The following is a 105,033-nucleotide window of genomic DNA, read 5'->3' as shown; positions in this document are numbered from 1 at the left end:
GTTAAAGCGCGTAGTATCTGAGTGGTGTAGTCCTAAAACTTCGCTTTCCCAGCCAGAACACGGGAATCGCCAGCGTGGTTTGCCGAGAATGGTGGCTATTTACAACATGTAACCGAACTCAATTGGTTGTTGAAAACAGGCAGGTCTTCGAGTCATTTTTTCGATCTGCACTTCGCTATCGCTTCTGCTGTCGTCTCCTCTTCAAATCCTCAGCTAGTCGAATATCCACCAGTTCCTCCTCCTCCCACGGTTCACCATCCGGTTTAACCAACTGCTGTGCGAGTTTTTGGAGTTCTGCATCTGAAGCGCGATCGCCTTCTAGTAATTCATTAATCCGTTCCACAGAAATTTCAGCATCAGCCGCAAGCTTCCCAAGCGCCCAGTCGCGGTTACTCAGAGTTTCGTCAATCAGAGACGCGATCGTTGGGACACCACTAACTACATCGGTGCTAGGAGAAGTTCTTTTTTGTTGCGACTGCCGCAACTGCTCTAGCGATTCATTCTCACCCAGCCATCCATCAATCAGTTCTACCGCCACATCACTCATCTTGCGCCCATGCATAGCGCAAGCTGCCTGAAAGCGCCGCTTAAATTCTTCGTTAGGTAGGTAAAGCCTTACAGAAACGTATTTATCTTCAGCCAATCCCAATTAAGCACAAGGTTATTTGTGCTTAATTATCGCTGGATTATAACTGTCCAATCTTAAATAAGCACATAGTCACTTTTAGTTGCATTTTTGTGACTATATGCCTAAAATCAGATTACCTCAAAAAAACGGCTATGACGTTGACATCAAGAGGAGAGCAACAGTCTTTCCCTCAAACTCAACCTGACGGCATCACCAGCGTTGATGCGTACCAGCAAGCCTTACAAGACTTTGGTGTGCTGGAATTGTGCGATCGCCTAACTCACCTCAGCCAATCAACCCCTCTAAGCAAAGGAGAACTTGACTCACTAACTGTCCTAGTAATCCGTCAACTCGTTAACAGCCTGAATCAACAACTGGTTTCTGATTTCATCAAAGCCATCCAATTAGACAATTCAGTTTCTGGCTTACCCTCGCTTAGTTTCAATACTTCAGTTCCAAGCGTCAGCCTGCCAGCAAATTTCCCGGATAGTGCAGAAACGCCCAGGTTTCTGTATGGGGATCGCCTTCGGTGGAAACCCCTATCTGATACAGACGAAACTGATAGGGGCATCGTCGTTGGGCGGTTCTACGCCTTTGCTCCTCATCGCTACCAGTGGGCGTGGAAATATCTAATTCTCCTCGCTTCCGAATCTCCCAGCGCTCAGTTCTGTGTCGCTGATACCTGCTGGGAAGAACATCTCGAACCTCTGCCTTTGGAGACAAACTCATGACCTCTCCTCGTCCTCTCGGACAACGAGAACTGGAGTTAATTCGTCTCTACGCCAACTGCCAGTTAGTGATGTCTCCCCGTGCCTTTGAAGCCAAGTGGAACGTAACGCGATCGCAAATGGCAGCAATCTGTCAATGCTCCCTTGCCACAGTCCAACGCTGGTTTGAGCGAGGAACCAACTTTTCACCACCTACTAGATACCACCTGCGCTACTTAGCACTCGCAGATTTGTTTATCGAGCATTTTGAAGAAATTCCCGACAGGTTGAAGGCTCTTTTATGCCCTCCCTTCAATAGTCAAGAGTGATTTAAACAAAGTTAACAAAAACCTATCAGATTGAGAGGAATCCCATTGAGGCCTCACTTGGTCACACAAGAACGTTTTAGGGTAGTTAAAACTACTCCGTTGCTGCTGCCGACTTTTAGCACGAACAAGGGCATGACCTCCATTTCCACCTTCGATATCACCAAAGAACCCCTGCTCGACCTGCTACGGGACATCCAACAGGGCAAAATACAGCTCGTGGACTTTCAACGTTCCTGGTGTTGGGACGAAGAACGCATCGAACGGGTGATTGCTAGCGTCTCCCTTGGTTTCCCAGTGGGAGTGGTGATGCTCCTTCAGCAAGGGAACCCGGATGTCAAATTCAAGTCCCGCCTCGTCGAAAGCTTGAACCTTTCTCATCCTCCCGTGCCGACAGCTTTGATTCTTGACGGACAGCAACGCCTCACCAGTCTGTTCATGTCCCTGCTGTCCGACCAACCCGTGCGGATTGACCGAGGCAAAAGCTACCCACCGGAGCAACGCTGGTACTACATCGACATTGCCCAATCCCTCGACTACCCCCACACCAATCGTCAAGATGCCATCTGGGGCTTAACAGTTGATAAAAAGCTCTACCGCCCTGGACAACCTGTACTTGACTGTTCGACGCCGAAAAAAGAATTTGAACTCGGTTTATTTCCCATTTCCCAGGTCTTTAAATTCCCCCAGTGGCGCTCTCAATACTGCAAATATTGGCACTACGACCCTCAAAAATTAGCCTTGATTGAGGAGTTTGAAGCAACAGTCATCAAAAAATTTGAGCATTATCAGATGGGATTGTTCGTCTTGAGAGCCGACCTGCCTCAAGAAGCTATTTGTTACATTTTTGAGGAAAACAACAAACGACAGTGCGAATTAACACAATTTGACTTATTAACTTCCTCCTTTGCTTCCACTGATTTTGGCTTGCGCTCAGACTGGATAGCCAGGGAGAAACGCTTTAGTTCTCATCAAGTTTTGCGCCAGTTAAAGTCAACAGATTTCTTACAGGCGATCGCTTTGATAGCCAACTATGCGCGACGAGTGCAAGCTCAGCAGGAGGGTTGTCATCCCGAACGGCTACCGGGAGTAGCGTGTAATCGTCAGGATGTGCTGCGTTTAGAGTTGGCGCAATATCAACACTGGATGGAACCGATCAGTACCGCCTTTGAGGAAGTAGCTCGTTTTCTCCATATCCAAGCTATCTTCGATGCTAACGATCTTCCTTATCCGATGCAGCTTGTGGTTATGGCTCCTTTGTTTGCGATTTTAGGAGAGCGAGCGAAGCTGGACTGGGTGCGGCAATTCTTACAACAGTGGTTTTACTGTGGGGCAGCATCGGGGATTTATTCACGTTCGCGGGAAGCGACTGCCGCGAAAGATTTGCTCGAAGTCCCTCAATGGCTTAATGGTGGGAAAGTGCCATCAACCGTAAAAGAAGCGCATCTATCGGCAGAACGCTTGCAGAGTTTAGTGAATTCTCAAGGGGCAACTTATAGAGCGATCGCGGCTTTACTCAGACGTGATGGGGCATTAGATTTTGCCAGTGGTGAATCCATTACGGCAGCTCGTTACTTTGACGAGAAGATTGAAAACCACCACATCTTCCCTCAACAGTGGTGCAAGCGACAGGGCATTCCCCGCTCATACTACAACAGCATTATTAACAAGACACCCCTAACAGCGAAGACGAATAAGTTGCTAGGGGGAAAAGCTCCATCAGAGTATTTGGCACAGTTAGAAGGACAGGGGATGTCAAGGCAGAGGATTGATGAGATTTTGCGATCGCACCTAATTGAGCCGATAACTTTGCACAAGGATGATTTTGAGGGATTTTTTGAACTAAGGACGCAGGTACTGTTAGCAAGAATTAATAGGGCGATGGGTAAGGGTTTGGCTGGAGAGTCGTGGCCGGAAAATGGGAATGGTAATGGCTTCCATCCAAAGAGATTTATTGATTATTACACTCCCAGGTAAAAGCCGCGCTCGCATCTTGTAATTAGAACAACTGTTTTTGTTCGAGCTGATGTAGTACACCTGTTTCCATTCAGCTTCTCAATTAAACTCTCTTAGTTTTCCTCTCTTAGTTTTCCCAAGTCATGAGCATCATTACAGTTCAATGCCAGCTCAAAGCGACTGAAGCCTCCCTACACCATCTCTGGCAACTGATGGTGGAGAAAAATACACTTCTGGTCAACGAACTCCTGAAGCAGATTAATACTCACCCTGATTTAGATAACTGGTTGCAAGAAGGAAACATTACGGCCGAAGTCATCAACGGACTCTGCAAAAATCTCAGAGCCGAATCTCACTTTCAGGATATGCCAGGTCGTTTCGCCAACGCTGCTGAGAACTTAGTCAAATACATTTACAAGTCCTGGTTTGCTCAACAGGAAAAACGCAAGGTTCTCCTCCAGAAAAAACAACACTGGCTCGATATGCTTAGAAGCGATTTGGAACTAGAACTAGAAAGCGGTTGTAGTTTAAAAAAGCTACGTACTCAAGCCACGAAAGTCCTCACCAAGAAGAAGGCTGAGTTAGAGCGCAATCAAGAAGAAAAATCAGACCAAGCTCCTAAGGATAATTCAAAAGCCTTATTCAACAGCCTTTTCCAAGCCTACGACAAAGCTAAAGCCCCTCAGCAACGCTGTGCGATCGCCTATTTATTGAAAAATAATTGCGAGGTTAGGGAAGTAGAAGAAGACCCCGAAGCTTATCAACTGCGGCGGCGCAAGAAGGAAATTGAAATCGACCGCCTCGACGAACAGCTCAAGAGCCGTCTTCCCAAGGGAAGAAATCTATCTGACCAAGAGTGGCTGGAAGCCCTGGAACAAGCGCAGGAACTAATCCTCGATGACGAGAAATTCAGAGAAGTGCAAGCCAGTCTTACCAGAAAACAAAGCTCAGTTCCCTTCTCGATATCCTACGAAACCAGCACCGACTTGCGATGGTCGAGAAATGAACACAAACGCATCTGCGTTAGTTTCAATGGCAAAGGCATCAGCAAGCATACCTTTGAGGTTTTCTGCGATCAGCGCCAACTACATTGGTTTGAACGCCTTGCTCAAGACTACAAAATTTTTACACAGAACAAGGAGCAGGTTCCTGCTGGATTGCTGACTTTACGTTCTGCTCGATTAGTTTGGCAAGAAGGTGAAGGCAAAGGCGAACCCTGGCAAGTGCATCGACTGTTGCTTCACTGCTCTGTTGAAACTCGTTTATGGACGGCGGAGGGAACCGAGGAGGTACGTGCTGAGAAAATTGCGAAAACGCAAAAAATTATCGACAGTATGAAAGCAAAAGGCAGTCAGAGTAACAAGCTGACAGCCCATGAAACTTCTCTAAAGCTACTCAAAACCTTTGATGGCTTCTCCCGCCCCAGTCAAGCAGGCTACAAGGGCAATCCCTCAATTGTCATTGGGGTTAGCTTTGGACGAACTAAACCGGCAACGGTTGCGATTGTCAACATTGAGACTGGCAAAGTTCTGGCATATCGTGATGTTAAGCAATTACTGAGCAAGCCCATCAAGGAAGGGAAAACAAAGAAGAAAAAGACTCAGTATGAGCAACTCAAACGTAGGCGAGAGCAACAACGCCTCAACAACTACGAACACCACAACGCTCAAAAAAAGGGTACTCCTTGTAACTTTGGAGAATCGAGGCAAGGGGAGTATGTAGATAGGTTGCTGGCAAAAGCGATTGTGGAAGTGGCTTTACAGTATCGAGCTAGCAGTATTGTCCTACCTGACTTGAGAAATATCCGGGAAGCGGCTGAGAGTGAAGTGAAAGCCAGAGCCGAACAAAGATTTCCCGGCTATCAAGAGCTTCAAGATTGCTACGCCCAGGATTATCGAGCCAGCATTCACCGTTGGAGTTATAAAAGGTTAGCTGAGTGTATTCAGGTTAAAGCCCAAAGAGCTGGGATTGCCACAGAAAAAGCACAGCAACCGCATGGAGACACTCCTCAAGAGAAAGCCAGGAATTTAGTCCTAGCGGCTTGTGAAAATCGTAAAGTATCAGCTAGCTAGGTCAACCGATTCTGAACCTTGACAATATAAATATAATAAGAGATTAATAGCGCCGCTTGTACATGCTTATTGCCTCTGTACAGTGTAAAGTTAGGGTTTGTTTGACTGTCGGAAGACAGTCCTACTTTCTGAACCCTGGTAGCTACCCGCCCATGATGCTGCCCCTATGAATACCTTCTTCATAGGTCGGGAAATTCCCGTGTATGAATACTGGAGTATATAGTACACAGGAAAGGTGCGCTCCCAGCAAAATGAGGTGAGGCTGAGGGAGAAGGTAAGTTTTCCCAAAGCCCTAGCCCTTGTTAACAAAGGTGCAGATTACTCATCCTTGCTAATAAGGGTGCGGATTACCGCAGTGGTGGCTCCGAACTCGTCCCTTCGGGGGAGCCCTCCCTAATTTTTTTCTGACGGCTGAAAGTGGGATCAATATCCCTGAGTAGCCGTCAGACATTTAAAACTCTTGTCCCGTCTTGATTTTAGATGTTCACGGCAGTAATCTTTCTCCTTGGGAAAGAGCTGAAATGACTAATTTAAAATCAGCCGACAAAAATGTATTTGTCAGCTTGTTTAGACAAGGGTTTCAGCGGGCGCGGTTTCATCAACCCTCCCGCCTTGGGGTGGGTTGAAAGCGTTCGTATTCCGCAAGGTCGTTCTCGACATCCTGTGTTTCATCAACCCTCCCGCCTTGGGGTGGGTTGAAAGATTACTTATGCCAACCCCGCTGCCCTCAGAGCCAAGTTTCATCAACCCTCCCGCCTTGGGGTGGGTTGAAAGACAATAGCTAACAAAGCCAAAGCTAATCTGTTTGTGTTTCATCAACCCTCCCGCCTTGGGGTGGGTTGAAAGTCGTCCCATTCGGTTTCTGGAATATTCCGGCTGGTTTCAATCAACCCTCCCGCCTTGGGGTGGGTTGAAAGCTGCCGCATCACTCACCCGGTCAAAGTGGCCTCCGTTTCATCAACCCTCCCGCCTTGGGGTGGGTTGAAATGTGATGGAGCTGCGCCAGCACTTGGAATAATAATAGTTGTAGATAGTGTCACCAACTTAGGGGGGTTGAAAGGAGCGCTGCGATCACACAAACCGACTGTTCACAATCAACAACGACAATAATTTGCGAACAGATGCTCAAGGGGGGAAAGCGACATCAAACTGCCAATAACGACATGATTGTGCGAAAAACGACATTAATCTGCAAATCGCGACATTTAATTTGCGAACGTACAGCTGATGTTAATGGAGAATAGGGAACTCGAATCCCTGACCTCTGCGGTGCGATCGCAGCGCTCTACCAACTGAGCTAATTCCCCAAGCTGTGAGCTAATAGCCATAAGCTATGAGCTATTGAACTTCAATATTCTAAAATATTCTAACATCCAGCCAGAAACAACTAACTATCGCGTTATCCGTACAGAGTCAGTGGTTTATCCGATCGTTGGCTGGGGTGTACTTCGAGAATAGACTTGTTCCACCCGCTCTAATTCTAAGTCAGAAAACTCATCAACAGCCCAGTTAGCCCAGCGTTGCAGCATATGAAACGGGTAAGTATGCGCTACTCCCACTACTGGCACACCAGCAATCTTTGCAGCTTGAATTCCGGCTAGGGTATCTTCAATCGCCAGACACTCCGATGGCAGTAGGTTGAGATGAGGATATTGCTGATTGAGGCGTTCCACTGCCAGAAGATATCCATCGGGTTCTGGCGAACTCGCGCTGATGTCGTCACCAGCAACAATGACGCTAAAGAACTCAGCCACCCCGGTGCGAGTTAATACCAGTTCTACCTCAGAATGGATGGAGCCACTGACTACACCCAGTTTCAATTCTCGCATCCGCAATCGGTTAATGAAGTCTTCCAAGCCTGGATAAATAGGTAGCTTTTCCAGCGCCTCTAAGCGTTGCTGGTAGGCTTGCGCCTTGCGGTTCACCAATTCGGTTAAATAGTTTTCGGTGACAAACCTACCGCGATTTTTCAGCAGCTGATTCAGGCAGGAGCGATCGCTCCTACCTAAACAAAATTGCCGGTAATCTGTTGGTTTAGACCGCAGATTCTCTGAAATTAGAACTTCATCAATTAGTTCTCGGTGAATTGCCTCATCGTTAATAATGACACCGTTAAAGTCAAACAAAACTGCCTTCAAAGTCATGCCGTTGTGCCAAAAGCTGGGGCACCAAAGCCCTCCAAATCCTGATTATCTGCCGTGCTACTGGTCGCTATACGGGATGTTGATACCGAGCCAGGATTTTGAACTGGGATGGGTTTGATGCCTCTAGTGACTTGGTGTATCCACAACACATCCTGAGTTTGCACCGCTTCAAATCCTGCTGTTCCCATCCAGGCATCTACGCTATCACCGGCGTAAGCTCTGATGTACGGCTCCTCAAAAATATCACTTAGCCAATCTACTTGGCGAATCGTTTTCTGATTGCCATCGAGAATCAACACCTCTCCCCCAGCCTTTAGCAGGCGGAAGCTTTCCCGCAAGATGGCGCGAGATATCGGAGGTGGTGTCTCGTGAAACAACAAAGAAGCTGTTACCAGGTCAAAGGACGCATCAGGAAAGCCAGTTTCTTCAGCATTCCCGTGCAAAAATTGGATGTTTAGCTGTGCTTTTTTGGCTTTGTAGTCAGCCATCACCAGCATATAAGGCGACAAGTCTAGACCAATGACTTCCGCTTGCGGGAACGCTTGCTTTAACATCAGCGTTGTAGAGCCGGTACCGCAGCCTAAGTCTAAAATCCGTCGCGGTTGCCCTCCAATCGCATTAATTAAGCTTTGGCGTACCCAAGTTTCGTTGGGAGGCAAGGCGTACTGGGTAATCGGGTCGTAGGAAACTGCCGCACCGGAGTTGAGATAACCGCGCTCAATGCCGTGGAAGTTTTGGCTACTGTAGTAGGAGGGATAGGAAAGATTGGGTTTCCGGAAGCGATCGCCCTCTTGCTCCCAATCCACACTCTCATAGAAACTCCGCAGCTTCTCTTCATCAATCAACAGCCGAACCACAGGTGCTAAGAAGCGCTCATAGATTGAGTTCTTGCCAACCGCCATAGGATTTTATCTGCGTTGTTGTAGATTACCTGAGGAGCGTTCTCCTCTTTACAAATCTTAATGCTATTTATAACGCAGAAACTCTTCCTGCGGATGTCTTTGGGAGATGACAAACCCGCACTCCTTTATGTATTATAAAAGTAATACATAAAGTATTATTGCCAGAGCTACCTCAGCGCAGATTGCGATCGCGACCGGGAGTAGGCTCGCAGCGTCATGGATCTTTATATCAGCGGCAAACGTTTATGCCATACGAAAAGCTAGAAATTTCAACCCCAGTGCCAGTGCTATCTTGGGCAAATCATGCCCTTGGTTCCGATGAAACCAAGATGGCAAAGAATGTTGCCTCCCTGCCATTTGTATTCAAACACGTAGCGCTGATGCCAGACGTTCACCTTGGCAAAGGTGCCTTGGTAGGTTCTGTTGTGGCGACTAAAGAAGCAATTATGCCAGCTGCTGTCGGTGTGGATATTGGTTGCTTTACGGGTGACACTCTGGTTCCTTTAGCTGATGGTAAATCCTACCCAATCGGAGAACTAGCCAAAGCTCAGCAAGAGTTTGTTGTCTATTCCTGCACCGAGACTCAAAGAATTGTAGCCGCGAAGGCTACGGCTAAGCTAACTCGTCGTAATGCAGAACTCTTAAAGGTAGTTCTCGACAACGGAGAGGAAATCAAATGTACCCCTGACCATCAATTCATGCTCAGAAACGGCACTTATCAGGAAGCTGGCGACCTCAAAGCTGGTGCTTCGTTGATGCCTTTTTATTCCCAAGTAGATAAAGATGGATATATTTTAATCCAGCAACCCTATTCAGGTAGATGGCAAAAAGCGCACTGGGTTATTGCTCGGTCTGGGTTATTAGGGAAAGTTCCTTCATTTAACGGTCAGAAAACTGTTATTCACCACAAGAACTTTGAGCAAGCTGACAATCGTCCAGAAAATCTAGAGTTCATGGGTGATAAAGATCATTCTGCTTATCACCGCTCATTAGTAGAGAAGAATACCCATTGGCAATCGTTAGAGTTTGAGGAAAAAAGAAAGCAAGCGATCGCGGCTAAAGCCACTACTCCGGATGGATACAGATATTATTCTGAAAGAGGGACGAAACATATTCTTCAATATATGCAGGAACGTCCAGAACATTTCAGGGCATCCGTATCGGGAAATGGGGCCAGAGGAAAGCAGTTTTTAATTCAATACAACACCAGCGAAAAGGGAAGATACAAGAGCAAGGAAATTGCTAATCGGATTTACATCTGTGAAACTTGTGGAGATGAAGTCAAAAGTCCAATCGGGCTTCATAATCACAGAAAGAATCAACACGGCTACAACCATAAAGTAGTCGAAATTATTCCCTTGGCAGAAAGAGAAGATGTTTACTGCTTGACAGTGCCAGAATATGGTAACTTTGCCCTAAGTGCTGGCGTTTTTGTCCACAACTGCGGGATGATGGCAATTAAAACACCCTTTACTGCCGAACAATTGGAGGGTAAACTAAAGCAAATTCGTCTGGATTTAGAAGCAGCGATTCCTGTTGGTTTCAATGAAAACAAAGATGTTGAAAAAGCTGTTTTAAACTGGCAAGGTTGGCGAGATTTCAAGGAATTACATTCAGGAGTCAAGCGCCTAGAAAGTAAAGCCATGAAGCAGATGGGTTCTCTCGGTGGTGGGAATCATTTTATTGAAGTTTGCTTAGATACGGAGAACTCTGTCTGGTTAATGCTGCACTCTGGTTCGCGCAACATCGGCAATATGCTGGCACAAAACCATATTGGCACGGCTAAAGAACTCGCGAAACTAGCAGGCGATCGCTTACCCGATCCAGACTTAGCTTACTTTGTCGCTGGTACGCCTGAATTTGCCACCTACTGGCACGATCTACAGTGGGCGCAAGACTACGCCCGTTTCAACCGCGACGTGATGATGGCGCGTTTTAAGCGAATTGTAGAAAAGCATCTTGCTGGTGGTAAACAAACAAAGCCGCTGCTATCAGTGAACTGTCACCACAACTACGCCGAAAAAGAAGTTCATTTTGGCGAAGATGTGTATGTCACTCGCAAAGGTGCAGTCCGGGCGCGTGAAGAAGATTATGGCATTATTCCCGGTTCAATGGGGGCAAAATCCTTCATTGTTAAGGGTAAAGGTAATGCTGAAAGTTACTGTTCTTGTAGTCACGGCGCTGGACGTTTGATGTCTCGAAATAAGGCAAAGAATGTCTACACATTGGATGATTTGATTCAGCAAACAAATGGTGTAGAGTGCCGCAAGGATGAGGGCGTTTTGGATGAAATTCCGGGCGCTTATAAACCGATCGAGCAAGTCATGGCTAATCAAGCGGATCTCGTTGAAGTTGTGGCGACGTTGAAGCAGGTTGTCTGTATTAAGGGTTAGTTTATGTAGGGTGGGCGATGCCCACCTTTTTTGTTTTTTAACGCAAAGGTATGCAGAGGATAACGCAGAGTTTATTAACTTAAAATGTAGTTGGATAATCTTCCACGGATTAGTAAGAATTTCTGACACAAGCGATCGCTTATGGTACTTCTCATCGATAAAAGTACCCAGGAGAACTTGCTGAAACCCTTGCCTATTCTTCCTCTTCTACCATCTGTTCAATAAATTTTTGCACTAAAGGCACAAAAATGCGAACTGACAAGTTAGTGCTTCGCTATCGCCTTGTTGATGCAACACTTCTTTCCTAACCAGTTTTCGGACAATCCTGGGATTTTAGTTTGTGGGAGTTTCTCCTGAAACTAGACACCGCAGGAAGTTGCGATCGCTATCTTACAAACTTCTTCACAATTCCCGATAATACTCGCTCTAAATGGAGTAAGTCCCTCAGGTGCTACCCCGAAAAACTAATTTGCTGGTATTGCCATGTCAATAATGCCTCTCAAATTCCCAAAAAAATCTGAACTTGTCACGAACTAAATATACAGATGTGATTAAGCATTCGGATACCAATTGCGGAACATGAAGAAGACATTGGGGACGCGGCTTCAACAAAATCAACTCTCGAAACGACAAAAAATGGCTCTAAACCAAGCGTTGTGGGGAGGAGGGGCTTCCGTTTCTAAGGATACCGTTTTTGCTGCCCGCCTCAAGCAATTGCTGCTGCGGGCTTTTATCATTCACAAGTATCGCCAACACCTACCGGCTAGCACTCTACAAGAATATCGCTGTGACCTAAAACGCCGCTTAAAGCAGTGTCTCGGCTCACAGGCGGATAACAAGCTAGGGTGGAGATTGAAAAAGCGCTATTCTGAAGTTCCTTATTACTTGTTTCTAGTTCTGGACGAAGCTTGTAGTCCGACCCTTTCCAGCACTGACACGCCAACACCAGCCACAGGGAAAGTCTCTCAAACTCCCAACCGAGTTTGTGCTGACAAGAAACACAAATTTGGTTCATTTGGCGATCGCACTTTTCGAGTTACCTTCGTGAGGTTGTACTTCAGCTATTGCGTAAACAACCCCAGAATCGTCAGCCTCAAGAAAATGCTGGGTTGTATCAGCCTAATTCTGGTCAAAATCGGCGATCAGCCTGTCCGAGTCCGAGATAGGTGGATTCACTACCACGACTTATATCACCTTGAGGTTAGCCTATTGGAGAGAATTCTGATGGGAAGAGACTGGGTGAGTGGTATTCATGGCATTAACGCTGGCGTGTTCCATGAATCTACGATTATTGGGGAGTATGACAGTTTTCTTGATGAAGCCCGAATCGCTATCCATGAGGCGCTAACCCGACCGACACCTTTCAGTCAACTCAAGGCTCTGTGTTGGATGACTTTGCTATTGTTACAGGGAATCAATCCTTTGGCTGTTCTCCTTCGTCATCTTAGGAGTATGAAGAAAAAGCAACAAGAATTATGGGATTGGTTAGACATCTGAGATGGGTTATTTCAACCATAAGGATGCTGACTTTGCTATAGGGTTGAGAAGATATCAAATTTCCATCACTACACGTTTGATAAACTTCTCTACTAAAGGCACTTGGAAGCAGTAGCCATCCTCTGTTGTCTGCAAAAGCGTTGTGTCTTGCAGTGCGATCGCTTCTTTGTAAACTAGACTTTGTAGTAAGTTGCGATCGCTATCTTTCAAACTTCGCCACATTTCCCAGAAATCCTCACCTCCGCAGCGAGTGAGATGAATAATGGTATCTACAGCAGCGCGATCGCAAATATTGGTGAAGTCCTCTACAGGCTGTAGGATTAACTCACAGGCGGATTCCTCTTCTAAGTAGATCACCCGCAAGCTACCAGTGTTAATCAAATAGTCGCTCCAGTAGTTGGAAAGCTCTTTCGGCTCGTGGGAACCACTGAACAGCAAAGTTCAAAAGGTAGATGTTTGCACTACGTTAGGTGAATAAGCTGTAAGCTTTCAGTTTATCCACCTCAATCGGGGAAATATACAGAAATTTTCTCCATAATTAACGATTTATACCAATTACCTAAATGGCAGAAAATATGAGCGAAGAGTTGCAATGGCGGATCACGAGTTTCTTTAATTATTGGAGAGAACGACACGCATTTATCCGTGATTTAGACTTCAGCAAGCACAGCCATGAAGCTAACGTGTTGCTCTGGGGAGAACTTGACCAGCTTTCCAACCTATGGGCAGGCAACATCGGAAGTAAGCAATGCGGCAAGAAAATGGGTAAACGCAATATTTTCGACGCTTTCCTTGCACGCTACGGTGGTGAGCTATTCCAGCTTGTCTCATTACCGGACATCTGGAACCGAGTCGATAAAGGGAAAGCTGCGGATCTACCTGAGAATATACGCACATTTTTGGGCACAGTTGGGGGACGCTGTACTCCAACTGTGCTTCAGGAACAACGGGTACGTTGTTCCTCGGAGGACTGGAGTTTGGATGCGACCATCACTAGGACTCTGGCAAATTACCCGGAAATGGATCGCACTAAGCTTGAGGAATGGCTAACTTTTTCTCGATACGGCGCGATCGCCTACAAGCAAATGCGGTGTGCATACATCCATGAGGGGCGACCGGGAAAGGGTACGCACAGCTTCAAGTTACACGGATTCGCCGAAAGACCCACATACCGTAGCGCGATCTATGCTACGCCCCCGATAATGGGCTTCGATATTGAGTTCATGTTACGTGTATTGGGGTTCTGCATCGACGAGTTTGAAGCTGATGCACTAGCGTTGCAGGCAGATCCCGTTCCCGAATAATGATGTACCATCATCGGTTGTCTGTAAGGCGTTTCGAGGGGTTCGTTGTCAGCACAGGACCCTAAGTTTCTGCTAGAGCGGACGCGCAGTCTCTTAAAAACCCGGTACGATTTCAAAGAACTCGCTTATCAATGAAGATTCAATGGATCGGCGTAAACAAAATCCATGCCCCGGAAAATTCGAGAGTTAAAAGCTCAGATTGCGCGTGAAGGGTTTGTATATCTGCCCAAGCGCGGCAAAGGTAGTCACGAGCGTTGGCGACATCCTTTACTTAGAAAAACACTGACAATTCCAGGTAAGGATGGAGACGATGTACCCCTCTATTTAGAGAAGCAGTTAGCGCGATTATTAGCTGAACTGGAGGAGTTAAGAGAGGACGAAGATTCATGAATCGATACAGCATGGTTATTCAGTGGTCAGATGAAGATCAACTTTTCCTAGTCACTATCCCAGAGTTTGGCGATCGCGTTGTCATGCCTTGCACTCACGGCAAAACTCGTGAGGAAGCAATTCACAAGGGCGAAGAAGTGATTGAAATGTACTTAGAAGCATGGCTTGCAGAAGGTGAATCCATCCCTGAACCCAGTACGCTTCAAATTGCCTGATTACCTTTTTAGAAGTCCTACTCTGTAGTCAGTTCACCCAACTTGAGAACGTGACCTAGGTTGAAAAACAAGCATAGACAAAGCGATACTCACTTGCGTAAACACTCAGTTCCTTGCGGGATACCAGCACCAGCATTAAGGCGTTGTTGGTGAGGAGCGATCGCAAGTTGTCATAAAATCTGTTATCGAATTCCTCAGAAATATCAAGTGGGCAAAAGCCCACCTAACATTCCTAATAGGTAATTTGTAGAGTCACGGATGCCTCTACCTGTTGTTCGCCACCAATCACGGGTGTAGACGCCTCTACCTTCCCAGATCGCAAAGCCATGTCAGCTAGGGGCATTGGGGGTGGCGGCGTCGCAGAAGCACCATTAACTTGAATATTTACCACTTCCCGGCGAGTAAGATTTAGGGCACTCAAAACAGCATCCGCTTGCTCTTGGGCATCTTGAGTCGCTTCGCGCAAAGCTTGCTTTTGAGCGGTCGCGATCGCACTATCAGCAGCAATAAAACTAATGCCGTCAATTCGCGTCGCCCCAGCTTTCACTGCTTCATCCAGAAGCGTTCCGGCTGTTTGATTATTAACTCGAAAGCTAACGATGTTGGTGGCGGTATACCCAGTCAGACGCTGGACGTTGTTTTCGTAGCTGTAAGTCGGGTTGAGGCTAATGCCAGTGGTTTGTAATTTTTCGACATTGCGAGATTTTAGCAAATCCACCACTGCGCTAGAGCGTCGTGCTGCTTCCTGCTGCACATCCGCCGCCACTTTACCCTGAACCTCAACCCCCAGCCGCACCAGCGTTAACGTTGTTGCAATCGATTCTTCTCCCCTGCCAGTGACAGTGATGGTTCGCAACATTTTCTCTTGGGCGATCGCTGGATTCGTCATGATTACACTTAAAAGACCCACGGCGAAAGATATTGCCTGACGCTGATACCAGGAACTTGCGAAAGATGGAGTTCGATTCATTAGATCGTGTTGTCTCATACTAGAACTGCACCAGCTGCTTTTCATTGTGCCGGTGGAATGTTCCTAATCTGCCACTACCACAGCCAAAAAATCTCAGCAGTTACCGTTTTAGCAACTCAGGCAATAGTGCTAGTTGCAATGCAAGGGGTATCGCCCGATCGCCAGTCCTATCGGGGATGGTAAGTATTTATACTTTGCTTTCAGGGATTAGATTCAACTATGCGATCAACTATGCGATCGCGCCGCGAAATTGACCGCGCCCCTTTCAAGCCATCATCTTGACAGGTCTTTGACTCTTGTTAAATCCCCAGATAAAAGCTTGATTTTGTAAAGAAGCTTGTACATTGAAAAGAATGATTTTGTGCAGAACTCATGCCGATAGATGCAGCTCACTGGCTTAGTTTACTAAGCCCAACTTTCTCACTCTCACTTTCGAGCAAAACTATTGCTGTCTTAGCGACAGCAACACAAGAAGCAGAAAAAAGTCCAGTGGTCTTAGCGGCAGTGTTACTGACTTTAGTCATCATTTACTTCGCTAGCAAAATGGGGGCGGAGATATCAAACTGGATGGGCTTCCCGCCTGTATTAGGCGAACTGGTCGGCGGTGTAGTGGTGGGTATCTCCGCCCTGCATCTGCTGGTATTTCCAGAAAGCGGGTCAGTCGCTTCTGATTCTGTCCTGATGTCCTTCTTGCAAGGCACTTCTGGCTTAAGTCTCGACACGATTGGTGAAGTATTTCAAACCCAGAGCGAAGTCATTTCCGTTTTAGCAGAACTGGGCGTAATCGTACTGCTATTTGAAATTGGTCTGGAATCGAACTTAAAGGAACTGATGGCAGTCGGTATCCAGGCAGTCGTCGTCGCAGTGGTGGGGGTAGTGGTGCCCTTTGCAGCTGGCACTGCGGGGCTGATGCTCTTTTTTGGCGTGCCAGCGGTTCCGGCGATTTTTGCGGGTGCGGCTTTGACTGCAACCAGTATTGGGATTACTTCCAAAGTTCTCTCAGAATTGGGGCGTCTCACTTCTAGAGAAGGTCAGATTATTCTGGGCGCTGCGGTTATAGACGATGTTCTGGGTATCATCGTTTTGGCAGTGGTAGCAAGTTTGGCAAAAACGGGTGAAGTAGATGTCAGCAACGTCATTTATCTGATCGTCAGCGCCAGTAGTTTTCTACTAGGTGCGATTCTGCTAGGTAAGGTTTTTAACAAATCCTTTGTAGCGATCGCCGATCAGCTCAAGACGCGCGGCGGGCTAGTCATACCGGCTTTCATCTTCGCATTCTTGATGGCCTATGTGGGAGCCGCTATTCACCTAGAAGCCATTTTGGGAGCTTTTGCAGCTGGCTTAGTCTTAGACGAAACGGATAAGCGTAAAGAACTGGAAAAGCAGGTAGTGCCTATTGCCGATCTGCTGGTGCCGATTTTCTTTGTAACGGTTGGGGCTAAAACTGACCTAGGAGTTCTCAATCCAGCGGTTCCCAGTAACCGGGAAGGGTTGTTCATGGCTATGTTCCTGATTGTCGTGGCAATTCTCGGAAAGGTTGTTACGGGTCTAGTCGTATTTGGTCAACCTCAGATCAACCGATTAGCGATTGGCGTCGGGATGATTCCACGAGGCGAAGTCGGGTTGGTCTTTGCCGGTGTTGGTTCTGCCAGCGGTGCTTTGTCTGAAGCCACAGAAGCCGCGATTATTATGATGGTCATCTTGACAACTTTTTTAGCACCTCCCTTATTACGGTTTGTGTTTCAAGAGCCTGCATCGGTTCCTGCTAAGGAAAGCGATTAGTTATTAATTCATGTGTGGGTAGTGGGTAGTGGTGGTATACAATCAACACCGACTACCTACTCCGTAGTACCTACTGACAAAAAACTAACAGCAAACGGTTTTTGTGAAACTTAAGTCACTTTATCTACGTCCCTTGGGGTTGGTTATCGGATTTAATCGGATTTAAAAGGTTTCTCTCGCTTTGAGAAAAGTGTTGGCTCGCGCGGCTTGGGAATAGGCAGCATCAAGACGTTATCATTGCCAAGCCCTGAGAACAAAAATCTCTGATGAGAAACTCCATACACCAGGCATCTTCCCGATGGTAATTGGCTTTTTCCAGCGAAAAAAGTCATGCCTAGTCGATTATTCTGCATTGCGACCAAAGTCGTGATATTGTTCAACCCAGTCTAAAATCGTTTACTTTGTTTACCGCAATGCACCGGATGTGAACCGAAAACATCCGAAACAGGTCTACAGCGTACAGGCCGATTATTACGGTCTTTGCCTTTTTCAGGAGCAACGATAGTGAGATTTTACTGGCTATTACCCAGTTTTTTGAGCATTTTTCTCGTTTCACTTCCCGCGAATGCGGCAAGACTGGTGTATTGGCGTTTTGATGCCAATCAGAACCGACTAGACTTTAGGACGGATGATGGAGTGCAACCGCGAGCGCAACTGCTTGCCAACCCGACCCGTGTGGTAATCGATCTGCCCGGTACCAGCTTGGGGCGCTCAACGGTGACTCAGCAGTTGGCTGGATCGCTGCGTTCTCTGCGAGTAGGACAGTTTGAAGGTAATACTACTCGGATGGTGATTGAATTAGACCCTGGTTACACCCTCGATCCAGAAAAAGTGCTAGTTCGAGGAGCTTCCCCCAGCCAGTGGTCGGTGCAATTACCAAAGCCCGAACGAGTAGCGCAGGTGTCAAATCCTTCACCCAGAGATCTAGCACCCAGAGATCTAGATTTGGGAAATTCTCCGCCGCCCCCTTTGCAACCTCTTCCCAATCAAGCTCCTAGAAATCCTTCGCCGCCTCCAGTGCTGAGTCGCCCACCGATTCGTCAGACACCTCCAAACGTAACGGTTGGGTCGCTTGCTCAAATCGAAGATGTGCAGGTAACGCGAGATGGGTTTTTCCTAAAGACGAATGGGGGTCGCCCGCAGATTATTAAGGTGAACCGGAGTAGCGATCGCAAAAACATTACTTTTGACCTGCGAGGAGCGACCCTTTCCCGCAGTCTTACATCGCCTTCTCCGACGGTGAATCGCTATGGCGTCAGTCGCATCTTATTGTCCCAAGTTGATACTTCACCCTCAATCGTTCGCGTCACGATGAACGTGAGGAGAGAAAGCCCGGACTGGCTGGCAAGTGTTAGCGATTTTGGCGGTATTGTCATCTTGCCGAAGGGTACGAGTGCTGGCGACATTGAAAGCCCACCACTAGCTGGAAATCAACCCTCTCCCATTTCGGGGGGGTCTAGACCGCCTTCAACTGCACCCAGCCAACCCGTCCCCACCAACCGTCCGAATAATCAGTTAGCAACAATTCAATCGGTTGAACTCGCCTCTTCCGGAACCCAGTTATTAATTCGGGCGGATGCGTCTGTCAGATACACCGGCAGATGGGATGCAAGAGAGGGAGTTTATCGAATTACGATTCCTTCCGCTGAACTAGCTGACCGAGTTAGGGGACCTCAACTGGATGCCACCACTTCAGTGCGGCGGGTGCGTTTGCAGCAGCAAGACTCGCGGACTGTCGTTATTCTGGTGCAACCAGCCTCAGGGGTACAGGTTGGAGAACTCAATCAGGTGAGCGACCAACTTTTAGCACTGCAACTGCAACGAAGTCGCCTTGGCTCGGTTGTTCCTCCCACAGGCCCTATTCGGGTTCCGCCCACGGGTTCTGTTAACGTGCCGCCGCCTCAGAATAACAATCCGCCTTCGCGACCCCGCCCCCGTGTTGGACGATTGGTTGTGGTTGTAGATGCCGGACATGGAGGCAAAGACCCTGGAGCCATCGGTTATAGAGGTTTGCGAGAGGTCGATGTAATTTTGCCGATTGCACAGCAGGTAGCGGCATTGCTAGAGCAACAGGGCATCCAGGCGGTGATGACGCGAAAGGATGACTATTTTGTAGACTTGCAACCACGAGTAACGATGGCTGAGCGAGCCAATGCCGATTTATTCGTCAGTATCCACGCCAATTCAATTGGTGGGCGTCCTGATGTGCAGGGGCTGGAGACTTACTATTACTCTAGTGGTGGGCGTTTAGCGCAAACCATTCACAATAGTATTTTGCAGAACGTTGATATCCGAGATCGAGGAGTGCGGCAGGCGAGATTTTATGTACTGAGGAAGAGTTCGATGCCCGCTGTTTTAGTGGAGGTTGGTTTTGTGTCCAGCCCACAAGAGGCTGTGAAGTTGGCTTCGCCAAATTACCAGAGCCAGATGGCAAGAGCGATCGCTCGCGGTATTCTACAGTACATCCAACAAAGTCTCTAAATGCCGGTTTGTGGGGAGTGGTTGATTAATGATGAATAAGGAACAAAAAACAAATGAGGCTCTTCAACGAGCCAGAATTGGGATTTTTGATAGCGGAGTCGGCGGGCTGACGGTATTGAGGGAACTCTACCGGCAGCTGCCATCCGAATCGATTCTTTACTTTGGCGATACGGCTCGACTGCCCTACGGCACTCGCTCTCAGGCAGAAATTTTGCACTTTGTGCGCGAAATTCTCATCTGGATGATGCAGCAGGGCGTCAAAATGGCGATCATGGCGTGCAACACCAGTTCTGCCCTCGCTTTGGAGGCAGTGCGGTCTGAGTTTCCTCTCCCGATTTTGGGAGTTATCTTGCCTGGTGCCCGCGCCGCTGTTGAGCTAGGCAACCGGATTGGAGTCATCGCTACCCCAGCCACTGCCGCTAGCAACGCTTATCGTCGCGCGATTTTAGAAGTTGACGCCACTGCCCAAGTTTGGCAAGTCGGTTGCCCAGAGTTTGTGCCGGTGATTGAGCAAAACCGCATCCATGAGCCTTACACCCTAGAAGTGGCGCGGGAGTACTTGGCACCGTTACTGCACCATCGTATTGACACGCTTGTTTATGGCTGTACCCACTATCCCCACTTAGCACCCGTCCTGAGGAAAATTCTGCCCCGGTCGGTGAAGCTATGCGATCCGGCAGTTCATGTAGTGGCTGCGGCTGCACAAGAGCTGGATTTACTAGGACTGAGAAACACCCGCCCGCCGCTAGCAACTCGATTTGCCGTGAGCGGTTGTCCCGAACAGTTTGCACAACTGTCAGTACAGTGGCTGGGGTGTACGCCTGCGGTAGAAAAAGTTTATTTACCGACAGTGCTACATCGGCAATTACCGCTAGAGCTAAGCGAGTAGCAGTCAATTGAAGAATGGGTTCTTCAATCCAAAATTCTAGATTTGACTGCTAATGGCGGATCGATGAGGTGAGCGTGCTGCAAACGGCTAATACTTCTGTCGCGATCGCTAGGGTATGGACTTCGTCCTACCCGCACCTTTCACAGTTCGCTGTGCCAGAATCAACAGCAGGTAAACCGTCAATAAATAACCAGTGGCTAAAAACGGGATAATCAGAGGCATATCATTATACGTCATAGTGTCGCACAATCACAAGTAGCGGAATGTAAATTTTTATACAAGTTCTTTTCCCAACACAATGCCCCAAGTCAAGACTTGAGTCAATGCTTGAGAATATGGCTGCCCATAGGAATTCTGGAGGTCGCTGTCGCCCCAATAATTCTTGATTTAACTAAAACCCCAGAAAATTAATAAAAATAATCTGAGATTTTTTCGGCAATCCCGTAGATAGCAAGCTAATCCACAGTGCCTATTGAAAGTCCTTTATTTTCGGATGGCTAGTTTTCCTAGAGCCTTAACGCTAGAAAAAGATGCAGGAAGCCGGAAATGCTACCGCCTACCAAAAATCTGCCATCCTTTACCAATTCATTACAAACACGTAAGTGTTTTCTGTAATTTTTTGGCTCAGTAACTCTATTAAGCTTTTCAAATCCTTACATATTAGAGTAACACAAGATCCCCAAGGGTTAGGAGGGATTTTTTTAGATACTTTACAAGTCGATACAATTTCAAAAAAAGGCTGCGGGGGCATCTTCTAAGGAACAAAACTTCCCTGTAGGGGAGCATTAGCTTAAAATAAATGACAGGAATGTAAAATTTCGTAACTATTAAGCCAGAGTCAGCTGATCCATGACCTCAGTGACCTCCCTCTTTGCCCCTGTTGAATCAGACCTACGTGTTCTGACGGAGAATTTGAAAAAGCTGGTTGGTGCCCGTCACCCCATCCTGTATGCGGCGGCAGAACACTTATTTGGGGCAGGAGGAAAGCGCGTTAGACCCGCTATCGTCCTGCTGATATCGCGGGCAACCATGCTGGATCAAGACATTACCCCACGTCACCGACGTCTCGCAGAAATTACGGAAATGATTCACACCGCTAGTCTGGTACACGACGATGTGGTGGATGAATCCGAGGTAAGACGCGGTATTGCCACGGTTCATAGCCGGTTTGGCAATCGCATCGCTGTGTTGGCGGGAGACTTTTTATTTGCCCAATCTTCTTGGTATTTGGCAAATTTGAATAATTTAGAAGTAGTGAAACTGCTCTCAGAAGTGATTATGGATATGGCAGAAGGAGAAATTCAGCAAGGGCTGAATCGCTTTGATGCCAGTATGTCCCTCGAAGCTTACTTAGAGAAGAGTTACTACAAAACTGCCTCGTTGATGGCTAACAGTGCGAAGGCGGCTGGACTACTCAGTGATGTCTCGGAGGAGGCGGCAGAAAATTTGTATCGCTACGGACGTCATCTCGGCTTGGCTTTCCAGATTGTGGATGATATTTTTGACTTCACGGGTTCGACAGAAGCTTTAGGTAAGCCAGCCGGATCGGATCTAAAAAGTGGCAATCTAACAGCACCCGTGTTATTTGCCTTGGAAGAAAAACCTTACCTGGAGGCGCTCATTGAGCGGGAATTTACAGAGGAGGGGGATTTAGAAGCAGCGATCGCCTTGATTGAAGAAAGTCAGGGCATTGAGCGATCGCGCGAATTAGCTGCCCATCATGCCCAACTCGCCGTTCAACAATTAGCAGATTTACCGCACTCGGAGTGCCGTCAAGCGCTAATTGACATGGCTGAGTACGTGTTGAGTCGGCTTTACTAAGGAGTGTGGATTTATTAACCCCCAATTTCTTTTGTAGGGGCATGACTGTAGGGGCTTTTTCTGGGTATGCCCCTACAGAACGCGAACGAGCGTAAGTTCTTTAATCGACATTCCTAAGAATGAATCAAAATCCAATAAGCCATTAGCAAATTTTACACTTGGCGAGTCTCGCCACCAGAGAAGAACACACCAAATCCCAGCGACCCAATCCAGTCTCTTCTAATCCTCCAGCCGGAAGATGACCCGATGGGGCAGAATTTCCGGAGAAAGTGAGATCCGAGTAATTTAACCAATTGCCTTTGACACGCCAACCCACTTGGTCGCCAAAACGACACCAAGTGGCATAGTCAAAGTTAGGTTTTCCGCCAATCTTTTCCCAAATGCGCTTCTGGACGCTAAAGCCAAAGCGTCCGTCGCTGTAATTTACCCAGAGTCGATCGATCGTACTGAGGTGTTGGCAGGGAAACTTTTGAAAATCTTCAACTCTCAGCCAGCCTTCTGGTTCTCGATGGGAAATTTTCAGCAGGAGCATTCGTGTTTCCCGATCTGCTTCCTTCCAGTTCCGGGCGGTAAGGAAATCCCGCAGTTTGCTGTAATTTATCCCCAATGCCCTGAGATGAGCGGGAGAGGAAGCCATCGTGGGTATCGTGACATTGACATCAGAAGGTCTAGTAAGTTTAGAGTGCAAGACTTCCAGCACCTCCGAAGCCGATTTATAGCGATCCTTCGGTAAAGGCTGAAGCAGTTTATCCAAGATTTGACCTAACTCTTGACTAATAGTTGTGCCATCTGGCAGACACTCTCGCCACATCCAGCGACACTCTAGCGGTTCATAAAGACCATCAGAACCATCTACTGTAGGAAGAGATTGGGTGAGCAGACAAACGCAAGTGACTCCTAAACTGTAGAGATCGCTAGCGGGGTAGGCATGACCGTGCATTTGTTCCATCGGCGTATATCCTACCGTACCGACCGTTGTCCCCACTTGCCCCATCGTCGTCTCTGTTACCAGTTTGGAGACGCCAAAATCAATTAGGACTAACCTGCCGTTTCGGTGACGACGCATAATATTCTCTAGCTTGATATCCCGGTGAATCACCCCACGTTCGTGAATAAATTTGAGAATTGGCAGTAACTCAGCCAAAAGCTGTCTAATCTTTTGTTCGCTAAAAGCTCCCTGAGTAGCCAATTCTTGACGTAAAGTGAGTCCCGCAATCAACTCTTGCACCAGATACAGGCGCTTATCTTCTTCAAAGTAAGCAAGCAGTCTGGGAATGTGGGGATGTTCTCCCAGTTGAAACAACCGCACGCCTTCCTGGTTAAACATTGCCGTTGCTTTTTCCAGCGCCTTCGGATTGGCTTGAATCTCTGAGGATGGTAAAAATTGCTTCACCACGCAGGGCGCATTCATACAGTCAGTATCTGCTGCCTGATAGGTTCTGCCAAATCCGCCACCACCAATCGGTTTGAGGATACGGTAGCGATTTCTCAGTAATAAATGGGAGCCACAATTTTGGCAAAATTTATAATTGTCAGGATTTAGGCGATCGCGGCAATTGGGATTTGGACAGTAGATCATACCCAGGCAGGATTCAGCAGGTTGAGTCTATCGTAGTTCTTCCCAGAAGGGAGGCAAAGGGGAAGTGGCTGCGACAACTGGCGGCTATTCTTTGGGAAATGTCTTGCCGACTTCTCTCACGTCGTCTCTGTATTCGGCGATCGTTCGATTGGTATCAGCGTCGTAGCGCAGTCGCACATTGCCCACTTCCAGAACGGTTGCCATCCCCGTACCCGTGACAGTTGCTACAGGCGGGATTCCCCTGCCTACAAAGGTAGCGATCCAGATTTCGGCATTTGCACTGGAAATGCTGACTTGCAACGGATCGCCCGCAGTTACTACTGCCCCATTTGGGTGCAGCACCCAGCCTTTGAGGTAGCCGTCACTACCGCCGCGTAGCAAAAAAGTTGGCACGCCTTCCATCCCCACCGTTGCAGTGATACCACCATCACCTTTCTCATTTCCGAGGTTAAGCTGCCAGGTGTAGGTATGCGCCTCCTCATCCCGAATTCGATCGAGCGTTGCCAGTACAGCAGTATTATCAGTTTCAGAAAACTTGACCAGGAGGTGGCGCTTGGCGCTGCTTAAGCCCAAACTGGCGTATTTCTCCCCACCGTCGATGATGACGTAACCGCCATCTGGGATGGAATTGAAAAATTCATGCCTTCCCGTTGTACCGCGATCGCGCTGCGCTTTTCCATCCACCAAGAGGGTGCTAAAAGTAGCAGGGTTGCCAGAAACTTTGGCAGGTCCACCGATGAAATGAGTGTTATAAGCGAGTAAGCCAAGTTGGAAGGCTTCTGACTGATCCCAAGCATTCTGGTGGCGATCGCTATCTGCCATCACCGACACGAGGATATCGTTCTCATCTTGCCAGCGATCGCGGAAAAAGTAAGCTCCTCTTTTGTCATCTCCCACAGACGAGGCAAACACACCTGTTGGATTAAAGGAAGGGGCGCTTTCTGGATAATAGATTAGCGACCAGATCGTTGCGCCCCGGTGTTTGTCAAATTTCTCGGCTGGGGTGCCTGGGGCATCTATTCCCATGTGCCGATCGTAAAAGTAGCGGTAGAAGGGCAATAAGCGTGGGGGAACCGATCCGAGGAGGAGACTCGTCCAGCCTTCGTCACCGATGCCTGCACCGGATACGCCAGATTGAAGAAAGTAGCGATCGCCCGATTCATGCATCATAAATGCACCGGCGTACATGACCAATTTCCAGAAATGTCGTGCGGTAAAATCAGCGTCAAGCTCAGCATCGCCAACACTCCGGAGGGCATAAACCGCTGGAACTAAAAAAATCCCTGCATAACTGTCATAACCAATCCCTTCCTGACTTAAACCCAACTGACCGTAAGCGTTGATTAGGTGAGTTTTCAGCCACCCCTTGAGCTGACTGTATCGCTTGGCGCGGTTGCCTTCCTCGTACACAGCCAACATCATCACGAGTTCCCCGCCTCGACAGACTGCTACCCAGTTAGAAGCCATTGCTGGATTAGTGAGGTTGGGGTGGCGGAAATTCTCCCAAGTATCGAGGGCGATGTTAATTTTGTTTTTAATGTAATCTCGTTGCTGTGGAGTCCAACCGCGATATGCCCAATCATAGGCGATCGCAAAATTTTGTCCCACCGTCGCCCTAGATAGCCCATATTGCGCTTCCGGCAGGCGGTTATCCGGGTCTGGATCTCGGTGGATGAGATGGAGGGCTTGGTGGGCAATCTGTGCATACTTATTTTCATTTGTCAATAAGTACAGCAGCGCTGCTTCCCGTGCTAGATAGGAACGGGCATAGTTCCAGTTGCCGTCATTCGGGTTGCCATCATAAATGCGCCAGTTGTTCTGGGTTACTCGCGCTTTCAGGGCATTGAATGCTTGCTGATGATGCGAACGTGGTACCCGAATTGCCGATTGAATTTGTTCAATCCGCCTTTGATTTAGAAATAAACGCGGGTGTGCTTCGTCAGCTAGCACCTTGAAGGGCGCTAGAACTATCAGCAGACCGATGAAGATACGGCTTTTCAATTCTTGCGTCCTCTGCGGTTTAAATTTTGTCTCTCGCTATCTTCTTTGATTTGTCAGAGATTTTTTTAACGAACCGCCAAGGACGCGAAGGACGCGAAGCAAGAGAGCAAGAGAATCACAACTGATTGAAGATTGCTTTTGGCATCGGTTAAGCGGGATGGAAATAATCGTAGATTTCCTGGGCTAACTTAGGGCCAACACCAGGAGCCTCAGTTAGCTGCTTTGGAGTTGCTTCGCGGATATAATCAATGGAACGAAAATGCGCCAAGAGTTGTTTCTGTCGCTGAAAGCCCAATCCTGGAATTTCATCTAAACGCGATCGCCGCAGCTTATCGCTGCGCTGCTGACGGTGGAAACTGACTGCAAATCGGTGCGCCTCATCCCGCAGTCGCCGCAACAATTGCACCCCTGGTTGTTCTGCATCCGTCTGTAACGGTGAAGACTCACCCGGTGAGAAAATCTCCTCTCGCTGCTTGGCAAGACTAACAACTCGCAAGTCTTCCATTAAATTCATTTCTTGCAGTACGGCGACAACTGACGAGAGCTGACCTTTCCCGCCGTCAATCATTACTAAATCGGGCCAATCAGGATTTCCAACTCGCTGCATTTGCGGATCTTCAGCATACTTGCGGAAACGCCGTTGGATAACTTCTGCAAGACTGGCAAAGTCGTCCGAGTGACCGGCAGTGACGGTGGGATTTTTTATTTTATAGTGGCGATAGTGCTGCTTTGCAGGTATAGCGTCAATGAAGACTACCTGAGACGCGACAGCATTCGCTCCCTGAATATGGGAGATATCGTAGCCTTCAATCCGGTGGGGTAAGTCGGGTAGATCAACAATGGCGGCTAAATCTTCCATTGCTTGAGTATTGCGATCGCCTAATCGTTGCATCCGCGCTAGTTCATACTGGGCGTTGCGCTCCACCATCTCAATCAATTCTGCCTTGGTTTGTCGCTGGGGAGCAAGTAGCGTTACTTTTCGTCCTTTTCGCTCCGTTAAAAATTCTGTGAGCATTTCCCCTTCTGGCAACTCGTGCTGCACTAGAATTTCTATCGGGATTTCTACGGACTCTGCATTTGCGTAATGTTCCTCTAACACCCGCTGCAAGATGGCTCCCGGCGTACCTGATTGCGCTTCTGCCACAAAGCCTAAACGACCAACCAGTTTTCCCGCACGCATCTGGAACAATTGGATGCAGGCGTGTTGGGCATCAGCAGCCAGAGCGATCGCATCCCGCGAAACGGTATCATCTGGCAAAGACACTTTTTGATCTGCACTCAAAGACCTTAACCCGGCAATTTGGTCGCGCATCCGCGCTGCTACCTCAAAGTTTAGCTCTTCGGCTGCCTTTTCCATATTCGCCGTTAAAATATCAATCAGTTCTCCGGCTCGTCCTTGGAAAACCATCGCGATTTTTTGGATTGTTTTGCGGTATTCTTCTGGTGAAATCAACTTTTGACATACGCCTGGACACCGCCCTAAATCGTAGTTCAGGCAAGGACGATCTTTAAATAAAGGTTGCGGACGCTGGCGGATTGGGAAGAGCCGTTTTGCGATTCGTAACGTGGTTCGCAACAAACCTGCATCGACAAAAGGGCCATAATACTTATCTTTTTCTTTTCCCAAACGCCGGTTGCGAGTGATGAAAATGCGGGGATATTCTTCCGACCAAGTAACCAGGACGTAAGGATACTTTTTATCATCTTTGAGCAGCACGTTGAAGTAAGGTTGATGCTGCTTAACTAGATTGGCTTCTAGCGCGAGTGCTTCGGCTTCGGTGTCGGTGACGATGAATTCAATCTCTGCGATTTGCCGCACCATCATCATAATGCGATCGCTCAATTTTTGGGAGTCGCGGAAATAAGAGCGAACTCGCGATCGCAATTTTTTCGACTTGCCAATGTAGAGGATGCGATCGCTAACATCCTTCATAAAATAGACCCCTGGTTCTGGCGGAATCTCTTTCAGACGGCTTTCCAGGCGTTCTGGCTCTTTGAGGAGCGGCAGGATTTTTGTAAATGCGATCGCTCCTTCAGCCGATAGATAACCAGCTTGAGTTGTGGCGGGAAATAATTCGTTCCCATTTCTTAGGGTTTGCGGATCTGTCATCCTAATACACTCCTAGACAGCAGCAATTGTTAATTTTTAAGTCGCGCCCTTGAACAAACAGTAACGGATTTTTTAGCTGGTAAAATTTCGTAGCCACCATTTTTATTTAATTCTAAATATCAGTGCAAATTCGTAATTAACGTTTTTTACTAACTTCACAACTCAGTAAAAATTCGCATTACTTTTAATTTTTAAACATGAGATATCTTTCCGGAAATCAGTTAAGCTTTCTTGAAGTCATTACCAGGTTAGATAAAGTTATAACGAATAATGCTAATCTTTCAGCTTTTAAGTTGAAATTGGTTTTAAAATGCTGCTACAACATTTTTTTCTAACTACCTCCCTCTGGTTAAAATTATGAAATTGGAAGAGTTTGAGAATCAATATCGGAACGCTATGGATGACACGCTCAACCAACTCCAGACAGTGATCTTGTTATTAGCACAAGTAGAAGCTCAGGTTAGGGGAATAAGTTCTTCTGTGCAAAATCTAAGCCTCACCGTGGAAAAATACATTAACGAAAATAAAAGTGAATAACGATTGATTTAATTGCCAGAAATTCACGAAGTTGTTAATGAATTTCTTCTGCAATAGCTTGTCTCAAAGAAACTAAATTCACAGGTTTAACAAAGAACCGACGTGCCCCCAAAGTAAGGGCACGCTCTTCATCTGCTTGAAAAGCATAGGCGGAAACGACAAACACGGGGATGTGGAGCCAGTCTGGTCTTTCTTGGATTTGCTGGAGTAGCGTATAGCCATCAATGTCTGGTAATTTTAAGTCTAGCAAAACTAAGTGCGGCTGAAACTCAGCCATCGTCTGAAAAAAATCAGCCCCCCCGGCTAGGGAGAAAACTTGGTATCCCAGATAACCAAGATAGTCATTTAGCAGCTGTCGATTCGTTTGGTTATCCTCAACGAGCAAAATTCGCTTAGGAGATGCTTCAGCACTGAAGTCGGAATTCGGGTTGAATTGTGAGCGTTCAGTCTCACCGCTCCCGTTAAATCGACCTGGGAAGATAGTTAAAAGTGATATAAACATTAACCGAATCCATTGCACTCAGTGTAGCTATAACTTTATTAATAAGTTATCTGGTTAACAATAGATCAAAGTTGAATGGCACTTAACTTTTGTCCTGAACTAAAATACTCTATCCTATCCTTCGGGAACGCGAACGGGAACGCCTATGGCGAACGGCAGCGCTCTTTGGGAACGCGCTAAGAGCTAAAGTCAGTTTTAACTGACCCAAAATACTGCCGGAGCAAAAGCTCGCAACCTGTTAAAACAGGTTGCGAGCTTTAAGGTGAGAGATTTATCGCAAGGCTCTTATATCAGTGCCATTCGAGTGAAGTTCAGGTTTAGGCGAACTTAAAAATTGACGTGCTGGGGTATTAGCAGGATACTGATCCTCTCAGCATGGCTTAGTGTATCTCTGGCTAAGGGAATTCCTAATGCCTGAAAAACTTTCAGCAGCGTTGCAATGTATGGCACTCCCAGCAAAGTCGGAATGAATTCAGATAGGCGAGTACTCTGGCAAGACAATTTTGATGATTTGTTCCAGAGGTCATTGTCTCTAGGGTAAACAAACTCTTTAGATTAAGCGGGGCATAGTACAAGACGAGTGACTCCTGAAAAGCATCTTTTCAACCCTCAGTTGTTCAAACTAGACTCCTCAACAAGTTAGCTATTTCGTTCCCACAATGCTCCAGAAGCTCCAAGAGCAAGGATTCTAGGGACACTGCCTTCGGGTGTATCTCGTTTTTAAAAACATTATTTATCATTGAGAACCCTACTCTAATCCCCGTGAATCAGAATTCTTCCTTGTCTTGGCTCCGAAAAGTGGGGAGATTGAAGGGGGTACGGAGAGAGTAAATCTTGCCTTGCTCGGCGAACGGGGGATTGAGGGGGTTCCTCCATCACAGAAGTATCTGTTAGACGTAATTGGTGAAATGGTATCACCTGGAAAAATGCTTAAAAGAAGCGGGGGAAAAATAGAATTTCTTCCTCACTGTTTACGGTAAGGGATTAGGTGACATTCCGGATTGCAACAACGCTTAAATTGCAACAAAAAAAGGGAGCAGATAGCTCCCTACTTTTTTAGGCTAAGACTGTGGAAGGTGCAAAATTTATGCTGCTTTTTGCAACTTGCGCTTAGCAGCAAAGAAACCACCCAAACCAATTAAGCCCAACAATGCGGAAGGTTCGGGTACGTCGAGGGGTTTTGCCGTCTGGGAAACCTTGAAATTTACAGATGCGTTAACAGGTAAAACTCCCCCAATAGTACCCGATGCAGAACCTTCACCAGAAATATTACAGGTACCACTCAGGCACACTTTAATCTTATCGAACTCATAGCCTTTTACGGTCAAGATATTGGTAATCTTGTTGTAGGAGAAATTAAACGTAGAAAGAATATCGGTTGGACTATAACTTAAACCCTTGAAGATGGAGCCAAAACCGCTAAAAGAATTGATAGAAACAGAATTACTGAGGTAATTACCAAAATAATCTCCTAAATAACTGAAAGGATGATCGATGGTTAATTCTGAATCTCCTTCATCTTTCAGCCTACCGCTGAGATTATCGATAATGTAGCTCTTGTCTACATCCACGGTGAAAGGTATTTCTGCGCCAAGCAAGGGCTTAAAAGTGCCAATGACATCCCCAACGTAATCGACTTTTGTCAATTGGGCTGCCTCAACAGGAGCCATAGCAATTGTGCCCAAAGTGACAACTGCTGCTCCCGCAGTAGCGATTGATAACTTTACATTTCCTAACATTTTGGTGTCTCCATCAGTTCTAGGATTGTGCTTTCGTACAGCCACCCCAACCGGATTATCAAGCGTGTTGTCGGTTTTGAGCTTCAGGTGGTACTGGACTTCTTGGCACCCTCAGATATGTCTGTCTATTTTTTACTACAACTGTCATAATTTAGTGGTATTTACGGAGAAGTTGGTAAAGATACCGTAAATTTACTGTGATGTTTGTATAAAGAAAAAATCGGCTCGTCTCTTTCTCTTGACGGTGCCGATTAAATTTACGATTTTTAGCTGACTATTGACACTGCTAGTTTTTTATGTAAAACCGCAGTGACTGCACAATTTAGGCTTTTTTCAGCATCTTACGCTTGACGGCAAAGAAACTACCTACACCGAGTAGACCCAGCATGGCTGAGGGTTCGGGAACTGATTCTGAAGGAGGAACTTCGCCTTTGAGCGTGACTTCATAGTTACCGCTATGAGAGATACCATCGCCTTTTTCAACTAGCCCAGAGTTTGTGGCGCTAAAGCTGTAAAGGTATTGAGCTGGGCCACCATTATAGGCAACCTTAACGATTTCACTAGCTTGGATGACTAGATTGGTATTGTTGATAAAAGCGGTCAGCGGGTCTAATTTAGCTGAGACACCTAATATTTGGGCATCTAATGTCTTAATTGTTCCAGGTAATGTAGCGATGGCAGTGTTAGCGTCACTAATTAGACCGTTCACTTTTTTGATCTCATTCTGGATCAGAGTTTTTTGAGTACTTGTGGTGGCCTTGTTTAATTGAATATTCAGCTCATTGAGTGTCGTTTTCAGCTTAGGAAGTGAGATTGTTGCTGTATTTAGTGCCGTTTGTGCCTGAGTGCGAGTTTGTACCAGTGTATTGTAGCCACTCTGGATCTTAGCTTGGGTAGGTTGAAGTGACTGTTGAATCAAAGATGCCCCATTCAGGTGACCAGCCAACCCAACGCGGATAGTACCATCATTGTCCTGGTTGACGTAGGAGAGATTCGGGTCGCTAAATCTCTGAAGTCCCCCACCTGCTACAAAAGCATCCAAAATTTCAGTTTGGGTATTTGCTCCCAGTAAGGGACTGAGATTGTTGGCAACGATTAAATCATTCAACCATTTCTGAGCCAAAGTTGTGCCACCAACATCGGTATTCCAGTCCGCTGCGGTGAGGCTGCTGAGGGTAATGCTCTTACCACCGATGGTGCCTTGTAAGCTGGAGACGCCGGTGTAGCTTGTGTATGCGGAGTTGCTCAGGGTTTCACTATTGGAAAATAGCTCGATGTTTCCAGTTGGATTAGCGCTATTTCCGCCTAGAACTTTTTGCTCATTAACCCAAGTGCCGGGGGTATTGTTTACCTGGAACGTGTTTGTAGCGTCGGCGTCGTAGGTTAGATAGGGCGCTGCTCCAGTAACGGTAGCATTTTTGATGGATGCAGCGGATGCTGGGGCGCTAGCGATCGCACTGAGGCTTGCCAACACTGAAGCGCTGAGCAAAATTTTCTTGATAGTACCTGTCATTTTGTGTGTCTCCACAAGTTGTCTGTCTAGATGAGTTTTGCTTGATAACGCGCACAGTAGCTAGGGCGCGGTCAGTTTTCGATCGGGGTTAACAGTTCCAAATAAGCAGGGACAACAATCAAGCGCCCGTCTTTTTAGCCTGCTTTTTGTTATTTGCTTGTCTCTATCTAATATAGTCAAATAACTAGTTTTACTCGGTAAACTTTTGATGATTTTTAGTAAAGTTTGAGTAAAAGATTGAAGGCAAAAAACAATTTTATTTCCCCGTATACTGACCGTAGTAATACACAGTAATAGGAGACCTAAACCTAGAAATAGGAAGGTTATCCAAAATATGAATTCTGTCAAGAGTAGTTTCCATGAGTTTTAAGCTATGGGGCATTTAACCTGCCTAACCTTTAGGGACATTGCCTCTCATTAGTTGTTACAGAGGCGATCGCTCGCATCTATACGTTAGTGGCAACCGCTTTCTCCTACGGCTGACTGCTGACAGCAAAGCATCTATTTGAATCTAGGTGGTATTAAATGTCTAAAAACTTACTGCTTCTAACTGGTTTTTGCGCTTCCAGTTGTTTCTTATTCCGAGAAATTTACGGATAAGTTAGTGAACTGATCGTAGATTTACGGTTATGTTGATTGCAGAAAAAATAGCTCCACTCTCTTTTTGAGGCGAAGCTAATCAGTCCTTGTGCATTTGATTTGACTATTTACTTGGCACACGCAAGATAAGACTTGCAGCCCTTTTAGGCAGCGAGCGCTGGTATTCTCACTTAGACATGACCGGGGATATCTTTTCAACCGCCATTTCTAATACTTCTGGATCGTGTACCAGCGCAAACCGTACATATCCTTCTCCAGATTTACCAAAACCGGCACCGGGTGAGGCAGCAACGCCAGTGGTTTCTACCAAATAGGTACAAAAGTTGATGGAGTCCTGTGCCCACGGTTCTGGCAATTTAGCCCAAACATACATGGTGGCAGATGGGGTAGGAACCTCCCAGCCAATTCTGTGAAGCGCTTTGACAAAGGCATCCCGGCGTTGGCGGAAGATTTCAACTGCCGCTTTAACACCCTCTTGAGAGCCACTTAGGGCTGCGATCGCTCCATTCAAAATTCCTTGGTATTGGTTGAAATCAACTGCCGCTTTCACCTGGCGCAAGGCGCGGATCAGATTTGCATTCCCAATCGCGTAGCCGATGCGAAAGCCGCCCATGTTGTAAGACTTCGATAAAGTAAAAAACTCAATCGAGACGCTTTTTTCAGGGTCGGCTTGTAAGATTGAGGGAACCGCAACGTCTTCAAATACCAGGTCGGCGTAGGGAAAATCGTGAACCAGCACTAGATTATGACGCTGGCAAAAATCAACCGCTGTCTGGAAAAAAGATAGGGGCGCGATCGCAGTTGTGGGGTTGTGAGGATAGCTCAGTACCATCATTCGTGACTGAGCCAAAACCGGCAAGGGGATCTCCTCAAACACTGGCAAAAACCCATTTTCCGCCCGTAGTGGCATTGGGTAAATTTGACCACCAGCTAGGTAAACTCCCCCAGCATGGGATGGATAACCAGGGTCAAGCAGTAAGGCAAAATCCCCTGGATTCAGCACTGCTAAGGGTAAATGAGCCGTGCCTTCCTGGGAACCAATCAGGGTCAGCACTTCGGTTTCCGGATCAACCGGAATCCCGTATTTCTGGGTGTACCAGCAAGCGGCAGCTTGGCGAAAAGCTTGAGTGCCGTGAAACAGCAAATAGCCGTGGGTTTTGGGGTCAGATAAAGATTGGGCGATCGCGTCGATAACCCGATCTGACGCCGGTAAATCGGAGGAACCCAGCGATAGATCGATGATATTTTGTCCCGCCGTCCTGGCTTTTGCCTTAACCCGATCCATATCGGCAAACACATTGGTTTGCAGGGGTTGTAAACGCTTGGCGAACTGCATATTTAGTCTTTAGTCCTTAGTCTTTAGTCCTTAGTCCTTAGTCTGTTGTCCGGTGTTTTTTGTCTCTCACCGAGCGATAACCAATGACTAATGACTACTGACTGTTTACAGGTGAGTTTCCAGGATACTCATTAATTTCTGCTTCCCAATCGCTCCCTCATAAGATTCAATCACCTCACTGTCCTTAAACAGCCTGAGAGCTGGAAGACCTTCTACTTTGTACTTTGCCACAGATTCGGGATTGGGGTCGCTTTCCATTTTCACGACCTTGAGGCGATCGCCATAAGTTTCCGCAGCGGCTTGCACGACTGGCGATACAAGGCGGCAAGGGCCGCACCAAGACGCCCAGAAGTACACTAATACTGGCTGAGTGGCTTTCAGGACTTCTGTTTCAAAGTCTGCATCATTAATTGAGATTGTGCTGCTCATGTCACCCCCGATTGACATTTATATTATTGCTTCACCTACTTAACACGGTATTCAAAACCGTTGCTAGTGGGCAGGAAAGCAATCAAGGTTTACGCCTTATTGATTGTAATACAGTACCTCAGGCGGTTCGTTGGGAATGGGGGTACATCAAGGAAATTTGCGATCGCACTTGATGAGTATAAAAGCTTTATTTATAGTTTTAATCCGGGCAATTTATCTATGTTTTCTTATTTTAAGTAGTTAAAACTTTGTTTTTCAAGCAAACTTATGTCTAATTAATAACCGTTGATTCACGACTTTTTCAAAGTTTAATAATCGACCTAGGCACGCTCGGAATCACCAATCCTTACCCCTTTGGCATCAATGTTGCTCGCTTTCGCTAAAACCTACGCCAGCAAGCGAAAATTTATCCTAAAATCTTCAACTAGCAACGCTTCTGAACGTGCGAAACTTATCTGTGTTAAATAGCACTAAACTTCAGAGAAATTTTGCTAACTTCAGCCCTAAACTAAAGTTTTGGCTAAAACCCAAAACCTATCTAAACGGGTTCAAACGCTTACTAGGAAGCTAAAGGAAGCTTTAGCTTTAAGCTGGAAATTTATTTTCAGGCTGCTTGCGTCAATACAGTTTTCCTTAAGTCAGCCAGTTATGGCAAGATAGACCCTCTTAATCCCATCGCCAACGAGTGTCAGATGAATGCAGAGCGGTCTATCAAAGTTTTGATTCGTAGATAAGTTATCGAAAAGTGCAGGAATCTATAGGTTATCCAATTGCCTTTTCAGGTCTTCTAATTCGTTATCAACTGCGGAATTAGATTTAGGGGTAGAGGAAGTGGTTGGGTTTCCTGCCGGTAGTTGCGCTTGGGTGGTGGAAGAACCAGTCAACTGCGCTTTCATTGCTGCTAATTCGTCATCAACATCGTTGCCGGATTCGAGCATGGCAAATTGCTGATCTAAATTATTGCCAGTAAGCTCGGCTGCTGCTGTGGAACGGGCTTCTAGTTCCAAAACTTTTTCTTCCATGCGCTCGAATGCACCCATTGCGGTGCTGGTTCCCAAGCGTCCCACGGTGTTTTGTAGCTGCTCCTGAGCCTTAGCAGCTTGTGCCCGTGCCTTGAGCATATCTTTCTTGGTCTTGGCTTCGGAAATTTTACTTTCCAAGGCAATCAAGTTGCGCTTGAGGGTGTCTACCTGAGTGGTTTGCCCATCCAAGCTAGTTTTCAGGGTAGCGGCAGTGTCAGCGTTTGTCTTCTTGCGTACCAGTGCTTCTCTAGCGAGATTTTCATCGCCTTTTTGCAGAGCCAACTGGGCGCGGTTTTGCCAGTTGTTCGCTTCGGTTTGGGCTTGGTTGTATTGTTGCTGAGTTCGTTTTTGGGTGGCAATGGATCTAGCAACAGCCTGACGCAACTGCACCAGGTCTTCCTGCATATCGATGATGGACTGCTCCAGAATTTTTTCTGGGTCTTCAGCTTTGCTGACCACATCGTTAAGATTGGCTCGGACGACTCGGCTAATGCGATCGAATAATCCCATGACGCTGTTTATCCTCTTGGCGTGTACTAATGTAGGTATTTCCAGGCTTTGAAAGTAGCCTTGAGCAAGTTCAATTTAGGAGGTCAGGTTTTCCATCGGTGCAGTAGTCGGCAATTGCCTCAAACACCATTTCTAGTCTAGGGCGCTAGGCAAGAGTGACTTGGGCAACCTTCAGGAATCGTTAAAGACCCAACACTTTTCTTCCTAGTCTAGAAACTTCTAGTCCAAAGCGGTAGTTTCCAGATCAAGAACTTTCCAGTTGGGAGCGAATTTTTTGTAATTCGGCATCTTGGCTAGGGTCAAGTGCCTGCTGACTAGACGGCAGTTGCGGTGCTTCAGTGCCTTGGCTCAGCTGAGCTTTCATGGTAGCTAATTCGGTATCAATATCCCCAGCATCTTCCAGGGAGAGAAATTTCTTTTGCAGGTCATCGCTTCCGAGTTCAGCGATCGCTTCTGACTGCGCTTCTAGTTGCAAGACTTTTTCTTCCATGCGCTCGAAGGCGGTCAGAGAACTGGCAGTGTTAACACCACCTAACATCTCATTAATTTTCGCAGATGCTTGAGCCGAACGAGCACGAACGATGTACATATCTTTTTTCGTCTTGGCTTCCGAGATTTTGCTCTCTAGCGATCGCATATCTTGCTTGAGCCTACCGACGACTTGATTTTGTTGCTCGATCTGCGCCTGCATTGCTTCTGCTGTTTCCTGATAGGATTTGCGCTTGGTGAGGGCTTGGCGGGCTAAGTTTTCATCACCTTTTTGCAGTGCTAGTTGGGCGCGATTGTACCATTCTTGAGAGGTAGACTGCGCTTGGTTGCATTGTCGCTCAGTCCGTTTTTGGGTAGCGATCGCTTGAGCCACCGCCTGCCGCAGTTGAATCAAATTCTCCTGCATTTCCATAACCGTTTCTTCCAGGATTTTTTCTGGATCTTCCGCTTGTCCAATCAGACTGTTGATGTTGGCTCGAATTACTCGCAAGATGCGGTCGATCAATCCCATGTCAGTTCTCCATTCACAACGCACGGGTTCAGTGGAGCGCGGTCACTCGATCGCGAACACGGCAGCGAACCCCTAAAAGCAGTCGCCCTCTTAGGGCATCGCAGTCCCAGTAGCAACGTTAACAGAATGCTAGGTTACTTTCCAACTCAACCACCTCCAGCTTAAGGCTGATCGACCGCCGCAGAAATCCCCTGTGTCTGAAGCTCTTTTACCAATGTTTGAGCCTGAGATTCTTTCTTGAACGCACCGAGATAAATTTGGGTGCCTTCTGGTGATAAATAGGCATCGGGAACAACCTTTCGCGCCTGTTGCAAGGAGCTTTCGCCATTATATTTTACAAACACATAATAGAAGCCCTCTGGATTCGGCGCAGGAGTTGCCGCAGTCGGGGAGGGTTTCACACTCGGTTGTATACTCGGTTGTCCAGAGGCGGGGCGTTGTGGCAATCCTGGGAGAGGGCTGGCGGGTGTAAGGGGCACTGTTGCGGCTGGCGGCAGCCCTGGAAGCGGCACCGAGCCAGATTGCCCAGATGAGGAGTTTGCGGGGGCAGGTGAACTGGGTAGCGGGGAAATTGTTGGCACCGCTACTTGAGTTTTGGGTAAGCCTGCCACATTGGATCTTGAAGCTGGACTGGAAGATGGCAAAGTGCTTAAGGTATCCAAATTTACGTCCACAAACTCGTCAGTCGCCAGGTTTGGGCCACTTGGCGCAGCTCCAGATGCTGGGGCATTGGTGGTTGGACTTGTTGCCGTTGGACTTGTTGCCGTTGAAGTTGTTGCCGTTGGATTTTGAGCAACGGTGGGCGTGCCTGACTCCTGGAAGCGATCTAAACCTAGAAAACTGAGGCTGCCTGGATTCGTCACTAAATAGCCCAAAGTGGCAGTTGAAAATAGCAACAACAACAAGGAACCAACTCCTAGGGGAGTCAGCAGGCTATCCAGAAAACTGCGTTCTGAGCGACGAGGCGCTGACGCCTCTTCTTCCACCAAACTTCGCAGAAGTTGTTCGGAAGATTCCAGATAGTCATTGGGAGGGACGTGCGTTGAAGTTGGATTGACAAACTCCGGTGGATCTGCTGCTGGTTCTGGATGCCAAGCTGGTTCCTGGGGTGGCGTGGCGAAGGTCGCTAGTTCCGCTCCAGGAGCCGATAAGTCAAAAGATGGCGCGGGTGCGGGCGGTGTATACCCTGTTTCATTCTGGATGGTTGTCTCAACTCCCTTGCCTTCCAGATTTGCTGCCTGTGGTGGGCTGGCTGGCGGTGGTGGCGGTGGCGGTGGGGATGCGGGAGGCTTTGCTGGGGCGGGTGATTGATTCCTGCCTCCCGTAGCACTCACGGAAATTAAGTCGATAGGTTTGTTGCGAACCCGATCGTGATTCATGCGGGGGGCAGGCGACGCCCCACGTCCCCCTCGTTCGCGTCGGTATCGAGATAATTCTTCTTCTAACTGCACGTCGAGACTGCCCAGAGCTGCCTGCAAGGCTGGATTGATGGACTGGGCGGGGGAGGGGCGAGTAGAAGACTCAACCGAATGACCTTGACTCATAGCTTTAGCTACTGACGAATCTTGGAGAGCTGACGGATCTCTTTATTACACGTTGTTTTCTGCTTGAAGGCAACCGTAACCCGAATCTGCTGTCTTGGTTTTGAGTACGATCGAGCAAGAGGATCGATCATTCTGCCATTTAGCTGGGGATTTGTTGGATGTCTTTTAAATCTCTTCATCATATCTTAGGGGCTATCGAAAATCAGGCGGCGTGGCAGGCTAGCCAAGAATTTCAGCGGTTACTCAAGTGTTGGCCTTCGGTGGTGGGAGTGGCGGTGCAGGCTCAAACGCGACCGATTTCCATATCGAGGGGCGTTTTGTCGGTTGCTACATCCAGTGCTGCTTGGGCACAAACGCTGACTTTTGAGCGTCAGCGAATCCTGCAAAAGTTGAATGCCCATCTAGGTAGCAATTTGGTTGATATTCGCTTTTCGACGGCTCAGTGGCAGAAGAAGCCTGGTTCTAATCGTTCCTGGTATGCACAGGAACAATCGGTGGCATGGAAAGAGCATCCCAGTCGAGTTGTTGAGGGGAAATCTTCACCGTCGTTGAACCAGAAGGCACAACTGAAAGAACCCCACGAAGCTTTTCAACATTGGGCGGAGGGTGTGCGGGAGCGATCGCAACATTCACCGCTTTGTCCCCAGTGCCAGTGTCCCACCCCTCCAGGAGAACTCCAGCGCTGGGCTGTGTGTGCCCTGTGTGCTGTCAGGCAATGGAAAGGCTAGCTTTCAGTAGATTCGGTGCCATTAAGCCGAAACAGCGATTGGTACTAGGTCGCGGGCAACGCTTGCTTTCTCTGGTGGCACCCCTCAAACCCCACAAATCATCTGCATCGCTTGAATTTATTTAGGTCTATCTGCTTAGTTCCTAATTCAGACCGGAATGTGAAGTTGTTTTGTATCGTATGTTACAGATGCCAGTTTCCTCTCCGTTACATCTTGTAACTTGGATGCCTGCGTAGCCTTCTGTACAAAAGTCTTCTCAGGCGAAGCTTGTATGCCACTAATGCCCTGAATTTATGGCATCAATATGGCATCAATACTATTTCCCGATTGCTTCGCCCGTATGCTGACATCCTTACTTCCTAAGTAGTTACAGGGAATGTAATGATTTTAATTGCTTACTAAGGCTGACTCAAAGAATTTTAGAGGCAAAAATCTCAATTTAGTCGAGCAATGCAAAGTTTGTCATTTAAATCAAGAGATAAACGACTGAATAAATGAGCTAAATTTAATCTTTTCTGAAACGGATACGCCTAAGGTTTGTCTTGATCCCCATAGGGTTTTGTTAAAAAATGGTATTGTTCACGAGATTACTTACTATAGATAGATGTGTCCGTTTTTAATGTTTCATGTGTCTGTCTATTACACAAAGCTAAAGAAAATCTAAATCAGTATTTGTACTTGGGGATCGCTAGAACATAGACGGGGAATATAGATTCCAACATTCCAAACTCTACAACCGTTAATAGAGAATTTTAATATAAAGCATAGATAAAAATTCTCCTAAAGAGGACTCCCATGAAGACCTTAAATACTGTAACTTCTGCCTGCCGGTATTGTCAGTATTACAAGCCCGAAGGGCGTCGTGGGGGTCTTTGTCAGCAACTCGGCGTGCCCGTTCGAGGCGGCTGGGGAGCCTGTTCTTTAGCACTTCCGGCATTTGCGCCGTCTTGGGAACGTCTCGAAGTAATGATGCGCTGGCAGGATGAAACCCTGAAAACACCGGAGGCGCTCTCAATCAAATGTTCGCTGAACTCTTCTCAAGAATCTACCTCGCTTAACGAGAATGTTTCTACTGCCCAACAGCCAGTAGAAGAAGAGGCGCTGCTCGTATGAATAAAATAAAGAATAGTAAGCTCACCTTGCAGTTTGTCAAGGCAACTTGCTTCAACTCTTAAAAAAATAAAGATTTGCTTTAGAATCGCACCTTATTTAAGTCAAGGTGCGATTTTTGATTTAAGAGCCTTGTAGGATACTTTTTTACAAAAGATGACTCTTTAAACCCGTTTTTTTTCAGAAAACGGGTTTTTCCATTTGCGAACGACTAAGGCAGCCAAGGATATTGACGGAAATCGGGTGGACGTTTTTCCAAAAATGCCTGCTTGCCTTCGGCTCCTTCCTCAGTCATGTAATAAAGCAAGGTGGCATTACCGGCGAGTTCTTGCAAACCAGCTTGTCCATCGCAATCGGCGTTGAAAGCAGCTTTTAGACACCGGATGGCAATCGGGCTTTTTTCTAAAATTTCATTAGCCCACTGGATGCCTTCTTGTTCCAGCTGTTCTACAGGCACGACGCAATTCACTAAGCCCATTTCTAGTGCTTGCTGTGCGCTGTACTGGCGGCAGAGAAACCAAATTTCTCGCGCCTTTTTTTGCCCAACAATTCGGGCAAGATAGCTGGCACCAAATCCACCATCGAAGCTGCCGACTTTAGGGCCAGTTTGCCCAAAAACAGCATTATCTGCGGCGATGGTGAGGTCGCAAATCAGGTGCAGGACGTGTCCGCCACCGATGGCGTAACCTGCCACAAGCGCAATGACGACTTTGGGCATGGAACGAATTAGGCGTTGCAAGTCTAGGACATTTAGGCGAGGGATGCCTTCATCGTCTACATACCCAGCTTGTCCCCGCACACTTTGATCGCCACCAGAACAGAAGGCGTATTTGCCATCGGTGTGAGGACCAGCGCCAGTAAATAATACGACGCCAATGCTAGTATCTTCGCGAGCATCGCAGAAGGCGTTGTAAAGTTCAAAGACGGTTTTGGGACGGAAAGCGTTGCGTTTGTGCGGGCGATTAATCGTGATTTTGGCGATACCGTCGCCTTTGTGATAGAGGATGTCTTCGTAGGTTTTGGCAGTTTGCCAGTTGATTTGCATAGAGAGTTGTGCAGTATTTCGAGTTGTGCAGTATTTCGGCTTGAGAATTTTAACCCAGTGTTTGAAATTACGGTGACTAGGTAGAACCTCAAGAGAGAGGAGGCTTGAGCGATCGCTGTGTCATCATGACGACAGGGCTAAGAAAAGGCATTTTATGGGACAGACTGAGAAGAATTCCGAAGTCGAATCTGAGAATTTTAATGCTTTATCGTCAGATAACGCTTTAACCAATCCGAAAGCAGATCGATTAGGATATGCGACCTTTGCAAGATATCTAGCAGACAGTATTTGCAAAATGAGCTTTCCGGAAGGCTTCGTGATTGCAGTCTACGGTTCCTGGGGTTCTGGCAAATCGACGCTGTTGAATTTTTTAGTTCACTATCTAAAGGAAAAACCAGAGGACGAGCAACCAATTATCGTACCCTTTAATCCCTGGTTGTTTTCGGGACACGAAGATATCACAAGGCGCTTCATTGACCAATTACAGGCTGTTTTGAGTGAATTCAAATCTGTACCGAAAGGCTTAAAAGATCGACTAGCCGATTTCGGTAAACTGTTTTCTGAAATTCCTATTCCTTACGCTCCCGCGGGTAAGGTAGTAGAAAAAATATTTGACGATAAGCAAAAGGATACTTCCGACTTAAAAGAAGAAGTCGAAAACACACTGCTAAAGCAGCATCCGCGAATCGTGGTAACAATTGACGATATTGACAGGCTTGCCACTGACGAAATTAGACAGTTGTTTCGCGTTGTCAAAGCCATTCCAAATTTTACAAATGTTGTCTATGTCCTAGTCTGCGATAAAGAAATTGCCCTCAAAGCACTTGCAGACACGCAGGGGACAGCTGGAGAAGCCTATCTTGATAAACTTGTTCAAGTTCCTTTTGAGTTACCAATTCCCAATAAAAATCTACTCCGCAGGCTACTTTTTGAAAAACTGAATTTCGTACTTGCTGACACCCCTACACAGCTATTAGATAGAAATTATTGGGGAAATATTTACTATCAAGGGATTGACCACTTTATTACCAACACTCGCGATATCACTCGTTTGATAAACACCTTAAGCATGACGTACCCGGCAGTTCAAGGTGAAGTAAACTCAGTGGATTTCATCGCTGTTGAGTCGCTGCGAGTCTTTTGCCCAACGATATATGACATCATTCGCAAAAATCCTAAAGCTTTTGCAGGAGACACGGATACCAAAGGTTTTGTAAGTGCTACAGCAGACGAACTAAAATCTCTTTACAATTCTTGGATTGCTCAGCTTCAAGATGAGGATAAAGAGCCAGTTAAACGGTTGCTATTGATCCTCTTTCCTAAGTTATCAGCGATTTGGGGTAATAATACCCAATACGTTGCACAACAAGAGTTAACATGGCGCAGACAACTGCGCGTATGCAGCTTAGAAGTATTTCCAGTCTACTTCCGTCTGGCGTTACCAGAAGGTGAATTATCGAATACCGAGATGAAAGCCATCCTGGCTTTGGCAGGCGATGCGAAGGCATTTGGAGAAACTCTTGTAGAACTCGCTAATCAAAAACGTCCTGAGGGTACGACGCAAGTTCGGATATTTTTGGAACAACTTGAGGATTACACTGAAAAAGAAATTCCTTTAAATAGCATTCCTTCAATTGTGCAAGCTTTATTGGATGTGGGCGATCGCCTTTTGCGTCCTGAAGACGAACCGTGCGGAATGTTTGATTTTGGAAATGATATCAGAATCGAGCGCATCATCTCACATCTGTTGCGTCGTCTTGAGGAACCAGCACGGTTTGAGGTGTTGAAACAGGCGATGTCAGATGGTAAGGCAGTTTTAACAATTGTGGACAAAGTAGTCGTCCTAGGTCAACAACACGGTAAGTTTGGAGCTAGTGAATCAAATCTAGAAGAAGAAAGACTTATCAGCGCACAGCACCTTGATGAACTTGAAGAAATTGCCTTAAATAAGGTGCAAGATGCCGTGCAGCAAAACTCCCTATTACAAACGCCAGGTTTAGCACATATCCTGTATTATTGGCGGGAGCAAACAAGCGAGGATGAAGTCAAACAGTGGGTTAAAGAGGCGATTAAAAACGACGAAGGGCTAGTTGATTTCTTTGAGAAGTTTTTTGAAAAAGCATTTAGAAAATCTGAGTCTAATATGGGTCAAACCACCGGCTACGGGCTTGAGCCGAATTTACTTGAACCTTACGTTGACGTATCTTTAGCGATTAACCGGCTTAGGAGCCTTCTTGAAAAGGATTGTTTAACAGAAGAACAGAAAAATGCGATCGCGCAATTTATTGAAGAATATGACAGGAGTCAGCAGGAGAAAGATTCTGACGATCCATTAGCATGAAAGGCTGAATGATTCACCAGAGTTAACGTTCACAGGATATCTGCTGCAAATTTTCCTAAATTCTCTTTCCGCCATTTGGCATCTACCTTGCGATTGGTTGGCAACTCTAAAACCCGGAGTCCCTGCGATGGTAATGGGTTTAATCGTTGCTTCAGGTGTTCCCAGGATGTAATCACTTCATGCTCTACATTGTAAGTAGCACAAAGCTGAGCAAAATTTATATCCTGTGGTGTGGCAAAAAATTCTTCAAAGGGTGGGTTAAATTTGGAAATCGGCAACATTTCAAAGATGCCGCCGCCATTGTTGTTAATTAAAATTATGGTCAAATGCCCTATAAATTTACTTCTCAGTAAAAAGCCGTTAGTATCGTGCAATAAAGCTAAGTCACCTGTCAGCATCACAGTGCTTTGATTGCGATGTGCAATGCCTAAAGCAGTCGATAAGGTGCCATCAATGCCATTCGCGCCTCGATTAAAAAAGGGCTGAATCCCGGAATTGTTGGGTGCCCAGAAAAACTCTACATCTCGCACCGGCATACTATTAGAAATAAACAGAGGAGTGCCCGGTGGTAGCGTCTTGGAAAGTAACCAAGCGGCTTTTCCTTCAAAAAGTGTGTCCATTGTTGCCATCGTTTGGTCGATGGCTTTCCTGACCTTTGATTCGGCTTCACACCAACTGCTGAGATAAGACGCGATCGCTTGCGTCTCTACAAGTTCATTTGGGTAGGTTTGAAATAGGTGTTCTATGGAGATTCGCAGGTGGGTTGTATTGCCGTGCAAGGGATCTAAATTGTGGTGGCTGGGGTCAATTACCCATCGGCGCGGTTGAGTTTGATCTAGCCAGTTTCGCAGTTCTTTACTGGTAGGTAATTCACCGATTTGAATTACCATTTCTGGTGTCAGTTTTTGCGCTAACTGCTGATTACGCAGGATTAAGTCATAGGTAGAAATTAGATAAGGGTTCAGTTGACTATAGTTCCTTAATGGAGATAGCGCCTCAGCCAATACAGGCCATTTTAAAGATTTGGAGAGCTGCGCGATCGCGATCGCATACTCTTCCGGTATTTTCGGTTGTGCAGTCCCAGCGATAATAATTCCTCTGTCACATTGCCGCCACTCCTGTATGGGGTTGAAAGTGGTAGGTTGCAGGTTGAAAGTTGCTCCTAATGGCTGACAATTTGCAAAGAAATCTTCATCTAGTAGAGACGCACCATTTTGCATCTCTACAGCACCGTCGGGAATTGGGGCGAGGGGGTCGCGGAAGGGGATGTTAAGATGAACGGAGCCTGGAGTCGGAAAGAGCGTTCTTTCCCACGCATACATCACTGTCTGCCGCAGATAACCCAGCATTCCCATCTCTAGAGAAGGCAACGCTAACTCAGCTTGCCAGTTGGGATAATTGCCAAATAATTTCACCTGATCGATCGTCTGTCCAGAATGACAATCTCGCAATTCTGGGGGGCGATCGGCGGTTAAAACTAAAAGCGGAATTCGACTTTCCCTAGCTTCAATTACGGCTGGGTAAAAATTTGCCCCGGCAGTTCCAGAAGTGCAAACTAACGCCACCGGCAATCCAGATTTTTTCGCAATTCCTAATGCCAAAAATGCGGCGGATCGTTCGTCCAAAACAGGAATGGCTTCTATCTCATCAGTTTGAGCGAAAGCAACAGTAAGGGGTGTTGAACGAGAACCTGGACAAATAACGGCTGTGGTTAATCCTAGTCGCTTTAATGTTTCGGTTAGGATGGAAGTCCAAAGGGAGTTGGTGTTACGAAAATCGACGGGCATTTAAAAGAAGAATGAACCGCAAAGATGCTAAGAAAGAAAGAGAGAAGAGAGAGTTCCGGCTAGACTAAGGCTTTTAGAAGTGCCTGGAGTTTAAGTTGAATTTCTGCTAATTCTTTGTCTGGATCGGAACCAGCAACGATACCGGCACCGGCGTAGAGTCTGGCACGACAGCCATCTATGAGTGCTGAGCGAATTCCCACAACAAATTCACTATTTCCTTGGCGATCTACCCAACCGAGCGGCGCGGCATATAATGACCTATTGAAGGTTTCATAGCGGCAAATTTCTTTCTGGGCACTCTCGCTGGGGACGCCAGCAACGGCTGGTGTCGGATGGAGTTCAGCCAGGATTTCTAAGGGATGAACGCCTGCCGGGATTTTCGCCTGAATGGGTGTCCATAAATGCTGAATATTTAAGAGTTTCAATAGCTGTGGTTGGGACAATACTTGAGGATTTAAACCTAGCTGGGAAAGGCGATCGCGAATAAAATCAATGACTACTCGATGTTCGCGCCTTTCTTTTTCACTGGTTAGTAACCGATTTGCTAATTCCGCATCTTCACTTGCTATTTTTCCTCTGGGTGCTGAACCTGCCAGAGCGTCCGTTACTAATTCATGGTCATGAATACTAATTAAACGTTCGGGACTTGCACCAATAAAACTTTGTCCCTTGCCGTTACTGGTGGAAAAAATATTGCAATCAGGATTGCGAGTTCGTAAATGATTGACGGAGGGAATTAACTGGAAAGGAATCGGGGAGATAACATCAAGGGCGTGAGCCAAAACAATTTTATGAATTTTTTCTTCCTGAATTGATGATAAAGCCTTAACCACCGATGATTTAAAATGGTTTACATCTGCAACATCGTGTTTCTTAAATAGTTTTCTGGCATCAATTGCGATATCTAGAAAAGATGCACTATGAAATCTTTCTAAACTAGTAACTCTGATTGCCTGAAATGTACGCCATAAGCTTTCAGTTAAATCTTGAATATTTATCTCTGAATCAATCAGAATATTTGCGACTACTACCGAAGTCTGATTTTTTAGAGAGATTTGCCATCGGGGTAAGAATACTGTGGCGGAAGGAAAAAGAGAATCCGCTCCTAGATTTTCATTAAAAAATGTAAAAGCGCAGAAAAAATGAGCGCCCGAAAAAGGTAAATTAACTTCACCAATACTCGTGGTATTGGCAATGCAAGATTGAATAAACTCCTGGGATTTGTTAAACCGATTGGGGCTTTCTAGTGTTAGCGCAGCTGCGGTGTCGATGGCAGCGATCGCTTCTCCTTGTGCTGGTTTTTCAAAGTAAAAGTGTAATTGATCGGGTCTAGCGATCGCCTGAAGGACAACCAACGGATCGACTGCTGGGATTTCTTGAGAAATACTGAGGAGCTGTGTCTGTTTTTTTTGTACAGCAGTCTGCTTAAAGGCTAAAAGAAATTGATGCAGTTCGTGAGTGTCTTGAAAAAGATTTTTAAGATAGGGTGTGACTAGCATGGAAGCGAGGATAGGTTGGCAATTTGATGTTAATACAACTAGCTGTGGCTCCTGGTTTATTGTTAGTAATCGAACAAACCTATCCTAAGAGCCAATAGAATAATGACAGTCCGTTGAAAACTGGTCGTATCTGCCAGTCTTCCCCTATTTTCTAAAAGTAAGGTGTGCTTACCAATAACCTTATTGAAATTCTTAACAATTCTCCAAAAATATTTCTTGAGGAATAAGGCTAAGCCTATGTATTGGTTTCTCTGTAGTATTTCTAGTTTACAACTTTCGCCTGCTTTTAAGATTGTCGTCATACTTTCAATGATTCCTTAACTTAAATTTCAGAATGATTACCGCAGGGGCATCTTCATTGATTAGATTTTAAAAACTCTTAAACATTGTATCTAAATCTACACTGTTTAGATAAAATGTGTGATTTGACCGAGCAGAATATGCGGGAGGTCATAACAAGTAGCTAGTTTTGAAAGAACCTGCTTAAGATTTGACATAGGCTAGTCTTCCATAGGTCAAGACACAACTGGAAACCTCTGTCTCCCTACTAAAGGGCTTGTAACAAAGTCTGTAGCAAATATCCTATCACGGCTTTAGAGTTGTAAAATTTGGTAGCTTCTTGGCAGTAGCATAGATTGAGACTAATGGATACAAAATTGATTAATCATCGCACCAGTGGAGGGGCAAACATCAGCGACCCCGGTCTTTGGATGGCAGCGATTAAGCCGCCCATGTACAGCGTTGCTATTATTCCAATTTGGGTGGGAACAGCTGTTGCTTTTGCTGACACTCAAGTGCTTCAGGGAGCAATATTTTCTACATTTTTAATGTCAGCAATTTTGATTATTGCATGGCTGAATCTCAGCAATGATGTGTTCGATTCGGAGACGGGTATTGATAAGAACAAAGCCCACTCTCTAGTTAACTTAACAGGTAACAAATCTTTAATTTTTTGGCTGGCAAATCTATTTTTAGGGGTTGGTGTACTGGGAATCTTAGCGATCGCATGGTGGCAACAAGACCTCACAGTCATCGGATTGGTACTCCTGAGCTGTGCGTTGGGCTACAGCTATCAGGGACCTCCCTTTCGCTTAGGCTACCAGGGTTTGGGCGAAATTATCTGCTTTATTTGCTTTGGTCCCCTAGCAGTGGCGGCGGCTTATTATAGTCAAACCGGCACATGGTCGATGACCAGCCTTGCAGTGTCGATTGTTGTAGGGATTGCCACGAGTTTAATTTTGTTTTGCTCCCATTTTCACCAGGTTGCGGACGATTTGGCAGCAGGGAAGCGATCGCCCATCGTCCGCCTAGGCACTCAGAGAGGATCGCAATTATTGTCTTGGTTTAGCGGCAGTATTTATGCGCTGACTGGGTTGTTTGTCGTTTTGCAAATTTTCCCCGTTTGGACGTTGCTAACCTTTGCAAGTTTGCCCTTCGCCATCAAATTATGCCGCCACGTCCACCAGTATCACGCTCAACCTGAGAAAGTCAGTAACAGCAAATTCATCGCAGTATCTCTACACTTTTGGAGTGGGCTGCTGTTGGGATTGGGGTTTGTACTGCCCTTATAGCTGATGCAATATCAGTTTGAATTTCGTCCTTACCGGCGGAGATTTGTGCGTCCCTTGCAAACCAGTCACGGCATCTGGGACATTCGAGAGGGCATCATCCTCCGCCTCACTGATGAGAACGGGCAAGTCGGCTGGGGCGAAATCGCCCCCCTGAGCTGGTTTGGTTCCGAAACCTTAGAGCAAGCGCTGTCATTTTGTCGCCAGCTGCCGGAGGAAATTACCGATGAGATGATTTACTCCATCCCATCTGCCCTTCCCGCCTGTCAATTTGGCTTGGAGTCCGCTTGGGAAGATATCTCTCATTTTCAGGATAAGGCAAACCTAACCCCCCAGCCCCCCTTCCCTGCTGGGGACGGGGGGGAATTGAAAGCCTCTCTCCAACCCCCCTTTTTAAGGGGGGAAAGGGGGGATCGAGAGGGGTTGGGGGAGAGGTTCAGCGAAAGCCTCACAAGAGAATATGCGTACAGCGGCTTACTCCCCGCTGGCGAGGCCGCTTTAAATCAATGGCAGACGCTGTGGAACCAGGAATATCGCACCTTCAAATGGAAAATCGGCGTTTACCCAATTGCAGATGAACTAAAAATTTTCCAACGACTTACCCAAACACTGCCAGAAGGGGTAAAACTGCGCCTGGATGCCAATGGCGGACTCAGTTACGAGGAAGCCAACCTGTGGCTGTGGACTTGCGACAATGTTAAGGCGGAGGAATTACCTGTAGAAATTGAATTTCTCGAACAACCGCTGTCTGTGGCTCAATTTCAGGGGATGGCGGAATTAAGTATGTGCTACGCCACTGCGATCGCCTTAGATGAATCCGTGGCTACAATTGACCAGATGGCAGCTGCGTCCCGTGAAGGTTGGCGGGGGATTTTTGTCATTAAGCCCTGCATCGCCGGTTCTCCATCCCGTTTGCGCCAATTTTGCCAACAACATGAAATTGATGCCGTCTTCTCCTCCGTCTTTGAAACCGCTATTGGTAGGCAGGCAGCATTAAAGCTAGCAGCAGAATTATCCCGTCACAATCGAGCAGTCGGTTTTGGCATCAACCACTGGTTTGACGAAGATGAAGAAATCAGATTTAAGAATTGATGGAATCGCCACTAGACTATCTTAAAGAACGTGCTAATGATGACTGGCTGATTGGTTACGACAGCCGCAAATTTATTAATATTGCCGAGCAAGTATTTAATCAATTAACCCTGCTTGCAAACTCTGAAAATAAACCAAAAATATTACTAGCAGAGCGAGAACCAATACAATTTCTTGCCAGCTTCATTGCTGCCAGTGCCGCCGGTTGTCCAGTTTTCCTTTGTAATCCCAACTGGGTTAAACACGAATGGCAACAAGTTTTTGATTTAGTCCAACCAGACATCATCTGGGGAGATTGCCCTTATCCTTTCACCTCCCCATCTTGTAGAGACAAAAATCGCGTCTCTACAACTATCAACAACTGGATTATGATTCCCACCGGAGGTTCATCAGGGCAGACTCGATTTGCCATCCACACCTGGAAAACCTTAATGGAATCCGTACAAGGTTTTAGACAGTATTTTCAAATAAATCAAGTAAATTCTTTTTGTGTATTGCCTCTGTATCATGTCAGTGGTTTGATGCAATTTATGCGTTCCTTCACCTCTGGGGGAAGATTAGCAATTATGCCATTTAAAGAATTAGAATCTAGTGAAAAGTGCGATATCGATCCATCTGAATTTTTTCTATCCTTAGTACCCACTCAACTGCAACGTCTCCTACAAAGTCCAGAGTTAACCGCCTGGTTATCCAGCTTTCAGACAGTGCTTTTGGGAGGTGCCCCTGCGTGGATAGAACTTCTGGAAGAGGCGAGACGCCACAGCATCCGCTTAGCACCCACTTATGGCATGACAGAAACCGCCTCGCAAATTGCCACCCTCAAACCAGAATATTTTCTCAACGGTACTAACAATTGCGGTCAGATTCTCCCCCATGCCAAAGTGACAATTTGTAGTTCTAGCAGCGAGATATTAGAAATCAACCAAGTAGGAACTGTTACCGTTAAATCTGATTCTTTGGCACTTGGTTACTATCCTGAAAAATTTCCTAATCAACAACATTTCCAAGTAGATGATTTAGGCTTTATTGACGAACAGAGTAATTTAAATATTATCGGTCGTAGCAGTAACAAAATTATCACAGGTGGCGAAAACGTCTTCCCCTCTGAAGTAGAAGCTGCAATTCAAGCTACAGGTTTAGTTGCTGATGTCTGTGTAATTGGTTTACCCGACTCTCACTGGGGACAAATTGTAACAGCCGTTTATGTTCCCAGTAAATCAGACATTTCTACTTATACTCTACAAATAGAAATTGAAGATAAATTGAGCAAATTTAAACGCCCTAAATACTGGGTGCGAGTAGAAACATTACCAAGAAACGCTCAGGGAAAAGTGAACCGCGAACAGCTACAAAAAATTGCTTATAGTAGGGTATTTTAGTGACAGCATAACGAAGTCTAACGCACTCTATAAACTCTCTCTTCGCATCCTTTGCGTCTACTCGCGCATCCCTCTCGCGCATCCGCGCCGCTACGCGAACGCTAATGCGGTTTATTCCTCTTCTTCCTTCAATTGCTGAAGCCATGGAATCATCTCCACTGGAATTTCTTTTCTACTTCTAGTAGCTGCATCGATGCAAACGTGCCGAGTAATTGCTTGTGCGACTACCCGATTCTCTGCAATAAATTGGTAATTAACTTCAAATTTTTCAGATGAAAGATGTTGAGGAATTAACTGAATAACTACTTTGTCACCACAATACATCGGACTGAAAAAATCAACGTTGGCATGAACAATAGGAATCGCAACATTCGGGTTGCTGAAAAACAACTTGAGATTGATATCCAAAGCCGCTAGGGATTCTTCATAAGCTTCGTGACACATTGCCAAGACATTAGCAAAGTAGACAACACCGGCGGCGTCGGTATCCTGAAAACGAATCGTTCGGGTATAAGTAAATGACATTTATAGATAGATGCGATCGCTTCGCCTTAAACTTTGTTTTACGCTTCCTATAGCCTTTCTATTCTCTCATCTACCAACCACTAATAATTTTCTTCAGCTCTCCAACATCTAGACAATCGAAAGCAAAAGCTTTACGAAGCAGCTTGCTAGGAATAAACTCATCATACTTTTGCATTTTTAAAGGTTCTTCAACAGCAACTAAATCTAACGCCGTAATCCTTTTATTGCCAAACGCCAGGATTTCCGAGCCAAGCTCTTCAACCCCATCTTTTCCAAGTTTAACCGTCATAAAGTATGGTGCTTGACCCCCAATTTTCTTGATATCCAGAGACTCTCTACCAAAGAAATTTAGAAACCTCTCTAAGGTGCGGTAAGCGACAGTACCCATCCAAGGAAAAATGCAGCAAGTTTTGCTTCCTAATGAAACAATGTTATTTCTTTCAAATTCCCAAAAGCGAGCTAATTGACGAGCTTCATTCAGACGTTTTTTAGCATTACTTTGTAAGTAGCTATACTGAGACTCTTCAAGCAAAACTCTTCGCATCCGTTCAAGAACTTTTGTATGAATATTGCTACTGCCACCATGCCAAGAAATTTTAGCTTGACCTTGTGCTTGTTTGACAAAAACCGTTTTTGTTTTAACATCGCTATCCAAAACTTCCCACGTTCTCCCTGCCAAGGCAAAGCAATTGCCAACAGGTGGAGGCATCAGGATACTGCCAATTTCCATCGATCCATCCCTAACAGCATACTCAACCGTGTCGGAAAAAACGGCGTAAAAATGAAAATTTTTTACAATTTTCTCCCCAGCTAATCCGATAATTAATTTGTCTCCCTCAGTCTGCTGAATGTGGTCAATTCCTATCAAGTTTCGGAGCAATTGCCTAAAATCATCTTTAGATATAGCTGCAAAGGGTGGTAAGGCTAAAACTTGCTGAGCTAAAGCTGCGGGAGAGAGTTCCTCCAGCGCTGCTAAAATACTCATTGTTTGGTGATATAAAAGGCTAAAAGGATATTTAACCGGCTTGATTGGCTCAATCCAGCGTTCTTCTAAGTAAAGTTGGATAATCGCGATAGCTTGCAACAGTTGCCAAGGAATTTGATTAGGAAGCGATTCCTCTGTTGATAGTTCTTCCTCCGCGCAAACAAACCGCATATCTGCCACACTTCCTCGCCTTCCCGAACGTCCCAATCTCTGCAAGAAACTGGATACAGATAAAGGCGCGTTTAATTGAATGACTCGCTCTAATTGACCGAGATCGATTCCTAATTCAAGCGTGATAGTTGCAGCAGTAACAGATGGAACTTTGGTATCGCGCATGGCATCCTCAGCCGCTTCCCTTAAGGAGGTAGAAATACTGCCATGATGGACGTGATAAATATCTGGTAATCCTTCAGCTTCGGCTATTTCACGCAGGCTGGCAATCACTGATTCTGTATCTGAGCGATTGTTAGCAAAGATCAGGCTTTTTCGAGATTTAGTGATATCAAAGATATGCCTGTAGTAAGGAGTAACAACTAAATTATCAGTCTCATCTGTTTCAACGGGAGAAACAAAAAAATGCTCTAAAGCCAGATTGATCTTTCGTTTTCCTCCCTCGATATCCGGAGTAATGACTGGCGTTTTGGTTCCCAGTCGCAGCCAGTCTTCAGCGAGTGAGTAATCGCCAAGGGTAGCCGATAAACCAATCCGACGGGTGGGATTTTTTACAAATTTTGAAAGGCGTGCCAACTGGCAGAGAATTTGGCAACCCCGTTCGGAACCCATGAAAGCATGGATTTCATCAATAATGACAAAACGTAAATCTCCGAACAAGCGAAACAGTTGAGTATTTTTATTAATTAAGAGACTCTCTAAAGATTCTGGCGTTATTTGCAGAATCCCTTTTGGGTCTTTTAGGAGTTGTTTCTTACGAGCCTGGGAAACATCGCCGTGCCAGTGCCAGACTGGAATATCTGCTTCCTTTAAAAGGTCATTTAGACGCTCAAATTGGTCGTTAATTAATGCTTTTATGGGGCTAATATAAAGTGCCCCAATCGTTGTAGATGGTTTTTGATGTAATAAAGTAAGAACTGGAAGAAAAGCTGCTTCTGTTTTCCCCGATGCAGTTCCGGCGGCGATTAACAAGTGAGCATCTGTTTCAAAAATAACCTTACAGGCTTCAACTTGAACGTCTCTTAATTCAGTCCAATCTTGGGTGTAAATGTATTCTTGAATAAAAGGCGCTAATTTAGCAAAAGCCTGTTCGCTCATAGGGTAAATTCTGCAAATTCAGTATTCCCATCTACCTCTGGGTTCTTGCTAGGAGAAGTCGGTTTAAAATTGGAACCATGAATGAGTTCTCTGAAAGAGATGTTGGGGTTTTGTTGAAGGATATTCAAAATACTGATAAAATCGCGGACAACTTCACGGGGTGTCAAGAATTTGTCTGCACCTAAGCGATTGACAACTTCTTGCATAAACTCTTGCAAGTCACTCGGTTTCAGAGTTTTATTATAGTTGTAATGGGTAGCATGAATATCCACCAATCGGTGCAAAAGCTCGGATATATTTTGCTTGGTTAATATTTCTAGCTGGATGACGGGTGCTGAGGTATCCTGATGACCTCCTTTGACACGGCTGCTTAAGCGCGATCGCAATGCTTCATCACTGTACAACCCCCGGCGTTTGTCCTCCACAAATTCGGGCGTTCCTCCGATAAAAATGCCAAGATTTTCTGCTCTTCCCTGCATCGTATCGTTGAACATTGCCAATAGCTTATCGTAGTTTTTTTGACGAGAAGCGGTATGAGTAATTTTGTACAAATGAACGGCTTCATCCACCAAAATTAAAAGCCCTTTGTAGCCAATATCTGAAACAAACTTTGCAACTAGCTTGATGTAGTCATACCAAGTTTCATCATCAATGATGACACGCACTCCTAGCCCAGTTTTTGCCTCAGTTTTAGTTCCAAATTCTCCTCGAAGCCAACGTAGCGCCGCTTCCTTTTTATCATCATCATCAGAACGATAGCCGCGCCAATAGGCGATGATGACATTCGCAAAGTCAAACCCGTGAACTAAGCCTTCTATATCCTTAACGACTTCCCGAATTTTCTCTTCTACTTTATCGTCAAACCCAGTGTCGTTGGGTCGCATCCCGCTTTCTTGTGCAACTTGGTTTTGAATATTATTAATCCATCCTTCCAAAATGGGTGTGAAAGCGCCACCTTCTGGGCGAATTTTGGTGGAAAGATTCTGCATTAATTCCCGATAAGTTGCAACCCCTTTTCCGTCAGTTCCTGCGAGTCGCCGTTCGGGAGATAAATCAGCATCAGCTACTACGAAACCTCTTTCCATCGCGTGGTTGCGAATCAGTTGTAGCATAAAGCTTTTACCGGAACCATAGCGTCCTACAACGAAGCGAAACCCGGCACCGCCTTCGCCAATATTATCGAAATCCTGTAAAATAGCTTTGACTTCTTTTTCGCGTCCGACAGCAATATGTTCCAGACCGATTCTAGGAACAACACCTGCACCAAGAGAACTGATTAAAGCATTCGATATTCTTTTGGTAATTTTGATCTTCGTCATGATTTAAAATAATTTATTTGTTGCTATATAGGCGGACAAAGCTTTGACGTTTCTCATTCTGTCTCACCTACGAGGAATGAGGTGAGGTTTTTGATTCGGTTTACTTAGGTTTTATAATAAATTTTGATAAATTGTTATTTTTATAAAACTAAGTTTCGAGCATCTTCTTCACTTTTGTCAAGTGTTCTTCTGCGATCGCAGGCGGAATCGATGCCGAACCTGGTTCAATGATAAAATCGCCAATGGTATCTATAGCACGTTCGTTTATTGCATCTATCAATAGTTGAGGCATAGTTATATTTGTCTCAGCGATTTTCTTGAGAGTTGCACCTGGATTGTTTTGCTCTACTATGGCTTTGATTATCTGAATATCATCATTCGTAAGTTTTGTTTTTAGATCAGTCCATTCCGCTGATAAATTTTCTACTGATTGTTTTCTTTGTATTTCCCAAAAAGGGATTGTTTGGGATTGTCCTTTTTGAGGTTTTTGGAAGTTTAAGTTCCCACTCTTTAACTGCTCGTATTCCAACTTTAAAGAGGATACTTGCCCTTGCAACTGACCTAATTCTACTTTCAAAGACGCCAGAGATTGATTCAGCACCCCTCTCTGTGTTTCCAGCGTCTGAAGCTGAGCTTGCAGATTATCTACTTCTGATTGTAAAGGGCGTTTTTGTTTTTTAAGATTAGTGATTTCCTGCTCAAGGATTGTTTTCTGGTTTTGATGATCTGTCACTTGATCTTGCAGTTTCTTGAATTCCGTTCTCAGGGAATTTAAGCTAGTTTCTGTCTTCTGCTTTTCCGATGTTGCAGCCAACAAGGATTCATTGAGTTCTGCTTTTTGCCTTTCCAGAACCTCAAGTTGAGTTTGGAGAATAAACCCTTGTTCTTCTAGTTGGTATCTATAAGCTCCTAAAGTGGACACTTCCCGATTAATGACCTCTCTTCGGTTATAGCTTTCTGCGATTTGTCCGTGTAATTGGTTTAGGCTTGACTCCAAATAATAGAGATCGTCTTCTAAGTTTTGTCTTTCGTCAGAAATCGCTTGAATTTCATTTTGTAGGAAGAACTTCTGCTTTCTTTGTTTAATTTGTACAACTATGGCTCCTGCATAAGTAGCAGGTAGAGTAATTAAACCTGTAACCAAGGCTTTCGGGAAATCTCGGTTGGCAATAAGGCTCAGGAAAAAGCTCACACCGAAGGCAATTAAACCCAGTAAAATCCGATTGCTTACCTTAACCGATCGCATATCATTTTTTGTGAGATAAAGTCAGCATTTCCCAAGTTCTAATTCATACGAACAGAATTCTAATTATGTGTTTAATCTACGAGATTCTGAACCAGTAACGGCTAAATCTGCCCTGAGAAAGTCAATGAATTGCCGTGCTGTACGTCCAGAACGCCCGTTGTGGCGAGTTGCCCACTGTAAGGCACGATACTCTAAATCTTCCTGAGTGAGGGAAATGTCGGCTTGGGTTGCGAGATGGCGAACAATGCTTAGGTAGGTGTTCTGCTCGGCGGGTTCAAAGGTTAAAGTCAGACCAAAGCGATCGCTAAACGACAGCTTTTCCTGAACCGTATCCCAGGCGTGAATTTCTTCATTGTCCTTGGGACGAGGGCGATCGCTAAAAAATTCTCGAATCAGATGCCGCCGATTGGAAGTCGCATAAACCACCACATTTTGAGGACGTGCGGTTAAATTGCCCTCCAGCACTACTTTAAGAGCTTTGAAAGCGTCGTCATCCTCCTCAAAGGAGAGATCGTCAACAAAGATGATGAACTTCTGAGGCACACCCCGCAACTGCTCGATAATGGTTGGTAAATCTTTCAGTTCAGATTTGGCAACTTCGACGAGGCGGAGGTTTCCCGTATCAGGCTCATTTAACAACCCCTTCACCAAAGAAGATTTGCCGCTACCACGACTGCCGTAGAGCAAAACGTGTAAAGCTGGATGACCGGCGAGTAAAAATTTTGTATTCTTCAGCAAAGAGTCTTTCTGAGACTCGTAGCCGACTAATTCTGGAAGCTGCACGGGATCGGCATATGAAATGCCTACCAACTGCCCAGATTGCCAGCGTAACGCCCGATAAGAAGCAAACAGCCCCGTTCCGTATCGCTGATAATGAGCGGCTAAAGATTCCAGCACATCTACCCAATTTTCTGACATTTGGAATTTCTCCCAAATGGGCAATTCGTGAATTGCACCTACCCTATCCTGCTGCTGGTTCCAGGCGACTGGTGCCGCGAGTAACTTGGCTGTGGCTTGCACCCACCGGCTCAACTGGTCGCTACTGCAATTGTAGAGGCTCTGCAAGGCTTGTAAATCGTGCTGGGCAGCAGCTACCAGCGCCGGAGGCAGTAAAGACGATTGCTGGACTTGCTTGCTAAAAGGATTGTCAGTTCTGAGAATTTGGGTAATTAGGTAGTCTTGCCAACCTTGATTTCTGGCGGCTAAAGCTTGAAACCAAGTGCCGTAAGCTTGCAGGCAAGCCAGTCCATTGGTGTTGCTGCTGCTTAAGGCTTGTAGCAGATTCAGGAAAGCCGTGCCGACTTCCCCACGGAGGACGGATTGATAAAGTAACAGAGAAGCAGCTTGACGTTGCAGAAATTCGATTGAAGCGATCGCTTGAGTATCCATTAATCAACTGAGTGGTGTATCTCAGCTATGGTAAATTGTCTCCCGACGCTAGAAATAAGTTCTACTCAAGCAATGAGGTTTTAACGAGATGAATCTGGGTACTATCGCCGCGATCGCTTACGGAATTTTAGCCATTGTCGGCGGCATCATGGGCTACTCTCAAGCTCAAAGCAAAGCGTCGCTGATTTCTGGCAGTATCAGCGGCTTATTACTCATTCTCGGCGGCGTGATGCTATTGCAGGGACAAGCGTGGGGGCTGATTTTAGCAACTGTTGTCACCGCTGTTCTCATCATTGTCTTTGCCATCCGGTTGTTTAAAACTCGCAAATTTATGCCTGCGGGATTAATGACGCTCTTAGGTTTGGCGGCGCTGGCGGTGATGATTCAACAACTGGTTGCGATAGTGTAGCGATCGCATAAAGGATAGATTTAAAGCATAGATTGCCTAAACTATCTGGCGAAGTGGAATCTCAATAATAAACTCCGCTCCCCTACCTGGTGCTGAGAGACATTGCAATTGACCGTTGTGCTTTTCTACAACAATCTGGTAGCTAATTGCCAAACCCAGTCCAGTGCCTTTGCCAATGGCTTTGGTAGTAAAAAAGGGATTAAATAGCTGTTGTCTCACCGCCTCTGTCATTCCAGAGCCATTATCCGCAATTTTGATAACGACGCGATCGCAGTCTAGTACCTCAGTGCGAATTTTGATCCAACTGGGATTTGCCTTGATTTCGGAAAGCGATCGCTGTTTGTTATACTCATCCAACGCATCAATGGCATTCGCGATCAGATTCATAAACACTTGATTGAGCTGTCCTGCGTAGCACTCGACTTTAGGTAAGTGCCCGTACTCCTTAATTATCTGAATGTTGGGATGATCCGGTTTTGCTTTCAGGCGGTTATGCAGAATCATCAGGGTACTATCAATTCCTTCGTGAATATCAACCGCTTTCATTTCAGCTTCGTCAATTCGCGAAAAATTCCGCAAGCTAAGAACAATTTCCCGGATGCGATCTGCCCCCACCTTCATTGATGACAACAGGTTAGGAAAATCTTCCATCATAAAATCTAGGTCAATCGCTTCTATCTCCTCCTGAATTTCTGGCGTTGAATTAGGATACTGCTGATGATAGAGTCGCAATAGATTTAATAAGTCTTGGGTGTATTCTCTGACATGGGTGAGATTCCCAAAGATAAAGTTAACTGGGTTATTAATTTCGTGAGCAATCCCTGCAACCAATTGTCCTAAACTGGACATTTTTTCGCTTTGAATTAATTGACCTTGAGTACGTTGGAGTTCTTGGAGAGTATGTTCTAGCTGCTGATTTTTTTCTTTTAACTGAACTTCTTTCTCCTGACGGGCTTCCTCAGCTTGTTTGCGAGCAGTAATATCCATCACGGTGGCACCAAGAGCCATCGGCTTGCCATCTTCTCCAGGTATGGGAAATTGAGAAGTCAACCAGTGCATCAGGACGCCTGGATTGCTAGGTAATTCACCGCACGTCTCCATGTTGAGAATCGCTTCGCCTGTCGTCAGTACTTTGCGTAATGTCGATTCGATCGCTTGTGCAGCGTCGGGCAAGACTTCAGCCAGGGATCTTCCTAAATGTTCTTCTACAGACAAGCCATTGAAGTGTGCTAGCGCTTCGTTGATTTGCAGATATCGCATCTGGTCGTCAAGAATACAGAGTCCGACCGGCGCAACGCTAATAAATGAGTTCAAAAGCTGCTCGCGCCGCGCTAATTCTTTTTCCAACGCCTTGCGATCGCTAATGTCTCGCGACATCCCAATCAAACCGATAACGTTTCCTTGGGGATCGCGGTAGATATTTTTTGTTGAGAGATACGTCACCGCGATGTTATTGATATAGACAATTTCCTCCAACGTCTGAGTTGTCCCAGAAGCCATAATTCTGCGGTCAGTCTCCATAAGTTGAGGGGCGACCTCAGGTGGAAATACCTCGGAGTCATCCTTTCCAATCATCTCCTCTACAGACTTGCCAAGTAGGTTGGCACCAGTGGAGTTGATCATTAAGTAGCGACCCTGAAGATCCTTGATAAAAATGATATCAGTTGTTCCTTCAATGACTGCATTCAAGAGGTTATAGCTTACTTGGAGCGCCTCCTCTGTCTCCTGGTGTTCGGCAATTCGCTGGTGTAATTGCTCGTTCAGTTGACTCAGCTCGATCGTGCGCTCCTCAACTCTATCTTCTAGCTCTTGATTCACCTGTTTCAGTGCTGCTTCTGCTCGGTGGCGCTGGCTGTCAACCGCATTCAGGAATCTGGCATTCCACCAAATTAGAAAGGCAAAAATAACTACGTTGAAAACGCCAAAAAGAGCCAGCCCAAGTTCGCTGTCATAAATCTGAGATTGGTAGCCGCATAATATGAACCAGCCCAGCACTGAGGGAATGCCAATCGCGGCTGGCGACATCCGCCGCACCATCAATCCGCCTGCTTTGTCGCTTGTAACAACTGTCATTAGTCCTCGATCTGGACAAGCAAACAGGACTCCGGTGGAAAGCAGGATGAATGCGATCGCTGTGTGCAACGCCACACCTGTGTTGTAACTCTTGCCGTACAACGAGGTGATGCCGTAGATATAGCCCAAAAGACCCAGAAAACCAATCAAAAACCCGCCTAAGCTAAAGCATTGAGCCGGACGGTACGCTCTTTTAGATAACAGCAGAAGGGCAGAGCCAAGCATGAAAAAGCTCAGGGCACTATTGGGAGACATTCGCCCTGGTGCAGAGGTGCCAACAGCGCCTGCTGGGTCTTTAAACAGCAGTTCGTCAATTCCTAGATTCCATCCAAACCCATACTCAATTAGTGTCAATAAACCGATTAAAATGACGATGATCGCCAACACTTGAGAAAGGTCAAACGAAGACTTTCTCCGGTTATCTTTTGCCCTTTGTCTTCTGTGTTCCGCGTCGTGCCACAAACACAAAGACAATCCACTCAGAATAAAGGCTATGCTTGTGTTGGCTTTCATGCTTACCAGCCCTGGTAAAATGCTTTTAAGGGCTGTAATATCTAATATCCAGCCCAGTAAAACAACACATCCAATTAGGGTGACAATAATACCGGATTTTCTGGAGTAGGATTGTGGAAATTCGATAAACTCCGTCTTTTTAATCATAAAAATCGGACTCTTCCAAATATCAATAGCTGACCAATTATTAACTTTTAATAGAGGAAATATTTTGAGATTTGCTAGATAAATTTATACAAATTACCAAAATAATACAATTTATTGTTTGTGCCTAAATATAGGCTAAACTTAAATTTATTCCTAATAAACATAGGATAAATTTACTAATTATAAAACCGTATTTACATTGACTATTTGGCCGTTTTTTACGAAAAAGTCAGTAAATTCACAGATAAATGTTCTGACCTTGTTCTGAACTATTGTAAAAAGAACCATTTAGCGATCGCTTTTGTATTTATTGCAAGGACGCTAGCGAATCGAGAAGCCCATAACCCAGCCTAGTCAAGCAATCTTGAAAAGATTTAATCCATTCTTTTGCTTTCGCTCCTTAATCAGGTGGCAAGGCAACAAATAGCATCTCTGAGCTATCCTGGAATCGCCAGATAGCAAAAGTTGACAAAATGCACTGGATATTAACCGAATCTTTAAGCGTAGAAAATTTAACAGTAGCGATCGCGGGTTTACCGGCATCTTTGCAAGGCACAAAGCTAGTGCAACTGTCTGATTTGCACTACGATGGCAAGCGATTATCCGAAACACTACTCGCAGAGGCAATTGAAGTCAGCAATCAACTCGAACCCGACCTGGTTTTGTTGACTGGCGACTTCGTGACTGATGACCCATCTCCCATTCACGCCCTAGTGCAACGGCTAAAACACTTGCAAGGTCGCGCTGGTGTCTATGCCGTACTGGGCAACCACGATAATTATTATCGTCATTCAAAACAAGTGGTGCAAGACGCCCTGACTAGCATTGGGATTCATGTACTCTGCAATGAAATTGCTTATCCATTGGGAAAAGAATTGCCCTTCGTCGGACTTGCTGATTTTTGGTCGCGGGACTTTAATCCAGCGCCAGTGATGAATCAACTCGATCGGGATACACCCCGAATCGTCTTATCTCACAACCCAGATACCGCCGAGATTTTGCAAGAATGGCGAGTGGATTTGCAACTGTCGGGTCATACTCACGGCGGTCAAGTAGTAATTCCTGGGTATGGTCCAGCGCCGCAACTGCTGCAAAACTTCCGTCACCTAATTCCCAAACCGATGCAGCGTTGGGTGCCTTTTATGAAGGAATGCAATACAGTGGTAGAGCGTTGGGAATGGGCGCAGGGGTGGCATCAGGTGGGAAAAAATCAGCTATATGTGAATCGAGGGCTGGGAACCTATTGGCCCGGACGCCTATTTTGTCCGCCAGAAGTCACGGCGATCGCGCTGGTGGATCAAAAATAGTTTTTAGTTGTTAGATCAAGAATTTATGTTCTCGTTCATCCGGTCAGATTTATCTCAGTTACGCGCCTATATGCCCCACCCAGGCGGCGCATCAGGAAGTCCAGTCACGGGTTCAATTTCAATCGATCGGCTGGATACCAATGAATGCCCTTTTGATTTACCAAAAGAATTAAAAGAAAAATTGGCATGGACTTATCAGCAGCTAATTGAGACGAATCGCTATCCTGATGGCAGTCATGCCCAACTCAAAGAAGCGATCGCCCAATACACGAACGAATCCTTAGACGCCCCCATTACCCCAGCCAACATCTCTGTAGGTAACGGTTCGGATGAACTAATTCGTTCCCTCCTGATTGCCACCTGTCTCGGCAACGAAGGCTCGATTTTGGTCGCCGATCCCACCTTCTCCATGTACGCGATTCTGGCGAAGACGCTGGGCATTCCTGTGGTGAGTGTCGGGCGCAAGGAAGCAAGTTTTGAAATGGATCTTGCCGCTGCCCAAACCGCGATTGAGGAAACCCAGAATCCGCCAATCCGGGTGGTATTTGTAGTTCATCCCAACTCCCCCACCGCTAACGCCTTAACTACCGCCGAGTTGGAATGGCTGCGGAGTTTGCCAGATCATATTTTGGTGGTCATTGACGAAGCGTATTTTGAATTTAGCCAGACAACCGTGGTGGGTGAATTGTCGCAGCATCCAAACTGGGTGGTACTCAGAACATTTTCCAAGGCGTTTCGGCTGGCAGCACTGCGACTAGGATATGCGATCGCTCACCCAGAACTCATCGTCGCCCTCGAAAAAGTCCGTCTCCCCTACAATCTCCCCAGCTTCACCCAAACTGCCGCTTTACTTGCCCTTTCCCAGCGGCAACTGCTACTTAGCTGCATTCCCCAAATTCTTACCGAACGAGAAAAGTTACTCGATTTTCTCAAAGAGCAACAGGATTTACAAGTTTGGCCCAGTGCCTCAAACTTCATCTACCTGCGTCTCCCGACAGAGGAAGCCCTGACTCGATTGGCGCAGCAACTCAAAGAGTTAGGAACCTTAGTTCGTCACACCGGCGGCGGCATTCGTCTGACGGTAGGCAGTGAAGAAGAAAATGAGCGATCGCGCCAGCATCTCCTGGCAGCCTTAAAAGCAATCAACTAAGCAGGATTAATTAAAAATTAAAAACTAGGAAGTTTTTAATTTTTAATTAATCCTCCAAATCCCGTGCCCTGCGGATAGTATCTGGCAACACCCCCACCAACAGCGCAAAGGCATCGTCAGGTACTTGCGTCAGCGTCTCCGTGCCAAAGAACTGCTTAAACTGTTCGAGGATCTTCTGTGCTCGTTGCAGCGGCACGGGGTTATCCGTAATTTGTTTCGTGAGTCTAATCCACTGTCTCCGAATCAAATAAGCATTCTGCCGCTCCTGAGCGGATTCAGGAGTTACCAATGACAAATTGCCCACTGGCAACACCCATTTCGCATCCACATCAAACAATCCGCCCACAGCCGCTCCTGGCCCAGCAAACTCTGCATGGTAGTGTTTGTAGAGGATCAAGCCATTCCGACGGCGACTATTCACGATTAACAGATGTTTATCATGCAGCTGATTAAGGATATCAGACGATTCCTCGTCAGGGTTCGGGCTTTCATTATTCATGCCATTAGAGCCTTGAGAGCGGGCGACACAGGTAGGGCTTTGATTGGCATCCGCTTTGTATAGGACAGTCTGGTAGCGCTGTTGGTTGTCGCTATCCATGTCAACTCTTACTGCTATATTTTTTCTTTGGGCATGCACCCGAACCGGAAGTACAGAGGCAAACCCAAGTCTGTTAGTTCTGGATGGATTGCAAGCTTGAGATTCAGTTTGCCATCTATTATGTATGTAAACAATAATTACATTATCAAAACATTTGACATTAGTATAAGTCACCAAGCGGTAATTCTTAATTTTATTTTATGGCATCTTGTCCGAGCGCAGGAAATATACCAGCCAGTAGTCGCCCACAACCTTACTATGTTGGGTATTCTTCAATAATCTACCCCCAAAAGTGACAATTGTTTAAAGTTAATGTGAAGTTGCGACAAGCAAGAGTCACTGACTGATTTAAAGACTGATTGAATTGATTAAACGTCTTTTCTAGCTAGCAATTTTCGACCCAATCATCCTCAAATCTAGAGAATCTCAGGGAGGCGAGGGGAGGGTTATTTTAGCTTCCACAAGGCAAGTGTTTGTGCAAGAACAGCCGTCGAGGACGCCCCAGCAGCCAGTCACTCCATCTGGGATCGCTATGGTGTAGGTGATATCCCGCCTTCAGATAAAGCTGCCGTGCTTGATGATTGTTTTCTAACACGTGCAGGTAGAGGTCGCAGAATCCCCATTCCAATGCGGTTCGTTCGCAGCGCAGCAGTAACTGCTGCGCGACTCCCCGTCGCCGACACGAGCGGTGGACAGCCAAATTCGAGATGTAAGGATATTGAGAACTCCACGGTTGCCAGGAACAGGGACGAAGCCCCATTTCAACCGTCCCCACCACGGAATCAGCATTTGTTCCTTGGCGTTCTTGTGCTTTTGGGGACGGGGATGAATCCTCTCCTCTCCCCTGATTGGTACTACCCGAAGCGACAGCGGCTAAACAGATGTAATTCGGAGGAATCAAGCGCAGTCGATTGCGTAAATCTTCGTAAATTCCCAGTCGAAATAACGGATAGGCCAAAGCCCAAATTCCTGACCGAGGGTGAAAGCTATCTGCCAGGATCTCGGTGAGGCTGGTCACATCATTTTGGTGGGCTGCCCGGATGATAAAGTGAGAGGCACCATTCGGTTGTGCAGCTCTTTCAGGTTGGCGGTGCAAGAGTGGAAAGCAGGGATTCACAGCCGAGCGTAAATTGGATATCTAGCAGGTTTCATCCTAGATCATTTTGCAGTGATTTTTGCAGGTTTAAGATCGGGGTACTGGAGCAAAATGAATTAACTGGGAAGATTGATAAGTTGCTAGGCTGGAGAGTTTCTAGGTTGCCCTAGCCGGGAAGAATGCCTACCTTAGGCAAAGCTTCTTTTGTTCCAGCAAGGATACTATTGTACAAGGAGTGCATCGGCCTAGGGAAAATTGGCATCGGACGGTAGAGCCAGCATCGCTATCCTGTCCGGAGCAGCAGCGCTCGTCCAGGTATTTCTCTAACAGCCTGTTATCGATCAATTTCGGAGCAGGGGATATGGAAGCGCGATCGCAGTAGTTATAACTGAGATCCACGCCCAAACGTTAAAGTCAGAAATGAAGAGCGGGTATTTTAAATAAAAAGTAAGTGACAAGTGCATTTTCTCCCCAAAAAGTTATTGAACTGGGTAGGTTCGTTGTCAGTCGTCTGACGACCATAAGCATTGCCTACACCCTACCCCGATTTCTCAGGAACCGCTGTTGGGTAGGACCAAGGCTTCCCCGCAAGGGGAGCGGGGAGCATGAGCCAGAACCGGGGTGTTTCTCGAAAATCGACACCAGAAGGTACAGCAGTACTGAAACTGAAAAATTAAGATTAATTAGGGTGCAACCAGGCAATTTCCACAGCTTCCGGATTCGGAAACAGTGGGATGCGGATAGTAGCTTGGATAGGGAGCGTCTATCTTTATCTCCCATCTGCTTTTCCATCTCAATCGCTGGAATAATCTGTGCATGAAATGGAGACTGTTTTGCATTTGCATGGGCGTAGGCATGAGCTGCACCATACTACAGCAGGAGAGCGGGGCATGAAATCCCAAGCCAGTAAAAAGCCCAAAATTCTGGTCGTCGATGACGAACCCGATAACCTCGACCTGCTCTATCGCACTTTTCATCGAGAATATAAGGTACTCAGGGCAGATAACGGCCCTGCGGCGCTGGAGATTCTGGCGCATGAGGGGGATGTTGCCGTGATCATCTCGGATCAGCGGATGCCCCTGATGAGCGGCACAGAATTTCTCAGCCTCACCGCCACCCAGTACCCAGATATTATCCGGATAATTTTGACGGGTTACACCGATGTGGAAGATTTGGTGGAAGCTATCAACGCCGGAAAGGTCTTCAAGTACGTCACCAAACCCTGGGATGCAGCTGAGCTAAAAGCGCTGGTGCAGCAGGCAATGGATACCCACAACGTTTTGAAGGTTCGGACTGAGGAACTGTGCCGGACGCTGCGCCGCGAATCGCTGCTCAATACAGTCACGAATACCATTCGCAACGCCCAGTACCGGCGGGGCGGTTCGCCCCTTCAGCAAGTCCTCCAGACGATTGTGGAAACCGTGGGTCATATGCTGGAGGTCAGCGTGTGCATTTTGCGTCCCTTCCAGGAGGATGGGATGGCAGATGAAGGATTCATTTATCAGCGACAAGAGGCAAAAGGCAAGCGGCAATCCTCAGGACTCATCATTTCCGAACTGAGTCCATCGTCAGGACAGAGAACGGCAGGACAGAGGACGGAGGAAGAAGGCGGGAGTCAGGAGTCACTAGAATATACGGCTCCGTCTTCAGTTTTGCTCCCTGAGTCTTCTTTGGGAGAGAGCGAGACTGGGCAGCACAATGAAGATCCCCACTCAGTCTTGAGTCTTCAGTCCTCAGTTCTCAGCCAGTTGGTGTGGGAAACGCACGATGTAGAAGTCATTAATGATGTCGAAACGGATGAGCGACTTCCAGGCGATACCCCTGTAATTAGGCAACGCCTAGAGGCAATGCGACAGGCGGATATCCACTCTAGCTTGGTGGTGCCGCTGTATTGCCAACTGGAATTGATGGCAGTTCTGGCGCTGCACCAGTGCGGACAGCCGCGCGTCTGGCAGGATGATGAGATTCAGTTGGTGGTGATGGTGGCGGATCAAGCGGCTCTGGCTCTTTCCCAGGCGCGGGCTTACGAACAGGTTTCTCGACTAGCACAAAGAGAGGCACTTGTCAATACGATTACAACGGCAATCCGCTCTAGCCTTGACCCGCAGGACATCTTTGCAGCAATTACGCAACAGTTGGGACAAGCCTTGCAAGTGGATGGCTGTGCCCTGTCTCTGTGGCGGAGAGAGGATGAGTTTGTTCAGTGCGTGGGCTTGTATGACGGGGCAGAAAGCCTGGTGCTGGATACATCGGTGAGCGAGGATCCGATTTTCGACCGTACAAGCGAAGCATTTGTCACCAAAATGCAATTAGCTCCGCATCTCGGCAATCATACTTCGCTGCAAGCGAAGAATCCTCAATTACCCCACTCGGTTGTCCCAATTGCCGGAAATCCGGTGTTGCAACAGCTGCTAAATACACAAAACCCCGTGGCAGTCCACGATCTGGATCGGAACCCCGAAATGAACGGGTTCGATCTCCCGCTGCGGAGTCCGGCGCGGGCGCTGTTGGTGGTACCGTTACTCTCTGATGGTCAGATTATTGGTAGCATCACCTTGCGCCAAACGAACCGACCTCGCCGCTGGCACGCTTCCGAGGTTGAATTAGCGCAGGCGGTGGCAGCACAGGCAGCGATCGCAGTCACGCAGTCCCGACTGTATCAAAAAACTCGGCAGCAGGCGGAGCGGTTACTGGAATTAGACCGGCAGAAAACCGAGTTTTTCCAGAACGTTTCTCACGAATTTCGCACGCCGCTGACTCTGATGCTAGGGCCGCTAGAGTCAGCGGTCAATCAGCATCAGGATATGCCCTACGACCAAGCTGCGATCGCCCTACGCAACTCCCGCCGCTTACTGCGACTGGTCAATCAACTGCTGGATATCCAACGACTCGACGCCGGTCGAATGCAAGCCAGTTTCCGTCCTTGTAACTTAGTAGAATTTATCGAAACCATTGTCGAAGCTTTTCGCCCCTACTGCGAGAAAAAAGGCTTGCATCTGACGTTGGAAATAAAACCCTGTCAGCCGGTTTATTTAGATTTAGAAAGATTTGACAAGGTACTCTACAACCTTTTATCCAATGCTATGAAATTTACCGAAGCGGGAGGTACGATAGCCGTGCTGGTGCAACCCGCTGGAGATCACGTCCGAATCCAGGTTTCAGACACTGGCATTGGCATTCGCCCGGAACAAATCCCCCATCTGTTTGAGCGCTTCCGTCAAGCAGAAGGGTCAGTCAATCGCTCCTATGAAGGCAGTGGCTTGGGTTTAGCGCTGGTGAAAGAATTGGTGGAACTCCACGGCGGTCAAATTTCTGTCGAGTCGGTTTACCGAGAAGGCAGCACCTTTACCGTTTGGCTGCAAACTGGAACCGCACACCTACCGTTGGATCAGGTGTTGGAAGTACCAACTGAAGTCCAATCCAATCGCGCTGCTGTGGAATTAGCAGATTTGGAGATAGAACAAGAAACTGAAGACTGGGAACGTTTAAGGCAAGATGAACAAGCAGAATCTTCTCTAAATTTATTGCCAACAGAATCACAACCAGCATCCGCCTCCAGCGTCAATTCCTCAGTCATTCACACCGTCTTAGTGGTGGACGACAATCCGGATTTACGAGCTTATGTATCTCGGATTTTGCTCAATGATGGCTATCAAGTCTGCATGGCTCGAAACGGCAGCGAAGGATTCGCCGTTGCTAAGGAAAGGCGTCCCGATCTAATCGTCACCGATTTGATGATGCCCTTGGTGTCTGGTTTGGATATGATTCGGATGCTTCGGGACAACCCAGAACTCAAGGGAACGCCGATTATTTTGCTCACCGCCAAAGTAGACGAAGATACTCGCATTGAAGGCACCGAGAGGGGAGCAGATGCTTATCTCGCTAAGCCATTTAACGACCGGGAATTGTTAGCGTTAGTCCACAATTTGCTAGCGCTAAAGGAAAATGAGCGCCGGGTGGTGGAGCTGAATTCTTACCTAACCGAGTCGGTGTTGAAGCGCTTTTTACCTCCAACGATGGTGCAAAAGGCGGCAAAAGGCGAACTGATGCTGGATTTGAGTCCGGAACCTAGGTTGGTTACGGTTTTATTTAGCGACATCGTGGGTTTTACCAGTTTGGCAAATACCTTACGAGCGCGACGAGTGGCTGAGTTGCTTAATGAATATCTAGAAGCAATGACCAAAGCCGTGTTTGATAACGGTGGCACGGTGGATAAGTTTATGGGGGACGCAATTTTAGCGCTGTTTGGTGCCCCAGAGGAACTGACACCCAACGAGCAGGTACGACGGGCGATCGGTGCGGCGCGACAAATGCACGCTTCTTTGGAGCAACTCAATCAGAAATGGTTGGAGGCAGGCATTGTGGGCACGAGCGATCGCGCACCCGTCCAGTTTCGCTGCGGCATTCACCAAGGAACCGCCGTGGTGGGAATGTTCGGAGGCAATCAACGGTCGGATTACACGGCTATCGGCCCTAGCGTGAATATTGCCTCTCGCCTTCAAGAAGCAGCGGAGCCGAATTGTATCCTGGTTTCTGCTGCCGTTGCCGATTACCTGGACGAGCAGGAAATGACCAAGTGCAGCCCACTCAAGCTCAAAGGCATCGATGAAACCGTTCTCACCTTTGCGGTTGAACTTAAAGAAAGTGCTGGGGACTGAATAAAGTGCTGAGTCCTCAGTCCTCAGCACTGTTCTCCGCTTTGCGCTTATCGTTGTGGGTGGCGCTGATTTCCACCGTCTTCGTCGCGATCGCAGGGGGACTGCTGGGCTACCTGTTGGCACGTTACCGCTTTCCCGGTCGAAACTGGGTGGATGCCATCGTCACGCTGCCCCTAATTTTGCCGCCGACTGTGGTGGGATTTTATCTGCTGGTTCTCTTTGGACGCCAGGGGTTAATCGGACGCCCTCTCTACGAAGCGACTGGTTGGACGCCCATTTTTACCTGGCAAGGCGCAGTCTTGGCGGCAAGCATTATGGCGTTACCGCTGATGGTAAAAACGACAAAAGCAGCTTTAGAAAGTGTTGACCCCGTTTACTTACAAGCCGCTGCGACATTGGGTCAATCGAATCTGCAAACCCTCTGGCGCGTTTGGTTGCCTTTAGCCTGGAAAGGTATCCTTGCAGGAATTGTCCTCAGTTTTGCCCGCGCTTTAGGGGAATTTGGCGCAACTTTAATGATTGCGGGGAATATTCCCGGTGTCACGCAAACGATGCCAATGGCAATCTACGAAGCCGTTCAGTCGGGACGCGACAACACCGCCTTGATTTTGGTGGTTATTCTCAGTTCGCTGTCTCTGTTCATTCTTTTTCTGACAAATTTTCTGGAACGTAGCGGATTCAGGTGAACGTCTACTGTTTCTAACAATAAGAGTCCTTCAAGTTTTGAGAATGGCACTACCAAACCAGCGCCCCAACGATCCGGCTCAGAGTCCTCCGACTCGGCACTTACATCTCGTTAGTGCATCGGCTCCACCTCCCTTAGAGAAGCCAGATGCGATCGCCTCCCAGCAGCGAGTCGATGCCCGGAATCGGTCTACATCATCCACGCTGTGGAGTATTTACACTCTAATTTCTGTAATTGTCCATGTATTGGGGATGTGGATGTTGCAGCGGGTAATCATGGGATCTGCCAGCGTCGATGTGGCTACGGAACCCATTCCTGTTGAGCTAATTACCTCCGTTGCCTATTCCGAAGAGAGGTTAGAGCCACAAGCGGTAACTCCCCAACAAAGACAAGAGAGCGATCGCAATTTTAACGTTCCAGGTAGAAGCCCTGTACAGCAGCCGATACCCGCGCAGCCTCAAGAAAATCCTCCTGTAAATTCTCAACCGAGGATTCAACGCTCTTTCAGAATCCGTCTAAATCCTTTCCCTCAAGCTCAAAACCCTACCGCTAACTCGCCTTCTACCCCGCAAAGACAGCAGCCGAACTCTGATGTGGTTGCGACCAGACCCATCATCCCTACACCTGCTCCGCGCCCGCCATTGGTGCCGCAACAACCCCCTGAAACGGGTCGTCCCTTGGGGTCATCCTCCCAAGATGCAGGAACCCCCGCACCTGCACCGCCATCTCAACCGCAGCCATCATCGTCCCAACCCGTCGAACCATCCCCAGCTCCTGTCACCCCTCCGCCAGATCCTCCCGTACAGGCAAGCCCAGCCCCACCAGCCCCAGCTCCCATTCCACCCGCACCGTCTGCTGAGGAGGCACAAAGCGCACCGTCACCCGCACCCGCAGCGCCCGCAGCCCAAGGTAGAGGCGTTGTGGCAACTTTGTTCAATGTCCGCTCTGGTAACGCTGGCACTGATGAGCCGAACCAATTAGCCGTACCGCAGCAACAGCAGAAACAAATTCCCGACCTTGATTATCCGCTGCTAACAGGGCAAGCTCCCGACCAGCCTATCGTCTTGGAAGTTTTATTGTTGATTGATAACACGGGCAAACCGTCAGTTCAGCGAGTGCTGCAAGGAAGCGGAAATTTAAACGATTCGCAGTTTGTCAATGAGCTAATTCAAGGTTGGAGATTTCAACCCGCTTACATGGGAGGTGGAGCCGTTGACAGCTTGCTGGAAGTCTCTATCCGAGTTTCTCCTCTCTCCCAGTGAAAAAATGCACTTCTCCCCTACTCAAGCTCTGAAAAATTGTGGTATAGTAATCTAGTTATGGTTTGACCATACCTCAATTTGCGGGTGTAGTTTAGTGGTAAAACCTCAGCCTTCCAAGCTGATGATGCGAGTTCGATTCTCGCCACCCGCTTCTTCTCGGGTCAATTAACTAATTATTTGTCATTGTTATCTGTTGATTGCCAAATTATTTGAGCGCGCGGACAGATTGTTGTCCACATTGCCAAATTACTTAACCGTCTTGCTTGAAGACTGAACTTAGACCTCAAGCCACAAGAGAACTCCAATTCTAGGGCATTATTGCCGTCACACGGTCTAACGAGCCAGCGTTTCAGCATCGCCAGCCTAAAAAAAACAAGGCAGACTCCTGCCTGCCCTATATAACATCAAGAACAACCCCTGCGGAGTTGCCCTGATGATGAGACCCTGCATCCGCACTCAGCAGATACTAGGGCGCTCAGTCTTGAGCAAATACTATTTCCTTAGTCTTTGCCGGTAATGCCTTCCAGAGCTTTCTGAACTTTTTGTTCAACTGATTGGACGCCTTGCGAATTTTCGTTGGTACTCATCTTCTCAGCATCAGCAGATCCTTGAATTTCATTCAGACCCTGCTGGGCTTCCTTCTGAGTCTCCTTAAGCGAATAGGGGTCTTTCAGAACCGCCTTTTGTGATTTCTCTTCAATCTTCGTCAGATTGGCTTCTCCGTCTCCGGGGCGACTGTTGGTGCCGCTATATCCTGCGGGGGTTTTTGTGCTGCTGTAGGCTGGGGTTGCATAGCTGAACAATACTAAAGCGCAAAAACAAGCAGCGATCGCCATACGCACTGGACGTATCCAAGCAGACAGGTTGAAACGGATCGATTTCATAGAGTCCCTCTCTCCTAATTTGTCGAAATTAGCACTATTAAGATTTGTTGATCGGATCAGACGAAACAACTGCCTGAACGACCTCTCTTATTTGCTCAAATTTTGGAGCTTCTGACATCTGTACCTAGGTATACTTGCAATAAATCTTTAGAAAAGGCAATAGAAGTCAATAATTTGGCTTAACTCGGCGATAAAAACTGAATTTTGGGTAATAGTGGGTCTTCAACCATCCCAATTCCCTTAAATCCCCAGCGTTGGAGCAACCCTTTTACTTGGTTTCCAGAGATAGACTCGACAGCAAAGCGATCGCTGACATCTGGGGCATGGGCGTTGAGATAGCTTAGCGCATCAAAATGTTCGCCAAACATCAACAAATAGCCAGAGCTACTGGTTGAAGAACTTGTATCGGGTTGAGCTAAAAGATATTGACCATCAGCTCTCGAACGAATTAGGTAATAGACTTGGGAAAACATAGAAAATGCAAAGATAATAGGCTAATCCGTAATTGAGAATTGGACGGGAAGAAACCATTAGCCATTTCCTCATTTAAGATTTTCCAACTTAATTCTCGGATCGGCTACTTTTAGCAACAAATCAGCGATAAGATTGCCGACAATCAGCATCACCGCTCCCATAATTAAACTTGCCATGACTAAGTAAATGTCTTGGATAGTAACTGCCTGTAAAATCAACCGTCCTAATCCCGGCCAATTGAAGAAAAATTCGGCAATAAATGCCCCACTTAACAAACTGGCAAACTCAAATCCTAAGAGCGTTATTAGGGGATTAATCGCATTGCGGAGGGCATGAACATAAATCACCCGGTCTTCGGGGAGTCCCTTAGCACGAGCTGTCTGGATGTAGTCTTGGCGGAGAACATCGAGTAATTCTCCCCGGGTAATTCGCTGCAAACCTGCAAAACTGGTGACACTCAGCGCTAGGGTGGGTAAAATCATGTGCCAACCGATATCCAAAATTTTGCCGAACCAGGATAAATCGGCGTGATTGATGCTGGTTCTGCCACCGACTGGAAATAGGGGTGAAGTGTACTGGGCGAAAATTAGCAACACCAGCGCCGTGATGAAGCTGGGAAACCCTTGTCCGGCGTAGCTCAGCACTTGCAGGAGGCGATCGCTAGCGCGATTTTGGTTAACCGCACCGACGATCCCCAGTGGAATCGCGATCGCCCACGTCAGAATCACCGATGCGATCGCGAGTTCCAATGTCGCTTGGATACGCTCCCACAACAGCGATGACACCGAACGCTGATAGACAAAACTCGTACCAAAATTGCCATAGCGCAAAATCTGCCACAGCCACCGTCGGTACTGTTCAATCGCTGGTTTATCCAAACCAAACTGTTGCCTGAGTTCCTCAATTCGTTCCGGGGAAATTTTGGGATTCTGCCTCAAAGTATCTAAATAATCTCCCGGAGCCATCTGACTAATTGCAAAACTCAGCGTCGAGGCTAGAAACAAAGTCAAAATTGCCTGTAATAGCCGTTTTGCCACGTAGAGGAAAGTTTCACTTGTGACCAGCCTTTTGAGCCAATTTAAACTAGCTGTTAACCCATTCTGACCTGAAGAATTTCTAGTAGAAGTCATGAAATATAGAATCCCATATCGCCAAAATTTTTGTAACTTGCTAATCGCTAATTGTTTAATAGCTTGTTTTCCATTAGCAATTAGCAATTAGCCATGAGCAGTTGCTCCCTAATACTCAACCAGCGTCACAATTGGCACATCAGGAAGTCGTTGACGCCCACCTAAATCTCTTAGCTCGATGATAAATCCAAATCCTACTAAGGTGCAGCCAATTTTCTGTACCAGCTCAGCCGTTGCCGTTGCCGTTCCACCCGTCGCGATCAGATCGTCCACAATCAAAACACGGCTTCCGGGATGTAGAGCATCTTGATGCATCTCTAGGCGATCCATCCCGTACTCTAATTCATACTCAACCGTGTGAACGGCACCTGGTAACTTTCCAGGCTTCCGGACGGGGATAAACCCAACTCCCAGTTTGTATGCCAGAGGTGCCCCAATAATAAAACCCCGCGACTCCATCCCAACGACGTACTCTGGAGACAACTGGGCGCACTTTTCGGTTAAGGTTTCAATGGTGTAGCGCAGTCCTTCCGGATCTCGCAGTAGCGTCGTTATATCCCGAAACAGAATTCCTGGTTTAGGAAAGTCTGCAATGTCGCGTATCAGAGACTTGAGATCCATAGCAGCTCGTAAAAAGAGGGTTGTAGGTAAACTCGGTATCCGTTGCATCACAGAGGCAGGATCTCCCCCGGATGTGCAAGGATATACCTGGAAAATCGTACACTAGAAGGCTGCACGGTTTTGGAGCATTCCTAACACTCAAGAGCCAGCGGGCGGCTATTGAGGCGTGTGAGTAGTCGTATCTATATGATTCAAGTACAACCACCTCCAAAGTCATCCACTTGCCCGAAGCTTCAATCCCGATCGCGACACCCTGATTTTAGTAAAATCCAGCTGGGCATATAAATAATCGGATAGCAGATGGACACAAATGTAACCGTCAAAAGTCATTGATTCCTGTATGCAATTCGTTGTAGCCCGTGCGAGCCATCAACCAGTTCAACTGTCCTGCTATTTGGAATGAATCTTTCTGTGAGCGTAATGCCATTAAACAGTCCTCCACGAGAGTCAATGCCGCTGATTTTAGACAATCTCCCTGACCCACCGATTTCGTCGTCAAGTGGGTGTCCGCGTCGAACTCGGCTACAAATTGACCTGATGCTACTAGCAATAGAAGCCCTGGAATTGGGAGGGTCTGAAGCAATGCTGACAGTGGCGAAGGATTTGGAACTCCAGGGAATTATCAAAAATCGGGTACACCTTTGGCGAATCCGAAGCAGCAACCCGCTACGACGATCTTATACACGCCGTTTGCTAACCCTGGATGAAGCCAAAGCGATGGTGATCCTAGTCTGCCATCTAGCACGGCGGTTAACCGTGTTGATCCGGCAGCTGCTACTGGCTTATCAACAACTGCGTGACAAGCAGGTGCCATTAGAACATCATTTTCGCTTGTCTGAGTATTTAGAAAGGTTCCGCGCTCACTTCCGGAGCCGAATGAATCCACGACGCGCTGGTGTCGCCGCCTATAACTCTGATGAGAAGTTAAACAATCTGGCTATTGAGCTGTTAAGCGAGCTGCTATTTTGTACGGGAACGTCTGGAATGCAAAGATTTTGGAGCAGCCTTTTTGATGGAGAAGTGTAACTTTCATAGAACAAGGAGTAATCGGTAATCAAGAATAAGAGTGATGAGCATTGATGTTGCGTTTTGAGACGAGAAGAAAGTTCTTAACTTAAAAACTCAATCCTCAAAACTTAAAACTTTTCCCAAATTACCAGTTACCAATTCCCAATTACCTATTAGTTTTTTCCCGAATTACCAGTTACCAATTACCAATCACCAACTGAAAATGACTATTCGCCGTCCGTACAGTCTGCCTAACTGCACGCTGATCCTAGAAGGGTTAAGCGATGCTACAGCTGCTGGTCAGGTGGACACCCGACCCTTAATGTCTATCCTGGTTAATGCTGAGTGCCATTTTGCGGGTAAGGAGAAGCCATTAACGGGAGGACGTGACTTTTTTGAAAGCCTGGTGACAGCAGCCAGCAACTATGCTCAAGAATTCTTGAGTGGGGTGCCTCACTCCCATAGTCTGAAAGACAAGCCGAGTTTAGTGCAGTTTCAGAAAATAGATGCCCATCTGCATCGGTTAATTGTTGAGTCGCCGGGAAGTGGTGGAGACTCGACTCATAGTGGCGCATCCAGTGGGACAGCCACAACCCTCCAAGCAAGACAAGTTGATATCACAACGGTACAGCTGTTTGATTTAGTGGAGGCGGTGGATCAGTTCCTGGCTGATGGTCGCACGCTGCCAGACATCATGCTGTCAATCGCGCCGGTTCCGAAACGCTATGCGAAGGCTGAAGTGCCGGTGGCACAACGCGCCGCACCAGCAGCAGTTGGGGTCACGAGTTTGGCGTTGGCAGCGATCGCGTTTTCTAGGGTTCCCCCTCCCGAAGTCAAGAACCTCAAAGATCCCTTGCCCCAGCCCAACAGCTTAACGACCCCTGCTAGCCCTGTCTCGTCCGAGCAGCCGACAGCAAGCCCCACGTCATCTAGCGCTGAAGCTACCGACTTGGAAACCCTGGTGACAGCAGCACCAGAGCTGACCGATCCCACCCAGTTGTACTTCTTACAACGGAAACTGCAAAACAACATTTATCAGAAGTGGACGACCCGCCGCCAGTTTCGGCAAGACTTAGTTTATCGGGTGGGCGTAGGGAAAGACGGAGCTGTGGTGGGTTACAAGCCAGTTAACTCAGCCGCACGCGATCGCTTAGAAGAAACTCCGCTCCCAGAATTGCTCTATATCCCTGCCACTGGTAGCGACATCAGCAAAGAACCGCTTGCTCAGTTCCGGGTGGTATTTACTAGGCGAGGCGTCCCGCAAGTTAGCCCCTGGTATGGGTATAAAGAAAAGCCCAGCCTCGGTCCAGAAATTACCGACTCAGCTCAGATAGAGAGTTTAGAAGCTCGGCTTTCCGAACAACTCAAGCAAAATTGGCAAGCCACTCCCAGTTTTCCACGGAGCTTACAATACCGTGTCGCCGTAAACAAAGACGGTGTCGTCGCCGATTACGAGCCACAGAATCAACCAGCTTTTGATTACGAGGATGAAACTCCCCTGCCTAAACTCTTCCAGCCGAGCAACTCGCCAGACGCTGTCCCACAGGAACCCCTCGCCCAATTCAGAGTGGTGTTCGCACCCAACGGCACCATCGAAGTTAGGTCGTTGCAGAGAAATTGAGAGCAGTCAATAGTCAGGAGCCAGTTGTGAGGAGTCAGTTGTGAGGAGTCAGTTGTTAGCCTTTCCTCTAAACACTAACAACTAACCCCTCACAATTTACTTAACGGGTTTAACAGGTTTCTTGACCTGAAAATAAGCCTCCAAAACTTTTAACACCATTGGGGCTGCTACCTTACCGCCGCCGCCTCCAGAATGTTCCGCAAACGCCACAACCACAATCTTTGGCTTGTCCGCAGGCGCATAGGCACCAAACCAGGCGTGAGACAGTCCTGGTGGAGCCTCTGCCGTACCACTCTTCCCGGCAACCGGGGGTAGCGTTGGCGCATTCACCGCTTTTCCAGTGCCGCTAGTCACAACGCTCCGGAGTCCTTGGCGCACCACCCTTAGCGTTTCTGGTTTCATATTCAAGGACTCTCGCCAGTTTTTGGACGCCTCATTATCTTTGAGCAGGTGGGGTTTAACTCGATAGCCACCATTTGCCGGAACCGCAAACATCACGGCAACTTGTAGCGGCGTCGTTTGCAAGAAGCCCTGACCAATGGACATATTCACCGTGTCTCCGATAGTCCATTCCTGCTTCAATCGCTTCTCCTTCCAGGCTGCATCCGCAACCAACCCCGGCAATTCTTCTGAAGCTAACTCAATCCCCGTTTTTTGACCAAAGCCATACTTCCGAGTCCAGTCAATCAAGGTGGGACCACCTATTCCTTTACCAATCTGATAAAAGAAAGTATCGCTACTCATCGCTAGCGCCCCAACAAATCCCAAGGGGCCAAATCCAGCATGGTTCCATTCCCCAAACCGAATCCCACCGACGGTTAAGTAAGGATAGGTTGCTAATACCGTATTCGGAGAATATTTACCCGATTCAATCGCAGCGCTAGCCGTGACAATCTTGAAGGTACTCGCTGGTGGAAAGACTCTTAAAGCGCGGTTGACGAAGGGGTTGCCCTTACTTTGTACTTTCTTCCAAGTTTCTGGGGTGATCCGCTTAGAGAAAACGTTGGGATCGAAGCCTGGGCGGCTGACCATTGCCAAAATTGCCCCATTGTTGGGGTCCATTGCCACGATTGCGCCCTTGCGATCGCCCAATGCCCGCTCCGCAGCCTTCTGCAAATCCAGATCCAGCGTTAACTGCACATCCTTCCCAGCCTTCGCCTTTTTCTGACCAAGAATCCGCAGCACTTGACCCGCACCATCTACCTCAACTTGTTGACCGCCCCATTCTCCCCGTAGCGGTTTTTCAAAAGCTGCCTCCACACCCATCTGACCAATCACATCACCCAAGCGGTAGCCTTGATCTTTCATCTTGGCTAGCTCTTCATCGTTCATTTCCCCCGTATACCCTAAGACGTGAGCGCCCACCTCAGCGTTGGGGTAGTTTCGTACCCCTTCAATATCCACCTCTACGCCCTCTAGTTGGCTCCTGTACTCTTCAAGTGCCGTAATTTGGGCAGGATTGATGTCACGAGCAATTCGTAACAGCGAGGTCGAGGTATAACCGGCTTTTTCTAGTTGCTTTTGAATTTCTTTCTCAGGAACATTTAACAGTTCCGAAAGGCGGCTGAGGGTAGCAGGCCAATCCTTCTGCTTGCGGGCGATGGGCCACAAAAAAACCGAGTGAGACAGCCGACTGCTCGCCAAAACTCTTCCCTTGCGGTCGAAAATGGTGCCTCGGGCCGGCTGTTTGGGAATCAAACGAATCCGATTGTTTTCTGCCAGCTGTCGGTTACGTTCCCCCTGAACCACTTGTAAAAAAACTAAACGAGCGCCAATCCCACCCGCCAAGAGTAAGGTAACGAGCAACATGATAATTACAGATTGGAGACGTCGGCCCACAGTTCGGGGGGTGGATTGACGCCCAATTGAGGAAGACCGAGCGATTAAGGTCATAGCAGGAGGCTGAATAAATTGGCTCTAAACAGGGAAACAAAAGGTATTTTGAGTGGGCGGCAATTCACAGAGGGATTGCTCCTACATAGTGTACCGTCACACTTCAATAAGATGAACTGGAGGTGTCCTGAAAATGGGTGCCGTGGAAATAGCATCCAGCACAGAGCGGGAATCACTTGTACTTTGTCCTGTACTTTTTCAGGTTCAACGAATCAAAGAATGGCAAATTTTTAAGCGAATCGCAATCGGACTGAGTCCGACAGCTAAAATAAACCAAAGTTAGCAATCAACGCTCAACCAACAACGCTCAACCAAGCATCACCGGCTCAGCCTTCACAAAACAGACGCGACGGCGTGTGTTGAGCAATTCAAACCTCTGTGGGGCATCGCCACTGGGAATCATCAACTATGTCTCAAACTTCTTTAGCAGAACAACGCTCTCCGGAGACTACAAATGAACTGGATGTGGAACTCCGCAAGGTTTTTAAGGTATTCAATGGAGAAACAGCAGTCCGGGGGGTTGATCTGGAGATCCACCGAGGAGAATTTTTCAGTATTTTAGGCCCCTCTGGCTGTGGCAAGACCACAACTTTGCGCTTAATGGCTGGGTTTGAAACTCCCTCGGCAGGAGAGGTGCTGATTCAGGGGCAGACGATGAACCATGTGCCGCCCCACCGGCGTCCGGTGAACACCGTCTTTCAGAGCTATGCTTTGTTTAGCCATTTGAGCGTTTGGGAAAATATTGCTTTCGGATTGCGGATTAAAAAGCGACCCAGGGCAGAAATTGCCGAACGAGTGCAAGAAGCGCTGAAGCTGGTCAAAATGGAAACCTATGCTAACCGCTTTCCTTCCCAGCTTTCTGGGGGACAGCAGCAACGAGTGGCTTTAGCGCGGGCGCTGGTGAATCGTCCAGCGGTGGTTTTGCTGGATGAACCCTTGGGGGCATTGGATTTGAAGCTGCGTAAACAAATGCAGGTGGAATTATCCAACTTACATCAAGACCTCGGTTTGACGTTTGTAATGGTGACGCACGACCAGGAGGAAGCGCTAAGTCTCTCCGACCGGATTGCAGTCATGCGCGGGGGCAAGATTGAGCAAATTGGTTCGCCTACTGAAATCTACGAGCATCCCAAAACGCCATTTGTGGCGGATTTCATTGGGGATACCAATCTGTTTGAGGGGCGGATTGAAGCTTCTGACTACTCAACGCTCAAAGTTGTCACCAAAAGCGGTTTGCCAGTTGTGGTGCAGCCGTTGGAGCCTTGGGATGAGATTGGTGTCCAGGAGGTTGTGGTATGCGTGCGTCCAGAGAAGATTCAGCTGAGTCTCTATCCGCCAGCGATGCCAATCAACTGCTTTGAAGGTCGTCTGAAGCACGTGATGTACATGGGAACTCATGTTCATTATGTGGTGGAGTTACTTTCAGGCGATCGCTTAACGGTTCGGCAGATGAATACTGTGGGAATTGAGCCTGCCTTGCATACCCCTATCTATGCTCACTGGGCAGCTACCGATTGTCTGGCAATGAATACTTAGAGCCAATGCAGCGATCGCTATCCGTGCGTCTCCCGACATTCCCAGAAGCGACCGGGCTGAATCCAGTTTCTATAAGGGTTAGAATCTCATGGTCAGACCAGAGCAATCGCTTGCTTTCGGGGAACCCGGTCAACCCATTGGTCGTTGGCTAGAGACGCCGGAAGCGATCGCTTCCGGCTACCACCAAACATTAAAAAGTATTCATTCCCATCGATGACTGCCAGCCCTTTGCTGCACTGATTTTGCGCTCCTTTCCCCCAAAACTTGACAAATTGACTCAGCGACCGATTCAATCACTCCGGGGCTATCTCCTCAAAGTCAGGATGACGACTGGAAATTTGAGAAACCCCTACAAATCTAATGTTTGCCTATCAAAATACTGACGCCCGAACTAGGTGAACCGCTCCCTATAGAGCAATCTGTAAGATACTGTTAAAGAGAAATTAAAAATTAAAAATTAAAACTAAAAAATCACCTTGATAGTTTTTAATTTCCTCTTCTAAATTTTGACGATTGACGTGCAACTTTGCTGAATCCCGTGCCTCCAACTGCTCAACGGACGAACCCACAACACTCAACACGACGTAGGTTTTTACAAACGTCAGCTGCTGCTACCCTCGGACTGGCAATGTCTGGTTGCGGCTGGACGCTTGCCCAAGTGCGCTCGGCACCCGCCAACTCTGATGCATCCAACAACAAGTTATTGTATCTCTACACTTGGGCTGGCTATACCGATGAGGATTTGTTAAAACGCTTTACCAAAGAGACTGGAATCAAGGTCATTGCTGATGTCTATGATTCCAACGAAGCGATGCTAGCCAGGATTCAAGCATTGGGAGGCGGGGACTACAGCATTATTTACCCATCTGACTATACGGTGAGGAAGATGGTGGAACTGGGCTTGCTCAGTGAAATAGATCGCTCCCGCGTCGTAGGTTTGGATCGGTTGTTTCCCCGCTTCCAGAATCCCGTCTATGACCCAGAAAACCGCTACAGCATACCTCTGAGCTGGGGAACAACGGGTCTCATTTACAACACCCAGAAGCTGAAGCAACCACCAGCAGATTGGAATTATCTCTGGGACAATCAGCAGGCACTTTCTCGAAGGATGACCTTGCTGAATGATGTTCGGGAAGTAATGGGTGCGGTGTTGAAAATGCTGGGGTACTCTTACAACTCAAAAGACCCGCAGCAGATTAAACAGGCGTATGAAAAGTTAATGGCGCTCAAACCGGCCCTCGCTTCTTTCACCTCTGATGCCTGGAGAACTCAAATTTTAACTGGGGATTTGCTGCTGGCAATGGGATTTTCATCCGATGCCAATGAAATTATTCCAGAAAATAAAAACTTACAATATCTAATTCCTCGGAGTGGTTCTTCGGTGTGGACTGACACACTGGTCGTTCCGATAACAGCTCCCAATCCAGAAGGAGCTTATGCCTGGATTAACTTTATGTTGCAACCTGATGTCGCCGCTCAGATTTGCGAACGTTTAAGTTTCGCGACACCCAATCAAGCTGGCTACAATCAGCTACCTGATGAAATCCGTAACAATCAAATTTTATTTCCCCCAGAGGCGGTACTTGCCCAATGCGAAGGCGTTGCGCCGCTTGGAAAAGTTGCCGAAGTTTATGAATCCTATTGGACTCGATTGACGAGCAGCTAACATTAAATAATCTTGAGTTTTGAATGATGAATCGAAGCAACAATTGATACTTCATATCAATCATCTTTCATTAATAACTCAAAACTCAAAACTCAAAACTCAAAACTTTTTTCTGTCGTGTCTACCCCAACGTCTCCTCCCTCTATCCCCAATCCCACTCCCTCTGATGGAATCGAATCGCCAGTGCTAATGGGCAGCAGACGCCCCGGCTTGAAGTGGTTGGAACCAATGGCGCTGCTGGGTCCGGCTGGTATCTGGTTGGGTTTGTTGCTAGTGCTGCCAACGCTGGTGATTTTTCAGCTGAGTCTAGTACCAGGAATCCGACCTGGGGATGTGGTGAATCCCAGCGGTTTGGATAATTATACGCTGGTGTTTCAACCAGTTTACTTGCAGGTAATCGGGCGATCGCTATTCTTTGCAATTGGCACTACAATCGTTTGTCTTTTACTAGGATTCCCAGTTGCTTACTGGATTGGTCAAATGGCACCAAAACAGTGGCGAAATTTGCTGCTGCTAGGCTTTGTCTTGCCTTTATGGACATCATCGCTGCTGCGTTCTTACGCCTGGATTACAATCTTGCGTCCTACGGGTGTCCTGAACACGATGTTAACGACTTTAGGACTTCCGGCTTTGGAGTTGCTGAACCAGAGTTCAGCCGTATTTATTGGGATGGGGTACAGCTATTTGCCTTACATGGTGTTAATTCTTTACGCTTCTGTAGAAAAACTGGATCGGCGGTTGCTAGAGGCATCTGCGGATTTGGGGGCAAATCCGATTGACACTTTTTGGAAAGTGACTGTCCCGCAAACGCTACCAGGAATTGCTGCGGGTTCTTTGCTCGTATTTATTAGCACATTAGGGGATTTTGTCGATCCGGAATTGCTGGGCGGTGCCTCCAGTATGACGATATCTCGCTTGATTTATAACCAGTTTTTGGGTGCAACTCAAAATTGGGGATTTGGCTCGTCTTTGAGTATGGTTTTAATTTTTGCCGTGAGTGTAGCGATCGCGCTTTTAATTAAATACGGCGATAGCACTTCCCAGAAATAAGCTCCATAGATAAGGTGCATATCATCACCGACGCACCATTATTATCAGAAATTTTCTGTTAAATCTTCGCAATAGATACTAGACAAGTATTAGCGCAAGTGCTAAATTTATATAATGGGAATATATGCGCCCATATGGAGTATTTTTTGAATTTAATAATAATTAATTGGTCAGTAAGTGCTGACTGATTTACTATTTACAATAAATGTTGGGTTGGGATTCGTTCCCCAACCCAACAAATTGATTAAAGGCGTTGGGTTTCGTCACCTCAAGCCAACCTACGCTTAATCAAATTTTTCAATTATTTATGAGTTATTGCTTAAATCCCGCCTGTCAGAAGTGCCAAAACTCCCACAATGACAAATTTTGTAAAAACTGCGGGACGAAGCTGGTACTTTTAGGGCGTTACCGCGCTGTAGCACCACTTGGAAAAGGCGGTTTTGGTAGGACTTTTCGGGCAATTGATGAAGCCAAACCGTCCAAACCAGCTTGTGTAATTAAGCAATTTTTTCCGATACAACAGGGTACGGATACAGCTAATAAAGCAGCAGAGTTATTCCATCAAGAAGCTGTACGGCTAGAAGAATTAGGCAATCATCCGCAGATTCCGGAATTGTTAGCCCATTTTGAGGAAGAGAAACGTCAATATTTGGTGCAACAGTTTATTAATGGACAAAATTTAGCCCAGATATTAGAACAAAAAGGTGCTTTCAGTGAAACTGAAATTCGCAGCTTACTGACAGACTTGCTGCGGGTATTGAAATTTGTGCATAGTAAGCAGGTGATTCACCGGGATATTAAGCCAGAAAATATCATTCGTCGTCAGGTTGATAATCAACTTGTGTTAGTAGATTTTGGTGCAGCTAAATTTGCGACAGGAACCGCATTAGCCAGAACTGGAACAGTGATTGGTGACTTTCGATATATTGCACCAGAACAAGCAGTCGGGAAAGGAGTTTTTGCCAGCGATTTATATAGTTTGGGCGTCACCTGCATTCATTTGCTGACTAATGTTGAGCCTTTAGAGTTATTCGATACTGATGAAGATGCTTGGGTTTGGCAGAATTACTTGCAAAATTCTGTAAGTGATGAGTTGCGTAGCATCTTAGATAAGATGATCCAAAGAGGTGCGAAACGGCGATATCAATCAGCCGAAGATGTAATAAATGCATTAACTCTGCAAAAGTTATCTGTAGCGCCAACAATTCTGAATCTTCCCCAACCTTTACCGCTTAAAACGTTCCATTTTGATGTGGTAACAGTAAACGGACAGGGAATAGAAACTAACCGCCGCAGAATGCAAGCAAAATATTTCTCTGAAGACTTAGGTGGTGGGGTAACATTGGAAATGGTAGAAATTCCCCGCGGTACCTTCCTGATGGGTTCTCCAGACACGGAGAAGGGGCGAAGTAGCAGGGAAAGCCCGCAACATAAAGTAACTGTAGCACCGTTTTTCATAGGAAAATTCACCATTACACAAGCGCAGTGGAAAGTCGTAGCAACTCTGCCAAAAATCAACAGAGAGATGCAACCAGATCCTTCCTACTTCAAAGGTACAAATCGACCAGTAGAAAATGTATCCTGGGAGGATGCTGTAGAATTTTGTGCGCGACTGTCGAAAAAAACTGGAAAAATTTATCGTTTACCCAGCGAGTCCCAATGGGAATACGCTTGTCGTGCAGGCACAACTACACCTTTTCACTTTGGCGATACAATTACTTCTAAAGTAGCGAACTACGACAGTAGATATACTTACGCCTCTGCACCGAAGGGAAAATATCGTCAGGAAACGACGGAAGTGGGGAGTTTTCCTCCGAATGCCTTTGGATTATACGATATGCACGGAACTGTTAGGGAATGGTGTGCTGATATTTGGCATGATAACTACAATGGTGCGCCTGTTGATGAGAGTGTGTGGAAGTCTAGCGCAGATAACCGATATCGGCTGTTGCGTGGGGGTTCGTGGCTTCTCAATTCTAAGTACTGTCGGAGTGCGGTTCGTAGCAGGGATGAACTGGTTAGTAGGTGCAGCGATCACGGTTTTCGGGTTGTAGTTACTGCCTCGGCGTGGACTCTTTCCTAGCCTTTCACTCTCTTCCTTCGCGCTCTTTGCGTCTTCGCGGTTCCTAAAAATCAATTTACCTGGACGCACAGATTCCCATTGTATAAGTATAACCCTAATCCAGGGAAAGGTAGTATAAAATAATACAAAAGTTTGAAATTTACGGAGACGATAACACTTGAGACGCGATCGCACTCTTCCAAACACGCGATCGCATCCAGTAAAGTGAAGAAAGTTGGCATAGAGCGTGTAGCGAAGTGGCTGCTCTCTTCAGCATCGCAAACCCGACAAATGGTGAAATTGAATGACAGGCACCGTCAGCCATCAGCAGGAGGAAATCCCTTTAGAGATTATGTTGAAGTCCCAGGATAAACCTCGTATTTCTTGGCAGGTTATTTTCACACTGCTGATGTTCTTTTATATGTACCTGCCCATTCTGGTACTGACGTTTTATAGTTTTAACGAGTCTACCTATAGTGCCGGTTGGGAAGGATTCACCCTCAAATGGTATCTAAAGCTGTTTCAGGATACCCGTATCCTGACGGCGCTGCAAAATAGCTTAACCGTGGCTTTGTGTGCAGTAGCGATCGCTGCCGTCTTAGGCACCATAATGGCAGTTGGTTTAGCCCGTTATACCTTTCCGGGGAAAACCTTGTATCGCGGCGTTTCTTACCTGCCGCTGATTATTCCCGATATTGCGATCGCTGTTGCCACGCTGGTATTTTTAGCCGTTATTGGTATGCCGTTGAGCTTGTGGACAATTGTGGCAGCTCATGTCGTCTTTTGTCTTGCCTACGTCGCCTTGGTGGTTTCTTCTCGAATTAGCGGTTTAAACCCCCATTTAGAAGAAGCTGCCCTCGATTTAGGAGCGACGCCAGTACAAGCTTTTATCCAGGTGTTGCTTCCAGAATTAATGCCAGCAATTATTTCCGGTTGCCTGTTAGCTTTTGTCCTCAGCATGGACGACTTTCTCATTGCTAGCTTCACTGCCGGTACGGGTGCCACAACATTACCCCTAGAAATCTTTAGCCGCATCCGCACTGGCGTTAAACCGGATATCAACGCTCTCAGCGTGATGCTGATGATTGTGTCAGGTTTTGTCGCTTTTGTTGCTGAATTGCTCCGCTACCGCAGCGAACAAAAACGCTTTAAATAGCTTTGAATTTGTAGAGATGTCGCTGCATCTTATTTCGGGATTTTAAAATTTAACAATGAACAAAAAATTGTCATAATTTAATCTATTTGTTGGTAAAATTATTCAATGAACTTAAATTTAATTCTTCCTATATGGGAAGTTAATTTGCTTTAAAAAAATGCACAGATTTTCATTATTTAATTAATACTAATAATACCAGCTCAAGGGAAAACAGTAAATTATAAATGGCTCCTATTGAGCCGCTGTCAAAATTGAAAAAGGAGGCTGATTACCAGCCTCCTTTTCAGGAGAAATAGATAGGGGCGCATAGCAAGAGTGCCCGTATCCGTTGAGGGTTAAACAAGTTTGAGATTGGGATACTCAGCCAGCAAATCATCAGAGGTAAGCGTGTCGCCTTCTGCCTGAGGTGCCCAGAGAATTTCTACTGCAAGTAGGCGATCGCTCCCGATGCCACCAATCTGACGCAAGGCTTGACGCAAATCGTCAGTGCTGTTGATTTTCGGCAGTTGCAGATTGCCTTCGGCACCCACCAAAATCGTCACAATAATGTATTCACTAGGGCCTTCTGCCATCATCTGATTTGCCAGCTTGCCAGCTTCCTCAGATCCCGCCGGTAAAGATGCTTTGGGCGTTGCTGCCTTGAGCTGATTATTGACGTTCGAGAGAGTCTCTTCGGTGACTTTGCTGCGTTCACCCAGAGCTAGCTGATTAAACTTGGCTTCTGCGGCTTGTAACGCTGTTTGCTGAGATTCTGCTGCCCCATACACCCAGTATTCCGGGTGACGTAGCAAAGCTAGGGTACTTTCTTGAAGCACTTGGGCACGACCGATGGCGGAACTCATATCAGATGTACGCGCCAACTCGTCTAATTCTCCTTGCAAGCTGCGAGCTTCTGCCAAAAGACCCACTTGCACCTCTGCCACAGAAACTTTGGGATTGCCGTAGCCCAGCGAATCGGCTTCACCTGCGTCGCCAACACCAACGCGGCGGAAGCTGGAAACCAAGAAGTTAGCGATTCCCAGGAAAATCAAAATTGTAAACAGACCGCCAAATCCGCCCCCGATGCCAAAGAAGGGAAATAGCAACGGGAACCCAAATCCACCCCCAAATCCACCCCCAGGATAAGGAGCCGGATAATATCCGCCGGATGGTGGCGCGTAGGTGCGGCTAGGAGGCGAATAGCTGCGGCTGGGCGCTCTAAAGGAACCCCCTCCAATCCGACCGCCTGAGCGAGCTGCTAAAGCTCCGTCAGCATGACCTAGCGTCAGGGTAAGGATCAGACCAAAGACGAACAAAGATTTCAAAAGGGGTTTAATTGCTGAAAGCAGTTTATTACGCATACATACTGTGCCTATTCAATCTGATTAAAACTGTAGCGGCTGGCAGCAACTCCTAGCATCTTCCTAACTATCGAGCGATCCGAGCTACATCTTTAATGTATCGCCTCCACCCGACTGGCGCGGGATCAATGCGGGGCGGATTTCCTCACGGGGAATCCGTACTCGAAAGGATGACGGATGAGGGATAACGCGAATCGCTGTGCGTTACCCAGGAACTGGACTAGAAACCACAGATGAAAAGTACAGTATGGGGAGTAAATCTTGTGGCTGTTTTCCGAGAAACAACCGAGAATTTATCTTCAGCCATTCCTTGTTCAATCTTCATCTCTGAGGTTCCAATTAGCCGCCGCCGACGATGGTGACGATTTCAATCGCGTCCCCCTCTTTGATCTCCGTTTGCGACCAAAACTGTCGATGGAGAATCTCACCGTTGTACTCAACCGCCACTAGGCGAGGATTTAACCCCAGATGCTCTAACAACTGGGGCAATTTAGTGTCGGGCGGGCAGGTGCGGGGTTCCCCATTCACTTGCAGCGTGATTTGACCAGACGGACTAAACATAAGATTGGGGAACGCGAACATCAACAGCGCGGAGAGTTTGCAGGCGACTCAGCTGGGAGAGGAAATACTGAGTCATTAACATCGGCTGATCTGCCTGCATGATGGCGCGAACCGCTGCTACTCGTTCGGCTCCCGCCTCCAGCACATCATTTAAGTTATTCGCATCAATGCCCCCAATGGCAAACCAGGGAATCGAGGCATTTTCAGCCGCATAGCGGACATAATCCAGACCAGCAGCAGCTTTCTCTACTTTGGTGGGAGTTTCATAAACGGGGCCAACTCCAATATAGTCAGCACCCTCCTGGATAGCTCGCTGCATTTCTTCCGGGTTCGTGGTGGAGCGACCAACCAGGCGTTGTGGCCCTAGCAACTGTCGGGCGAGGGCGATGGAGATATCTTGTTGTCCCAGATGCACGCCATCGGCATTCACTGCCAAAGCCAGATCCACCCGGTCGTTCATGATAAACAGGGCACCGTATTGATGGCATAGCTGGCGGAGTTTGGAAGCGTGGGCGACTCGCACAGAATCGTCGGCAATTTTTTCGCGATACTGTACCAGAGTCAGTCCCCCTTGCAGGGCGGCTTCAACGATGGAAAATAGCTGTTCTGAGGCAGAAGTAACGAGGTATAGATGCGATCGCAACAGTACCTGATGTCGTCGGTAAGCCAGCAAATTGCTCTCCAGCGTATACACCCGATAGCGTAATTGCTTTGCCGCCGAGCCGAGGTCGGGGTCATAAAGCTTGCTATATTCTTCCAGCACCCGCAGGGCTTCTTCCACACGAGCAAAATTGACTTGCAACAACTGCTGAATGCTAGAGCGCTGTTGTTCTTGAGGATGGGTCAACTCCGTGCCCGCATCACCTGGGGTATCCCGTGCAGCCCGAAGCTCCATGCCATGCCATTTGGCTAGCTCCTGCCGCATTTGCTTGCATTCATTGACTAATTGGGAGCTATTCACGCCAAAGCGACACCATTCTTCGATAATCCGCAAGCCTTCTCTGGCTCGGTCTAAATTGGCGTCTAGAATGCGGCAAACCGCTGGCTGTGCTTGTATGAGCAAGTCCCCAACTGGCTCTCGAACGCTGTGTTTCTCGCCCATCGCAACCACTCCATTATTTTTCATCGTAGCAGTCTAGTTTCCTAATTTCTTGAAATCTGTGAAGTGACAGGGTAGCACGTACCAACCAAATTTCCTCAATTGCCCCATATATTTTATCCAACTGAATAAAAAATAGAATGCGGGGATTAACAAGGTTGAGCAAAATGAACAATGCTGATATCGTGCGGATTGTGAACTAAGTCATGTGAACTAAGTCAGTAACATTTCGTCTATGGGTTAGGAGCAAGTAGCGTCCTTATCCCAATTCTTTAGCCTACGGGTTTCTAGTTTTTTGTACCTACCTATTTAAGAACGTTTAACAGCAGTATTATCATTCAAAGAATGCCCCCACAGAATTTTCTTTTGGAATGCCCATCGAATTCCTCGCTTTGAAGAGGATGCTCAGGTTGATGAGCTGTTAGCGGTTGGGGTCTTTTTAGAAATGTAAGAAATGTAAACAAACGGGTAGCCTCTATCCCAAAATAGGGGTGCATAGACTAAAACTAGGTGCTTTCTTCCATCAGCCTTTACCGATATTGCAGTGCCAACTTGAGAGGAGTAGAGCCGTGAGTTTGAAATGCCCCCACAATCGTCAATTGAATGCCCTAGTCAGAAAATGCCGTCCGTCTGTTCGTACCTGTCGCATATTCTTAGGATTAGTGACTGCGATCGCAATCCCGTGGCTGGACGTTACGGTAATCAAGGCACAGCCGACGGTGGCTCAGGTTCCCCCGGATGGGCAGACGCAGATGTCACAAATGAATCGGTTGTATGTCAACCCCGCTGCGGGAAATGACAGTAATGGCACTGGAGACGAGCAGGAACCGTTCCAAACGATTACTCATGCCTTGCAGGTCGCTCAGCCGAACACCGCCATCGTACTGGCACCCGGCACCTACAGCACCGAAACGGGTGAAACCTTTCCCTTAAGACTCAAAGCCGGTGTAACGATTCAGGGCGATCGCAGCACCAAAGGGGAGAATATTGTCATCCTCGGCGGCGGTCAGTTCCTCAGTCGTTTCTTTGGCGGTCAAAATATCGCGATCGCTGGGGCAAATCAAGCAGGGCTGATGGGCGTCACTGTGACGAATCCGAATCCACGAGGTTACGGTCTTTGGATTGAATCCACCAGTCTGATGGTGGCGGATAACACTTTTACGGGAAGTAAGCACGATGGAGTTGCCGTCACTGGCAATAGTGCCCCCACCATTCGCAACAACTACTTCTATGAAAACGGGGGCAATGGGATTACGATTTACGGGACTTCCCGACCGGAAGTGCGGGAGAACGTGTTTGAAAATACGGGATTTGGCATTAGTATCGGTCATAATGCTGCCCCGCAGCTAATTGCCAATCGCATCAGTGGCAACAAAGATGGGGTCGTCGTAGAAACCAAGGCAACACCCGTTCTCCGGAATAATATTATTGAAAACAACGCTCGTTACGGGTTAGTGGCAGTTTCCCAAGCCCGTCCTGATTTAGGAACTGCTGGCGAACCGGGAGGCAATATTTTTCGTGCCAATGGTCTATTGGACATTAACACCAAGGCTTCAAGCCAGGAGATTCCTGCCTATGGAAATGAGATTACTGCCAAAACGGCAGGACGCATTGACCTGACGGGCATGGCTATCCCACCCACCCCGCTTGTAGAGGCTCCCATTGCCAGCGGGCTTTTGAAGCCGCTTCCCACCGCTTCCCTGCCGCCACAGGAAGCCCTGGCACCGATTCAGCCACTGGCGAGGAATGGTGGAAGTTCTCAATCTTTGCCACTCCTCTCTAATCGGCCGAACTCAGAGATTTTAACTCCAGTACAATCGGTACCCACTGACAGCACCGGGACTAAAATTTCCGTTCAACCGCCTGCCCCAACCTCCCAGCCAGCAAGAACGTCAGCTTACGGATTACCAACCTTGCAGCCGCCGGTGGTGCCTCCGGTGGTGCCGCCAGTAGTGCCTCCCCAGCAGCCCAGAGCGACAGCGTCTCCCTTGCCGATATCGCCTGTGCCCCAGACTGCACCCCTAGAAATTCCCGCGCCGCCTCCGGTTGCTCGGTCGCCGTTGCCGACTTCCCAGCCGCCCAGAGCGACGACATTACCAGCGCTACCGTCGTCAGCTTCTACATTACCGGCGCTACCGTCATCCACCCCGTCTCAACCGTCGCCTGCCCCCCGGACTCTGGACTTCGGGGTAGCACCCCAGGAGCCTCTCCAAGCTTCGGCTTCCTCCGATTTGCTGCCAGTGCCGAGTCCTGATGTTCCTTTGGGGAATATTGGCAACAGTCGGGCTGCTAGCGGGAGAGTGCCCCGCCGAGCGGGCGGTAGTCAACAGGCTCTAGGTTTGCGTTATCGGGTTGTGGTGGAGGCTCAAAATTCGCGCCAAGAGGCTTTAGTGCGATCGCTTGCACCCGATGCCTTCCGCACACGCTCCAACGGTCGGACGGTGATGCAGGCGGGAGCTTTTAGCACCCGCGATCGCGCTTTGGAAATGCAGCAAATGCTCAACACGAAAGGTTTAGCAGCCACGATTGAGTCAAGGAATTAATATTGTTTGTCAGGGGTTGATGGTTAATTGTCGGTTGTCATTAACCCCAGATGATTACCCACGACCCAATGTTCTACAGTTGGTTATTTTGACCCGTAATCATTCTTAGCTCATACCGCTATGCCAAGAGATGAGTCGCTCTCTCGAAGCTTGATGCTAATTTGTTTTGGAACAGCGGTGGTGTTGTTCTCAGTTTCTAGGCGGACAAATTTTTCAAGGGTGACGACCGTCAGCTTGGATTCCCCGATTCGGAGTCAGCGCCAGGTCGGCAAGTTGGCAAGTTGGCAGCTTGGAGACTTGTGGAGTAAAAATCGATCTTCAAATAGCCGCTCAGCCCCTCGGGAATATTCAGTGCTAGAAACCGCTCAGGCGGCATCCGCTTGGCAATCGCATCTCGTTGTCGATTTGAGCGATCGCCTGGTTTATGTTTACCGTGACGATCGGCTGCAAGCCAGTTACCCCGTGGCGGTGGGGCAGTTGGGTTGGGAAACGCCCACGGGTTCGTTTCAAGTTTTGCAAATGAACCAAAATCCGGCGTGGCGTCAACCGATTACGGGTGAAGTTATCCCATCTGGGGCGAATGATAATCCCTTAGGCGATCGCTGGATTGGTTTTTGGTCGGATGGGCGTCATCAAATTGGGTTTCACGGCACCAACGAAGAACACCTGATCGGGCAAGCAGTCTCCCACGGCTGCTTGCGAATGCGAAATCAAGATATTCGGATGCTTTATCAGCAGGTCGCGAAAGGGACACTCGTGCTGGTTCGCAGGTAGGAGGGAAAAGTTTTGAGTTTTGAGTTCTGAATTAATCACTCAAAACTCAAAATTCATCATTTATAACTCTTCCATTATTCGTTGCTATGGTTACTGGATTGAGGTTCAAAGCTGGGTGCGTAGGTTTGGAGTAAAGAACTCACCTGCTTGAACACGTCGCTGTCGTTCGCTTTGCTGAGCGCTTGCCGTTCTGGGAAAAATTCGGGACGATCCAGATTCCGGGCGATCGCTTCGCTCACTTGCTGGGTAATCAGCTCTTGAAGTTCATCTTTTGCCCGCATTCGCTGATAGCTAGCACCTTCCTCCGTCGTGGCATACAGCGGAGGCAAGCGATTGAGCGCGTAGGCGGCAATATCGCCGACATCTAGAACGCGATCGCTGGTTGCCTCAATTTCTGCGACTCTAGCGATCGCTTCCGTCAGCACCAACTCTTCCATGACATTGATGAACTGTTTTCGAGGAACTGCAACCACTTCCCCAGTTAACAGTGCGCCCATCAGACGGTCTAGAGCCATGTATTCTTCAATCGAAAGCTCAGAAGCCGTGTCACAGATGCGCCCCACCTCTGCTTCCATCGCTGGCGTCAGATAACCATCCTGCAGGGCTTGTTCAACAATTTTTTCAATACTCATCTAAAAATCCTGCTGGATACCCCATCCAAACTGTTTTGGTTGGCTAGGAAAGCGAGGCAGGGATTACCGCTTCCCTAAAAGTGCGTGCCCGTTTTCGAGTGTTGATACGCCCTCAACGAAGCCGAAACCTGCGTTGATGTCTTTTCGCCCATGCCCACTCATCTATCCTGGCATAACCAGCGCCTCAAAATACGCAAAACTACGCAGGCTTAACATCAGTCGGTTAGCGAACTAACAATATTGCTTTGACAGTGGGAATTTTCGGGATTTTTCCCAAAGGCTATTCAACATTTACGCTTCTCAGATGACTATCTACAATCCCCGTCCGCAAAGCTTTCGCTTCGGAAAAGCCTACACTAGCTCCCGGTGGGATAGTCGAAGACATTGAAAAATGCTTCGCAATCTCGTTTCGGAGAGGCAACCCTGCCACAATCTTTCCTCAATACAACACCAAATACATTAAAACCTAAAAAAATTCATCAAAACTTCAAAAAACCTCATTCAACTCCTTGAGTTCTCCAAGGTACTGGGTCTACGGCAAGACTATTGACATACAATCCCCAATGTAAGTGAGGACCCGTTGAAGCTCCTGTTGAACCAATTGCCCCAATCACCTGTCCCGCTTTTACAAAATCCCCTTCCTTGACATCAATCCGGCTCAAGTGCATAAAAATACTGGTGACGCCTTGACCGTGATCTACCCCAATTACATTTCCGTGAACTCGGAAACCCTGAGCAACCCGTCCCACCAGCGCCACTCTTCCCGATGCTGGTGCTGTTACCGGCGAACCATACCCACCCGCGTAGTCAACCCCGCGATGGTAGTAGTCATTGGCAAACTTGCCATTGTAGTAACGGCGAACCCCGTAAATACTGGTGATGCTACCTCGGTTCGGCTTGAGAAAAGGACCATTCCAGAACTTTTGCGGCGTCACCAAATTTTTAAAAGCTGCCACGCGGTTGAGTTCAAGTTGGGTTGCTGATTGTCCGGCTTTTCCGGGGGGTAGGGTAATCCGTTGCACCGGGAAATTGCGCGATCGCAATGGCAACGACAGGTTTTTGACTTCCCCATCACCAGCAACCCGAATTTGTAGCGTTCCCGGCTTGTCTAAAGGCGTTGTCGGTAGCAAGACTCGAAAGCGATTTTGACCGAGGGAAAACGCCCGGTAAGTCTTCTGTTTGAAAGAAACCGTGGGACTCTGCGAACCAGGAGAGTCCGTCTGAATCACGACCGAGAGCGTATCCCCAAGCTGGGGATTGTTGGGTGCCACCTGTACCTGCAAAGCTTTGACAGGCAAAGCAGTAGAAACTAAAAAAGCAAAAGGCAACAGAAAGAATTCTTTGTTTTTACGGTTCGCTTTGGACTTTTGACTGGGCAAGAGTGTAGAAACCAGCCGCCGGTCATGGCGAGATTGAAGCAGAGTCTTAAGCGACATCACAGGCAATTTTCTCCGAGCCAGTAATTGACAAAGCGTCTATGACCTTGTCTATGACCTTTATTACTAGCGGATAGACTATCACCTTGCCTGGACTGTTTCCACCGCCTTCCCTCAATTGATCCCAGTTGCCCAAGGGAAACCTGAGGCAATGGCGTTAGCACAGTCCATAAAACTCTGTATCCTAAAGTTTATATACCTTTATACTTGTTCTCATAAAACAAACTTGTGCAAGAAGACTTTAGACTGATTGTTGACTTAGTATCTGTTTTGGCAGCAGCAGCCGTTGGTGGAGTGGTATCAGCGCTGCTGCGGCAACCTGCCTTACTGGGTTATATCGTCGGCGGAATCGTCGTTGGGCCTGCGGGGTTGGGACTGATTAAAGAATTGGTTCAGATAGAAACCCTAGCTCAATTTGGTGTCGCCTTTTTGTTGTTCGCCTTGGGCGTTGAGTTTTCGTTTGCGGAATTAAAAAAAGTTAAAGGCATCGCCTTGGGTGGAGGCGGACTACAGATTGCCCTGACAATTGCAGTCACGGTTGCAGTCTGTGGACTCACTGGAGCGTGGGGTACCTTACCGGCAAAGGGTGTCTTCCTGGGGGCAATTCTGTCTTTGTCTTCAACCGCAATTGTCTTTAAGTGTCTAATGGAGCGAAATGAGACAGGGACGCCTCACGCTCAGGTGATGCTGGGGATTTTGGTGGTACAGGATCTGGCATTGGGATTGATGCTGGCTGTCTTGCCAGCGCTGGATCAACCGCCAGAAGCGATTGGCAAGGCTGTGGCTTTAGCGCTGTTACAGATTGGGTTATTTGCGGCTGTGGCTGTGGCAGCAGGCATCTGGCTGATTCCTCCCTTGCTGCGCCTCTTGGCTCGAACGGAAAGCCGGGAGTTGTTTCTATTGGGCGTGGTGGCGCTGTGTTTGGGGATTGCGTTGCTTACGGAGGCATTGGGTCTTTCGATTGAAATGGGGGCATTTGTCGCCGGGTTAATGATTTCGGAGGTGGAATACGCCGACCAAACCCTGACTTATGTGGAGCCGTTGCGGGATGTGTTTGCAGCGCTGTTTTTTGCGGCGATTGGGATGCTCATCGACCCGATCTTCTTGTGGAACAACCTAGAGTTAATTTTGGGGCTAGTTTTACTGGTTTTTGTCGGCAAGTTTTTGATTGTGACGCCGATTGTTAGAGCGTTTGGCTATCCGCTGAAAACTGCGTTAATTGCTGGTTTGGGGTTAGCTCAAATTGGAGAATTTTCGTTTGTTCTAGCCAGTGAAGGACAAGCTTTGGGGCTGGTTTCTCGGCGGGTTTACTTGCTGATTTTGGGCACGACTGCGGTGACGCTGGTACTGACGCCTTTTGTGATGCGGCTGGTGCCAAAATTGTTGGAGTTGCCTTGGCTGAAGCCATATCTAGATCCGGTGGATGACCCGATGGAAGTGGCGGTAGATGCGCCTTTGCAAAATCATGTGGTGGTCTGCGGTTATGGACGGGTGGGACGGAATCTGATCAAACTGGTGCAGGAGCATAACTATCCAGTGGTAGTGATTGACCAGTCGGAAAGCCGGATTCAGCAGTTAAGAGAAGCAGAAGTTTCTTATGTTTATGGCAATGCGGTGAGTTTGCACGTACTGGAAGCTGCGGGGGTAGATAAGGCGAAGGGGATGGCGATCGCGCTTCCCGATCCGATGAGTACCCGCCTTTGCCTCAAACGCGCTTTAGAATTGGCTCCGGATCTGGATATTGTCGTTCGCGCTAACCACAACAACGATATCGAACTGCTTTATCAGTTGGGGGCGCGAGAGGTGGTGCAACCGGAGTTTGAAGCGAGTTTAGAACTGGCGGCGCATCTATTAGCCGGTAGTGGATTGCCGACATGGCAGATCCAGAAGGAAATGCAGCAAATTCGCAATAGCCATTACCTGGCATTGCGTCCAGAGCGATCGCCTTCGGAGATTGCTCATGACTTACAAATTGCCACTGCCGAAATGAATAGCAAGTGGTATTCCCTCCCGCCCAACTCTCCCCTGATTGGGATGACGCTACAGGAGACGGATATGCGCCGATTGACGGGTGTCACTTTGATGGCAATTCGGCGAACTGGTGGGGAAGAAGTGGACTATCCAGACAAGCAAACTTCTCTGGAAGTGGGCGATCGCCTCTTGGTGGTGGGAGAATCCAACGAACAAGCTGCTTTTAATCAACTGGCAAACGGTGAAGTGGCAATCCCAAGCCAAACCGCTCCCTGTCAGTGGTTGCAGGTTCCCGAGTCCAGCCCTGTTGCCGGTAAGCCTCTCTCTGAGCTGCATATTCGCCGCCAGTACGGGGTGCAAGTGCAAGCAATTCGGCGAGATGGCAAGTTCATCCGCTTTCCGGGGGGCGATACCGAGCTGCAAGCGGGCGATCAGCTGCTCTTATGCGGCGGCAGTTTTCCCCTCAATCAAGTGCAACAGTTGTTGGCACCCGAATCTGAGCCTTCGGTTTTCCCAGTCCCTACGCTCAACTTGCCAGTAAGCGAAGCGATACAAGAGCATCTTCCCTCTGATAATCAGCGAACAGGCGAATCAAGGTAATCGGTCATTGGGGAACAGATTCCCGATTCCCGATTCCCGATTCCTAATTACTTTGGCTGCACATAAGCGATCGCGTGTCGCCAAACCAGCGTTTGCTGATTCGATTCATCTTGTAGACAAATACAGTTCTGATCTTGCCAACGCAGTTTACCAACGAGTACATCGTTCGTGAGGAGTTTCAGTTCAACCCTTTGTCCCTCTTTCACAAATGTTTGGACGAGACGAGTGCTTGGTAAGCCTGTTTCCAGTTCAGTTGTCATAATGCAAGATTTTTCCTAATGCGAATTGCCAGATTTCAGGATTGAAGGACTGCCATTAACCATTACCCATTCCATAGTTTATGCTAATCGAAAATTGCGAATCGAAGGATTGCTAAATGGGAATCGAGTTTACTAAGTATCACGGACTGGGAAACGATTTCATTCTGATTGACAATCGTTCCTCATCAGAACCCAAGGTAACGCCAGAACAAGCGGTCAAGTTTTGCGATCGCCACTTCGGCATCGGTGCCGACGGCGTGATTTTTGCCATGCCGGGACAAGACGGCACCGACTACACCATGCGGATTTTCAACTCCGATGGTTCCGAACCGGAAATGTGCGGCAATGGCATTCGCTGTTTAGCCCAATTTATCGCTGATTTAGAAGGAAAATCTACTCAAGAAATTCAATATCGGATTCATACCCTGGCGGGTGTCATGACACCGCACATCAAGCCGGATGGGAAAGTCACCGTCGATATGGGAATGCCGGGACTACTGGCAGCGGAAATTCCCACGACGCTGGGTGCCCCTAACGAAAAAGTAATCGCTCAACCTTTAGAAGTCGCTGATGCTACTTGGTTGGTCACTTGTGTCAGCATGGGGAATCCTCACTGCATCACGTTTGTGGAGGATGTTGCCGCGATTCCTTTAGAAAATATTGGCCCCCAGTTCGAGCATCATCCCGTTTTTCCCAAGCGGACGAACACCGAGTTTATTCAAGTCGTGCGTCCGGATTATTTGAAAATGCGGGTTTGGGAACGCGGTGCAGGAATAACTTTAGCGTGCGGTACGGGTGCTTGTGCGACTGTGGTCGCTGGAGTATTAACCGGAAAGAGCGATCGCATCGCCACCGTTGAATTACCCGGCGGCTGTTTGGAAATCGAATGGTCGGAAATAGACCAGAGAGTTTACATGACAGGGCCAGCAGAGCGCGTATTCGCAGGTCAGATATAATCCGATGTGCTTTTTCTTAGCCTTCCGATAAATGAGGGGTTGGGGGAGCAAAACCCGAACGGCTCTGTTGGTTCGATTCCCCTAGTCCCTCGCTCAATTGCCGGGAATTACACTGTAAAGTTGCACATCGCGCGATCTAGCAAAAATGCAAAAGCAGCCAGAAAAGGCTCCCCGACTCATCACCATCTCCGTCAGCCATTACTGCGAAAAAGCACGATGGGCATTAGAACGGCTTGAGGTTCCCTACATTGAAGAACGCCATATGCCGCTTTTTCATCGGCTAGCCACCCGCAAAAATGGCGGCGGACAAACAACTCCGGTTCTAGTAATGGAAGCGGGTACTTTGAGCGATTCTTCGGACATCTTGCAGTATCTAGATGGCATAACGGCTGAAAGTAAAAAATTTTACCCAGCCGATCCCAAACTGCGCCGCGAAGTGAAAAAACTCGAAGATTTGTTCAACAAGCAGCTCGGCCCCAGTATCCGTCTTTGGGCATACTTTTATCTGCTAGATGACCGCCAATTGATGCGGAGGCTGTGGTGCGATGGTGTACCCCCGATTGAGCGGGCGTTATTTCCAATTGTCTTTCCGTTGATTCGCGAGGCGGCACGGCGAGGCTACAATATCACGGCAGAATCGTCAGCCAGTGCCCATGACAAGATTAAGCGCATCTTCGAGAACGTCAACGCGCGGTTGGCAGATGGACGTTCCTACTTAGTTGGCGATCGCTTTTCGGCAGCAGACCTCACATTTGCCTGTCTCGCGGCTCCGGCTGTACTGCCTGCCGAGTATGGGGCGAGTCTGCCCCACTTAGATGAGTTGCCGGATGAGATTGCAGTGGCAATTAAAGAGTTACGAGAAACCTCGGCGGGAGCTTATATCTTGCGACTGTTCCGTGAAGAACGCCAGGGGTAAGGGTTTGTTGCAACTGAGCGTGGCAAAGTGAAAGTGGGAAGCGATCGCATCCTCACGGTTGAACGACCTGGCAGATGTTTGGAAATCGTTTGCTCATAAACAGACTAGCCTGTTCGCAGGCAAAATCTAATCGCTATGTAACATCGAACCTTGAAAACGGGAACCTTAAATTAGGTCAACCCAAAGGAATTGTGATGACAGGCGCTATTTACCTAATTCAAGACAAGGGTCAGCTGGTTGAAATGATCGAACAGCCCTATGACTCGGAAGCTTTGCTGCAAAAACTGCTAGCCGACTATCCCAGTTTGTTAGCTGGTGACCAAATCAACAGTGCGGCACCGAGACGTTGGTTGTTAGTTTCACAGGAGATGCCTGTGCCATCTGAAGAAAATGGTTTCGACCGATGGGCACTCGACCATTTATTTCTCGACCAAGATGGAATTCCAACTCTGGTGGAAGTCAAGCGCAGCTGCAACACTCAAATTCGCCGAGAAGTAGCTGGACAGATGCTCGACTATGCTGCTAATGCAGTGGTTTATTGGCCTGTCGAGAAAATTATTGCCCAATTTAACGCTAATTGTCAGGTAAAAAGTCAAGATTCTGAACAGATACTCAGCAATTTTCTAGGCGCTGATGCTAACCCCTCTGAGTTTTGGGAAAAGGTCAAGACAAATCTGCAAGCTGGCAAAGTCCGTCTAGTCTTTGTTGCTGACAAGATTCCTCCTGAACTTCAACGTATCGTGGAGTTTTTAAATAAACAAATGAATCCAGCGGAAGTATTGGCAATTGAAATTAACCAATACGTTGGTCAAGGTTTAAAAACTCTTGTTCCTAGAATTATTGGTCAAACAGTAGCAGGAAAATCAACGCAATCTCTACTAAATTATGAGAGTAAGCAATGGAATGAGTCCTTGTTCTTTCAAGAATTAGAGGCTAAAAAAGGGAGTGATGTAGCTCAAGCTGCCAGAAGCGTTTTCAACTGGATAAATTGTGAAAAAATGCAGGTGAGTTGGGGGAAAGGAAAAATTGAAGGGTCTCTGATCCCCAGAATAATCAGTTACAAAGGAGAAACCAGAAAGTTTTTCACAATTTGGAGTGGTGGCAAAATTGAGATTTATGCCTACGAACCTCCATTTAACTTGGAAGACAAAAAGACTGAACTTCTCAACCGCTTAAAATTAGTCCTAGGTAACTCGATTTCTGTTAATGCCTATAACTGGTATATTCCCTTGTTTGCACTGAAGGATGAGTTGATAGCAAAGCAATTTTTAGAAGTAATGGACTGGGCGATTCAGGAAATTAAAGCATCGTAATTACGAATACAGACTGTCACGTAATATGAGTTAGTAGCTTTTAACCGATTGCTGGTAGTAATCATCTGCTAAATCAGCCTATTGATATCGCCAGCGATCGCATTTGTTTGTCAAACGTATCACTATCCATCAGCAACCTCATCTTCAGTCCAGGTACGAACCTCAAAAGCGAAGTCACCAGCCATCCGCACGTAGAACAGTTGGTGGAAGCCTTCATTATAAGAAGGGCGTTGTAGCTTCTTGATTGTCGCGTAAATTGCTACATCTGGCACCCGTTTTTTACCTAAGCGCTGCTGGTTACGTTCCCGGCATTGACTCACTGACGATTTAAAGTAATAACCGATAATTTCGGCACCATACATACAACCCAATTCAATGAGAAACGCACGTTCTTCTACGGTTGGGTTAGTATTATCCACAACAACCGATTGTCCCATTTCAAGTGTTTCTTTAATAAGCTGTGTCTGCCTTCTAGAGCGGTTTTTGTTGTTCCGCAACAAATCCTTGCTAACCAGCTTATGCGTTTCAGCAAAATGAGTGTGATAGAAGGTACTTTTCCCAGAAGCCTGCAAGCCGATAAAGATGACTAACTGCATAGACAATAGCCTATCAATAGCCCTTATTTAAGCATAGAGTTTAGAATAAAGGAAATTTTCAAGTAATGGTAATTGCAATTTTAAATTAACACTTAGCAATTTACTCTTAAAAAAATTGCGAATAGAAAAATTAGCGAATACCATCAACTGTTATTTGAATGGAGAAGGCGATCGGACTCAGTCAAATTTGAGCGATCGCATCTTCGTATATTTAAACTTTACGCCGTCACTGCCTCGTCTTCAGCTTCATCTCTGACTTTGAAATACCAGTACAGGTTAGCAACAGCTAAATTTGAGGCTTTCTGTAAATTTGAGGGTACTAAAGTTTTATAACCTGCGATCGCAGCTTGCTGACTAATATAAGATTCTGGCTCTCGACGTAGTTCAGGCTGCATCATAAATTGAAGCTGATTGCAAAGGGATACGAAATGAGACTTTTGCTTTAAATTTTCATAGAGTAAATGTTCTGGAGGTACTGCCAAAGCAGTTGTATCTGTACTAACTATGACTTCTGAATTGCTAAAATCAGCACTTTGGAGTAATTTTAATTCTGAAGGTGGGAGGCTTTGCATCCAATCAACTTGATTTTGCCAAGATTCTAATACAGCCAGATCGTGATCGTGAATGCGGGTGATTTCAGGAAAGAGAAAATCAAGCTCATCCTCTGTTTCACAGCTATTAATAACATTAAGGGAATCTTGACGGATTTTGTTTTGGAGGTGGGAAAGTTGATGACTCACAGCTGCTGGCTGATTCTGTAATTGATAGGTTAAGACAATTGTCTGCTCAATTGCCCAAGCACACTCCATCCGGCGAAGCTGCCCAGCTGCACAAGTTTCAGATAACAGGCGAGGATTATTATAGTCGGCTAAAGCCTCGACTATAATCTGTCGTGCATTTGCTAAGTCAGCAGTTCTGATACTCATATCTTCGCAGCACATAGCTGTTTTCATCAGCTTAGTTGCTTCCAAGAAACGTCCATAAGCCTGAGTTAAAATTGCGCGATGTTGTCTAAACTCAACATCTTCGGCAACTTGGTCAATCCGTTGAATAATTTCGGTTCCTTGCTCTTTCAGAGCTTTTTTTAAGTCAATAAATCCGTCTTTAACTTCGAGCTTCAGTTTTTTTACGTCATCCCTTAGCTTCAAAGTTTGATGAAGATTTACCGCTGATAGCACAACTCCAGCCGCTACACCAATACCAATCACGGCTGTAGTCGCTTGCAGAACTCCCAAGCTAGCCTGGACAGATTGAAATTCTCTGTGCTTTTGATACATCCGTGCCCCGCTCATAGCAAACTGAAAAGGCACTATCAGCGGTGACAAAGGACTGTTGTTAACTACAGCACCGACAGCATGAGCAACGAATTGCCCAGTCGTTGCATCTCTAGCCATGCCTATTGGCACCCCTGCGGATGTAAAGACTTGCACATATTTGTTAGCAGCGATACCAGCCTGGATTATAGGGGAAAATTCAAAAATCATTACTTTTGGTAGATTTACAGATGTAACTGAAGGTTATTTGCAGCTATCCTAGCATTACTCATGCTGATAAAAGGAATCATTAACTAATGGCTAACTTACAGGGCAACCAGCAGCGTCGTGTCTCATCCTTTGCAGAGTTTCAAAAATTTCGGAAAGAACTAGATAAGTTTTACAATCAATTATTTAATATATTTCAAGAAGGCAATCAACATAATTCTCAATTTATTGCCTTGATAACGAAAATAGAGAAGGCATCTAAAAAACTACAATCTCAGAGATTTCGTATAGCAGTAGTAGGGGAGTTTAGTCGAGGAAAATCAACACTAATTAATGCCCTTGTAGGTGAAGAGATACAACCTGTAAGAGCGATTGCATGTAATCGTACAATCACAGTCTTAAAACATGGGTTACAGAAGCGGATTGTATGCCATTACAAAAATGGGCGACAAGAGAATATCTCTTATGATGAGTATAAACTCTTAGTAACTATTTCTAAAGAGGCAGCGCGTGATTACCGAAGTGATGAGTTAGGGCGTTCTGAAATCGAAGAGATTATTTTTGAGCATCCTAATTTAGAGTTCTGTAAAAATGGTGTAGAGCTTGTAGATTCTCCCGGTTTAAACGAACATCCTCACCGTGCTGCCATTACTAAAAAATTACTTAAAGATACTGATGCGGTAATTTTTATCCTTAATGCCTCCCAAATTCTAACTAGCGGAGAACGTAACCTAATTCACGATTTAAGAAGCCAAATTTGTGAAGGTAAAAATGAACCAGCAAACAACCTTTTTATAGTAGTCAACAAGCTGGATCAACTAGAGCATGAAAAAGATAGACAAGAGGTAAAAGAGGAGGTTGAAAATTTTTTGTATGGGAAAAGCCCAATTGTTACGGGTGATAATCGCGTTCATTTTATTTCTGCACTAAAAGCTAGCCCTGGCAAAATTGAAAGTCAGTATTTGAATCTATTTAAAAATTTTTCTTGCTCGGTCGAAAATTTTCTCACATCTGAGCGCGGCTTTGTAGAAATTAAGCAATCTGCAACAACACTTAAGGGAATAATTGAAGGCAGTTTAAATATCTTTCAAGAATTAGAGAATGATTTGAATGACAAGATAAAAGCTTCTGAAGTAGAAAAACAAAAATTTATAGAGCAAATTGGTGAAGTGAGTGGGCAAGGTATCAAAATCCGTCTCCAAATTCAAAAACTCATGTCTAAAATGATGGATAAAGTAAAGCAGGAGGTTTATGAAGATTGGAAAGAGTGGCTGAAAGAAGGTTCGTGGGAAGAAGTATTACGGAAAAAGTCTGAACAATGGAATTCTGATAAAAATCTTATTTTAGACCAAAAAGGTATAGTAACAGACTACGT

At 47.0% G+C, this 105,033-nt stretch carries 84 protein-coding genes, 2 tRNA genes and 1 CRISPR repeat array (1 of these 87 running past the window's edge); of the genes, 43 read left to right on the top strand and 43 right to left on the bottom strand.

The genetic code is table 11. The features are described from left to right. Positions 1-175: 175 nt before the first annotated feature. Entirely contained in the window at positions 176-643 is a 468-nt protein-coding gene (locus NDA03_RS08880; RefSeq protein ID WP_348237853.1) for a plasmid partition protein ParG, read from the bottom strand. Positions 644-780: 137 nt separating this feature from the next. On the opposite strand from NDA03_RS08880, the gene NDA03_RS08875 reads away from it, so the two are divergent. From NDA03_RS08875 to cas12k, 4 genes are all read left to right on the top strand, one after another. Beyond that, a complete protein-coding gene (locus NDA03_RS08875; protein ID WP_199306254.1) occupies positions 781-1,359 on the top strand; it encodes a hypothetical protein in 579 nt (192 codons plus the stop codon). Continuing rightward, positions 1,356-1,664 (top strand): helix-turn-helix domain-containing protein, encoded by a 309-nt coding sequence (locus tag NDA03_RS08870; RefSeq protein ID WP_348237852.1) that lies wholly within the window; start codon positions 1,356-1,358, stop codon positions 1,662-1,664. Before NDA03_RS08875 ends, NDA03_RS08870 begins: the two co-directional genes overlap by 4 nt. A gap of 132 nt (positions 1,665-1,796) precedes the next feature. Then, entirely contained in the window at positions 1,797-3,638 is a 1,842-nt protein-coding gene (locus tag NDA03_RS08865) for a DUF262 domain-containing protein (RefSeq protein WP_348237851.1), read from the top strand. A 122-nt stretch (positions 3,639-3,760) separates the two neighbouring features. Continuing rightward, entirely contained in the window at positions 3,761-5,689 is a 1,929-nt protein-coding gene (gene cas12k, locus NDA03_RS08860) for a type V CRISPR-associated protein Cas12k (RefSeq protein ID WP_348237850.1), read from the top strand. A gap of 592 nt (positions 5,690-6,281) precedes the next feature. After that, positions 6,282-6,749: direct repeats of the CRISPR family, unit length 32 nt; unit sequence ATCAACCCTCCCGCCTTGGGGTGGGTTGAAAG. Positions 6,750-6,923: 174 nt separating this feature from the next. On the opposite strand, the gene NDA03_RS08855 is transcribed toward cas12k, so the two are convergent. The 3 genes from NDA03_RS08855 to NDA03_RS08845 form a co-directional block, all read right to left on the bottom strand. Further along, a tRNA-Ala gene (locus tag NDA03_RS08855) sits at positions 6,924-6,996 on the bottom strand. A gap of 114 nt (positions 6,997-7,110) precedes the next feature. Beyond that, complete coding sequence (locus NDA03_RS08850; RefSeq protein WP_348237849.1) at positions 7,111-7,833, bottom strand: HAD family phosphatase; 723 nt, start codon at positions 7,831-7,833, stop codon at positions 7,111-7,113. Further along, positions 7,830-8,735, bottom strand: coding sequence for a class I SAM-dependent methyltransferase (locus NDA03_RS08845; RefSeq protein ID WP_190528967.1), 906 nt, complete (start codon positions 8,733-8,735; stop codon positions 7,830-7,832). Before NDA03_RS08845 ends, NDA03_RS08850 begins: the two co-directional genes overlap by 4 nt. A gap of 245 nt (positions 8,736-8,980) precedes the next feature. On the opposite strand from NDA03_RS08845, the gene NDA03_RS08840 reads away from it, so the two are divergent. Continuing rightward, positions 8,981-11,128: an RtcB family protein gene (locus tag NDA03_RS08840; RefSeq protein ID WP_190672256.1), complete on the top strand. Its 2,148-nt coding sequence runs from the start codon at positions 8,981-8,983 to the stop codon at positions 11,126-11,128. 579 nt (positions 11,129-11,707) lie between these two features. Continuing rightward, positions 11,708-12,625, top strand: coding sequence for a hypothetical protein (locus NDA03_RS08835; protein WP_199299720.1), 918 nt, complete (start codon positions 11,708-11,710; stop codon positions 12,623-12,625). 54 nt (positions 12,626-12,679) lie between these two features. Here the strand turns inward: NDA03_RS08835 and NDA03_RS08830 are convergent, their stop codons facing one another. Then, positions 12,680-13,063 carry a hypothetical protein gene (locus NDA03_RS08830; protein WP_190438210.1) on the bottom strand — a complete coding sequence of 128 codons (384 nt, stop codon included), beginning with the start codon at positions 13,061-13,063 and terminating at the stop codon, positions 12,680-12,682. A 125-nt stretch (positions 13,064-13,188) separates the two neighbouring features. On the opposite strand from NDA03_RS08830, the gene NDA03_RS08825 reads away from it, so the two are divergent. From NDA03_RS08825 to NDA03_RS08815, 3 genes are all read left to right on the top strand, one after another. Then, positions 13,189-13,929: a hypothetical protein gene (locus NDA03_RS08825; protein WP_348237848.1), complete on the top strand. Its 741-nt coding sequence runs from the start codon at positions 13,189-13,191 to the stop codon at positions 13,927-13,929. A 165-nt stretch (positions 13,930-14,094) separates the two neighbouring features. After that, entirely contained in the window at positions 14,095-14,319 is a 225-nt protein-coding gene (locus NDA03_RS08820; protein ID WP_190430446.1) for a type II toxin-antitoxin system HicA family toxin, read from the top strand. Further along, complete coding sequence (locus tag NDA03_RS08815; protein ID WP_190438202.1) at positions 14,316-14,534, top strand: type II toxin-antitoxin system HicB family antitoxin; 219 nt, start codon at positions 14,316-14,318, stop codon at positions 14,532-14,534. Before NDA03_RS08820 ends, NDA03_RS08815 begins: the two co-directional genes overlap by 4 nt. 55 nt (positions 14,535-14,589) lie before the next feature. On the opposite strand, the gene NDA03_RS08810 is transcribed toward NDA03_RS08815, so the two are convergent. Further along, positions 14,590-14,757, bottom strand: coding sequence for a hypothetical protein (locus NDA03_RS08810; RefSeq protein WP_190414913.1), 168 nt, complete (start codon positions 14,755-14,757; stop codon positions 14,590-14,592). Between the two features lie 9 nt (positions 14,758-14,766). After that, the gene (locus NDA03_RS08805) at positions 14,767-15,504 is read right to left on the bottom strand and encodes an SIMPL domain-containing protein (protein WP_190985087.1); all 738 of its coding nucleotides are present in this window, start codon (positions 15,502-15,504) and stop codon (positions 14,767-14,769) included. 9 nt (positions 15,505-15,513) lie between these two features. On the opposite strand from NDA03_RS08805, the gene NDA03_RS08800 reads away from it, so the two are divergent. The 6 genes from NDA03_RS08800 (at position 15,514) to sds (ending at position 22,477) form a co-directional block, all read left to right on the top strand. Continuing rightward, positions 15,514-15,687 carry a hypothetical protein gene (locus tag NDA03_RS08800; protein WP_190414915.1) on the top strand — a complete coding sequence of 58 codons (174 nt, stop codon included), beginning with the start codon at positions 15,514-15,516 and terminating at the stop codon, positions 15,685-15,687. A 189-nt stretch (positions 15,688-15,876) separates the two neighbouring features. Next, positions 15,877-17,286, top strand: a complete 1,410-nt coding sequence (locus tag NDA03_RS08795) for a cation:proton antiporter (protein ID WP_190414916.1) — start codon at positions 15,877-15,879, stop codon at positions 17,284-17,286. 504 nt (positions 17,287-17,790) lie between these two features. After that, entirely contained in the window at positions 17,791-19,767 is a 1,977-nt protein-coding gene (locus tag NDA03_RS08790) for an N-acetylmuramoyl-L-alanine amidase (protein ID WP_348237847.1), read from the top strand. A 28-nt stretch (positions 19,768-19,795) separates the two neighbouring features. Beyond that, a complete protein-coding gene (gene murI, locus NDA03_RS08785) occupies positions 19,796-20,656 on the top strand; it encodes a glutamate racemase (protein ID WP_190414918.1) in 861 nt (286 codons plus the stop codon). Positions 20,657-20,724: 68 nt separating this feature from the next. Continuing rightward, positions 20,725-20,868 (top strand): hypothetical protein, encoded by a 144-nt coding sequence (locus tag NDA03_RS08780; protein ID WP_190672249.1) that lies wholly within the window; start codon positions 20,725-20,727, stop codon positions 20,866-20,868. A 637-nt stretch (positions 20,869-21,505) separates the two neighbouring features. Next, positions 21,506-22,477, top strand: coding sequence for a solanesyl diphosphate synthase (sds, locus tag NDA03_RS08775; RefSeq protein ID WP_190528952.1), 972 nt, complete (start codon positions 21,506-21,508; stop codon positions 22,475-22,477). A gap of 142 nt (positions 22,478-22,619) precedes the next feature. On the opposite strand, the gene NDA03_RS08770 is transcribed toward sds, so the two are convergent. The 3 genes from NDA03_RS08770 to uvrC all read right to left on the bottom strand — a co-directional run bounded on the left by NDA03_RS08770 (position 22,620) and on the right by uvrC (position 28,167). Continuing rightward, positions 22,620-24,056, bottom strand: coding sequence for a serine/threonine-protein kinase (locus NDA03_RS08770; protein ID WP_348237846.1), 1,437 nt, complete (start codon positions 24,054-24,056; stop codon positions 22,620-22,622). An 84-nt stretch (positions 24,057-24,140) separates the two neighbouring features. Beyond that, on the bottom strand, positions 24,141-26,057 hold the full coding sequence (locus NDA03_RS08765; RefSeq protein ID WP_348237845.1) for a hypothetical protein: 1,917 nt from the start codon (positions 26,055-26,057) through the stop codon (positions 24,141-24,143). Between the two features lie 148 nt (positions 26,058-26,205). Next, entirely contained in the window at positions 26,206-28,167 is a 1,962-nt protein-coding gene (gene uvrC / locus NDA03_RS08760; RefSeq protein ID WP_348237844.1) for an excinuclease ABC subunit UvrC, read from the bottom strand. Between the two features lie 357 nt (positions 28,168-28,524). Between uvrC and NDA03_RS08755 the strand changes: the two genes are divergently transcribed. Next, positions 28,525-28,704, top strand: a complete 180-nt coding sequence (locus NDA03_RS08755; protein WP_190414923.1) for a hypothetical protein — start codon at positions 28,525-28,527, stop codon at positions 28,702-28,704. 34 nt (positions 28,705-28,738) lie between these two features. Here the strand turns inward: NDA03_RS08755 and NDA03_RS08750 are convergent, their stop codons facing one another. The 8 genes from NDA03_RS08750 to NDA03_RS08715 form a co-directional block, all read right to left on the bottom strand. Next, on the bottom strand, positions 28,739-29,206 hold the full coding sequence (locus tag NDA03_RS08750; RefSeq protein WP_348237843.1) for a response regulator: 468 nt from the start codon (positions 29,204-29,206) through the stop codon (positions 28,739-28,741). Between the two features lie 1,085 nt (positions 29,207-30,291). After that, entirely contained in the window at positions 30,292-30,945 is a 654-nt protein-coding gene (locus NDA03_RS08745; protein WP_348237842.1) for a PEP-CTERM sorting domain-containing protein, read from the bottom strand. Between the two features lie 322 nt (positions 30,946-31,267). Continuing rightward, the gene (locus NDA03_RS08740; protein WP_348237841.1) at positions 31,268-32,458 is read right to left on the bottom strand and encodes an NF038130 family PEP-CTERM protein; all 1,191 of its coding nucleotides are present in this window, start codon (positions 32,456-32,458) and stop codon (positions 31,268-31,270) included. Positions 32,459-33,224: 766 nt separating this feature from the next. After that, a complete protein-coding gene (locus NDA03_RS08735; protein WP_348237840.1) occupies positions 33,225-34,394 on the bottom strand; it encodes an LL-diaminopimelate aminotransferase in 1,170 nt (389 codons plus the stop codon). Between the two features lie 105 nt (positions 34,395-34,499). Next, positions 34,500-34,823: a thioredoxin family protein gene (locus NDA03_RS08730; RefSeq protein WP_190414928.1), complete on the bottom strand. Its 324-nt coding sequence runs from the start codon at positions 34,821-34,823 to the stop codon at positions 34,500-34,502. A 755-nt stretch (positions 34,824-35,578) separates the two neighbouring features. Continuing rightward, entirely contained in the window at positions 35,579-36,355 is a 777-nt protein-coding gene (locus NDA03_RS08725; RefSeq protein ID WP_190430263.1) for a PspA/IM30 family protein, read from the bottom strand. 244 nt (positions 36,356-36,599) lie between these two features. Further along, on the bottom strand, positions 36,600-37,355 hold the full coding sequence (locus NDA03_RS08720) for a PspA/IM30 family protein (protein ID WP_190414930.1): 756 nt from the start codon (positions 37,353-37,355) through the stop codon (positions 36,600-36,602). A gap of 161 nt (positions 37,356-37,516) precedes the next feature. Beyond that, positions 37,517-38,899 (bottom strand): hypothetical protein, encoded by a 1,383-nt coding sequence (locus tag NDA03_RS08715; protein ID WP_348237839.1) that lies wholly within the window; start codon positions 38,897-38,899, stop codon positions 37,517-37,519. 158 nt (positions 38,900-39,057) lie between these two features. On the opposite strand from NDA03_RS08715, the gene NDA03_RS08710 reads away from it, so the two are divergent. Then, entirely contained in the window at positions 39,058-39,627 is a 570-nt protein-coding gene (locus NDA03_RS08710) for a DciA family protein (RefSeq protein WP_190528935.1), read from the top strand. A 795-nt stretch (positions 39,628-40,422) separates the two neighbouring features. After that, positions 40,423-40,740, top strand: coding sequence for a hypothetical protein (locus NDA03_RS08705; protein ID WP_190666712.1), 318 nt, complete (start codon positions 40,423-40,425; stop codon positions 40,738-40,740). Between the two features lie 208 nt (positions 40,741-40,948). Here the strand turns inward: NDA03_RS08705 and menB are convergent, their stop codons facing one another. Next, positions 40,949-41,782 (bottom strand): 1,4-dihydroxy-2-naphthoyl-CoA synthase, encoded by an 834-nt coding sequence (menB, locus tag NDA03_RS08700; protein ID WP_190414934.1) that lies wholly within the window; start codon positions 41,780-41,782, stop codon positions 40,949-40,951. 154 nt (positions 41,783-41,936) lie between these two features. Here menB and NDA03_RS08695 point away from each other — a divergent pair, with 154 nt between their 5' ends. Further along, the gene (locus tag NDA03_RS08695) at positions 41,937-44,123 is read left to right on the top strand and encodes a P-loop NTPase fold protein (RefSeq protein WP_348237838.1); all 2,187 of its coding nucleotides are present in this window, start codon (positions 41,937-41,939) and stop codon (positions 44,121-44,123) included. 29 nt (positions 44,124-44,152) lie between these two features. On the opposite strand, the gene menD is transcribed toward NDA03_RS08695, so the two are convergent. Both menD and NDA03_RS08685 read right to left on the bottom strand, forming a co-directional pair. Further along, positions 44,153-45,910, bottom strand: coding sequence for a 2-succinyl-5-enolpyruvyl-6-hydroxy-3-cyclohexene-1-carboxylic-acid synthase (menD, locus tag NDA03_RS08690; protein ID WP_348237837.1), 1,758 nt, complete (start codon positions 45,908-45,910; stop codon positions 44,153-44,155). Positions 45,911-45,969: 59 nt separating this feature from the next. After that, entirely contained in the window at positions 45,970-47,409 is a 1,440-nt protein-coding gene (locus tag NDA03_RS08685; RefSeq protein WP_190672216.1) for an isochorismate synthase, read from the bottom strand. 644 nt (positions 47,410-48,053) lie between these two features. Between NDA03_RS08685 and menA the strand changes: the two genes are divergently transcribed. From menA to NDA03_RS08670, 3 genes are read left to right on the top strand one after another with little or no spacing between them, the layout of a single operon-like run. Continuing rightward, a complete protein-coding gene (gene menA / locus NDA03_RS08680; protein WP_348237836.1) occupies positions 48,054-48,980 on the top strand; it encodes a 2-carboxy-1,4-naphthoquinone phytyltransferase in 927 nt (308 codons plus the stop codon). 3 nt (positions 48,981-48,983) lie between these two features. Then, positions 48,984-50,069, top strand: a complete 1,086-nt coding sequence (locus NDA03_RS08675; protein ID WP_348237835.1) for an o-succinylbenzoate synthase — start codon at positions 48,984-48,986, stop codon at positions 50,067-50,069. Further along, positions 50,069-51,448: a 2-succinylbenzoate--CoA ligase gene (locus NDA03_RS08670; protein ID WP_348237834.1), complete on the top strand. Its 1,380-nt coding sequence runs from the start codon at positions 50,069-50,071 to the stop codon at positions 51,446-51,448. The genes NDA03_RS08675 and NDA03_RS08670 overlap by 1 nt, the downstream gene beginning before the upstream one ends. A 111-nt stretch (positions 51,449-51,559) precedes the next feature. On the opposite strand, the gene NDA03_RS08665 is transcribed toward NDA03_RS08670, so the two are convergent. From NDA03_RS08665 to NDA03_RS08645, 5 genes are all read right to left on the bottom strand, one after another. Beyond that, positions 51,560-51,973 carry a thioesterase family protein gene (locus NDA03_RS08665; protein ID WP_348237833.1) on the bottom strand — a complete coding sequence of 138 codons (414 nt, stop codon included), beginning with the start codon at positions 51,971-51,973 and terminating at the stop codon, positions 51,560-51,562. 70 nt (positions 51,974-52,043) lie between these two features. Beyond that, positions 52,044-54,227, bottom strand: coding sequence for a DEAD/DEAH box helicase (locus tag NDA03_RS08660; RefSeq protein ID WP_348237832.1), 2,184 nt, complete (start codon positions 54,225-54,227; stop codon positions 52,044-52,046). Then, complete coding sequence (locus NDA03_RS08655; protein ID WP_190414944.1) at positions 54,224-55,546, bottom strand: ATP-binding protein; 1,323 nt, start codon at positions 55,544-55,546, stop codon at positions 54,224-54,226. The genes NDA03_RS08660 and NDA03_RS08655 overlap by 4 nt, the downstream gene beginning before the upstream one ends. 148 nt (positions 55,547-55,694) lie before the next feature. Beyond that, on the bottom strand, positions 55,695-56,738 hold the full coding sequence (locus tag NDA03_RS08650) for a tellurite resistance TerB C-terminal domain-containing protein (RefSeq protein WP_348237831.1): 1,044 nt from the start codon (positions 56,736-56,738) through the stop codon (positions 55,695-55,697). A gap of 117 nt (positions 56,739-56,855) precedes the next feature. Beyond that, the gene (locus NDA03_RS08645) at positions 56,856-58,181 is read right to left on the bottom strand and encodes an ATP-binding protein (RefSeq protein WP_348237830.1); all 1,326 of its coding nucleotides are present in this window, start codon (positions 58,179-58,181) and stop codon (positions 56,856-56,858) included. 88 nt (positions 58,182-58,269) lie between these two features. Between NDA03_RS08645 and NDA03_RS08640 the strand changes: the two genes are divergently transcribed. Next, on the top strand, positions 58,270-58,590 hold the full coding sequence (locus tag NDA03_RS08640) for a TMEM14 family protein (RefSeq protein WP_190430133.1): 321 nt from the start codon (positions 58,270-58,272) through the stop codon (positions 58,588-58,590). A gap of 36 nt (positions 58,591-58,626) precedes the next feature. Here the strand turns inward: NDA03_RS08640 and NDA03_RS08635 are convergent, their stop codons facing one another. Further along, on the bottom strand, positions 58,627-61,323 hold the full coding sequence (locus NDA03_RS08635; RefSeq protein ID WP_348237829.1) for a PAS domain-containing protein: 2,697 nt from the start codon (positions 61,321-61,323) through the stop codon (positions 58,627-58,629). A 473-nt stretch (positions 61,324-61,796) separates the two neighbouring features. On the opposite strand from NDA03_RS08635, the gene NDA03_RS08630 reads away from it, so the two are divergent. Continuing rightward, entirely contained in the window at positions 61,797-62,630 is an 834-nt protein-coding gene (locus tag NDA03_RS08630) for a metallophosphoesterase (RefSeq protein ID WP_348237828.1), read from the top strand. A 25-nt stretch (positions 62,631-62,655) separates the two neighbouring features. Continuing rightward, positions 62,656-63,780 (top strand): histidinol-phosphate transaminase, encoded by a 1,125-nt coding sequence (locus tag NDA03_RS08625; protein ID WP_348237827.1) that lies wholly within the window; start codon positions 62,656-62,658, stop codon positions 63,778-63,780. Between the two features lie 46 nt (positions 63,781-63,826). On the opposite strand, the gene NDA03_RS08620 is transcribed toward NDA03_RS08625, so the two are convergent. Together NDA03_RS08620 and NDA03_RS08615 are read right to left on the bottom strand one after the other, a co-directional pair. Next, the gene (locus NDA03_RS08620) at positions 63,827-64,378 is read right to left on the bottom strand and encodes a hypothetical protein (RefSeq protein WP_190414951.1); all 552 of its coding nucleotides are present in this window, start codon (positions 64,376-64,378) and stop codon (positions 63,827-63,829) included. 451 nt (positions 64,379-64,829) lie between these two features. After that, positions 64,830-65,495 carry a GNAT family N-acetyltransferase gene (locus NDA03_RS08615; protein ID WP_348237826.1) on the bottom strand — a complete coding sequence of 222 codons (666 nt, stop codon included), beginning with the start codon at positions 65,493-65,495 and terminating at the stop codon, positions 64,830-64,832. 869 nt (positions 65,496-66,364) lie between these two features. On the opposite strand from NDA03_RS08615, the gene NDA03_RS08610 reads away from it, so the two are divergent. The 4 genes from NDA03_RS08610 to NDA03_RS08595 all read left to right on the top strand — a co-directional run bounded on the left by NDA03_RS08610 (position 66,365) and on the right by NDA03_RS08595 (position 72,230). Then, complete coding sequence (locus NDA03_RS08610; protein ID WP_348237825.1) at positions 66,365-70,132, top strand: response regulator; 3,768 nt, start codon at positions 66,365-66,367, stop codon at positions 70,130-70,132. Positions 70,133-70,137: 5 nt separating this feature from the next. Continuing rightward, positions 70,138-70,818, top strand: coding sequence for a molybdate ABC transporter permease subunit (gene modB / locus NDA03_RS08605; protein WP_348237824.1), 681 nt, complete (start codon positions 70,138-70,140; stop codon positions 70,816-70,818). Between the two features lie 43 nt (positions 70,819-70,861). Further along, the gene (locus NDA03_RS08600; RefSeq protein WP_348237823.1) at positions 70,862-72,079 is read left to right on the top strand and encodes a hypothetical protein; all 1,218 of its coding nucleotides are present in this window, start codon (positions 70,862-70,864) and stop codon (positions 72,077-72,079) included. An 80-nt stretch (positions 72,080-72,159) separates the two neighbouring features. Then, positions 72,160-72,230: transfer RNA gene (locus tag NDA03_RS08595), tRNA-Gly, on the top strand. Between the two features lie 349 nt (positions 72,231-72,579). On the opposite strand, the gene NDA03_RS08590 is transcribed toward NDA03_RS08595, so the two are convergent. The 4 genes from NDA03_RS08590 to NDA03_RS08575 all read right to left on the bottom strand — a co-directional run bounded on the left by NDA03_RS08590 (position 72,580) and on the right by NDA03_RS08575 (position 75,188). Further along, positions 72,580-72,963, bottom strand: coding sequence for a low temperature-induced protein (locus NDA03_RS08590; protein WP_348237822.1), 384 nt, complete (start codon positions 72,961-72,963; stop codon positions 72,580-72,582). A 179-nt stretch (positions 72,964-73,142) separates the two neighbouring features. Then, on the bottom strand, positions 73,143-73,436 hold the full coding sequence (locus tag NDA03_RS08585; protein WP_190431952.1) for a hypothetical protein: 294 nt from the start codon (positions 73,434-73,436) through the stop codon (positions 73,143-73,145). Between the two features lie 69 nt (positions 73,437-73,505). Next, positions 73,506-74,567, bottom strand: a complete 1,062-nt coding sequence (locus tag NDA03_RS08580; RefSeq protein WP_190414959.1) for an ABC transporter permease — start codon at positions 74,565-74,567, stop codon at positions 73,506-73,508. A 108-nt stretch (positions 74,568-74,675) separates the two neighbouring features. Next, complete coding sequence (locus NDA03_RS08575) at positions 74,676-75,188, bottom strand: adenine phosphoribosyltransferase (RefSeq protein ID WP_190426067.1); 513 nt, start codon at positions 75,186-75,188, stop codon at positions 74,676-74,678. A gap of 399 nt (positions 75,189-75,587) precedes the next feature. On the opposite strand from NDA03_RS08575, the gene NDA03_RS08570 reads away from it, so the two are divergent. Together NDA03_RS08570 and NDA03_RS08565 are read left to right on the top strand one after the other, a co-directional pair. Further along, a complete protein-coding gene (locus NDA03_RS08570; protein ID WP_190414961.1) occupies positions 75,588-76,214 on the top strand; it encodes a DUF3038 domain-containing protein in 627 nt (208 codons plus the stop codon). A 205-nt stretch (positions 76,215-76,419) separates the two neighbouring features. After that, positions 76,420-77,817 (top strand): DUF4335 domain-containing protein, encoded by a 1,398-nt coding sequence (locus NDA03_RS08565; RefSeq protein WP_190414962.1) that lies wholly within the window; start codon positions 76,420-76,422, stop codon positions 77,815-77,817. 96 nt (positions 77,818-77,913) lie between these two features. On the opposite strand, the gene mrdA is transcribed toward NDA03_RS08565, so the two are convergent. Beyond that, positions 77,914-79,710 carry a penicillin-binding protein 2 gene (gene mrdA, locus NDA03_RS08560; RefSeq protein ID WP_190414963.1) on the bottom strand — a complete coding sequence of 599 codons (1,797 nt, stop codon included), beginning with the start codon at positions 79,708-79,710 and terminating at the stop codon, positions 77,914-77,916. A 408-nt stretch (positions 79,711-80,118) separates the two neighbouring features. On the opposite strand from mrdA, the gene NDA03_RS08555 reads away from it, so the two are divergent. After that, the gene (locus NDA03_RS08555) at positions 80,119-81,246 is read left to right on the top strand and encodes an ABC transporter ATP-binding protein (RefSeq protein WP_348233838.1); all 1,128 of its coding nucleotides are present in this window, start codon (positions 80,119-80,121) and stop codon (positions 81,244-81,246) included. A gap of 92 nt (positions 81,247-81,338) precedes the next feature. On the opposite strand, the gene NDA03_RS08550 is transcribed toward NDA03_RS08555, so the two are convergent. After that, the gene (locus NDA03_RS08550; protein ID WP_190414965.1) at positions 81,339-81,539 is read right to left on the bottom strand and encodes a hypothetical protein; all 201 of its coding nucleotides are present in this window, start codon (positions 81,537-81,539) and stop codon (positions 81,339-81,341) included. A gap of 335 nt (positions 81,540-81,874) precedes the next feature. Here NDA03_RS08550 and NDA03_RS08545 point away from each other — a divergent pair, with 335 nt between their 5' ends. The 4 genes from NDA03_RS08545 (at position 81,875) to NDA03_RS08530 (ending at position 87,180) form a co-directional block, all read left to right on the top strand. After that, positions 81,875-82,912 carry a spermidine/putrescine ABC transporter substrate-binding protein gene (locus tag NDA03_RS08545; protein ID WP_190426070.1) on the top strand — a complete coding sequence of 346 codons (1,038 nt, stop codon included), beginning with the start codon at positions 81,875-81,877 and terminating at the stop codon, positions 82,910-82,912. A 189-nt stretch (positions 82,913-83,101) separates the two neighbouring features. Beyond that, on the top strand, positions 83,102-83,962 hold the full coding sequence (locus tag NDA03_RS08540; RefSeq protein WP_190415042.1) for an ABC transporter permease: 861 nt from the start codon (positions 83,102-83,104) through the stop codon (positions 83,960-83,962). Positions 83,963-84,269: 307 nt separating this feature from the next. Then, positions 84,270-86,045 carry an SUMF1/EgtB/PvdO family nonheme iron enzyme gene (locus NDA03_RS08535; protein ID WP_348237821.1) on the top strand — a complete coding sequence of 592 codons (1,776 nt, stop codon included), beginning with the start codon at positions 84,270-84,272 and terminating at the stop codon, positions 86,043-86,045. Between the two features lie 283 nt (positions 86,046-86,328). Then, entirely contained in the window at positions 86,329-87,180 is an 852-nt protein-coding gene (locus tag NDA03_RS08530; RefSeq protein ID WP_190985059.1) for an ABC transporter permease, read from the top strand. A gap of 335 nt (positions 87,181-87,515) precedes the next feature. Here the strand turns inward: NDA03_RS08530 and NDA03_RS08525 are convergent, their stop codons facing one another. The 3 genes from NDA03_RS08525 to NDA03_RS08515 all read right to left on the bottom strand — a co-directional run bounded on the left by NDA03_RS08525 (position 87,516) and on the right by NDA03_RS08515 (position 90,183). Next, a complete protein-coding gene (locus NDA03_RS08525) occupies positions 87,516-88,520 on the bottom strand; it encodes a DUF1517 domain-containing protein (RefSeq protein WP_190414968.1) in 1,005 nt (334 codons plus the stop codon). A gap of 339 nt (positions 88,521-88,859) precedes the next feature. After that, on the bottom strand, positions 88,860-89,081 hold the full coding sequence (gene thiS / locus NDA03_RS08520) for a sulfur carrier protein ThiS (protein WP_190414969.1): 222 nt from the start codon (positions 89,079-89,081) through the stop codon (positions 88,860-88,862). After that, positions 89,074-90,183: a thiamine phosphate synthase gene (locus NDA03_RS08515; protein WP_190686188.1), complete on the bottom strand. Its 1,110-nt coding sequence runs from the start codon at positions 90,181-90,183 to the stop codon at positions 89,074-89,076. Before NDA03_RS08515 ends, thiS begins: the two co-directional genes overlap by 8 nt. Positions 90,184-90,749: 566 nt before the next feature. Here NDA03_RS08515 and NDA03_RS08510 point away from each other — a divergent pair. Further along, complete coding sequence (locus tag NDA03_RS08510; RefSeq protein WP_348237820.1) at positions 90,750-92,723, top strand: DUF1565 domain-containing protein; 1,974 nt, start codon at positions 90,750-90,752, stop codon at positions 92,721-92,723. A 219-nt stretch (positions 92,724-92,942) separates the two neighbouring features. Next, on the top strand, positions 92,943-93,497 hold the full coding sequence (locus NDA03_RS08505; RefSeq protein ID WP_348237819.1) for a L,D-transpeptidase: 555 nt from the start codon (positions 92,943-92,945) through the stop codon (positions 93,495-93,497). Between the two features lie 74 nt (positions 93,498-93,571). On the opposite strand, the gene NDA03_RS08500 is transcribed toward NDA03_RS08505, so the two are convergent. After that, positions 93,572-94,129, bottom strand: a complete 558-nt coding sequence (locus NDA03_RS08500; RefSeq protein WP_190414972.1) for a late competence development ComFB family protein — start codon at positions 94,127-94,129, stop codon at positions 93,572-93,574. Between the two features lie 497 nt (positions 94,130-94,626). Continuing rightward, on the bottom strand, positions 94,627-95,565 hold the full coding sequence (locus NDA03_RS08495; RefSeq protein ID WP_348237818.1) for a M23 family metallopeptidase: 939 nt from the start codon (positions 95,563-95,565) through the stop codon (positions 94,627-94,629). 228 nt (positions 95,566-95,793) lie between these two features. Between NDA03_RS08495 and NDA03_RS08490 the strand changes: the two genes are divergently transcribed. After that, on the top strand, positions 95,794-98,136 hold the full coding sequence (locus NDA03_RS08490; protein ID WP_348237817.1) for a cation:proton antiporter: 2,343 nt from the start codon (positions 95,794-95,796) through the stop codon (positions 98,134-98,136). Positions 98,137-98,183: 47 nt separating this feature from the next. Here NDA03_RS08490 and NDA03_RS08485 read toward each other — a convergent pair whose 3' ends face one another. Then, the gene (locus NDA03_RS08485) at positions 98,184-98,396 is read right to left on the bottom strand and encodes an RNA chaperone Hfq (protein WP_190414975.1); all 213 of its coding nucleotides are present in this window, start codon (positions 98,394-98,396) and stop codon (positions 98,184-98,186) included. 116 nt (positions 98,397-98,512) lie between these two features. On the opposite strand from NDA03_RS08485, the gene dapF reads away from it, so the two are divergent. The 3 genes from dapF to NDA03_RS08470 all read left to right on the top strand — a co-directional run bounded on the left by dapF (position 98,513) and on the right by NDA03_RS08470 (position 101,581). Then, positions 98,513-99,352, top strand: a complete 840-nt coding sequence (gene dapF / locus NDA03_RS08480) for a diaminopimelate epimerase (RefSeq protein WP_190414976.1) — start codon at positions 98,513-98,515, stop codon at positions 99,350-99,352. A gap of 145 nt (positions 99,353-99,497) precedes the next feature. Continuing rightward, complete coding sequence (locus NDA03_RS08475; protein ID WP_190414977.1) at positions 99,498-100,268, top strand: glutathione S-transferase family protein; 771 nt, start codon at positions 99,498-99,500, stop codon at positions 100,266-100,268. Positions 100,269-100,462: 194 nt separating this feature from the next. Then, a complete protein-coding gene (locus NDA03_RS08470) occupies positions 100,463-101,581 on the top strand; it encodes a hypothetical protein (RefSeq protein WP_190414978.1) in 1,119 nt (372 codons plus the stop codon). Positions 101,582-101,703: 122 nt separating this feature from the next. On the opposite strand, the gene NDA03_RS08465 is transcribed toward NDA03_RS08470, so the two are convergent. After that, entirely contained in the window at positions 101,704-102,177 is a 474-nt protein-coding gene (locus NDA03_RS08465; RefSeq protein ID WP_190414979.1) for an ATP-binding protein, read from the bottom strand. A 218-nt stretch (positions 102,178-102,395) separates the two neighbouring features. Beyond that, entirely contained in the window at positions 102,396-103,661 is a 1,266-nt protein-coding gene (locus tag NDA03_RS08460; protein ID WP_190414980.1) for a hypothetical protein, read from the bottom strand. Positions 103,662-103,747: 86 nt separating this feature from the next. On the opposite strand from NDA03_RS08460, the gene NDA03_RS08455 reads away from it, so the two are divergent. Next, positions 103,748-105,033: the 5' portion of a dynamin family protein gene (locus NDA03_RS08455; RefSeq protein ID WP_348237816.1), read on the top strand. The gene runs 679 nt beyond the window's last position; the window shows 1,286 of its 1,965 coding nt (coding positions 1-1,286); its start codon is at positions 103,748-103,750; the stop codon falls past the right edge of the window.

The organism is Trichocoleus sp. Lan, assembly GCF_039961855.1.
Classification (GTDB): domain Bacteria; phylum Cyanobacteriota; class Cyanobacteriia; order Cyanobacteriales; family FACHB-T130; genus FACHB-T130.
The sequence above is the reverse complement of the archived record's forward strand: the minus strand, read 5'-3'. Positions and strand labels throughout refer to the sequence as shown.

Bases quoted from the DNA above. Each gene is read 5' to 3' on its own strand.
- NDA03_RS08875 (WP_199306254.1), top strand. From the start codon at position 781: ATGACGTTGACATCAAGAGGAGAGCAACAGTCTTTCCCTCAAACTCAA.
- NDA03_RS08870 (WP_348237852.1), top strand. From the start codon at position 1,356: ATGACCTCTCCTCGTCCTCTCGGACAACGAGAACTGGAGTTAATTCGT.
- NDA03_RS08865 (WP_348237851.1), top strand. From the start codon at position 1,797: ATGACCTCCATTTCCACCTTCGATATCACCAAAGAACCCCTGCTCGAC.
- cas12k (WP_348237850.1), top strand. From the start codon at position 3,761: ATGAGCATCATTACAGTTCAATGCCAGCTCAAAGCGACTGAAGCCTCC.
- NDA03_RS08850 (WP_348237849.1), bottom strand. From the start codon at position 7,833: ATGACTTTGAAGGCAGTTTTGTTTGACTTTAACGGTGTCATTATTAAC.
- NDA03_RS08845 (WP_190528967.1), bottom strand. From the start codon at position 8,735: ATGGCGGTTGGCAAGAACTCAATCTATGAGCGCTTCTTAGCACCTGTG.
- NDA03_RS08840 (WP_190672256.1), top strand. From the start codon at position 8,981: ATGCCATACGAAAAGCTAGAAATTTCAACCCCAGTGCCAGTGCTATCT.
- NDA03_RS08835 (WP_199299720.1), top strand. From the start codon at position 11,708: ATGAAGAAGACATTGGGGACGCGGCTTCAACAAAATCAACTCTCGAAA.
- NDA03_RS08825 (WP_348237848.1), top strand. From the start codon at position 13,189: ATGGCAGAAAATATGAGCGAAGAGTTGCAATGGCGGATCACGAGTTTC.
- NDA03_RS08820 (WP_190430446.1), top strand. From the start codon at position 14,095: ATGCCCCGGAAAATTCGAGAGTTAAAAGCTCAGATTGCGCGTGAAGGG.
- NDA03_RS08815 (WP_190438202.1), top strand. From the start codon at position 14,316: ATGAATCGATACAGCATGGTTATTCAGTGGTCAGATGAAGATCAACTT.
- NDA03_RS08805 (WP_190985087.1), bottom strand. From the start codon at position 15,504: ATGAATCGAACTCCATCTTTCGCAAGTTCCTGGTATCAGCGTCAGGCA.
- NDA03_RS08795 (WP_190414916.1), top strand. From the start codon at position 15,877: ATGCCGATAGATGCAGCTCACTGGCTTAGTTTACTAAGCCCAACTTTC.
- murI (WP_190414918.1), top strand. From the start codon at position 19,796: ATGATGAATAAGGAACAAAAAACAAATGAGGCTCTTCAACGAGCCAGA.
- sds (WP_190528952.1), top strand. From the start codon at position 21,506: ATGACCTCAGTGACCTCCCTCTTTGCCCCTGTTGAATCAGACCTACGT.
- NDA03_RS08770 (WP_348237846.1), bottom strand. From the start codon at position 24,056: ATGATCTACTGTCCAAATCCCAATTGCCGCGATCGCCTAAATCCTGAC.
- uvrC (WP_348237844.1), bottom strand. From the start codon at position 28,167: ATGACAGATCCGCAAACCCTAAGAAATGGGAACGAATTATTTCCCGCC.
- NDA03_RS08755 (WP_190414923.1), top strand. From the start codon at position 28,525: ATGAAATTGGAAGAGTTTGAGAATCAATATCGGAACGCTATGGATGAC.
- NDA03_RS08750 (WP_348237843.1), bottom strand. From the start codon at position 29,206: ATGTTTATATCACTTTTAACTATCTTCCCAGGTCGATTTAACGGGAGC.
- NDA03_RS08745 (WP_348237842.1), bottom strand. From the start codon at position 30,945: ATGTTAGGAAATGTAAAGTTATCAATCGCTACTGCGGGAGCAGCAGTT.
- NDA03_RS08740 (WP_348237841.1), bottom strand. From the start codon at position 32,458: ATGACAGGTACTATCAAGAAAATTTTGCTCAGCGCTTCAGTGTTGGCA.
- NDA03_RS08735 (WP_348237840.1), bottom strand. From the start codon at position 34,394: ATGCAGTTCGCCAAGCGTTTACAACCCCTGCAAACCAATGTGTTTGCC.
- NDA03_RS08730 (WP_190414928.1), bottom strand. From the start codon at position 34,823: ATGAGCAGCACAATCTCAATTAATGATGCAGACTTTGAAACAGAAGTC.
- NDA03_RS08725 (WP_190430263.1), bottom strand. From the start codon at position 36,355: ATGGGATTATTCGATCGCATTAGCCGAGTCGTCCGAGCCAATCTTAAC.
- NDA03_RS08720 (WP_190414930.1), bottom strand. From the start codon at position 37,355: ATGGGATTGATCGACCGCATCTTGCGAGTAATTCGAGCCAACATCAAC.
- NDA03_RS08715 (WP_348237839.1), bottom strand. From the start codon at position 38,899: ATGAGTCAAGGTCATTCGGTTGAGTCTTCTACTCGCCCCTCCCCCGCC.
- NDA03_RS08710 (WP_190528935.1), top strand. From the start codon at position 39,058: ATGTCTTTTAAATCTCTTCATCATATCTTAGGGGCTATCGAAAATCAG.
- NDA03_RS08705 (WP_190666712.1), top strand. From the start codon at position 40,423: ATGAAGACCTTAAATACTGTAACTTCTGCCTGCCGGTATTGTCAGTAT.
- menB (WP_190414934.1), bottom strand. From the start codon at position 41,782: ATGCAAATCAACTGGCAAACTGCCAAAACCTACGAAGACATCCTCTAT.
- NDA03_RS08695 (WP_348237838.1), top strand. From the start codon at position 41,937: ATGGGACAGACTGAGAAGAATTCCGAAGTCGAATCTGAGAATTTTAAT.
- menD (WP_348237837.1), bottom strand. From the start codon at position 45,910: ATGCCCGTCGATTTTCGTAACACCAACTCCCTTTGGACTTCCATCCTA.
- NDA03_RS08685 (WP_190672216.1), bottom strand. From the start codon at position 47,409: ATGCTAGTCACACCCTATCTTAAAAATCTTTTTCAAGACACTCACGAA.
- menA (WP_348237836.1), top strand. From the start codon at position 48,054: ATGGATACAAAATTGATTAATCATCGCACCAGTGGAGGGGCAAACATC.
- NDA03_RS08675 (WP_348237835.1), top strand. From the start codon at position 48,984: ATGCAATATCAGTTTGAATTTCGTCCTTACCGGCGGAGATTTGTGCGT.
- NDA03_RS08670 (WP_348237834.1), top strand. From the start codon at position 50,069: ATGGAATCGCCACTAGACTATCTTAAAGAACGTGCTAATGATGACTGG.
- NDA03_RS08665 (WP_348237833.1), bottom strand. From the start codon at position 51,973: ATGTCATTTACTTATACCCGAACGATTCGTTTTCAGGATACCGACGCC.
- NDA03_RS08660 (WP_348237832.1), bottom strand. From the start codon at position 54,227: ATGAGCGAACAGGCTTTTGCTAAATTAGCGCCTTTTATTCAAGAATAC.
- NDA03_RS08655 (WP_190414944.1), bottom strand. From the start codon at position 55,546: ATGACGAAGATCAAAATTACCAAAAGAATATCGAATGCTTTAATCAGT.
- NDA03_RS08645 (WP_348237830.1), bottom strand. From the start codon at position 58,181: ATGGATACTCAAGCGATCGCTTCAATCGAATTTCTGCAACGTCAAGCT.
- NDA03_RS08640 (WP_190430133.1), top strand. From the start codon at position 58,270: ATGAATCTGGGTACTATCGCCGCGATCGCTTACGGAATTTTAGCCATT.
- NDA03_RS08635 (WP_348237829.1), bottom strand. From the start codon at position 61,323: ATGATTAAAAAGACGGAGTTTATCGAATTTCCACAATCCTACTCCAGA.
- NDA03_RS08630 (WP_348237828.1), top strand. From the start codon at position 61,797: ATGCACTGGATATTAACCGAATCTTTAAGCGTAGAAAATTTAACAGTA.
- NDA03_RS08625 (WP_348237827.1), top strand. From the start codon at position 62,656: ATGTTCTCGTTCATCCGGTCAGATTTATCTCAGTTACGCGCCTATATG.
- NDA03_RS08620 (WP_190414951.1), bottom strand. From the start codon at position 64,378: ATGGATAGCGACAACCAACAGCGCTACCAGACTGTCCTATACAAAGCG.
- NDA03_RS08610 (WP_348237825.1), top strand. From the start codon at position 66,365: ATGAAATCCCAAGCCAGTAAAAAGCCCAAAATTCTGGTCGTCGATGAC.
- NDA03_RS08600 (WP_348237823.1), top strand. From the start codon at position 70,862: ATGGCACTACCAAACCAGCGCCCCAACGATCCGGCTCAGAGTCCTCCG.
- NDA03_RS08590 (WP_348237822.1), bottom strand. From the start codon at position 72,963: ATGAAATCGATCCGTTTCAACCTGTCTGCTTGGATACGTCCAGTGCGT.
- NDA03_RS08585 (WP_190431952.1), bottom strand. From the start codon at position 73,436: ATGTTTTCCCAAGTCTATTACCTAATTCGTTCGAGAGCTGATGGTCAA.
- NDA03_RS08580 (WP_190414959.1), bottom strand. From the start codon at position 74,567: ATGACTTCTACTAGAAATTCTTCAGGTCAGAATGGGTTAACAGCTAGT.
- NDA03_RS08575 (WP_190426067.1), bottom strand. From the start codon at position 75,188: ATGGATCTCAAGTCTCTGATACGCGACATTGCAGACTTTCCTAAACCA.
- NDA03_RS08570 (WP_190414961.1), top strand. From the start codon at position 75,588: ATGAATCTTTCTGTGAGCGTAATGCCATTAAACAGTCCTCCACGAGAG.
- NDA03_RS08565 (WP_190414962.1), top strand. From the start codon at position 76,420: ATGACTATTCGCCGTCCGTACAGTCTGCCTAACTGCACGCTGATCCTA.
- mrdA (WP_190414963.1), bottom strand. From the start codon at position 79,710: ATGACCTTAATCGCTCGGTCTTCCTCAATTGGGCGTCAATCCACCCCC.
- NDA03_RS08555 (WP_348233838.1), top strand. From the start codon at position 80,119: ATGTCTCAAACTTCTTTAGCAGAACAACGCTCTCCGGAGACTACAAAT.
- NDA03_RS08545 (WP_190426070.1), top strand. From the start codon at position 81,875: ATGTCTGGTTGCGGCTGGACGCTTGCCCAAGTGCGCTCGGCACCCGCC.
- NDA03_RS08540 (WP_190415042.1), top strand. From the start codon at position 83,102: ATGGGCAGCAGACGCCCCGGCTTGAAGTGGTTGGAACCAATGGCGCTG.
- NDA03_RS08535 (WP_348237821.1), top strand. From the start codon at position 84,270: ATGAGTTATTGCTTAAATCCCGCCTGTCAGAAGTGCCAAAACTCCCAC.
- NDA03_RS08530 (WP_190985059.1), top strand. From the start codon at position 86,329: ATGACAGGCACCGTCAGCCATCAGCAGGAGGAAATCCCTTTAGAGATT.
- NDA03_RS08525 (WP_190414968.1), bottom strand. From the start codon at position 88,520: ATGCGTAATAAACTGCTTTCAGCAATTAAACCCCTTTTGAAATCTTTG.
- thiS (WP_190414969.1), bottom strand. From the start codon at position 89,081: ATGTTTAGTCCGTCTGGTCAAATCACGCTGCAAGTGAATGGGGAACCC.
- NDA03_RS08515 (WP_190686188.1), bottom strand. From the start codon at position 90,183: ATGGGCGAGAAACACAGCGTTCGAGAGCCAGTTGGGGACTTGCTCATA.
- NDA03_RS08500 (WP_190414972.1), bottom strand. From the start codon at position 94,129: ATGAGTATTGAAAAAATTGTTGAACAAGCCCTGCAGGATGGTTATCTG.
- NDA03_RS08495 (WP_348237818.1), bottom strand. From the start codon at position 95,565: ATGTCGCTTAAGACTCTGCTTCAATCTCGCCATGACCGGCGGCTGGTT.
- NDA03_RS08485 (WP_190414975.1), bottom strand. From the start codon at position 98,396: ATGACAACTGAACTGGAAACAGGCTTACCAAGCACTCGTCTCGTCCAA.
- dapF (WP_190414976.1), top strand. From the start codon at position 98,513: ATGGGAATCGAGTTTACTAAGTATCACGGACTGGGAAACGATTTCATT.
- NDA03_RS08475 (WP_190414977.1), top strand. From the start codon at position 99,498: ATGCAAAAGCAGCCAGAAAAGGCTCCCCGACTCATCACCATCTCCGTC.
- NDA03_RS08470 (WP_190414978.1), top strand. From the start codon at position 100,463: ATGACAGGCGCTATTTACCTAATTCAAGACAAGGGTCAGCTGGTTGAA.
- NDA03_RS08465 (WP_190414979.1), bottom strand. From the start codon at position 102,177: ATGCAGTTAGTCATCTTTATCGGCTTGCAGGCTTCTGGGAAAAGTACC.
- NDA03_RS08460 (WP_190414980.1), bottom strand. From the start codon at position 103,661: ATGATTTTTGAATTTTCCCCTATAATCCAGGCTGGTATCGCTGCTAAC.